The following is a 111,943-nucleotide window of genomic DNA, read 5'->3' as shown; positions in this document are numbered from 1 at the left end:
CAGCCCTGGATGCGCTGGCAGCGGCAACGGCCAGCGTCGGTCAACGGAACCGCCTGGAAGGCTGCTTGCGGGTGTCGTGTCCGGTGGCCTTCGGCCAGCAAGTGGTCATGCCATTTGTGCGCTCGTTCATGGAGCGCCATCCAGGGATTCAATTGGATCTGAGGCTCAGCGACGCCTTCATCGATCTGGTGGAAGAGGCTGTGGATGTGGCGATTCGGATCGGAGAGATCAGCGACCCATCCTTGATCGCCCATCCCATCGGCATCACACGACGGGTCACCGTGGCGGCCTCCGCCTATTTCGAAGCGCGGCCCGTTCCTCAGACCCCGGACGACCTCCTTGACCACAATTGCCTGATCTTCTGCCGTCTCTCGACGCTGAATGACTGGCATTTTGACCATCCCCTCCAGGGGCCCCTAGGGGTGAGCGTCGGGGGGAACTTCCGAACCGACAACTCCTCCGTGATCAAGGAGGCCGCTCTGGCCGGCATGGGGATTGCGGTCTGTCCCGTCTGGCTTGTTGCCGAGGAGATCGAATCCGATCGGCTGCAGGTTGTTCTTGAGGCCTACCAGCCCAAACCATTACCGATCCATGCGCTGCACCGACGGGATCGCTTCGTTCCTAGCCGGGTTCATGCCTTCATCGATGAAATCAGCCATCACTTCAAAGAGCATCCATGGATCTCCAGCGATCCACTTCGACCAGGCAAGGACGTCATGCCTCCTCGATCAAGAAGATGTGCTCACAAGAAGCTGCTTGGCACTGCTGGTTAAGCTTATCATTATGAACTGTGAACGGTGTGCAGACCCACCAGGTGGCCAGGAGGCTGGTCGTCATGATGGCGACAACATCGACAGAGCTGAATGCTTGAGAAGCTGCACGTTAACCGTTGCAGCTAAGCAGATGGGCCGATGACATCCGAGGCCTGCGCTCGGACTCTGACAACTTGATGGTGACGCTGGAGATCAGCACGCACCGTTACCCGTCGGGCCGTAGCTGCCCGTGACCGGCGCCTGCAACTCCGACCTCATTAAGCAACTGCAGTCCTACGTCAGGCACTTCTGCCACTGGACGTTGGTTGAGAGCTCCTCAGGCTTTCGCTTTCCCGTAGATACAAGGTTCTCCTAAGGAGTGGGCTCGGTGTTCAGCCGCGCTGCCTCCTTGCGTACGTTGGAGTGTTGGCCGGGAATCAGTTCTCTGCTCCTTAAGATGGTTCCATCTCGTGCCAGTGGCACATTGAATGGCTGTTCAATGCCGGGGGGATCAGCAGGCTGTGCAGATCTGGCGACGGTCGGGCCGTGTGAGCTGCATTTGGCACACTTGAGCCACTGAGGTCAACTATGCAATGGATCGCCTGTCCCCCAACCCCGCTGGCCTGGATCGAGTTCCGCGAGCTGCTGCTGCAGTTGCTTTATTCCCCTGCCTTGCTGTTGCCGCTTGTGGCGCTCGCTGCCGCTCTGCTCGCCTGGCGTCTACGGCTCTCCAGGGCCCGTCTGCTGGCGTTCGTACTTTTGCTGCCTCTCGCGATCAGCACGATCTACAGCCCTGAAGCCACCACGCTGCTCGAGGCCTGGCTGCATCAGCAAATGCCTGCTCCCGGTGCGCCCACCACCGCTGTTCCGGTGGTGGTGTTGGTGGGACGCGGCTCCGACATGGCTGCAGCCACCACGGCCGCCGCCGCCGAACGCTTCGGCCAGGGTGTGGTGTCTGCCGTTTACGTCTCCGGTGACGACCGCAGCACCGCCGAACGGCTGTTGCAGCTCGGCATTGAGCCCTCCCGCATCGCCGGCGATTCCTGCGCCCGCACCACCTGGGAGAACGCCACTCTCACTAACCGCTGGTTGCGTCAGCACCATCCCGGTGCCCCCGTGCTGCTGATCACAGATTCCTGGCAGCTACCCCGCGCCGCCCGAGCCTTTGAGCAACAAGGCCTGCAGGTTATCCCGATTGCCGCCGATCCAACCCTCTCGCCATCCCAGCACAACCGCCTCGCACTGCGCGAAACCGCTGCCACCTTGCTCTACAGCCTTCAGGGTCGGATGTGATTCAGCTTCTTGGCATTGTCCAAGTGAACTCATTCATACTGCGGAAGCCTTGGCAGGAGCAATTGGAGCAGCCTGATATCAACGTGGGCACCGTCGTGGTGCTCATGGCTCGTTGGCCCGCCATCGAAGCGGTGGCGGTTTTTGGTTGGAGGTGCAAGCTGGGGCGGCACATCGAACAGAAGGAGAAGGCCGTTGTTCGCTGAGAAGCATGACCGAATCCAGACTCATCTGAAGCGATCTGAATCAGATCAGCGGTGATCAGCCCTCTGCAAAAGATGCAGGGGATGGTGATTGGCCTGGGGATTCGATCCTCAGCTCAACAGCCATTGTCACGTAATCCTTCCAGCTCAGAGCCCGGCGAACCACTCATAGCCCTGATCTTCCCAGGTGCCGCGCCGATCCTCCAGTGTGGCGATCAGCTTCAGCCCCGTCACCCACTTGCTGAGCTTGTAACCCAGCTTGATCGGCGTGGCGATCCGCAGCGGTGCCCCGTTCGCCGCCGGCAATGGTGCTCCGTTCATGCCGGTGGCCAGCAGGGTCTGGGGGTGAAGGGCCGAGGCGATGTCCCAGGTGCTGAAGTATTGATCCGCCGATTCGATCGCCAGATACCCGCCCAACGGCGAGACCCCCGCCAAAGCCAGCACATCAGCGAGCCGCACACCCGACCAGGAAACAATCGCGGCCCAACCCTCCACGCAGACGTGCCGGATGGTGATCTCCTGTTGGGGCAGAGCTGCCAGGGCGGCAAGATCGAGGCTCAGGGGACGGTGCACCAGCCCCCCCACCCGCAGCCGATAGCGCTCGGGGTCGAGCTGGGGGACGCCGTTGAAACTGTTCACCAGCAGGGCCGCGGGATCCACCTGATCGCGCCGAAACTCCGGCACCTGGCCCTTCCCCTGCAGCAACGCCTCGATACTCTCATTGAGCGGTTGGGTGGCCTTCCCCACCTGCTCGCTGAAGCCATTCAGGGCGCAGCCGCCCAGCAGCAACGAGGAGCCGCCACTCACCCCCAGGCCGAGCAGCTGGCGACGGTTCAGGCGCCATCGATAGGACAGCGGCGAAGATGCACCCATCAGAGGGCCATCGAGCGCCACAGCCGCAGGCCGCCGATCCGCCAAGACAGCACCATGTGGGCAGCGATCAGCAGCACCATGGCAGGGACCGTGGCGAAGTGAGCCACCCGCAGGGTGTGCCAGCTGGTGGCGCCGAAGAGCTCGCCAAAGCTGAACAATCCCGCCAACCACCAGAACTGGGCCGGCTTGTACATCGCCAGGCCCGTGATCAGCCCGAAGGCCAGCAGGATCACCATCAGCGTGTAGGTGAGCCGGTGGGCCGAAAGCCTTCGCTTGCCGGTGTTCTGGCTGGCCTTCAGGGTGCTGAGATCGGCGCGGTCGGCCAGCTTTCGGTGGCGGAGTTTCATCAACAGCGCGATCCAGAGGCCGAGATTGAGGGCGTAGAGGCCCATGAAGCCGAAATGCCAGTCGCGGCCGCCGGCCAGCCAGCCGCCCAGGGTGAACAGTTCCGGCATGTTGACGCCGCCCCGTCCCCCGAAGACGGGATTGGCGTTGTAGATCTGCAGCCCGCTGGCCGCCATCACCGCCAGCACCAGCAGGTTGAGGCTGTGGAAGCCTCGCGTCCAGATCGGTGCGTGCCGGATCCCAGCTGGCCGGGGGGGCGCTGTCGCGTTGGTGTCGTCCATGGCAGGCGCGAGTCTGCTGATCTGTACAGCCAACCCTCAACAATGGATGGCATCTGTTGCTGCCCGTCATTCAGGCAGCGTTGCCTCTGGACTCCGCCCTGGTTGTCTCACCGGCGCTCTTGATCGCCCTGGGGGCGGTGGCCTTTCTTTATGCCTCCGTCGGCCATGCCGGTGCCTCCGGGTACATCGCCGTGCTGTCGTTCGCCGGGCTGCCTTCTGCCGAGATTCGTGCGATCGCTCTGGTGCTCAATGTGCTGGTGGCCGGCCTGGGCACCGTCCAGTTCGTCAGTGCCGGCCATCTCCGCCGCGATGTGCTGCTGCCTCTGGCTCTGGCCTCCGTTCCCGCCGCCCTGATCGGCGGTGCGATCAGCTTGCCGGTGCTGCTGCTGCAGCGCCTGATCGGCCTTGTTCTGCTGTTCTCCGCCTGGCGGCTCACGGCGCCGGCGGTGGCGGTGGTTCCGGGCTCGCTGCGGCTGCCGCCGCCGCGGCAGTGCGCCCTCACCGGAGCCGGCCTGGGGCTGCTGGCCGGGCTGACCGGAACAGGCGGTGGAATCTTTCTGACACCCTGGATGATCCTGCGTTCCTGGTTGCTGCCCCGCCAGGCCGCCGCCGTATCGGTGGCCTTCATCCTGGTGAACTCGATCGCCGGGGCGAGTGGCCTTGCCCTGCGCCAGGGGTTTGCTGCCTTCCCGGCAGCCGCGGCCCTGGCTCCGGTGGCGGCGGTGGTGCTGGTGTGCGGGGGCATCGGTGCCTACCTGGGCAGCCGTCGGCTCCCCCAGACCTGGATTCGGCGGCTGCTGAGCCTGGTTCTGCTGCTGGCAGCCTGGAAATTGCTCGACATCGGCGCCTGGTGGAGCGTTCGCTCCTAGCCGCCCGTGGCAGTAGGAATCAGCTGCGCCGCTGCTCTGCCGGCCGTTCCTCCGGCACGATCGCGCCCTCCACCGGGCACACCTGCAGGCAGATGCCGCAATCGATGCAGGTGTCGAAATCGATCCAGTAGAAGCCCGTCCCCTTGCTGTTGGCTCCGCTGCCGGGATGGATGCAGGCCACCGGACAGGCATCGACGCAATCAGCCACCCCTTCGCAGACGTCGGTGAGGATCGTGTGGGCCATGGGTCGAAGGGAGCAACCGATCGATCCTAGAAATGTTCAGCCCAGCCACTCAACCCCCCGGTTGCCCCTGGCGAGCGCCACCGCCTCAGCTGCCTGCAGGTCGCCGCAGGGATCGGGGTGCAGCTCCGCGGTCTGGCCGGAGCGATGGATGGTTTCCAGCCGCTCCAGGGCCTCTGGCAGCTGGCTTGTCTGCCGGTAGGCCAGCAGCAGCGGGGTGGTGAGATCTGAGCCGCCTTCGAGCGGATCGAGCAGATCCCGGATGTCTTCGATGCTGAATCCGAAGCCCACCCCGGCCGCGTCGGTGGAATCGGCGCAGAACCTGGCCACCAGGGCGTCGTAGCGGCCGCCGCTGGCAATCTCCACCGGAGCCGCCGCTCCCTGGCAGACCAGCTTCAGCACCAGACCGTCGTAGTAGTCGAACTGGGGTTGGAAGCTGGGATCCAGCTGGATCCTCACGCCCAGCCGCGCGGCGGTTGTCTCAACCATCGCGAGGGTGGTGGCCAGCTCCTGCAGCAGGCTGCTGCTGCCGAGCTGTTGTTCCAGTTGACCGATCACCCGAGCCGGCTCACCCCTGAGCCGCAGCAGGGCCTGCAGCAGGGCCATCTGATCATCCGGCAGGGACAACGCCGCCAGCGCCAGGGGATCGAAGTCAGTGAGCGCCTGGCGGCAGGGGGTGCGCTGTTCAGCCGGCACCCGGCCGAGCAGCGCACTGAGCAGCCCGTGGTGTCCCAGCAGCAGCAGGGGCTGATGGCTGGGCTGCAGGCCCAGGGTTTCGGTGCAGGCGAGCAGGAGGCGCAGCAGTTCCGCATCCGCCGCTGAGGAACGCACGCCCAGCAGTTCCACGCCGCTCTGCAATCGCTCACTGATCCGCTGTCCGCCACCGTCCCCGGTGAAGGTGCGGAAGGTGGCCCCCTCCGCCCACAACCGCAGGGGACGGGCTCGGGCGGCCAGCCGGGTGGAGGCGGCTCTGGCGATCGGGGCCGTCAATTCGGGGCGCAGACCGAGCGGCTCTTCAGCCGCCAGCCGCACCACGTCGCTCTGGGCTTTGCCGCCGCGGGCCTGGAGCGTGTCAAGGCGCTCGATGGCCGGTGGAGCCACCTCCTGGTAGCCCCAGAGCCGATAAACATCGGCAAGCTGCTGGCAGAGGCGTCGGTTGCTCTCCACCTGGCCAGGATTCAGATCCCTGGCGCCGGCGGCGGGTTGCAGGGCCATGGCTGAAGGCGCGGCGGTGATGGATGGGGTCGGCCAGGATCCTATGGACGGCTGGAGCGCTGCTCAGCCGTCCAGCTCCGGGGCGCCGAAACTGGCTCCCGGCATCGGCTGGCACCGGGCCAGCCCATCGATCAGGCTGCGGTGGATTCCCGGCGCTGAGGCAATCAGGCGGCCCTCTGTCAGGACCAGTGGTCCTCCGTCGTAGCGGCTCACCACCCCCCCGGCCTCTTCGACCAGCACCACTCCAGCGGCGAGATCCCAGGGAGACAGACCCCTCTCCCAGTAGCCGTCCAGGCGGCCGGCCGCCACGAAGGCCAGGTCCACCGCTGCGGCACCATCCCGCCGCACTCCCTGGCTGCGATGGGTGAACCAGCAGAACTCGCTGTAATTCGTGTCCAGCTGGGTCTGGCGGTCGTAGGCGAAGCCGGTGACCAGCAGCGAATTGGCCAGGTCGCGGGCGCCGCTCACCGCCAGGCGATCTGCGTTGCACCAGGCCCCGAGGCCAGCTGCCGCCCAGTAGCTCTCCCCCAGGGCCGGAACCTCGATCGCCCCCAGCAACGGCAGCCCGCGCCAGGTGAGCCCCACCGATGTGGCGAAGCATGGATAGGAGTGGGCGTAATTGGTTGTGCCATCGAGTGGATCGACGCACCACTGCAGATCGGAGCCCGTGCTGTGTTGCCCACTTTCCTCAGCCAGCACACCGAGCGTTGGGGTGTCCCTGGCCAGCACGGCCAGCACGGCCTCTTCCGCCGCCAGATCGGCCTCGGTGACCAGGTCTCCCGCCCGACCCTTCTCGCGGATCTGGGTGAGTTTGCCGTGATGGAACCGCAGGGCCGCGGCACCGGCGGCGGCGGCGGCGCGGGCAACTCCAGAGAGCTTCTCCAGCTCAGCGGCTCCAAGCCCGGCACCAGCCAGGGCCTGAGCAGAAAGCGATGCAGTGCTCGGCGTGGGCGGTTCAGTCATCCGGGTCATTCCTCTTCGATCGGCAGGCCGGGCCGCACCCGGCCCTTGCCGAAGAAGCGGCCGAACTGAAGCTCATAGACCTCGTCTTCATCCTGGGTTTCTACCTCCAGCGGCCCCGTGGCCCGGGCGACGCAGAGCAGGCCGTAGCCCCGGCTGCGCAGCTCCCTTGAGAGGCCAAGAGCCTCGGACTGGTCGATCTGACCGGAGATCACCCGCACGGCACAGGCTGTGCAGCAGCCATTGCGGCAGCTGAACGGCAATGGCTCGCCCTGTTGCTCGAAGCTGCGCAGGATGTACTCGCCCTCCGGCACCTCCAGCTTGATCACCCGGTTTTGCTGGCGCCAGTGCACCGTGATCGGAACCTGATGGGGCATCACGAGGGGGCAGAGGGAAGATCGCTGACTGCTACATTGCCACGTGCCTTCGCATCACCGATGGAGAGGTGGCCGAGTGGTCGATGGCGCAGCACTGGAAATGCTGTATAGGGGCAACTCTATCGAGGGTTCGAATCCCTCCCTCTCCGTGATCCCAACAAAAAGCCGGCTTCACAAGCCGGCTTTTCTTTGGCCTGATTGAAGCCGTTCAAGCTCAACCGAATCGTCCGGTGACGTAATCCTGGGTGGCCTGCTGGGTTGGGGCGTTGAAGATCTTCTCGGTATCATTGAATTCCACCAGATAGCCCACCTTGCCGCTGCCGCCTTCAACGGCTTCCGCATTGAAGAAGGCGGTCTGATCCGAGACGCGCACCGCCTGCTGCATGTTGTGGGTCACGATCACGATTGAGAAGGTTTTCTTCAATTCGTGCATCAGTTCTTCGATTTTGAGGGTGGAGATCGGATCCAGCGCAGAGCAGGGCTCGTCCATCAGGATCACCTCCGGTTCAATCGCGATCGCCCTGGCGATGCAGAGACGCTGCTGTTGCCCGCCCGAGAGTGAATTGCCACTCTGCTTGAGCTTGTCCTTGGTTTCATCCCAGATGAAGGCTTTGCGCAGAGAGTTCTCCACCAGTTCGTCCATGTCGCCGGTGAAGCCATTGATGCGGGCTCCGAAGGCAATGTTTTCGTAAATCGACTTGGGGAAAGGATTCGGTTGCTGGAACACCATGCCGATCCGCCGCCGCACTTCCACCGGGTCCACTTCAGGGGCGTAGATGTCCTGACCGTCGAAGACCACTCGACCCCTGAGGCTGCATCCTTCGATCAGGTCGTTCATGCGGTTCAAGCCTCGCAACACTGTTGACTTCCCGCAGCCCGACGGGCCGATGAAAGCTGTCACCTTGCCGCGAGGGATGTCCATGTAGACATCCCGGACAGCCTCGAAGCTGCCGTAGCTGATCGTCACCTTTTCAAGGGCCAGGCAGGTCTGCCCGGTGGTGGAGGTGTTGGCGTGCTGCAAAGCGGAAGTGGTCATGACGAAAGTGGGGGAACGTGGGGGGCGAAGGCTGAAGACCTGGGCAGGCTTGTGACAATCAGTTGGCGAAGCGTCGCAGCCAGCGGGCCAGCAGATTGGCCGCCAGGATCAGGACCACCAGCACAAAGGAGGCGGCCCACGCCAGCTCGTTCTGGGCTTCGAACGGCATGATCGCGAAGTTGAAGATCAACACCGACATGGTGGCGATCGGATTGAAGACTCCCTCCGGCCAGAATGGTGAGAAGAGTGCTGTGAAGATCAAAGGGGCTGTTTCCCCCGCCGCCCTTGCGATCGCCAGCACGATGCCGGTGGCAATCGGGGTGAAGGCGCTCGGCAGCGTGATCCGGATGATCGTCACGAACTTGGAGGCTCCCACTCCGATGGCGCCCATGCTGAGGGCCTTGGGAACAAGCCTCAGCCCCTCATCGGTTGTCTTGATCACGGTTGGCAGCATCAGCACAGCCAGGGCGATGCCCCCCGCCGCAGCGGTGTAGGACTGGCCGAAGAACACCCGGGTGGCCACGATCGCCCCGTAGACGAAGACCCCGCAGATGATCGAGGGCACTCCGGCCAGGATGTCGTTGCCGACCCTGATCAGATTGGCGAACCAGCCACCTCGTGAATATTCAGCCAGGTAAATCCCGCCACCAACTCCAACCGGGATGGCGATCAGCGCGGCCACCATGGTGACCACGAAAGTGCCGATGATCGCATTGCCGATTCCGCCGCCTTCCAGGCCCGGTGCAGGTGGAAGCTGGGTGAACAGGTTGAAGCTGATCAGCCGGCCACCCTGCAGCAATACATAGATCAGAACGAGTAGAAGTGGGAGAACGACAATGACACTGAATCCAGCCGAAACAAGCGTGAATAACTTGTCTAGTTTGTTGCGTTGTAGAGACGGATTGAAACGCAGGGATGCAGGTTTCTGTGTTGCTGTGAGGACTGTCATCGTTTTCAATAACGCAGGCTGAGCTTCTTGACAACCCATTGGGCCATGAGATTGACCGCAAAGGTCAGAACCATCAAAATCAGTGCGGCATAGAGCAAGGCGGAAACCTGAATGCCGTCCGCTTCTCCGAATTGATTGGCCAGCATCGCTGAAATCGTGTTGCCGGGAGCCAGCAGGGACCAGCTGAAGTTGGTGGAGTTTCCGATGATCATCGTGACAGCCATGGTTTCGCCCATCGCCCGTCCGAGTGCCAGCATCACCCCACCCACTATTGCCGAGATGGCGGCGGGGAGGATCACATTGAAGATGGCGATCCAGCGGGTGCTGCCAACCCCGTAGGCCCCCTGTCGCAGGGCGATCGGAACCTGATTCAGGGCATCTCTGGAAATGGCCGTGATGATCGGCAGGATCATCACCACCAGAATCAGAACGGCAGGTGCCATGCCGGGTCCCTGCGGCTCGGTGCTGAACAGGGGAAACCAGCCGAGCGCAGAGTTGAGAAAGGTGAGGAAGGGGCGCAGGAACGGCTCCATCACGAAAATGGCCCACAATCCGAGTACCACCGATGGAATCGCCGCCAGAAGTTCCACCATCACACCGATGACCTCCCGCCAGCGCAGAGGAATCAGGTTCTCAGTGATGAAGATCGCGGTGCCAACCCCGAGTGGCACGGCAATCGCGAGGGCCAGCAGGGACGACACCAGCGTGCCGTAGATCGCCGTGAAGGCCCCGTATTCACCCGTGACCGGATTCCAGCTGGAAGTGGTCAGAAACTTGAGGCCGAAGGCTTTGATCGCCTCCTGGGCGCCCTGGAAAACAGTGAGAAAAATCGCCACCAACACAATGGCCACCATCGAGGCCAGGGCAATGGTGAGGTAACGGAATCCACCATCAACCAACTTTTCGGAGGCGGGCCGTCGACGGAGTGTGAACATCTCCTTGGTTGGCTCGGTACTCATGGCCATTCTGCAATCGGATTCATCGACAGCCCCGGAACACATCCCAATTCCGATATCAATTTAGGTGTAGCCCGCTGTTTCATCCACTAAGAAAGCGTTAACTCCCGCCAGCCATGCCCGCTTTGATCGGCCCACTCCGGCTCGGCGCCTCGCCGGGAGCGTTTCAGCCCGGGCCTGCCTTCGTCCGAAGGAGACGGTAGTTTGGGTCTTCGGTTTGGGGGTCCATGGGGCGGATCGTTGGCATCGACCTGGGCACCACCAATTCGGTGGTGGCGGTACTGGAGGCTGGTCGGCCCCAGGTGATCGCCAATGCCGAAGGGGCCCGTACCACGGCTTCTGTGGTGGGGTACACCCGGGATCAGGAGTTGTTGGTGGGTCAGCTGGCCCGCCGGCAGCTGGTGCTGAACCCCCGCAACACATTCGCCAACCTCAAGCGCTTCGTCGGCCGCAGCTGGGAGGAGCTCGAGGAGAGCAGCCTGGTGGTTCCCTACACGGTTCGGGCCAACGACCAGGGCAACGTCCGCGTCGTCTGTCCGGTCACCGAACGGGAGTACGCGCCGGAAGAGCTGCTGGCCAGCATCCTGCGCAAGCTGGTGGATGACGCCTCCACCTACCTGGGTGAACCGGTCGAGGCTGCGGTGATCACGGTGCCTGCCTATTTCAATGATGCCCAGCGTCAGGCCACCCGTGATGCCGGCCGTCTGGCTGGCCTGTCCGTGGAGCGGATCCTCAACGAACCCACGGCAGCGGCTCTCGCCTACGGCTTCGATCGCAGCGCCGTCAAACGTGTGCTGGTCTTCGATCTCGGCGGGGGCACCTTCGATGTTTCGGTGCTGCGCATCGCCAATGGTGTCTTCGATGTGAAAGCCACCAGCGGCGACACCCAGCTGGGTGGCAACGACTGGGATCGCCGCATCGTCGACTGGCTGGCTGATGCCTTCGAGCAGGAGCATGGGCTCGACCTTCGCCGGGATCGGCAGGCTCTCCAGCGGCTCAACGAAGCGGCCGAGAAGGCCAAACAGGAACTCTCCGGCGTCCAGGCCACTCCGATCTCCCTGCCTTTCATCGCCACCGGGCCTGACGGACCGCTTCACATCGAATGCAGCCTCCAGCGTCGCGAGTTCGAGGCCCTCTGCCCCGATCTGCTCGATCGCTTGCTGAGGCCGGTGCAGCGGGCCCTGCGGGACGCTTCCCTGGCTGCCGAGGACATCGACGATGTGGTCCTGGTGGGGGGCGGCACCCGGATGCCGATGGTTCAGGAAATGGTGCGCACCCTGATTCCCAGGGAGCCTTGTCAGTCGGTCAACCCCGATGAGGTGGTGGCCATCGGTGCAGCCGTTCAGGCCGGCATCCTCACCGGCGAACTGCGGGATCTGATGCTCAATGACGTCATCCCGCTCTCTCTTGGTCTGGAGACGATCGGGGGGGTGATGAAGGTGCTGATTCCACGCAACACCCCGATTCCCGTGCGCAGATCCGATGTGTTCAGCACCTCGGAAGCGAATCAGTCGGCCGTCGAGGTGCATGTGCTGCAGGGCGAGCGCCAGATGGGCACTGACAACAAATCGCTGGGCCGGTTCCGCCTCTCCGGCATCCCTCCGGCGCCGCGGGGTGTGCCCCAGGTTCAGGTTTCCTTCGACATCGACGCCAATGGCCTCCTGCAGGTTTCGGCCACCGACCGCACCACTGGCCGCCAGCAGAGCGTTTCGATCCAGGGCGGCTCCAACCTCAGCGAGGAGGAAATCAACCGACTGCTTGAGGAAGCTTCGCGCCAGGCGGTGGACGATCGGCGCAAGCGAGCCGAAGTGGATCGCCGTAACCGGGCCCAGACCCTGGCGGCGCAGGCCGAACGGCGGCTTCGTGATGCGGCCCTGGAGCTGGGACCCTATGGAGCTGAGCGCCAGCAGCGTTCCGTTGAACTCGCCCTGCGGGATGTTCAGGCCCTGCTCGGCGGCGAAGACTCGGTGGAACTGGACCTGGCTGTGAGCCAGCTTCAGGAAGCCCTCTATGGTCTGAACCGCCGGCTGATCAGCGAACGCAAGGCAGAGGCGGGACCCCTGCAGGGGCTGAAGAACACGCTGGGCTCCCTCAAGGATGATCTGTTCTCCGACGACGACTGGGACGACGACTGGGATCGTCCCGGTGGGCGCGGCCGCTCCGGCCGTGATCCCTGGGAACAGCCGGTGATGAGCCGCGGCGGGTACCAACCCCCCCGCTACGACCGCCCCCCTTCCCGTTCCAGCCAGGATCCCTGGGCTGAAGACTGAGAGCCGTGACCCGCAGCGCGCCTCCCCCGGTGGCCACCGATTACTGGACGGTTCTGGGCCTTGCCCCCGGTGCTGATGCCGCCAGCCTGAAGCGGGCCTTCCGTGAGCAGGCCCGGCGTTGGCACCCTGATCTCAACGGCAACGATCCTGTTGCCGAGGAACGCTTCAAGGCGGTCAACGAGGCCTATGCGGTGCTCGGTGATCCGAAGCGGCGGGCCCGCTGGGAAGGCGGTCTCGATCCGATCGGCTCCCGCGGCGAGTCGGCCGACCCGTTCGCCTCCGGATTTCCGGATTTCCAGACCTACCTTGACGCCCTGTTTGGTCGCCGCCAGGCCCGTCGTGATCAGGCTGCCGAGCCCGGTGATGATCCGGATGCCGATCCGGGCTCTGCTGATCGCCCCCTCGATCCCCCGGCCCGGTCTGCCGTTGACCAGGCCGGGAGAGCCGATTCCCCCCGCTGGCCCGAGACGGCGACCGTCACCCACGCCCCTGCGCCCCCGCCACCCGTGCAGGCTGGCGCCGATCTCGAAACCGTTGTGGAGCTCACTCCCGATCAGGCCGTTTCGGGAACCCGGCTTGAGCTGGAGTTGCCGGGTGGCACCGTGGTGGAGTGCTGGAGTCCGCCCCTGGCCGGGGATGGCTGGCGCCTGCGCCTGGCGGGTGTGGCTCCCGGAGGTGGTGATCATTTTCTGCAGTTGCGGGTCCGCACCGCCGAGGGCCTCAGCATCGAGGGCCTGCGGGTGCTCTACAAGCTGGATCTCTCTCCGCCGGAGGCCGCCCTCGGCTGCAAGGTGGTGGTGCCCACCCTCCAGGGTCCTGTCCAGTTGCGGGTGCCGCCGGGATCCTCCAGCGGCAGGCTGTTGCGGCTGCGCGGTCGGGGGCTGGTCCAGTCGGAGCAGCGGGGCGATCAATTGGTGGAGATCCGGATCACGGTGCCCGAGCAGCTCGATGAAGCGGAAGAAGCCCTCTACCGCCGGCTGGCGCAACTCTCGGATCAGGACCTCGTCGATCCGTAGCGGCCCGATCGGTGAGACACTGGCCGCCGCGGTGGTGATCGCTTCGATGGCTGTTCATGTTCTGCTCTTCGATGCCGGCAGCGACAATGAAGGCATCCATTCCCTTGAGCTCAACGGCCACACCGTCGTTCTGCTGTTCGAGCAACAGGACGATGCCGAGCGCTACGCCGGCCTGCTCGAAGCCCAGGATTTTCCTGTTCCCACCGTCGAGGCACTCGCCCGTGAGGAGATTGAGCTGTTCTGCGTGCAGGCCGGCTATGAGGCCCGTTTCGTGCCGGCTGGCTTCCTGCCCCAGTCAGCCGAAGAGCGTCTGTTGATCGCACCGCCCGAGCGCAACATGGATGTGGGCCATTGGCAGAGCGGTGGCGTTCCCGCCGAAGAGGAGCAACCCGCTGAGGGTGAGGCCGAGCGGGATGCCATGGAGGCCTTCCGCCGCCGTCTGGAGGGCTTGCTGTGACCTGCGTCGACCGTGGCCATCTGCTCACAGAGCAGGCCAACCCCGCCAGCGCCAGCCTCGACCAGCTCAGCTCCAGCGAACTGGTGGATCTCTTCTGCCGGGAAGATGAGAAGGCGCTGCTGGCCATGGAGGCGGCGGCACCGGCCCTGGCCGAGGCGGTGGAGGCGATCAGCGCTCGCCTGCGCTCCGGCGGGCGGCTCTTCTACCTCGGTGCCGGCACCTCCGGACGCCTCGGCGTGCTTGATGCTGCCGAGTGTCCTCCCACCTTCTGCACCCCACCGGAGCTTGTTCAAGGCGTGCTCGCCGGTGGCGCACCGGCCCTGTTGCGCAGTTCCGAAGGGCTCGAAGACTTACGCGAAGCCGGCCGCCAGGATCTGATCGAGCGAGGTTTCTCTCCCGGCGACGCCCTGGTGGGCATCGCCGCCGGCGGCACCACCCCCTATGTGCTCGGCGGCCTGGAGCATGCCCGCGCCATCGGTGCCCTGGCGATCGCCATGGCCTGTGTGCCGAGCGAGCAGGCGCCGATGCCCTGCGCCATCGACATCCGGCTGGTCACCGGGGCGGAACTGCTCACCGGCTCCACCCGTCTGAAGGCCGGCACGGCCACCAAAATGGCCCTCAACATCATCTCCACCGGGGTGATGGTGCGGCTGGGCAAGGTGTACGGCAACCGCATGGTGGATGTGGCCGTCACCAACAGCAAGCTGGAAGATCGCGCCCTGCGCATCCTCAAGGACCTGGCCGGGGTGGAGCGGGAGCAGGGTCCGGCGCTGCTGGCCGCCGCCGGCGGCTCGGTCAAGCGGGCCCTGGTGATGGCCGCCGCCGGGCTGAGCGCCGAGCAGGCCGATGAGGCCCTGGGCGCCCACGACGGCCAGGTGAGGCAGGCGCTGGAAGCGGCCGGGGTGAGCTTGCCCCAGGCTCAGCCTGCTCCGTCGGCCCCTGCTCCTTCGTAGGGGCCCCAGTAGGGGCTGGTGAGCAGATCCAGCTTTCGGCGTGTGGCACCCGGCACCTGCTCCTTCGGTGTCATCAGGGCACTGCGCAAGGCGGTGTGGGCAGGGCTGGCCGGTCGCTGGGCGGCCACCCTCTGGGCGGCCAGGGCCACGATCTGCTGGGCCAGCAGGGCATTGGCCTTCAGATTCTCGATCACCAGATCCACTGTCACCGAAGCATGTTCGGCGTGCCAGCAGTCGTAGTCCGTGACCATGGCGAGGGTGGAATAGGCGATTTCCGCTTCCCTCGCCAGCCGGGCCTCGCTGTGGTTGGTCATGCCGATCACCGAGCAGCCCCAGCTGCGGTAGAGGTTGGATTCGGCCCGGGTGGAGAAAGCCGGCCCCTCCATGCAGAGATAGGTGCCGCTGCGGTGCATCTGGCGGCCCACGGGCATCAGGCTGTCAGCCACATCGGCCAGCAGTCGGCTGAGGGTCGGGCAGAACGGATCGGCGATTCCCACATGGGCCACAGCACCCTCGCCGAAGAAGCTCAGGGGTCGTTGGTGGGTGCGGTCGATGAACTGATCCGGCACCAGCATGTCGAGCGGCCGCAGCGGTTCCTGCAGGGAACCGACGGCCGAACAGGACAGGATCCAGCGCACTCCGAGGGAGCGCAGTGCCCAGATGTTGGCCCGGTAAGGCACGTCGGTGGGGGAGTGGGTGTGGTGACGGCCGTGACGAGCCAGGAAGACCACCTCCAGATCGCCGATGCGGCCCAGCCGCAACCGGTCGGAGGGGGGACCGAAAGGCGTTTCGACCGCGATCTCCTCCACCGCTTCGAGGCCGTCCATGGCGTAGAGCCCGCTGCCACCGAGCACCCCGAGGCGGGCCGTGCTCAGATCAGGACCGGCCTTGGCGGGGCTGGCGATGGTATCGCTCATGACGGGGTGCGGCGCCAGGGCGGGCGCTGGAATCGGGGACCGTTCTACCCGAGAGTGGATACAGTCCGCCTTTGACTGAACCCGCCGTGACCCAAGCCCTGATGGAAACCGACGCCGGCACCGTGGAGCTGGAGCTGTTCGATACCGAAGCCCCCGCCACCGTGGCCAACTTTGTGAAACTGGCTGAGGCCGGCTTCTATGACGGGCTTTCCTTTCATCGGGTGATTGACGGCTTCATGGCCCAGGGGGGATGCCCCAACACCCGCGCCGGGGCTGGAGGAGCCCCCGGCACCGGCGGGCCTGGCTACAAGATCCCCTGTGAGATCAACAGCCATAAGCATCAGGCCGGCACCCTGTCGATGGCCCACGCCGGCAAGAACACCGGTGGGAGCCAGTTCTTCCTTTGCCATGACGCCCAACCCCACCTCGATGGGGTCCACACCGTCTTTGGTCAGGCGGCCAATGTGGATGTGGTGCTGGCCATCAGGAAGGGGACCAAGATCAACAAGCTGACGATCCTCCCCTGAGGGTTCCCATCCCTGGAGTCTGGCCCGTGCGTCTTCACTGCCAGCGCAGAAAGGCCCCTGGTTGCAGCGGCAACGAGGGGTGGCTCTGGTGCAACTCAACCAGGGGCCGCAGCTCCGGCTCCAGAGTGGCGCTCGGATGGCCGCTGCGCCGACTGTCGGGGGTGAGCAGCAGGCATACGGCCCGGGTGCCGGGCCATGCGGCCATCCGGGCCAGCAGCTCGCTGAGCTCGGTGGCTGCCAGCTCAGCGCCGGCGACAGGGGAGAGCAGAAAGGCGATTTCCGGCTGATCCAGCAGCGCCAGCAGCCTTGGATGTTCCTCCCGCTGGAGTGCCAGCGGCCGCTGGGAGGCCCATTCCCGCAGGCTTTCCCAGTGGCCTGGATCGCCGCCCTGCTGAAGCTCCTGGCCCTGCCAGGCGAGCACGGCACTCAGACCCGACTCCCGTTGCAGCTCTGCTGATCCAGAGGTGGCCTGAAGCAAGTGGCCCAGCTTGAGCCGCTTGGTGTCGAGGTAGGCGGCATTGTGCAGACCGGCATCCATCTCAAGCGGCACCCGATCCTCCACCTGGAGCCCGTAGCCCCCCAGTCCGGCGATCTTGCGCGGGTTGTTGGTGATCAGCCGCAGGCGCCGGACTCCGAGGTCGCTGAGGATCTGGGCGCCGACGCCGTAATTGCGCAGGTCGGCCGGGAAGCCGAGCCGTTCATTGGCCTCGACGGTGTCAAGGCCGCCATCCTGGAGGCTGTAGGCCTTGAGTTTGTTGATCAGGCCGATGCCGCGGCCCTCCTGGCGCAGGTAGACCACCACCCCTTCCCCAGCCGCTTCGATCATGCGCAGGGCCGCTTCCAGCTGGGGCCGGCAATCGCAGCGGAGCGAGCCGAAGGCATCGCCGGTGAGGCATTCGGAGTGCACCCGCACCAGCACAGCTCCACTGGCCAGTTCGGGCTTGCCTTTGACGATCGCCACATGTTCGCTGCCATCGAGGTCGTTGCGATAGCCGATCGCCCGAAAGCTCCCGAAGGCACTCGGCAGATCCGCCTCGGCCTGGCGCCGCACGAACCGCTCGGTGTCGAGCCGATAGCTGATCAGATCGGCGATGTTCAGCAGGCGCAGGCCATGGCGGCTGGCGTAATCGGCAAGCTGGGGCAGCCGGGCCATCGAGCCATCGGCGTTCTGGATCTCGCAGATCACCCCAGCGGGATAGAGGCCAGCCAGCCGGGAGAGATCCACGGCTGCTTCGGTGTGGCCAGCCCGCTTCAACACACCACCAGAGCGGGCCCGGAGCGGAAAGATGTGGCCGGGTCGGCGCAGATCGGCGGGGCGGCTGTGGGGATGGATGGCCACCTGGATCGTCCGGGCGCGATCATCAGCTGAAATTCCCGTGCTCACACCGTTTTCAGGGCCAGCATCCACACTCACGGTGAAGGCCGTCTGATTGCTGTCGGTGTTGCGATCCACCATCAGCGGCAGTTCAAGCGCATCGAGACGCTCCCCTTCCATCGCCAGGCAGATCAGGCCCCGGGCTTCGGTGGCCATGAAGTTGATCTGTTCGGGGGTCGCGAACTGGGCGGCGCAGATCAGATCTCCTTCGTTCTCCCGGTTCTCGTCGTCTACCACCACAACCATCTCGCCGTTGCGAATCGCTGCGAGTCCGTCGGTGACGCGATCGAATCGAATTGTTTGCTCCAGCCGGTCGCCGCCGGGGCCGCTGGATTCGCCGGAGCGGGAGTTGACGGGAGCTGGACCCAGTTCAGATCGGGCTTTCAGTGGAGTTCGGGCCTGGGGTGGCGCAGCATGAATTAGTTATAGGGCCGGGCGCAGAGGCACCGGTACGATCTCAGCTTCTGTGCTGAGGGTATGTCCAGATCCAGCGCAGCCCAGCGGGTGGCCGTGATCGGCGCCACTGGCTATGGCGGGCTTCAGACCCTCCGCCTGCTCCAGGGGCACCCACACCTGCAGGTCAGCTTTCTCGGCGGCGAGCGCAGCGCTGGGAAGCGCTGGAGCGAGTTGACACCCTTTCTGCCGTTGCAGGGGGATCCGCTGGTGGAGCCCCTCGACCCGGCGGCGATCGCCACAGCAGCCGACCTGGTGGTGCTGAGCCTGCCGAGCGGCCTGGCCTCCACGATCGTGCCCGACCTGCTGGAGCGGGGCCTCAGGGTGGTGGATCTCTCCGCCGACTACCGCTACCGCTCCCTGGCGGACTGGAAGCGGGTGTATTCCACCGAAGCCGTTCTGTACCCGCGCCAGGATGAGCGGCTCTGCCAGGAGGCCGTCTACGGACTTCCGGAGTGGGAAGAAGCCAGGATCCGGCAGGCACGGCTCGTGGCGGCACCCGGGTGCTTCCCCACCGCTGCCCTGCTTCCCCTGCTGCCGTTTCTGAAGCAAGGCTTGATCGAGCCGGCCGGGATCATCATCGACGCCAAGACCGGCTGCTCCGGCGGTGGTCGCGCCGCCAAGGAGCATCTGCTGCTGGCAGAGGCCAGCGAGGCTGTGTCTCCCTACGGCGTGGTCGGTCACCGCCACACCAGCGAGATCGAACAGGCCGCCAGCGCGGTGGCCGGCCATCCGATCGAACTTCAGTTCACCCCCCATCTGATGCCGATGGTGCGTGGTCTGCTGGCCACGGTGTATGCGCGGCTCCGCGATCCCGGCCTCACGGCCGAGGATTGCACCACCCTGCTGCGGGCCGCCTACCGGAACAGGCCCTGCCTGGAGGTGCTGCCTGTCGGCACCTATCCCTCCACCAAATGGGTGCGGCAGACGAACAGGGCCCTGCTCTCGGTTCAGGTGGATCAGCGCACCGGCCAGCTGATCGTGATGAGCGCGATCGACAATCTGATCAAGGGTCAGGCGGGTCAGGGCATTCAATCTCTCAACCTGATGGTCGGCCTGCCGCCTGACACAGGCCTGCCCCTGCTTCCCTTCTATCCCTGAGAGCTGGGAGAGCCCGGAGGTGCAGCCAGCCGCTGGGCAGCCAGCCGCTGGGCAGCCAGCGCCACAGCCAGGGGGAGAATGCGGTGTTCCTGGCGATGGATCCGCTTACCCAGGCTGGTGCGATCGTCACCGGCAAGAACGGGCACGGCCGCCTGAACCAGAATCGGTCCGGCGTCCACGGCCTCGGTCACCAGGTGGGCGGTGCAGCCCGTCAGGGCGACGCCTGCCGCCAGGGCCTGGCCGATCGCGTCGAGGCCGGGAAAGCTCGGCAGCAGGGAAGGATGGATGTTGATCAGCCGGCCGGCGAAGGCATCGATCAGCACCGGGCTGACGATCCGCATCCAGCCGGCCATCACCACCAGATCGACCCGGGCCGCCTCGAAGGCCGCGAGGATTTCCCGGTCGAGGTTGCGGCGCTGCGGGTGCAGGCGGTGATCGATCAGCTGGCAGGGCACGTCCCGTTGTTCAGCGCGGCGCTGGGCGCCGCAACCAGGGTTGTTCACCACCAGCAAGGCCACCGTGGCATTCAAGGGTCCATCGCGGCAGCTGCTCAGCAGGGCTTCGAAGTTGGAGCCATGGCCGGAAGCCAGCACCCCCAGCCGCAGAAAGGGGTGAAGGATCGGCCAAGGCTGTGGCAATGGCCACTGGACGGACGGAAAGCCGTCGCTAGTGTCGGGCGCAGCAGGCAACGGGTTCATGTCGCACCTCTCCATCCTGCCGACGGTTGTCCGGGATCTGGAGTCGCTGGCGGCCACCCTTGGTGATCTTGGCTTCGAACCGGTGATCGGCGGAATGATCAGCGGTTTCGCCGGGGAGGCGATCCCCGTGGACATTCAGGTGGTGGTTTCGGCTGACCAGCGGCTCGGCTGGCAACGGCAGGCTGATGGATCTCTCGCCCTGGTCGGTGATCTGCAGCGGCTGAGCCGATCCGAGCCCTTGCAGGCCCTGATCGGCGGGCTGACCCGCCGCTATGCCCTGCGTCTGGCCCTGCGGGAGGCCATGGAGCAGATCCCGGCCGCCACACTCCACCTTGCCGGCTGAGCCCATTGGCGCTGGTTGAGCTCTCGCTGGATCTGAGATCCACCAGCCAGCACCTCGTTCTGGTCCGGATGCGGTTTCTCCCGCGCCAGCGCAGGGTCGTTCTGCGTCTGCCTGACTGGACGCCGGGCTCCTATCTGCTCCGCTCCTACGTTCGGAACCTGGAAGGACTGCAGGTGTGCCAGGAATGTCCTGGGGGTCAACTCCAGCCGGTTGTCGCCGAGCGGATCGATCCATCGGGCTGGCAGCTCAACCTGGCGGAACTCCATCCTGTTGAGCTTCGCTATGCCTTGCTGGCCACCGAGCTGAGTGTGCGGGCCTGCCATCTCGATGGCGACCACGGCTTTCTGGCCCTGGCGGCCGTGGCACTGCAGGTGGAAGGGGAGCGCTGGACAGCCCACCAGCTCCGCCTGGATCTGCCCACTGGCTGGCAAGCTTTCGTTCCCTTGCCCTTTGTGGCCGGCCAGGGCTGGTCTGCCCCGAACTACGACGCCTTGATCGATGCGCCGGTGGAGGCGGGCCCCCATCATTGCCACGCCTTTTCTGTGGCTGATGTTCCCCATCGCTGGGTCAGCTGGGAGGACGGCTGCGCTGGGGGCACCTGGTTGCTGCATCGCTTCCCATCGCTGCTCGAGGATGTGGCCTCGGTCTGCCAGGCCTGCTGCCGCCTGATGGGTGAAGCGGGACCGGCTGCCCCCGATTATCTGTTCGTGCTTCATCTGCTCGATCAGGGTTATGGCGGGCTGGAGCATGATCGTTGCTCCATTCTTCAGTTCGGCCGCCAGGCCCTTGCCAGGCCTGATGGGTATCGAAAACTGCTGCAACTTGTCGCTCACGAGTATCTGCATCAGTGGAATGTGCGGCGGCTCCGGCCCGCTGAACTTTCGCCGATCGACTACAACAAGGCCGTGATCATCCCCACCCTCTGGTTCGCTGAGGGGGTAACCAGTTACTTCGATCAGTTCCTGCCCCTGAGCGTCGGCATCAGCACCGAAGCGCAGCTCTTCGAGGATCTCGGCGCTGAATTGAGTCGCTATCGGCTCACCCCCGGGCGCCTCAGCGGCCAGACGCTTCGCCAGAGCGGCCAGGAGGCCTGGGTCAAGCTCTACCGCCGCGATGCCGACAGCGACGACTCCCAGATCAGCTACTACCTGAAGGGAGCCGTGGTGGCCCTGGCTCTGGATCTCGTTCTCAGACGCAGTGGCTCCTCTCTGGTGCAGGTGCTGCGGGATCTGTGGCAACGGCTGGGTCGATGCGGCCGCGGCTACAGCGAAGCCACCCTGCTCGATGCCTTCAGCCAGAGGTCCGTCGAGCTTGGCGAGCTGCTGCCGGGTTGGCTCGACAGCTTCGACGAGCCGGATCTCGATGGCTATCTCTCAGACGTCGGGCTGCGGCTCGAGGCGGTGCTCAGCCCCGCACCGTTCACAGGCATGGGCTGCAGGGTGGAACCGCATGGTCTGGCTGTTCAGCGGGTGCAGCGCCACAGCCCGGCCCAGCGGGCTGGTCTGAGCGTGGGCGATGAGTTGCTGGCCATCGATACGCGGCGCCTGCGCCAGCCCGAAGATCTGGCTGCCCTGCTGGTGGCTGAGCGTCCCCAGAGTCTTACGGTGAGTCGGCGTGGCTGCCTCCGCCAGCTCACCCTGCTCAGTGAAGCGCCGACCGTGGACCGTTGGACTCTGGTGCCTGATCCGGCAGCATCGGCTGAAACCCTGGCCCGGCGTTCGGCCTGGCTGGGCTTGATTCCATGTTGAACCTGCTGCGTCAGGTGCGGCGGCGCCTCCAGCCCAGATCTCTTCAGCGCACTGGATCCGTTGCGCTGGGCCTGGCTGCTCTGGTTGGAATCGGCGGCCTGGGTTGGGTGGCGCGGGATGTCACCGCCGGTCAGGGTTCAACCGGACGGCCCTCCTTGCTGCAGCTGCTGGACCAGGTGAGTCCGGCCACGCCGCCGGCTGCTGAACCGCCCCGCCAGGCTTCTCCGTCCCCACCAGTCCGTGCGGCCTGGATCAGTCCCCTGCGTCGGCAGTGCACTGTGACGGACACGCAGCTCAGCCAGTCGCTGCAGCGTCAGCTGGCTGGCCTTTCAGGCAGCATGCGCCGCCTTCGCATCGACCCCACCAACTACGGCGAGCGCTTCAGGGGTGATGCGTTCGGCAATCCGCTCGATCCCACTCCCCGGATCGTCGTGCTGCACGAAACGGTCTATGGGATGGAATCCGCCGTCCAGACATTCCTGACCCCGCATCCAAGGGATCAGGATCAGGTCAGTTACCACATGCTGATCGGTCTGGATGGCGAAGTGGTCGAAGCGCTCGATCCCTCCAGGCGTGCCTTCGGTGCCGGCAATTCGGCCTTCAATGGTCAGTGGGTGGTGACCAATCCGAAGGTGGGGGGCTCGGTGAACAACTTCGCCCTCCACGTCAGCCTGGAAACCCCGATCGATGGCGAGGACAACGACTCAGGCCACAGTGGTTACACCAGGGCCCAGTACGACGCCCTGGCCGTGGTTCTGGCTGACTGGATGCGCCGCTTCAAGATTCCGCCCACCAGCATCACCACCCATCGCCAGGTGGACATCGGTGGCGAACGATCCGATCCCCGCAGTTTTGACTGGCAGGCACTCCAGCTCCGGCTGGCCGCCCTCGGCCTGCTCTGTTGATTGCCTGCTTTGATGCTTTTCCGGCGATGAAAGCTCAGATCACAGGAGAGAGAATGGGCTTGCGGATGGAATAGATCAGGGCATGCAGGGAAGGGTCCTGCATATAACTCAGAATGCGGGCCGGGTAGTCGAGCTTGCCATTGTGGAGATAGGCGAGGGTGGCCAGGGCCTTGGCATCCCGGGGGCTGGAGCTGGCATCCAGGGGTCGTTCGGTGGGCAGCGCCAGCGCCCTGGAGAGGCGAGCGAACTTGCCGACCAGCAGAACCACATTCCGCTCAGGATCCAGCAGTTGCTGACGGGCGGCGGAGAGCTCAGCCTCGCTGGCATCCGGCCGCAACAAGCCCTGGTGAACCAGCTCGCCCACCGACAACTGGGCGGGGCCATGGGTCTTGAACAGGCCTGACTCGACAGCCAGCGGCAGATCTTCTCCCGGTTTGGCGTGCTGGAGCTCATCGAACAGAACGGCAGCCACCAGCATGGGATTGACGCCCTGGAGTCGCGATTCCCGCAGGATGATCGGCTGGAGCTGCTCGAGCCGATTGACGGTACGGGCCCTCAGTGGGGTGAGCTGATCGAGCCCCAGGGTGAGGAGCTGGGCCAGTTCCGGCTGGGGGCCGTGTACCCCGAAACGCCGTTGGAGCTCCTTCAGTTCCTCCGCCGTGAAATCCACCGGGTTGGAGCGCTGTCCTTCGGTGCTGAGTACGGCCGGATCGCTGGTGTCACTGTTGATGGTGGAGCTGAAGCCTGGATCGATCCGAAAATGTCCGTCTCCAGGGAGCAATGGCTGGGTGCCGCTGACCAGGCTGACCAGGCCCAGGGAAACCATCGCGATGAATCCTTTTGACATCCACCATCTGGTAGGGGATGAAAAAGAGAAGACGCGAGGCGTCACGGGGTTTAAGTGTAAGAAAATTTCACTGAATTTAGCCTGGCCCTCCGGGGATGGAAAGGTCGGGGGCCGTTTGTGGTGCTGTCCATCACCACCGTTTTCCGGCAATGATTCCAGGACCAGGTGAGCTGGCTCACCTGGTCGCTTTCATTCGAAGCCCAGCACCGATAGGTTCAGCCGGAATCCCGATGCGAGATCCTGGGCTGATGACGCTTGTCGACTTCAACCCACATCAGCCGGAAACGCTGTGGGAACGCTTCCTGGGCCTGCTCTGGCACGATGATTCCCTGGGAATCTGGCTGGACGTCAGCCGGATGGCCCTGAACTATTCCCATTTCGATGCGCTGGCCCCAGGCTTTGCGCGTGCCTTTGAGGCGATGGCAGCCCTTGAAGCGGGGGCGATCGCCAACCCGGATGAACAGAGGCGCGTCGGTCATTACTGGCTGCGCGCTCCGCAGCTCTGTCCGGATCCAGGGGAAGCCGCCTTGATCGAGGCCGAAATCGGGCGGATCGAGCAGTTCGGTACCCAGGTGCTCAACCAGGAGCTGCTGACACCAGGTGGTCACCCCTTCACGGACGTGCTCTGGATCGGTATTGGCGGCTCCGGGCTCGGACCGTTGCTGATTCTGCGCGCTCTGCAGCAGGAGGGGGTGGGCCTGCCCTTCCACTTCTTCGACAACGTCGATCCGCAGGGTCTCAGCCGAACCCTGGAGTCCCTGGGCCAGCGGTTGCTCACCACCCTGGTGGTTGTGGTCAGCAAATCAGGCGGCACCCCCGAGCCCCGGATCGGCATGGAGCAGGCCCGCTGCCGGCTTGAGGGCCTGGGTGGGAGCTGGTCCGCCCAGGCCGTCGCCATCACGATGGCCGGCAGTCCACTGGATCGCCGCGCCGAAGCCGAGCAGTGGCTGGCCCGTTTCGACATGTTCGACTGGGTGGGAGGGCGCACCAGCATCACCAGTGCCGTCGGTCTGCTGCCGGCTGCCCTGATCGGAGCTGATCTGCGTGCTTTCCTGGCCGGCGCCGCCGCCATGGACGAGGCCACCCGCCACACCGAGCCGAGAGCCAACCCGGCCGCCCTGATGGCGGCAAGCTGGCATGCCGCCGGGGGCGGTCGGGGTCAGCGCGACATGGTGGTTCTCCCCTACCGCGACCGGCTGGAGGTGTTCAGCCGCTACCTCCAGCAGCTGGTGATGGAGTCGCTCGGCAAGCGGCTCGACCGTGACGGCGAGGTGGTGCACCAGGGCATCGCCGTCTATGGCAACAAGGGCTCCACCGACCAGCACGCCTACGTCCAGCAGCTGCGCGATGGAATCGACAACTTCTTCGCCACCTTCATCGAGGTGCTGGCCGATCCCGCCGACATCAGCGCGGTGGATGGCGAATGCCCGGGCGATTTCCTGTCCGGTTTTCTGCAGGGCACACGCGCAGCCCTCAGCGAAGGGGGACGTCAATCGATCAGCCTCACCCTGCGCCGCTTCGACGCCCGCAGCCTGGGTGCCCTGATTGCCTTGTTCGAGCGGTCTGTGGGGCTCTATGCCGAATTGGTGAACATCAACGCCTATGACCAGCCGGGAGTGGAAGCCGGCAAGAAGGCCGCTGCTGTGATTCTCGATCTGCAGGGGCGGATCGAAACCCTGCTTGCCGATGGCGAGGGGCGCAGCCTGGCCGAGCTTCACTCTGAGCTGGGCAGCGAAAGCCCGGAGGCGATCTTCTGGATTCTTCGCCATCTCTGCGGCAATCCAAGGGGCTATGCCGCCGCAGGATCCTGGGCTGAGCCTGCCACCCTGGTGTTCCAGAAACAATGATCCGATCGAGAGCAGCCGTTGCCTGGGCGGCCGGTGAACCTCTGGAGGTCACCACGGTCGATGTGGAGCCACCGCGGGCCGGGGAGGTGCTGCTGCGGGTGGTGGCCAGTGGGGTCTGTCACACCGATGCCTACACCCTCTCCGGCGACGATCCTGAAGGCCTGTTCCCGGTGATTCTTGGCCACGAGGGAGGTGCGGTCGTTGAAGCTCTCGGTGCTGGGGTGACCTCGCTGGCCGTGGGTGACCATGTCATCCCGCTCTACACGCCGGAATGCCGGGCCTGCGCCTATTGCCTTTCCGGCAAAACCAATCTCTGCCAGGCGATCCGGGGGACCCAGGGCAGGGGCTTGATGCCGGATGGCAGCACCCGGTTCTCCAGGAACGGCCAGCCGATTTTCCATTACATGGGAACGTCGACGTTCTCCGAATACACCGTGGTGCCGGAGATCGCGTTGGCCCGCATCAACCCGCAGGCCCCGCTCGAGAAGGTCTGTCTGCTCGGTTGCGGCGTGACCACCGGCATCGGCGCGGTGCTCAATACCGCCAAGGTGGAACCAGGCGCCACGGTGGCGGTGTTCGGCCTGGGCGGCATCGGCCTGGCGGTGATCATCGGGGCGGTGATGGCCAGGGCCAGCCGCATCATCTGCATCGATACCAACCCTGGGAAATTCGCCATCGCCCAGCAGTTGGGTGCCACCGAATGCATCAATCCGCGAGATTGCGATCGCCCGATCCAGGAGGTGATCATTCAGCGCACCGATGGAGGCGTTGATTATTCCTTCGAATGCATCGGCAATGTGGCGGTGATGCGGGCGGCTCTGGAGTGTTGCCACAAAGGCTGGGGTGAATCGACGATCATCGGCGTGGCAGGCGCAGGCCAGGAAATCTCCACCCGGCCGTTTCAGTTGGTCACCGGCCGGGTCTGGCGTGGTTCCGCCTTCGGTGGGGTCCGTGGCCGCACCGAATTGCCTGGATTCGTCGAGCGGTTTCAGAGCGGCGAGATCCCCCTGGATCGCTTCATCACCCACACGATGGGGCTCGGTGAGATCAACCATGCCTTCGATCTGATGCGGGAAGGCAAGAGCATCCGCTCGGTGATCCACTTCGCTGCCTGACGACCATCGTGCTGCATCTGCTCAGTGAAAACCGCTGTTTCGGCGGTGTCCATCGCCGGTATGGTCACCAGTCGAAGCAACTGGACTGCCCCATGGAACTGGCGGTGTTTCTGCCGCCGCAGCTGGCCGAGGCCGCCCCGCTGCCGGCCCTCTACTGGCTCTCCGGACTCACCTGCACAGATCAGAACTTCATGCAGAAGGCGGGAGCCTTCCGCCTGGCCGCCCAGCTGGGCCTGGCCGTGGTGGCCCCCGACACCAGCCCGCGCGGCGCCGGGATTCCCACCGACCCCGATGGGAACTGGGACTTCGGCCTGGGTGCTGGGTTCTATCTCGATGCCACCGAGCTCCCCTGGTCGGCCCATTACCGCATGCACGCCTACGTGGTGGAGGAGCTGCCGACCCTGCTCGAGGCCGAGCTGCCCCTCTCTGAGCGCCGGAGCATCAGCGGCCACTCGATGGGGGGCCATGGCGCCCTGGTCTGTGCCCTGCGCAACCCGGGCCGCTACCTGTCGGTCTCCGCCTTTTCCCCGATTGCCCACCCCGCCACCAGCCCCTGGGGTGAGAAGGCCTTCAGCCGCTTTCTCGGCCCCGACCGCGGCGCCTGGGAGGCGTGGGACGCCTGTTGCCTGATCGCCCGGGCCAGCGAGCATCTGCCGCTGCTGGTGGATCAGGGCACCGCGGACAGCTTTCTGGAGCGTGAACTACGCCCCCTGGACCTGGAGCGTGCCGCCACCGCCGCTGGCTACCCGCTGCGGCTGCGTCTTCAGCAGGGCTACGACCACAGCTACTTCTTCATCGCCAGTTTCATCGAGGATCATCTGCGTCATCACGCCGAGGCACTGTTCGCCGAGGAACTGCTCAGGGAACCAGGTTGACGAGCTTCCCCGGCACCACGATCACCCGTCTGGGCGGCTGGCCGTCCAGCCATTTCCGGGCGATCTCACTGCCGAGCGCCAGTTTCTCCAGGGTGGCTGCATCGGCATCGGCCGGAACATCCAGGTTGCCCCTCACCTTTCCCTTCACCTGAATCACCAGGGGAATGGTGGTTTGCACCAGGGCCGTGGCATCGGCCACCGGCCAGCTCTGGCGATGCACGCTGCCCACCCCACCCAGCCGCTGCCAGAGCTCTTCGGAGATGTGGGGAGCAAAGGGGGATAGCAGTACCAGCAGGTTGCCCAGAGCTTCGAGGGCCACGGCCTCACTGGCCGCCTCCAGCAGGCTGGCCATGGCGTTGCTGAGCTTCATCAGCTCTGCGACTGCGGTATTGAACTGGTAATTGCCGTCGGCCAGATCGTCGCTGATCGCCGCAATCGCGGTATGGACGGCACGGCGCAGGGCGAGGTCGGCAGGAGAGAGCTCAGCGCCGCCTGGGGTTGCCTGTCGTTCGGGGCTGGCTGCCTGGGGCTTCAGGCTCAGCCCCCGTTCAAGCGCGGCTTCCAGCATTCGCCAGATCCGCTGAAGGAAGCGGAACTGGCCTTCCACATCGGCGTCATCCCACTCAAGATCCTTCTCCGGTGGAGCCTTGAACAGGATGAACATCCGGGCGGTGTCGGCGCCGTAGCGCTCGATCACTCCGCCGGGCTCCACGCCGTTGTGCTTCGACTTCGACATCTTTTCGAAGAACACGTCCAGTCGCTCGCCGTTGATCGGATCGCGCGGATCGGCGGGATCCTTCACATCGGCTGGGGCGATGTACTTGCCGGAATGGGGATTCTTGTAGGTGATTCCCTGCACCATGCCCTGGGTGAGCAGGCGTCTGAACGGTTCGTCGAAGCTGAGCAATTCACGATCGCGCAGCACCTTGGTGAAGAACCGGGAATAGAGCAGATGGAGGATGGCGTGCTCAATGCCGCCCACGTACTGGTCGACCGGCAACCAGCGATCGGCCGACTCCCGGGTGAACGGCAGGGTGGAGTTGTGGGGATCAGCGAAGCGCAGGTAATACCAGGATGAACAGATGAAGGTGTCCATCGTGTCTGTTTCCCGCCGCGCCGGCTTGCCGCAACAGGGGCAGGCCACGTTCACCCAGTCGTCCAGCTGGGCGAGGGGTGAGGCCCCCTTGCCGCTGAAGGCCAGGTTGCGGGGCAGCTCCACGGGCAACTGCTCGGCCGGCACAGGCACGACACCGCAACGCTCACAATGAATCACCGGAATCGGGCAGCCCCAGTAGCGCTGTCTGGAGATCAGCCAGTCGCGCAGGCGAAACTGCACCCGGCTCTCCCCCCAGCCTTCGCGCTCGGCCAGATCCACGATCGCCTGCCTGGCTTGCCTGGAGGCCAGGCCATCGAAGGGGCCGGAATGGATCAGCACCCCTGGCTCGGTCCAGGCGCCTCCGGCGTAGGCCTGCTCATCAGCTCCTTCCGGCACGATCACCTGTCGCACCGGCAACTCGTACTGACGCGCAAAGACGAAATCCCGGTGGTCGTGGGCGGGAACGCCCATCACGGCGCCGGTGCCGTAGTCGGAGAGCACGTAATCGGCGATCCAGAGCGGAATCGACTCACCGGTGAACGGGTTGCGGGCGAAGCTGCCAAGGGCCACGCCACGTTTCGGCCGGTCTTCGGCGATCCGTTCCTGCTCGCTCTGGCGGCTCACCACGGTGGCGAAAGCCTCGACGTGCTCCTGGCGATCGGGTGCTGTGAGCGAAGCGACCAGGGGATGGTCCGGTGCCATCACCAGATAGGTCACGCCGTAGACGGTGTCCGGGCGCGTGGTGAACACCGCGATCGTGGCAGCTGTGGCCTGGCCGCTTGCATCGAGCACCGGAAAGAACAGTTCGGCCCCCACCGATCTGCCGATCCAGTTGGCCTGCATGGTGCGCACCCGTTCCGGCCAGCCCTCCAGTTGCGCCAGGTCATCGAGCAGGGCATCGGCGTAATCGGTGATGCGCAGGAACCACTGGCGCAGCTTCCGCTTCTCGACGATCGCGCCGGAACGCCAGGAGCGTCCATCGGCGTCGACCTGCTCGTTGGCCAGCACGGTCTGGTCGAGCGGATCCCAGTTGACGGTCGCTTTCTTCTGGTACGCCAGGCCGGCTTCGAGGAACTGGAGAAAGAGCCACTGGCTCCAGCGGTAATAGTCGGTATGGCAGGTGGCCAGCTCCCGATTCCAATCGATCGACAGACCGAGGCGTTGCAGTTGCCCGCGCATCTGCTCGATGTTGCGGTCGGTCCAGTCCCCCGGGTCGATGCCCCGCTCAATCGCGGCATTCTCCGCCGGCAGGCCGAAGGCATCCCAGCCCATCGGCTGCAGCACCTGCCGGCCGCGCAGGCGCTGCAGCCGGGCGATCACATCGGTGATCACGTAGTTGCGCACATGACCCATGTGCAGGTTTCCCGATGGGTAGGGAAACATCGAGAGGGCATAGAACGTTTCCTGCCCGGGTTGCGGCTCCGGGGTGGCATCGAGGCGATCGGCCAGCCAGCGGGATTGCCAGCGGGCTTCGATCTCGGCGGGGTCGTAACGCACGGGCATGGGTTGAGCCTCGGCCGCCTCAATCAGCGATTTGATCTGGCGTTCGATCGTGTCACATCCGGCCTTCAGGCCAGGGAGCGGATCACGGCGATCGCCTTGCGGCCCAGCAGGATCACCGGCGTGTTCGGCTCAGGCTGAAGGGCGAGGAATTCAGGGTCCTGCCAGTGGAGGGAGCCCCCCAGGCGGGTGCCATCGATCAGCTGGATGTGCAGGGGCGTGGCTTCACGAATCCAGCTCTGAAGCTGCCGCACTCCGGGAAGACTGGGATCGATGCTGGAGCTCTCCATAGGATCAGCGTATGTGGATGCGGCGAACACGATGCTGGCCTTCAGCAAGTACCAGGGTCTTGGCAACGATTTTCTGTTGCTCGATGGCCGTGATGGAACCGCCGTCGATGACGCCTGCGGACTGAATCCCGGCATGGTGCGTCGGCTCTGTGACCGGCGCTTCGGTATCGGCGCCGATGGCGTGATTCTTGCCCTGCCGCCGGAAGCCGGGGGGGAGTTGCGCATGCGGATCTTCAACGCCGATGGCAGTGAGGCGGAAATGTGTGGCAACGGCATCCGCTGTCTGGCCCGCTTCCTGGCCGACAGCGACGGCGATGGCGACGGCCGTCGCTGGCAGGTGGAAACCCTGGCGGGTCGGATCGTTCCCCAGTTGCTCCAGGCTGGAGAGGTTCAGGTGGACATGGGGGAGCCCCTGCTTGAACCGGGCGCGGTGCCCACCACCCTGGACCCCGGTCCCGCCGGCCTGCCCCAGGGAGAACTCGAAGCGGATGGGGTCCGTTTCGCCGTGGCGGCGGTGGGCATGGGCAACCCCCATCTGGTCATTCCGGTGGCCTCGATCGAGGACGTGGAACTGGAACGGTTCGGCCCACTGCTGGAAGTGGATCCCGCCTTCCCGGCGCGCACCAACGTCCATTTTGTTGAAGTGCTGGCCCCGGATCATCTGCTGATGAAGGTCTGGGAGCGGGGGGCAGGTCCCACCCTGGCCTGCGGCACCGGCGCCTGTGCGGTGCTGGTGGCCTGCCACCGCCTCGGTCTGTGCGGGCCGGATGCCCGCATCGATCTGCCCGGAGGAAGCCTGCGGATCCACTGGGATCCACTCAGTTCCCACGTGTTCATGGACGGTCCAGCCGAACCGGTTTTCGACGGTGTGCTGGCTCCCCGGCTGCTTGATTCGACACCTGCAACAGCTTCGAAGGCAACGTCCACAGCGGAGAGCCAGCCCCCGGCGCCGTCACCGCCAGCACTTGATTGCTCGGTTGTCTGCGTCCAGGGCTGCATTCGCCCGGAGGATTGTCCCAGTGCCGAGGCCCGGGCCCGGGTGACAGCCCTGCTCAGCAGCCGCTCTCTCGATGATCTGGTCGCCCTGGCGATGGGATCGATCGAGAACCGCAGCCGGGCCCGACAGGAGCGTGATGACCCTTCCGGGGCCTGAAGGCTCGATCTATCTCGACGCCTGCGCCAGCTCGCCGCCGGCCGCGTCGGTGCTGGAGGTGATGGCGGCGGCCCAGGCCACCGCCTGGGCGAACCCGTCCAGCCTGCATGGCTACGGCCTGGCGGCGGCCGATCTCCTCGAGCGCAGCCGGCAGGCGATCGCCTCCAGCCTCTCGGCCCACGACGATCAGGTGGTGTTCTGCTCCGGTGGCACCGAAGCGGCCCATCTCGCCCTCGCCGGTGCGGCAGCCGGGCTGGCTCCAGGGCGGCTGGTGATTTCAGCGGTCGAGCATCCGGCTGTCGACGCCGCTGCCCACAGCCTGGTTCGGCAGGGATGGACGGTGGTCCCCTGTCCTGTTGATGTCGTCGGCAGGGTGAAAATCGAAGCTCTCGAAGCCCTGCTGAAGCCCCCCACCCGCCTGGTATCGGTGATCTGGGGCCAGAGCGAAGTGGGCACCCTGCAGCCGATCGAGCGGATCGGCTCGCTGTGCAGGCAGGCCGGAGTGATTTTCCACACCGATGCGGTTCAGGTGGTTGGGCATCAGCTGATCGATTTTTCGGCCCTGCCCGTGGATCTGCTCAGTTTCACGGCCCACAAGCTGCAGGGCCCCCGCGGTATCGGCGTTCTGCTTGCCAGGCGCGACCTGTCCCTCCAGCCCCTGCTGCAGGGGGGTGGTCAGGAGGGCGGTCTGCGGGCAGGCACGGAATCGGTGGTGCTGGCGGCGGGCTTGGCGGAAGCCCTGGCGCTCTGCCAGCGGCGGCTGCTCGAGAACGGCGGCCTCGATCCCCTCCAGATTCAGCGGGAGCAGCTGGGCCGTGCCCTGCAGCGGATCCCCGGAGTTGCGATCAGCGGCTGTCCCCGTCACCGGTTGCCCCACCACCTCAGCCTGCTGGTGGATGACGGCGCCGGTCAGCCGCTGCCCGGCCGGCGCCTTGTTCAGGCTCTCTGGCGCCAGGGATTTGCGGTCAGCAGTGGCACGGCCTGTCATCAGGGTCAGGCCGGCGCCAGTCCGGTGCTGGCCGCGATGGGCCTGGCGCCGGCGGCGGCGGCTTCCGGCCTGCGGATCAGCCTCGGCCCCTGGCTCCGTGGTTCGGATCTGGCTGGGGTTCCCCAGGCTCTTGCCGCTGCCCAGGCGGAGGTGGCGGCTGAGCGGCGCTCCGACCGGAGCACGGATTGACTGGTGGGTGCACCCGGTAGGGTCTGCTTTCTGGCTTCACCACTGGCGTGCTCCCTTCCGATCTGCGCAGTGCCGAAGCCCAGGCCGTGGCATCCCTTCAGGCGGCGCTGGGCGCCAGGCCCACCGGTCGCTGGACCGCGGAGTTCCGTTTCGAGGGCCTCAAGATCCTGCCCCTGGCCTTGCGCCTGGCCACATCGCTGAAGGAGAAGGGGCTGGAGCCACGGCTGCTTTTCCCGGATGCGGGGGCCACCGCCCTGGCCAAGCGGGATGCCCCAGACCTGGCCCCAGGCATCGCCAGCCTGGGCGATCAGCTGCGCCTTCAGGCCGAGCCTGGTGGAAGCTCAGCCGCGCTGCCGTTGCTCCTGGTGGCGCCGGGGCTGAGTGATTACGAACAGGTGGAACGCATCCACAAGGCCCATGCCGGGCCGATGCTGATGCTGAACGGCAATCTCGAGGATGCCGCAGTGGGGATCGGCAGCGTGGCCCGGCAGCGGCGGAAGGGCTTTCTGGCCACCTGGAGTTGCGCCTACGCCCTGATTCCCCTGGCTGAGGCGGCCCTGTTGCGATGCTTTCCGGAGCCCTGGACCCTCTACCGCCGTGATGCCGATGGCTACCGGCCCGTGGCCAGCTTCGAGCAGAAACCGGATGCCGAGCAACAGGCCCTGGCCCTGAACCCTGATCAGGCTCCTTCCGTGGCTGATGGCCTGCAGGCGCTTGATCGCTTCCTCGACAGCCTCAGCAACTGAGGGCAGATCCGCAGACTCCCGTTGCTTCCGTGTTCGCTGGCAAGGGGTGGTGGAGCCTGGATTCGCTCCTTAAGCTTGGGTGTCTGGAGAAATCTGATGGCCCCTGAGCCCACCCCGTCCCAACGGAGCTGGAGCCTGATCGATCTCGGCGCAGCCGTCGCCGTCGTGCTTGCCTTTGGCGGTGTGATCTGGAGCCCGAAGCTGAGCGGGGCGATCGCCCAGGCCACCGGGGCGATGCAACCGGTTCTGGTCACGGTCGATGTGCGCGGCGCCTCCGTTGCCGATCCGGCCGCCCTGATCGCGGCAGCCCGCGCTGAAGGCAAGGTGAGCATCGTGATCCGCAATGAGCCGCACGGCACGGTCAAGATCAGCGAGCTCCTGCCCCTGCAACGCCGCCTGGTGGCGGTTCAACCCAACGGCAGTGTTGTCACCGCCGTCGATCCGAACCAGGCGGTCTTCGGCACTCTGGACGCCCGTTTTGTCCTTGAGGGACAGGGACGCAAGACCGGCGGCGGCGTTGTGTTCGGCAATCAGAACCTCAAGATCGGTGCGCCGGTGGAACTGGAAGGCGCCCAATACCGCTTCGGCGGCACCGTCACTGCCCTGCGTCTGGAGAAGTCCTGAGATGACCTGCTTCACCGACCGCAGCATCAGCCTCGCCCTGGGCCTCTCGCTGGGCCTGCTGCCCACCGGATCCTTGCTGGCGATGCCTGTCGCCAGCCTGCCCACTGCACCGCCGCGGATCGGCCTGCCCCAGCTGCAGGGACAGGTCAGCTGTCCCGCCCTGCAATCCAGGGTGGCGCGAATCCTCGGCGGTGCTGCCGGGGTATGGAGCGTCTCGATCGCCGATGGCGACGGCCGCCTGCTGGCCGACGTCAACGGCCTGCGGCCGCGGGTGCCTGCTTCGAACCAGAAGCTGATCAGCACCGCTTTCGCCCTCGATCGGCTTGGCCCCGATTACCGCCTCAGGACGAAGCTCTGGCGCCTGCCGGATGGCACCCTGCGGCTCACCGGCGAAGGGGATCCTGATCTGGCCCTGCCCCAGCTGCAGCGTTTCGCCAAGCTGGCCCTTGGATCAGGGGGTGGTCCAGGTCAACCGTCCAGCCTGGTCAGGCTTGAGCTGGCTGAAGAACCCGCCCAGGCCTGGTGGCCATCGGGTTGGCACCCGGGGGATCGCTCCGAAGCCTATGGGGCTCCGATCACCCGATTGGCCGTCACCAGCAATGCGATCGAGATGGCGGTGGCCAATCCACCTGGTCGCTTGCAGCGGCTGCTTGGACGGGAACTCAGCCGCCAGGGAGGCGATCCCAGCAAGCTCGTGGTTGTCTCGGCCCAGTCGCCCCTGCCCCAGGGAGCCCTCCTGCTCCATGAGGAGCCTTCGGCGCCGATGCACAATCTGCTCAGCCTGGCTAACTCGGAGAGCCACAACTTCACCGCCGAGGTCCTGTTGCGTCAGGCGGCTGGCAGCTGGAATCTCTCCACAAGCCGCGGAGCCGGCCTCCAGTGGCTGAGCCAGCAGGGTCTGCCGATGCAGGGTGTTGTGCTGATGGATGGCAGCGGCCTCGACCGCTCCAATCGACTCACCAGCCGCTTCCTGGCGGCACTGCTGCTGCGCATGGCAGCCCATCCCTATGCCACCAACTACCTGGCTTCGATGTCGGTGGCGGGCAAGCGTGGAACCTTGCGCAACCTCTACAAGGGCACCAGCCTCGATGGCCGTCTCCATGCCAAGACCGGCACTCTCACCGGCGTGCGCAGCATCAGTGGAATTCTGGAAACCAGCGATGGTCCCCGTTACGTGAGCCTGATCTCGAACGGGGCAGGTTCGCCGAACACCACGATCGGAGAGGTGCTGCGTCAGGTGCAGATCGTCAGCCTCTGCCAGCCACCTGCTTGAGTCGGGACGCCGCCCGGCGGGCCCGGCTCATCGGCGCTTCGCCGCGCCCGCTGCCAGCGCTGTCGGTTCCAGGTGCATCGCTGATCTGAAGCCGGCCCAGTTCCCGGCGACCGGCCAGCACCACTTTGCTCAGTTCGCCAAGGCGGCTTTCCAGTTCCCCGAGCACCTGCTCGGCGTAGTGGTTGGCTCCGTCCTGAACGGCCCCGGATTCCTGGCGGCTACGGCTGATCAGGGCCTCGCATTGCTGCTGGGTCTGCTGACGGAACTGCAGGGCATCGTTGTGAAGCCGCTCCGCTTCGGCCTGGCTCTCCCTCTGGATTCGCAGACCCTCCTGGCGAATCTGCTCCAGCTCCTGGAGACTCTGCTGGCGGCCGCGTTCATGCTGCTCACCGAGCTGCCGCTTCAGCTCCGCGGACTCCTGGTCGAGTTGCTGCCGGCGCTGCATGGCCTCCTGCTCCAGCTGTTGGCGCCTGGCACTGAATTGCTGCTCCATCTGGGCCAGCCGTGACTGGTGTTCCTGCTCCGCCTGAGCCACCTGCTGCCGGGCGGTGAGCATCATCTGCTCACACTGCTGCCGGGCCTGCTCGCGCAGCTCGCCCACCTGGCGCTCCGCTTCCTGGCGGATCGACACGGAGTTGATCAGCTGTTCCCGCTCTCGCCTGGCCTGGGCAAGAATCTCCTCGGCCTGCTGCTGGGTCTTGGCGATGAAACTCTCCCTCTGGGCGAGCAGGTCTCTGGCCTGCTCCAGCTCACCGGGAAGGGCCTCCCGCACCGCATCGAGCACTTCGATGGCATCCTGCTCATTGACCAGTCGGCCCCCGCTGAACGGAATACGGCTGCCCTCCAGCACGATCTCCTCCAGTTGATCGAGTTGGTCGAGCACGCTGATCCGGGCTTCAGCCATGGGGGTGGAGCGGTGATTTCCGATTAAAGAGCCTGGCGAGATCATCCGCCACTCCGATCGGCACCATGTGACGAACGTCGCCGCCGAACCGCGCCACCTCCTTCACCACGCTGCTGCTCAGAAAGCTGTGGTGGGCGGCGGTGGCAAGGAAGAGCGTTTCCACCTCGGCCGCCAGGGTGCGATTGGTGTGGGCGATCTGCAGCTCGAACTCGAAGTCGGTCATCGCCCGCAGGCCGCGCAGGATCACGGCGGCACCGCTGCGACGGGCGAACTCCACGGTGAGCCCATCGAAACTGCCCACCTCGACAGCCTTGAGGTGAGCCGTGGCGGCCTGGATCTGCTCCAGCCGTTGCGCCAGTGGAAAGCTGGGCTGTTTACCCGGGTTCTGCAGCACCGCCACCATCAGGCCATCGAAGAGGCGGCTGGCGCGTTCGATCAGGTCGAGGTGTCCCAGGGTCAGGGGGTCGAAGCTGCCGGGATAGAGGGCCTTCATGGGCAGGGCAGGGCGGAGCGCTTGGGTGAGGTTGCCTAGAGTTGATCCTCTCCTGCCTCCGGTCTCGATGGTCCCCGCTGCCGATCCGATCGCCTCAGCCGACTTCAGCCTGGATGCTGCGGCCAAGAAAACTCTCCTGCGCAAGATTCCCCATGGCCTGTTCATCTGTGGTGTGGCCGAAGGCGATCTGGTCAACGGGTTCACCGCCAGCTGGGTCACCCAGGGCTCGTTCGAGCCCCCCCTGGTGGTGATGGCGGTGCGGGCCGACTCGACCAGTAACGGCATGATCCAGCGCAGCGGCCGCTTTTCGCTCAACGTGCTGGCGGCGGATCAGAAGGACCTGGCGGCGCTGTTCTTCAAGCCCCAGCAGGGCATCGGTGGTCGCTTTGACGCCGCCCCCTTCCAGCTCGGCCCCCTCGGCTTGCCGATCCTGGCTGACGCCCTCGGTGCCGTGGAGTGTCAGCTGGTGGGACAGGTGGCCCACGGCGACCACACCGTTTTTGTCGGCGAAGTGAAGACCGCCGTGTTGCATCGGGACGGAGCCGCCCTTGAGCTGGGCCCGACCGGCTGGCAGTACGGCGGTTGAGCACCGTCCCGCCGCTGCTGAAGGACCCCCAGCGGCTCCAGCGGCGGCTTCGGGAATTGCCGCCTGAGCCTGGCTGCTATCTGCTGCGGGACAGCGACGACCGCATCCTTTATATCGGCAAGTCGAAGAGCCTGCGCAGTCGGGTGCGCAGTTACTTCCAGTCTTCCCATGACCTGAGCCCGCGGATCGGCCTGATGGTCCGTCAGGTCTGTGAGATCGAATTCATCGTCACCGACAGCGAAGCCGAGGCCCTGGCCCTGGAGTCGAACCTGATCAAGGCCCACCAGCCGCACTTCAACGTGCTGCTCAAGGACGACAAGAAATATCCCTATCTCTGCATCACCTGGAGCGAGGCCTATCCCCGCATCTTCATCACCCGAAGGCGTCGGCTGCGCAGTCCGCTCGACCGGTTCTACGGCCCCTACGTGGATGTGGGGCTGTTGCGCCGCACCCTTTTTCTGGTCAAGCGGGTGTTCCCCCTGCGCCAGAGGCCCCAGCCGCTCTACCGCGATCGCACCTGCCTGAACTTCGACATCGGCCGTTGTCCAGGGGTGTGCCAGGAGAAGGTGACCCCCGAGGCCTACCAGCAGATTCTGCGCAAGGTGGCCATGGTGTTCCAGGGGCGGAGCGACGAGCTGGTGCAGCTGCTGACGGCCCAGATGGAGAAGTTGGCCGGTCGACTCGATTTCGAGCAGGCGGCCCGGATCCGTGACCAGCTCCAGGGCCTCGAGCAGCTCACCGCTGACCAGAAGATGACCCTGCCGGATGCGTCGGTTTCCCGGGACGTGCTGGCCCTGGCCGCCGACCAGCGGGTGGCGGCGGTGCAGCTGTTTCAGATGCGGGCCGGCAAGCTGGTCGGCCGGCTCGGCTACACCGCCGATGCCACGATCGCGGCACCCGGCGAGATTCTTCAGCGCGTGCTCGAGGAGCATTACAGCCAGGTGGAACCCGTGGAGATTCCGCCCGAGGTGCTGGTCCAGCATCCGCTGCCCCGTCAGGCACTGGTGGAGGAATGGTTGAGTGAGCGACGGGGTCGCCGGGTCAGGCTGCTCCATCCCCAGCGGCAACAGAAGGCAGAGCTGATCGAGCTGGTGGAGCGCAATGCCGGCTTCGAGCTGGCCCGCGCCCAGCGCAGCGCCGAGCAGCACCAGCTGGCCACGGAGGATCTGGCCCAGCTGCTTGATCTGCCCCAGCCGCCCCGCCGGGTCGAGGGTTACGACATCAGCCACATCCAGGGCAGCGACGCGGTGGCTTCCCAGGTGGTGTTCGTTGATGGCCTGCCGGCCAAGCAGCACTATCGCAAGTACCGCATTCAGAGCAGCAGCATCCGTGCCGGCCATTCCGACGACTTCATGGCCATGGCCGAGATCATGCGACGGCGCTTTCGGCGCTGGTCCCAGGCCAAGGCGGCAGGCGCTGACCTCACCGCGCTGCGCCGGACGGCTGACACCGCCCTCCACACCGATGGGCTCAATGACTGGCCCGATCTGGTCATGATCGATGGCGGCAAAGGGCAGCTCTCAGCTGTGATGGAGGCCCTGCGGGAACTGGATCTGCACGAGGAACTGGTGGTCTGCTCGCTGGCCAAGCAGCGGGAGGAGGTTTTCCTGCCTGGCGCCAGTGAACCGCTCGAGAGCGAACCGGACCAGCTGGGGGTGCTGCTGCTGCGGAGGTTGCGTGATGAGGCCCACCGCTTCGCCGTCGGCTTCCATCGCCAGCAGCGTGGCGAGCGGATGAAACGCTCCCGCCTCTCCGACATTCCTGGGCTCGGACCGAAGCGGGTGAAGGAGCTGCTGGGCCATTTCCGTTCGATCGACGCCATCCAGCTGGCCAGTCCAGCGCAGATCAGCGCCGCGCCGGGAGTGGGCCCAGCCCTGGCCCGGCAGATCTGGGCCTATTTCCATCCCGAGGAGGATGGCCCGCCGGATCCGCCCCCAGCTGTCGCTCAGACCCCGATCCAGCCAGCCACGGCGGAATCCGTGCTCTTAGTTTGAGGAGCCCCAGCTTCTTGCCGTGATGATGGCCCTGGCCCTGCCACCGGAGGCCTACCTCTGGTTCAAGACCCTTCACATCGTCGGGGTGGTGGTGTGGTTCGCAGGGCTGTTCTATCTGGTCCGGTTGTTCATCTATCACGTCGAGGCGGAGAGCCTCGAGGAGCCGGTTCGCAGCGCTTTCCAGACCCAGTACGCCCTGATGGAGCGACGCCTGGCCAACATCATCACCACTCCGGGCATGGTGGTGGCCGTGCTGATGGCCGTGGGCCTGCTGATCGCTCAGCCGCTGTGGTTGAAACAGGGCTGGATGCACGTCAAGCTGGCCGTGGTGCTGGTTCTGCTGGCCTATCACGGCTTCTGTTACCGGTTGATGGCCCAGTTGCGGCAAGGAAACTGCCAGTGGAGTGGCCGCCAGTTGCGGGCCCTCAATGAGCTTCCCACCTTGATTCTGGTGCTTGTGGTGATGCTGGTGGTGTTCAAGGGCCAGTTCCCAACCGGTGGGGCCACCTGGTTTCTGGTGGCACTGGTGGTGGCGATGGCTGGCTCGATCCAGTTCTATGCACGCTGGCGCCGACTTCACGCCACACCGTCCAGCCTGGAATCGGAGGCCCTGGCCAATGGTGGTTGACCATCCCCTGGCCAGGGTTCTGGAAGCTGTCGATTCGAGCAGTTGTCCGGAGCGGCTCAACTTCCACTGCCACACGCTCTGCAGCGACGGCAGCCTGGCTCCCGAAGAGCTGGCCGAGCAGGCGATCCTGTTGGGGCTTGATCACTTCGCGGTCACCGATCACCACAGCGCCAGGGCCTTCCTGCCGGTGCAGCGCCATCTGGATCGTCAGCAGCGGCAGGGCCGCCGCGTGCCCCGCCTCTGGAGCGGTGTGGAAATCAGTTGTCTGCTGGAGGGCTGCCTGGTGCACGTGCTCGGCCTTGGCTTCGAGCACGACCATCCCGCCCTGGCGCCCTATCTGGAGGGTCGTGCCGTGGTCGGTCCGGCTCTCCAGGCCGGCGCTGTCTGTCGGGCGATTCAAACCTCGGGCGGCCTGGCCCTGCTGGCCCATCCGGCTCGTTATCGCCTGCCCCACCAGCCTTTGATCACGGCCGCCGCCGCCCTGGGTTTCGATGGGGCCGAAGCCTTCTATGACTACGAGCAGAAGGCACGCTGGCAAGCCAGTCCAGGCATCTGTCATTCGATCGCCGCCCAGCTGAGCCGCCTCGGTCTGCTGAGCAGTTGCGGTACTGATACCCATGGTCTGCAGCTCCAGGGTCGCTAAGCTTGAAACCAGGTTTCGGTTTCCTAACCATGGGTCTGCTTGATCGTCTGCTCGGCACCGGCGCCAACAGCGGAGACTTCTCCTCAAAGAAGCCCAAAGCTGAGCCAGCCGCCAAGAAAGACACTGCCAGCTTCTTCCTCGATGCCGATGCTTCCGGCACCCTCGGCAACGTCGATTACATGCGGCGTCCTTACACGATTCGCCACACCTTTCCCGGCAACGCCGACAGCCCCGGTCAGAAGGAGATCATTCAGCAGGTTGATTCCATGGAGGCGAGGGTCGAGTCCGCTTCGGCCGCGTTGACCACACCGGCTGCCGGCAAAGCGGCCAAGGGTCTCAACAGTGGCGTGCCCAAACCAGTGAAGAAAACGTTTGCAGAAAAGCTCAGCTCCTCCGAGCTCAGCCGCCGCCTGAGAGGATCCACGGCCACTGGAGTGAACTCCCAGGCCGGCGAGATCAGCCCCCGCACGGCCAGCAGCGGATCACCCGATGCCCAGTCCCAGGTTGCTCAACAATCAGGAAAACCAGGCACGATCGATCCGTTCAAGTCGATGGCCCGCGACATCATCAGCTGAGCGGCAGGGGTTTTTGGCGGCCAGGCGATCGGGCTGCCCCTGGTGGAAGGCATTCAGGCCTCCACCAGGGATTCGCTGCTCAACACCAGTTGCTTCAGGTGATTCAGCTGGTCTGGGTCAGCACCTTCCCACAGCCCCCGGTGATGGGCTTCGAGCAGGCGTTCGGCCATGTCCCGCAGGGCCCAGGGATTGGATCTGCGCAGCATCTGGAGGGTTGATTCGCTCTGAAGCCAGGTCTGGCAGATCGCCCCATAACTCCAGTCCGGTACCCGGCCGGTGCTGGCGTCGTAGGCAAACAGGTAGTCGAGGCTGGCTGCCATCTCGAAAGCCCCCTTGTAGCCGTGGGCCTTCATCCCCTCGATCCAGCGCGGATTGAGCACGCGGGAGCGCAGCACCTTGTCGAGCTCCCGCTCCAGCCGATGCAGGCGGGGACGTTGATGGCGGGAATGGTCACCGAACCAGAGCTCCGGGGCCGTGCCACGCACCCGCTCGGTGGCGGCGCTGAGGCCGCCCTGAAATTGGTAGTAGTCATCGGAGTCGAGCAGGTCATGTTCCCTGTTGTCCTGGTTGTGCAGCACAACCTGCACCTGGCGGAGCCGCTCCTCCAGTCCGCTCCGGTCGGCGATCGCCTCGCAGCCTCCCTGGCTCAGGTTTTCGTAGCGCCAGCCGCTCCACTGCAGGAAGGCCTCCCCCAGGTCGCTGCGGTCTTCCCACTGACCACTGTCGATCAGACCCTGCAGGCCAGCCCCATAGGCGCCTGGGGCTGAGCCGTAGACCCTGGCGGAATGTCCCTCCCGCCTGGCACTGGCGGCCAGGGGATTGTCCTGCTCGGATTCGTCCAGGGCCGCCAGCATCGCCGTGGCCTGATTCATCCAGCCGACCAGCTGGGGAAAAGCGTCCCGGAACAGGCCGGAGATTCGCAGGGTCACGTCGACCCGCGGTCGCCCCAGCAGGCTCAGTGGAATCACCTCCAGTCCCACCATGCGTCGGGTCGGGCCATCCCAGACGGGGCGCACCCCCATCAGGGCCAGGGCCTGGCCGATGTCTTCACCGCCGTTGCGCATGGTGGCCGTCCCCCAGACCGAGAGAGCAAGGTGGCTCAGGTCTTCGCCCTGCTCCTGCAGATGGAGATCGAGCAACAGTTCGGCGCTGCGCCGGCCCAGGTCCCAGGCGGCTTCCGTGGGCAAACCACGCAGATCGACGCTGTAGAAGTTCCGGCCGGTCGGGAGCAGGTCCGGCCGGCCACGGGTCGGAGCGCCCGAGGGACCGGCGGCAATCCGCTCGCCGGCGACGCCGGCCAGGAAGGAACGGCGTTCCGCTTCACCGCAGGCCAGCAGGTTCGGCAGCAGGGTGAGGCAAACCCGCTCCAGCACTGAGGCGGTGATCGGGCCGGGAAGATCCGGCAGGTCGGAGGGAACCATGCCCTCCAGCAGGGCGCTGACCAGGCTCAGGGCAAGCCGTTCCAGGATCGCGACCCCATCGCCGGCGCAGCGCAGAGCGGCCTCCGGGGCGCCGTCGGCAGTCCCACCGGGGAGTGGTGTCAGCTTCCGTTGGTCTGCGGGGCTGAGCGGAGCCTGGTCCGAATCAGACCAGGGATCGAGGTCGAGGTCCAGATCCAGGCCGATGGCCTGGGTCAGGCCAGGGCCAGCGGCCAGCGGGGGTCGGGCCAGGCACAGCAGCAGTTCCGCCAGCGGTGCGGCAGCGGGCAAGGCGCCGAAGGTGTGCAGCCCCGTGCGGATCTGGGCTTCCTTGAGCTCGCACAGATAACCATCCGCCGCCTCCAGCCTCGCCTCGAGGTTGCTGAGCTGTGAGTTGTCCGCTGGCGGCAGGGCAATCGCTTCGAGTTGCTCCACCAGCCGCCGCCGCAAAGGCTCCAGCCGTGCCGAACCGAGCTGGCGGGCTTCCCAGTATTCGTCGAGCAGCACTTCGAGCTGCAGAAGCGGACCATGCAGTCCTGCCCGGGCCAGGGGCGGGGTGAGGTGATCGAGAATCACGGCCTGGGCGCGGCGTTTGGCCTGGGAGCCTTCCCCAGGGTCATTGACGATGAAGGGATACAGGTGGGGCATCGGCCCCAGCGCCCATTCCGGGAAGCAGTGGTCGGAGAGACCAAGCCCCTTGCCGGGCAGCCATTCGAGGTTGCCGTGCTTGCCGACGTGCACCATCAGCTGGCAACCGGCCGACTGTCGCAGCCAGAGGTACTGGGCCAGGTAGGCGTGGGTGGGGGGCAGATCAGGGGAGTGGTAGTGAAGGCCTGGGTCGCGGTCATAGCCGCGCTCCGGCTGGATCAGTACCACCACCGAACCAAAGCGAAGGCCCCGAATGGGAAACCCCGGGCCGGCCGCTGTGGCCTCCAGGCCTTCATCCCCTCCTGGGGACCCCCAGCGGGCCTCCAGCTGGGCCCTGCCAGCGGCCGGCAGCGTGTGATACCAGGCCAGATAGATGGCCAGTGGCAGATGATCGAGGGCGGGCCTGTGGCTGCTCTCCGGGTCATTGGTGCGGCCGGCCAGCAGCCGCTCGATCAGGGCGTCGCCTCCAGCGGGCAGGGGCCCGGTACCGAGATCGTGGCCGCTCTCCTGCAGCCAGCCCAGCATCAGGGCAGTGCTGGCCGGGGTATCGAGGCCGACACCATTGGCGACGCGGCTGTTGCGGGTGGGGTAGTTGGCCAGCACCAGAGCCAGCCGTCGCCGACTGGCCGGGGTCCGGCGCAGCTCCACCCAGCCCTTCACCAGCTGGGCGATCCAGTCGAGTCGTTCGGGGTCCGGCCGGTAGTGGTGGATCGCGGTGGTGAGCTGATCGTCGGCCCGAACAAGCTCCTTGAACGCTCCGACGCGGCTCGTGATCCGGCCATCCAGTTCGGGCAGAGCCACCTGAAGGCTGAGGTCGAGGGGATTGAGGCCGATGCTGCTCTGCTGCCAGTGCTGACGGCTCTGGGTGCTGCAGAGCAGTTGCACCACCGGCACGTTCAGGGATTCCCACAGCGGCGCCCCCAGCCCGGCCTCCTCGAACTGAACCGAGGCGAAGGAGGTGGCGCAGAGCACCGCCTCGACGCTTTCGCGCCGCAGCAGGTCGCTCACCCCCCGCTGCACGCCGAGATCCCGCAGCCCACTCACCCAGAGGGCCCTGGGACAGAGCCCCAGGTTGCGCAGGGCAATCAGGCTGGCTTCCACCAGCCCGGTGTCGCCCGCCTGGTACTGGGCTCGATACAACACCAGTCCGACCCGCGGCCCCGGTTCATCCCGCCAGTCATGGGGAAGAGGATCGGCCAGGGGCACGAGCTGCGGCGGCTGAACGGGTTCGGCGTTGATCAGGCAGTGCAGGCTGGTGAGCACCCGGCGCAGGTTCTCCTCTCCCCCCTCCCGCAGGCAACGGGCGATCGCGGTGGTCAGTGCTGCGCAAACCGTGCCCAGGCTGGCCAGGGAATCTTCTTCTTCAGCCGTGCCGGCAACCACCAGCAACTGTCGCCCGGCCGCTGCTTCCGCCCAGGCCCGCCATCGCTCCAGTCCGTAGCTCCAGTGTCCCCGGCCGCCCAGCAGGCGGATCAGCACCAGTCGGGTCTCCCCCATGCTGGTGGCCAGGTAGTGATCGATGGCTGCCGGGTGCTGCAGAGCAGCCAGGTTCAGGCCCCGCACCTGCGTGCCGGGCAGATCAGGCTCCCGCGCCAACAGATCGGCCAGGGCCTGCAGATCGCTGTCGGCACTGGTCAACCACAAGAGCGGAGCCGATGGTTGCTCGACCAGAAGTGATCCTTCGACCGGATCCGATTGGCCGGGAATGGAGGCAAGCCGGTGCATCACCCCATCTTCGGCCCTGGCGGTGAGAAGATCGGCCGGGGCCTCTGGTCGCCACTACCTGCCTCGCCGCCACACCACGCCGTTCCGCATGCACCAGTTCCTTCCCTATGCCTGGTTCGGTGGCCGCTGTGTGCCGTTCGCTGAAGCCACGATCTCAGTGGCCACCCATGCGCTGCACTACGGCACCGGAGCGTTCGGTGGCATGAGGGCCCTGCCCAACCCCACCGATCCGGGCGAGATCCTTCTGTTCCGGGCGGATCGCCATGCCCGCCGCCTCAGCCAGAGCGCCCGGCTGCTGCTCACCGATCTGCCCGAGAGCACGATCCATGGGGCGATCGAGCAATTCCTCCAGGCCAATCGACCGACAACTCCGATCTATCTTCGTCCATTTGTTTATACCAGCGACCTGGGCATCGCCCCCCGTCTGCATGACATTGAGACCGATTTTCTGATCTATGGCATCGAGCTCGGCGATTATCTCTCTCCCGATGGAGTGAGCTGTCGTTTCAGCAGCTGGTGCCGCCAGGAGGATCGCTCCTTGCCCCTGCGCGGCAAGATCAGTGGTGCCTACATCACCAGCTCCCTGGCCAAGACCGAAGCCGTGCAGAGCGGTTTCGATGAGGCGTTGCTGCTCAACAGCCGCGGCAAGGTGAGCGAGGCCAGTGGGATGAACCTGTTCATCGTTCGTGATGGTGTGCTGATCACCCCGAGCGTTGATCAGGACATCCTTGAAGGAATCACCCGGGCCAGCATCCTGGAACTGGCCCGCGACATCGGCATTCCCACCCTTGAGCGCGCCGTCGACAAGACCGAGCTGCTGGTGGCTGATGAGGTGTTTCTCAGTGGCACCGCCGCCCGGGTCACGCCGGTGCGGCGGATCGAAAGCACCGATCTGCCGAGCGAACGTCCCGTGATGGCGCTGTTGCGGGATCGGCTCACCGCCATCACCCAGGGTTTCGATCCCGCCTACGACCACTGGGTCAGCCGTGTTCGATTGCTGGCCTGAGGCTCCACATCTTCCGGGTTTGACCGGTGATGATGGCCCCACTACAGCGGGAACGGGGTTGATGGGAACAGTGGTTGAGCGGGCGGCCGAACCGACGGTGCGGACGATGAGTTTTCTCGAGCGTCTCCATTCCCCGGAGCGGCCCGTACTGGTGTTCGACGGAGCCACAGGCACCTCCCTGCAGCAGATGGATCTCAGCGCCGAAGACTTCGGCGGGGCTGCTCTGGAGGGCTGCAACGAGAACCTGGTGTTCACCCGCCCGGATGCTGTCCAGGCGGTGCATCGCCTCTTCCTTGAGGCTGGCTGCGATGTGATCGAGACCGACACCTTCGGCGCAGCCTCGATCGTGCTCGTGGAATACGAGCTTCAGGATCAGGCCTTCGCCATCAACAAGCGAGCGGCTGAGCTGGCCAAGCAGGTGGCCAGCGAATACAGCACGCCGGAGAAGCCCCGTTATGTGGCCGGTTCGATCGGACCGACCACCAAGTTGCCCACACTTGGGCACATCAGCTTCGATGAGATGAAGGCGGCATTTCAGGAGCAGGCGGAGGGATTGCTGGCTGGTGATGTTGATCTGTTCATCGTTGAAACCTGCCAGGACGTGCTCCAGATCAAGGCGGCGCTGCAGGGGATCGAAGCGGCCTTCAGTGTCAGCGGTGAACGGCGTCCACTGATGGTTTCCGTGACGGTGGAGGCCACCGGCACGATGCTGGTGGGCTCCGACATCGCTGCGGTGGTGGCGATCCTGGAGCCGTTTGCGATCGATATCCTCGGTCTCAACTGCGCCACTGGACCTGAACAGATGAAGGAGCATGTTCGCTATCTCAGTGAGCACAGCCCCTTTGTGGTGAGCTGCATTCCGAATGCCGGCCTGCCCGAGAATGTGGGCGGTGTGGCCCACTACCGCCTCACCCCGGTGGAGATGAAGATGCAATTGATGCACTTCGTCGAGGATCTCGGCGTGCAGGTGATCGGTGGTTGCTGCGGTACCACCCCGGCCCATATCGGAGCCCTGGCTGAGCTGGCCAGCGAGCTTCACCCCAAGCCGCGCCAGGTGCGCCTTCCAGGCGAACAGATCAGCCGGCTGGCCCTCAACACCGAGCCGGCGGCGGCATCGATCTATGGCATCACTCCGTACCACCAGGACAACTCATTCCTGATCATCGGTGAGCGCCTCAATGCCAGCGGCTCCAAGAAGGTTCGAGAGTTGCTCAATGACGAAGACTGGGACGGTCTTGTCGCTCTGGCCAGGGGTCAGGTGAAGGAAAATGCCCATGTTCTTGATGTCAACGTCGATTATGTCGGCCGGGATGGCGAAAAGGACATGCACGATCTGGTCAGTCGGTTGGTCACGAATGTGAACCTGCCGCTGATGCTCGATTCCACCGAGTGGCAGAAGATGGAGGCCGGCCTCAAGGTGGCTGGTGGGAAATGCATCCTCAACTCCACCAACTATGAGGATGGCGATGAACGCTTCTTCAAGGTTCTGGAGCTTGCACGTCGCTACGGCGCGGGTGTGGTGATCGGCACCATCGACGAGGAGGGGATGGCGCGCACGGCTGAACGGAAGTTTGCGATCGCCCAGCGGGCCTACCGCGATGCGGTGGAGTTCGGCATTCCGGCCCACGAGATCTTCTACGACGCCCTTGCCCTGCCGATCTCAACGGGCATCGAGGAAGACCGCCGCAATGGCGCGGCCACGATCGAGGCGATTCGCCAGATTCGCTCCCAGCTGCCGGGAGTGCATGTGGTGCTCGGTGTGAGCAACATCAGTTTCGGCCTTTCCCCGGCCACCCGGATTGTGCTGAATTCCGTTTTTCTCCACGAATGCTGTCTGGCTGGAATGGACGCTGCCATCGTCAGCCCGGCCAAGATTCTCCCTCTCGCCAAGATCAATCCAGAAACCCAGCAGGTCTGCCTCGACCTGATCAATGATGCGCGCCGCTTCGATGGCGATGTCTGCAGTTATGACCCCCTGGCTGAACTCACCAAACTGTTCGAAGGTGTCAGCGCCAGGGAGGCGCGGGAATCCGGTCCCTCCCTCGCCGACCTGCCGGTGGAGCAGCGGCTCAGTCAGCACATCATCGATGGCGAGCGGATCGGCCTGGAGCCTGCCCTTTCAGAGGCCCTCACCACCTATCCTCCCCTCCAGATCATCAACACGTTTCTGCTGGATGGCATGAAAACCGTGGGTGAACTGTTCGGCTCAGGCCAGATGCAGCTGCCCTTCGTTCTTCAGAGCGCCGAAACGATGAAGGCGGCTGTTGCTTTCCTGGAGCCCCACATGGAGAAAGTGGAGGGGGAGCGGCGAGCCAAGGCCAAGTTCCTGATTGCCACCGTGAAGGGCGATGTTCACGATATCGGCAAGAATCTTGTTGACATCATCTTAACAAATAATGGCTATGAAGTGATCAACCTTGGCATCAAACAGCCTGTTGATGCAATCATCGATGCCCAGCGCATTCACCAGGCTGATTGCATTGCCATGAGTGGATTGCTGGTCAAGTCGACGGCCTTCATGAAAGATAATCTCCAGGCCTTCAATGAAGCCGGTATTGCCGTTCCCGTGATTCTGGGGGGGGCCGCCCTCACGCCTCGCTTTGTTAACAAGGATTGCCGCAGCGTCTACAGGGGCCAGGTGATCTACGGACGGGATGCTTTCTCCGACCTGCGGTTCATGGATGCTCTGGCCGAGGCGAAGGAAGGCGGCCACTGGGACGACATCAAAGGGTTTCTCGATGGCATTCCACCCGGTCTGGGCCTGAGCGCCGAGGCGGATTCCGCCGAGGCCGAGCCGTCTGCCGCCCAGCCGGCAGAGCCCATCCAGGTCGCCGTCGATCTCCCCCCAGCCAGCCAGGAGCGCTCCGAGGCGGTTCCGGAGCAGGAGGCGATCACCCCACCCTTCCTGGGCAGTTGCCTGCTGGATGAAACCGAGATACCGCTGGCCGAGGTTTTTGCCTACCTCGATCGCAATGCCCTGTTCGCGGGCCAATGGCAGTTACGCAAGGGCCAGGATCAGAGCCGTGAGGAGCATGACCGGATGCTGGCCGAGAAAGCCGAGCCGGTGCTGGCGGAGTGGATCAAGCGCTGCCATCAGGAGGGATTGCTGACACCGAGGGTGGCCTACGGCTACTTCCCCTGTGGGCGCGACGGCAACAGTGTGGTGGTCTTCGATCCGAGCGATTCCCGTTCCGAACTCGGACGTTTCGTTCTGCCCCGCCAGCGGGCCGGCAACCGCTACTGCATTGCCGACTTCTATCGCGACCTCGATGGTGGCCTACCCACCGATGTGCTGCCGATGCAGGCCGTCACGATGGGGGAGGTTGCCACCCGTTTCGCCAAAACCCTCTTTGCCGCCGATCGCTACACCGACTACCTCTATTTCCACGGTCTGGCGGTTCAGATGGCCGAAGCCCTGGCTGAATGGGTTCACGCCCGCATCCGCCGGGAGCTTGGCTTCGGTGACCAGGAACCCGCTGAGTTGAGGGAGGTGCTGGCCCAGCGTTACCGCGGCAGCCGGTATTCGTTCGGCTATCCGGCTTGCCCGAATGTGGCGGATTCGCGTCAGCAACTGCTCTGGCTGGAGGCCCACCGCATTGGCCTGACCATGGATGAAAGCGACCAGCTCGAACCGGAACAGAGCACCACGGCACTGGTGGCCCTGCATCCCCAGGCCCGCTATTTCAGCGCCTGAGCCGGTGGCAGGCTGGGAGAGTCCGTTCTCCCAGTCCGATGCTTCCAAACCCTTCCGCCCCCCTCGCCGGGCCTGATGGCGTCGATGCTGCCATCGCCGCCGGCCTCGACCTGGATGGCTCGCCGATCCCAGTCGCGATGCTGGCTCTCTACGAGGAGGTGATGGCCCTGGAAGCACAGAGGGCCCGCAGTGGGGTGAAGAAATCCATGCGCAACCGGGTCGTCAAGACCGGTGCCAAGCATTTCGATCAGGCGAGCCTTGATCAGCGCCTCCAGGCCGCAGGTTGGGAAGGTCTGAAGGAAAAGGAGATCGCCTTTTTCTATGGCTGATCCCCGCCGGCAGCAGATCCGCTCTGGCGCTACAGCTCCTCAAGGCTGTCGATCACCGACTGCTGAAACGCCTGCAGATCAGTGGAATCACTCAGGTCAACGCCTTCCCCAGCTGCGTTCTGGCTGAGTTCCTGAAAATGGAAAGCCCCTTCCCCATGGGCGAGGAACTCCATGGCGGAGGCTTCACCGCTCTCCTTGAAGGCGTCGAAGAGGGCAGTGAATGCGGCGTCTTCGGTGAAATCCCAGCTCATGAAGGGGTCAAGGCAGTCGGAGGGTGGAGCGGTCCAGCTTCTTCTTAGCAGCTCCGCTCCATGAGCTTTAACGCCTGCCCCCCCGAATCCGTCAACCTTCTGTGCCCGGATCAGCCCACAGTTCCGTCACAATTCAGGCTTGATGCTCTCTGCCGCCGTGGCCACTTCTGCCATTCCAGCTCCCGGGCGTTCCGTCGCCGACCAGCCGCGCAATGTGCTCGGTGAGCCCCTGGAGATCTGCGGTTGCGAGCCGCTGACCGGATGGCATCGGGACGGTTCCTGCCGCACCGATGGCAGCGATCTGGGCCGGCACACGGTCTGTTGCGTGATCAGCCAGGTGTTTCTGAGCTACAGCAGCTCCCAGGGCAATGACCTCTCCACACCGATGCCCGCCTACGGCTTCCCCGGTCTCAAGGCCGGCGACCACTGGTGCGTCTGTGCCGCCCGCTGGCTTGAGGCCCACCAGGACGGGGTGGCTCCAGCGGTGAGGCTGGAGGCCACCGAGCACACCACCCTGGAGATCATTCCGCTCGAACTGCTCAGGCAGGCGGCCCATCGGGCCTGATCCCTGCCTCCCTGGCCTCACCAGGGGATCACCGATCCATCCCAGGCCAGGAAGCGCCCACTCTGCTCAGGATTCTGGGCTTCGAGCACATCCAGCAGCTGGCGGGCACTGCGGGCCGGACTGAACAAGCGTTCCGGTGAGACGGAGGCCTGAAACGGAGCCGAAAGAGGGGTGGCGGTGGTGCCTGGGTGCAGCAGGGTGAGGCAGGCCAGGGGCAACCGACGGCGCCATTCCAGCGCCAGACAGCGCAGCATCTGGTTCTGGGCGGCCTTGGCTCCCCGATAGGCGTACCAACCTCCGAGCCGGTTGTCAGCGATGCTGCCGACCCGGGCCGAGAGGCTGGCGAACATCACCGGTTCTGCGCGAGCCAGCAGGGGCTCCAGGGCCTGGGCCAGCAGCAACGGACCGAAGGCGTTGACGGCAAAGGAGCGCTCAAGGGCGAGGCGGCTGACCTGCTGCAGGCGTTTCTCGGGCTGCAGCTTGGCCCCATGCAACAGCCCCGCAGTGTTGAACACGAGTCGCAACGACCCTGCCATGGGCTTGAGGGCCAGCGCCAGTCCGGCCAGGCTGTCATCGTCACCGAGCTCCAGGGCCAGCACCCGCTCCGGGGGGATGGTCCCGCCGTGCTCCGGCCAACGACCTGAACGATTCGTTGCCCAGAGCGTCAGCCATGGAGCCCGCGCCGACAGCTCGCCCAGGAGGGCCCGACCGATGCCGCCACAGCCCACCACCAGGGCATGGCCCCGCCACTGACGCAGCGACTCAACCGATCGCTGCCCGGGGTCCGGGCCCGGAATCGGCTCGGGTGGCACCATCAGTGAATCAGCGATCCGGAATGCCGCATGATGGCTCGATGGCAGTGCGGATCGGGGTTCTGGGTCAGGGAGCTTGGGGCAGGACCCTGGCTGCTCTGCTCCAGCGCCAGGGTCACAGGGTGGAGGTCTGGTCGCGGCGACTGCAGACGGATCCTCTCTCCCTGCTCCAGCAGCAGGATCTGATCATCTCTGCCGTGGCGATGGCCGGTGTGCCTTCCCTGGCCAGGCAGCTGGCGCCAGCCTGGCCGTGTGGCCTCCCTCTGCTGAGTGGCAGCAAAGGCATCGACATCGATCAGCTCTGCACAGCTTCCCAGCTCTGGGAGCGGAGCATCCCGGAGCTTGATTGCGTGGTGCTGAGCGGCCCGAATCTGGCCGACGAACTCGACCGGGGGCTGCCGGCGGCCAGCGTGCTGGCTTCGCGCCACCAGGCCCTGGCCAGCCGGCTGCAGCAGGAACTGAGCAGCGATTCGTTTCGGCTTTACACGAATGCCGATCCGATCGGCACGGAGCTGGCGGCCGCCCTCAAGAACGTCATGGCAGTGGCGGCGGGAATCTGCGACGGCCTCAGTCTCGGTGCCAATGCCAAGGCCTCCCTGCTCACCCGTGGCCTGGCGGAAATGGGTCGTCTGACTGCAGCCATGGGCGGGGACCCGACCACGCTGTTCGGGCTGGCCGGGCTCGGTGATCTGCTCGCCACAGCCAACAGTTCGTTGAGCCGCAACTACCGCTTCGGCCTGCTGATGGCGGAGGGAATGCCGGCCGAGCAGGCTCTGCGGCGCATCGGGGCCACGGTGGAAGGGGCGATGACCGCCGAGGCTGCCCTTGCCCTGGCGCAGCGGGGTGGCTGGAGCCTGCCGATCTGCGAGCAGGTCGTGGCCCTGATTCAGGGCCGTTCCGGCCCGCAGGCCGTGGTGCGGGCCCTGATGGAACGGGATCTCAGGCAGGAAAAGACGTGAACGCGTCGCTTCCGAGCCTGCAGATCCAGGCCTTCGCCGAACGCCCCCTGCAGGGAAACGGCGCGGCGGTGGTGCTGCTGGACCGGCCGGCCGATCCCGACTGGATGCAGGCGGTGGCTGCCATGTTCCAGCAGTCGGAGACGGCCTTTCTGCTGCCCTGGACCGATCAACAACCCGAGAGGCTGGCTCGGCCCGGCTGGGCGCTGCGCTGGTTCACGCCGAGCTGCGAGGTGCCGCTCTGTGGCCACGCCACCCTGGCGGCCACCCTGGCGCTGGAGCACTGGGGCGGCCTCCTGCCAGGGGAAGCCACCAGCCTGCTGACCAGAAGCGGCCCCCTGGCGGTGTCCGTCGGCGCCGCCGGCACGGGCACGGCGGAGCTGGTGCTGCCCTGCTCCGCTCTCGAGCCCTGCTCCCTGCCCCAGCAGCTGGGGCCACTGCTGGGGGGGGAGCCGCTTGATACCTGGCAAACCAGCCTTGGCTACTGGGTTGCGCTGCTCCCTGCCAGCGCCGATCTGATCGGCCTGGATGGCCTGGGGCTCGCCCAGTCCCTGGGCCCGGAGCTGAGTCGGGGTCTGGTGTTGATGCAGCCCACCAGCAGTTCAGGGGAAGGCCCGATTGTTCTGGGTGAACCGGCCGATTATCAGCTGCGATTCTTCGCCCCCGGCCTGGGGATCAGCGAGGACCCCGTCACCGGATCGGCCCATGCCCTGGTGGCGCCGTGGTGGTGCAAGCGCCTGGGCCGCCCTCGTGTGGTGGGGTGGCAGGCTTCGAAACAGGGCGGAGGCATGCTCTGCGAACCGCTGTCTTCCGGCATGATCCACCTGACGGGTGCGGGGCAACTGGTTTGGGATGGCGTCCTGATGACTGGCTGCGTCGAGGGCACGCCTGGCGAATGGCGGCGTTGCCTCGACGGCGGCTGAACACCCTGCTGTTCAGTGCTCCCCTGAGTGTCGTGGCGCTCGGGCTCGGCTTCATGGCCCAGTCGCTCACCCCAGCTCCTCCCCAACCGGACCGGCGGGTGCTGGATGCCCTGCTGCCGGCGGTGAGTGATCCGATCAGCAGCCAGGCCACTGACGAATCGAGCCTGGACTCGATCCAGGCCCGCCGCGCCGATGCACCCCCGCCGGCGGCCCCCCGGCTGCCGCAGGAGGAGGCCACGCTCGTGGAACCTGCCGCCGGGCAGCCCGTTGCGCTGGAGATCCGGGTGGCCCTGCTGAGCCAGGCCGGTCAGCCCACGCTCTCGGCCACCGGAGCCTGGACCCTGCGTGATGGCAACGGTGAACTCCTGCAACGGGGCCAGGCCGGCAGCCCCGTCGATCTTGCCGCTGTGGCTGGACCGGCGAATGGTCTCTGGCTTGAGACTTCGCCCTCAGAGCACCTGCTGGTCAACGGCAGGGCCTACGAGGGTCGGATGCGTCTGTTGCGGGAGTCTGGCGGGATCACGCCGGTGAATCACCTGCCGCTGGAGCGCTACCTGATGTCGGTGGTGGGAGCCGAAATGCCCAGTTCCTGGTCGATCGAAGCGCTCAAGGCCCAGGCCGTGGCCGCCCGTTCCTACGCCCTGGCCCACCTGGCCAGGCCAGCCGATCCCCATTTCCATCTTGGTGACACCACCCGCTGGCAGGCCTATCGAGGCCTGGCGTCGGTCTCCTCCCGCACGTCCGAGGCGGTGAAGCGCACCACCGGTCTGATCCTCAGCTACCAGGGAGGCATCGTTGAAAGCCTCTATGCCGCCAACAGCCAGATCACCCTGGAGGCCCACGGCCATCTCGGCGCCAGCATGAGCCAGGAAGGAGCGCAGCAGCTCGCCTTGCAGGGGCTCCGCTACAACCAGATCCTGGGCCGCTACTACCAGGGGGCCTCCCTGGCAAGGCTGCAGATCGGTGCCAGGAACTGAAGGACGGATCTGGAGGGCGGCCCTGGAGCGCAGCGCCCAGGCCCGTCGGGACGGCAGCCTGGTCCCCCTGGTCACCAGCCTGATCAAGCCCGAGGGCTGGGAGCCCTTTCAGCTCCGTCAGCTCTGCTCCGCCACCCCCAAGCACCTGCTTGAGCCAGGTCCCCGTGCCAATCCATTCCTGCCCTGGGAAACCTCCCTTGAGGTGCAGCGGCTCGGTGATTCTCATCTGCTTCTTCTGAACAAGTACCCGGTGCAGCCCGGTCATCTGCTGCTGATCACCCAGAGCTGGGCTCCCCAGGCCGGTTGGCTGGACGCTTCGGACTGGTCTTCGATGGTTGCAGTTGCCGCCGACACCAGCGGACTCTGGTTCTTCAACAGTTGCGCTGAAGCCGGTGCGAGTCAGCCGCACCGCCATCTCCAGCTGCTGCCCCGCCATCGGGGTGAGCCGGCCTGCCCCCTCGAACCGGCGCTCAGAGCCCAGCTGGAGGCCCGGGCCCAACCCTGGCCCTGGCCCTACCGCCTCAGCCGCAGGCGGCCCCACGAGGATCAGCATGCCCTCGCTGCCCACTACCACCGCCAGGCGTCAGCCCTCGGCCTGGGAGACCCCCGCACCTCCGACCGCCCCCTTCACCCGTACAACCTGCTCATCAGTGATGACTGGTTCCTGATGATCCGGCGGCGGCGTGAGCGGGTGGCGGGATTCAGTGTCAACGCCCTTGGTTTTGCCGGCTATCTCCTGCTGACCAGGCGGGCCGAGCTGTCCTGGCTCAGGCAGCACGGACCTTGGGCCCTGCTGGAGGAGGTTGCCGCCACGGTTCCGTGATTCCACGGTTGCCAGGGGATGGATGACGGGCTCTTTCTGGAAAAGGAGCAGCGCTTGCCGCGCTCCGAACGCCTTTCTTGAGCTCTCTTCTTTTCATCCATGCCGATCCGCTCCACCGCCGCTCCAGTCCAGCGCGCCTCGCTCAGTCGTGACCAGGTCAACCGCCGCAACCAGCGGGTGGCCAGCTATCACGAACTGGTCAGGCCGATTGCCCTGCACTACAGCGCCCTCAGCCCGGAGTGCCCGGACGATCTGATCCAGGTGGGACTGCTGGGTCTGATCCGGGCTGCCGAACTCTTTGTTCCCAGCCTGGGTACACCGTTTTCGGCCTTTGCCCGCCATCACATCCGTGGAGCGATCCTTCACTATCTCCGTGATCAGGCGGCTCCGATCCGGGTGCCGCGGCGGCAACAGGAGCTCGAAGACAAGCTGCGCCAGGTGATCCGCAGCCGCCAAAGCCTCGGACAACCCCCGGCCAGCCCTGAGGAGATCCGGGACGCTCTCGGGCTCGGCATCGAGCAATGGGAGCGTTTCCAACGCTTGCGGGGATTGGCCCGGCCCCTGTCCCTTGAGCTTCAGAGCCAGGAGCCTGCCGCACCGGAGTTGGTCCCTTCTGCTGCCGAGGAGGCAGGAGCAGCCATGGCCGTGCTGGCGCAGCTGGCTCCGGGTCCTCAGGCGGTGGTTAGGCAGGTTGTGCTTGAGGGCCACAGCCTTCGGCGCGTGGCCAAGGCCCTGAACGTGAGCCCGATGACGGTGCACCGCCAGCTGAACCGCGCCCTGACTCAGCTTCGCGACCAACTGGATTGTGGTGAGCGGGTCGTCAGTTCTGGCCTGAAGTCGCGTCGCGGTTCATCTGCTGTTCCAGCGTGTTGATCGCTGCTGTGACAGCGGCAAGCTGGCGCTCGGCGCCATCTCGCCAGAACGTGAGCATGCGCAGCTTGCGTTCCTGGTAGCTGCGACGCCGGCTTTGTGGATCGCTGTTGTCGCCGGGACAGCAACCGAAGGACGGGAACATGGGACGATGGCGCACAGCCAGATGGTTCTAGCCACTGCGTCTACCCGGTGGAGAGGGATGCTCTCAACACCTGCGTTACAGTTGTCTGTCTTGAGACCAGCATCAATCGTCAGGGCGCGCCCGTTGGTTCCGAAGAACGTTTGCAGTCTTCTCTCTTGTCAGTTCGCTTGAGTCAACTCACAAGATGCCGTGCCAGGCATGGTTTCTCGTTCCCAGCCGCCCTCGGCCTGATCGGCTGCGTCGTCCTGGTCACAGCACCGGCCCAGGCCTATGTGGCCCTGATGGCCGGGCAGTCGGCCCGTCCCCTGAACGGTGTGTTCAACACGGTGCCTGTGCTGCATTCGAACCAGCCGGAGGAAGTGTTCGGGCCCGGAATTCTGATCGACACGGCACCGGGCTCGGCCTACTCCCAGGAAACCGGCCAGCGCCTGGAGAATGCCACGTTCACATTCAACGGTGAGTTCGGCCTTCACGCCCACCACAAGTATTTCCCTGAAGACGCCAGCCGCCTTGGCGGTCGCTATGTGCGCGGCAAGCTCACGATCGCCACGATCGTCACCAACCCAGGCAATCGGCCGGTCACCCTGCAGCTGGATCGTGGAGCTGTGCGCAACAGCTTCGAAGCTCCCTACCTGGCCAATCACCTGATGGGCGTGAAGCCGCTTGGTCCACGGCCTTGGAACACGGGGCCCGGCGATGCCACGGCCGTGATCATGCTCCGCAACCAGCGGGACCCGAAACTGCCCGAATTCTTCGTGATTCCAGCTCGGAGCCGGGCTGTTCTGTTCCATACCCGTCTGCCCGCCCGCGGCATTGCCAATGGTCTGCTGCGGGGTCGCAGTGACGGCCCCTTCCAGATGGCCGTGGTCGCCGCCGAAGATCCCCAGACCGATGCCGATCTGATCGCGGTTCTCGACCGCGGTGTCCTGGCTCCTGGCCGCATCTATCTCCGCATGCTGCCGGACATCAAGAGTGGCCGCGTCTTCTCCAGGGTTGGGGGTGTTGCCCTTGGTGATGCCTATGAAGCCAGCCTGAGTCACGATCTCAGCCAGGGCCCGCTGCATGTGCCCTTCACCAGCACCAACCGCACCACCTTCGGCACCCGGGAGGTTCAGGTCAATGCGCTGGCCAGCCGGATGCTGGATTCCTCCCTCGACAATGTCGGCACCTACGGCGTCCGCTTCGATGTGACCCTCAATCTCAAAGGCAGCGGGCCCTACGACCTGGTGCTCAGCCATCCGACCGCCAACGGCAGGCAGTTCACCTCATTCCGCGGCTCAATTGGCATTCAGACCCTGGAGGGTTACCGGGAGGTGCACGTCGGAATGCAGTCGGGCGAGAGCCTTTCCCTGACCTCTCTGTCGCTCAATCCCGGCGTCTACAACCCTGTGAAGATCAGCCTGGTGTATCCGGCGGATGCCACACCCGGCCACCTGCTCAGCGTTGTCCCTGCCGGACAGCTCGCCCAGTTGAGAGAACGCGAACGGCTGGTGGCCCAGGCTCGGGCGGCGGCGGCCGCTGCAGCTGCCAGGCCGAAGCCGCCTCCGGTCGCACCTCCTTCCGTTGCCAGCTCCCCAGATGGCACCAGGCAGACTGCCCCGCGCACGCAACCCCCGGCTTCGAAACCCCCGGCAGCGAAACCGCGGGCCGCAGGAGCTTCTCCCATTCTCAGGCCCACAGGCGGTGACATCCAGCCCCCCAAGCGCCCGGCTGTTCGCCCCCCGCTGATGCCGGCCTGGATCCAGCCATTGCCGCCGATTCCCCTTCCCCTGCTTAACCGCACCGCGCCGGGCAGCACCAGTGCTGAGATCACCCAGGTGCAGAATCGCTACGAAGAGGCCGCCGAAGCTCAGCAACGCTTTCTCAACAGGTTGATGGGGCGCTAGCCCTCCGTCGGTGTGCCGTGGTGAATGAGCCGGAGAACCAGAACCGCAAGCGGTTGAGCATCGATCTGCCGGTCGCCTGGGTGGAGGAGATCGACCGCTACCGCCGGGAGTGGGGATATCGCAGCCGTGGTCCGGTTCTGGAGCGCCTGCTTGATCAGTTGTTCAAAAGCGAGGAGGAACTGGCTGAACAGGGAGCAGCCAGCCTCCACGAGCCCCTGGAACTGGATGAACGTGGCGCCCTGCTGCTGGCTGCCAACACCCACCAGGCTGAGCTGGTGTTCGATGACGGTTTCCCCGACCTGGCTGAGGATGGCCCGCTCCTGCCCCATCCAACGAGCCGGTCAGCCTCGATCGATTCGAAGCCGAGCTCTGATCAACGACGGCGCAGCGTCGGCATCGATCTTCCCGGTTTCGTGCGTCAGAGATCGGATTGGCTGCGCCAGAGCCTCCATCCGGCCCGATCACCCGCCGAGCAGGAGCGGGAACCCCTGCCCCAGCTGGCTCCGGTCAATCTGGAGGAGGCTCTGGCGGCTGCAGGCGACCATTGGCTCTCGCTCTATGGCACCGAAGCGAATGCGGCGGTTCTGGAGGCCGCCATGGTCTGGTTGGGTCAGGAGATCTGGCCCCAGTCGGACCAATCCGACGGCCGTCCGTTCACCTGGTCGCTGGCGGAGCGATGGATTCTTGGTGTCGTGCCGAGCTGGCCGCTCGGACCGCCGAGCTTTGCCCGGGTCATCGTCGTGGCTGGTCTGCTGGAGGATCCGTTCAGCACAGGAACCCTCACCCTGCGGCTGCCGACCCTGATCCGTCGTTTCGTGCACCGGTTCCGCCGTCAGCACCGGGGCACCTCCTTCCAGACGCTGGAACACACGATGACCCTGCATGGGGCCCTGCGTCAGTTGCAGCTCCCAACCGATCACGGCCAACGGTTCACCCTGGACCAGATTCGGGAGGCCTACCGCGAGCAGGCCCTCAGCCATCACCCCGATGCCGGTGGCAGTGCCGATGCAATGCGGCGGCTGAATGAGGCCTACCAGCTGCTCAAGGAGCTGTATCGAAAACCTTCTCAAGTGGCTCAATGATCCCAGCCGAGACCTTGATTGGGTCCAGAAGTGCGTCAAGACTGTGTTTGCTGAGATAAGCAGGTTCTCCAGCCCGATACGCCTGGATCCGTAGAGCAAACCTGGCCTGAGAATTTGTCCAGCCCTCTGCCATCAGCCTGTCCAGTGGCTTGGACACCGCCCAGAATTCAGTCATAGCAATCCTAGGTAGCTTTGCGTACCTGCTACATAAGCAGGTACGCAAACCAGGATCCGGTTGGGTCGAGCCGGGGGCAGAGCGTTTCGTCCCCGTAGTCGAGACTTGAGCGATTTTTCCCCGAACCATCCAGTCGATTTCAAACGGCGCGCCTCAAGGGGGAAGCTCATGTTGTGTTGGTGAAATCATCAAAAAACAACGATTCCAGCGGAGAGATCGTTCACATGCAGCAGGGCGGGGATCAACTGCGCTGCTAATCGCCAGCTGCCTGATTGCTTCAACTCGACTGGCTCAACTGATACCTATTCCGAGACTCGCAGCGAGACCCACTCAAGACACTTGCAAGTTCCCTTCGAGACTCTTGCGAGACCCATTCAGGTTCGAGTGAGACTGACTCAGGGTTCTCCAAGGCCCATGAATCTCGTTATAGTCTTTCGATGAGTCCAATTAAGGGTCTCTGATCAGCCAAGCGAGACAACATCTACCGGCTCGACTGGCATGGCCAGGCGAAAAGCCGTGCGCCGTCCTGGCATCAGACCTGATGCAAGAACTTGCTTCAGGTCTTCCGTCAGATCACAGTTGCAGCTGTCCAGGCTGAGAATCGGTTTTGGTCCAGCAGTCTGTCGCTTGTGCGATAGCCAAGACGCTGTTTGGAGCCTTCAGCCGGGTTCGCCTGAATCGATCAGGCGGTGGTCTGCATCCCCTGGATCAGAAAATCGAAATAGGGTGATGCCACAGCGGCATCGCTGGAGCCAAGCAGAACCAGGCTCGCCTCCTTCAGGCAGCGCATGCTCTGAACCATGCCGGCCATCGGCACTCCGAGGCTGTTGTACATCTCGCGGGCGCCGACCAGGCCGATCTCCTGGATTTTTTCGGTGCTGCCGGCCATCACGCCGTAGGTGACCAGCCTGAGATACCAGCTGAAATCACGCAGACACTGGGCCCGTTGGCGCTGGCCATAGGCATTGCCGCCCTGGGCGACGTACTCCGGCTTGAGGGAAAACAGCTGCCGAGCCGATTCGTCGACGATCTTGCGTTCGTTCTCGCTGAGGGCACGGGCAATCCTGATGCGCTGGCTGCCACCCGAGAGAAACTGCGCCATCACGCGCAGTTCACCGCCACTGGGGTAGCGGAGTTGATCATCGGCTTGCAGGATCAGATCCCGGACAACGCTCATTCCGTCCACCATGCACGGCTTGATCCTATCGAGGCAATGCCCTTTGGCCGCTGCTGGCCCGCCATGTGTAACGGCCCTTTGCATCTAGGGTCAGGAACGCCCTTCCGGACTGCCGAGCGTTCCCAATGGGGTCATCCATGCCAGCGATCGGCTCCGAGCTGGAGCTCCTGGTCACCGGTCTCAACCATGAGGGCCACGGGGTGGCTCGTGTGGGTGGGCCTGGCCCTGAGCCTCAGGAGCTGGTGGTCTTCGTCGCAGGCGTCCTGCCTGGCGAGCAGGTTCGCGCCAGGGTCCGGCACCATGGCCAGCGGCACCTGATCGCCGAACTGATCGAGCGGCGCAGCAGCTCCCCGGATCGCCGCAAGCCCCCCTGCATCCTGGCTGGCAACTGCGGCGGCTGCAGCGTCCAGCATCTGGACGACCCTGCCCAGGCCCTCTGGAAACAGGATCTGCTCCAGGAAACCCTTCGCCGGATCGGCGGGTTGCAGCTGCCGGTGGAGCCGATCCTGGCCGCCCACTCGCCACTGGGCTACCGGAACCGCGCTGTGATCCCACTGGAGCGCACATCGGAAGGTCTGCTGCGGGCGGGGTTCTACCGCAGCGGCACCCACAGGATCGTGAACATGAACCGCTGCCCGGTGCTTGATCCCCGCATCGATCGCCTGATCACTCCCCTCAAGCACGACCTCGAGGTCAGCGACTGGCCTGTGGATGTCAATCTGCGCGAGGGGGGCGGGCTGCGTCACCTTGCCCTGCGGCTGGGACATCACACCGGCGAGGTGCTGCTCACCTTGATCAGCAGCCACGACGACCTGCCCGACCTGCAGGCGCAGGCCGAGATCTGGATGGATCGCTGGCCGGAGCTGGTGGGGGTTTGCCTGAATCTTCAGCCCCGGGCGACCAACACCCTGATGGGACCATCCACCAGCTGCATAGCCGGCAGACCCTGGTTGATCGAACGGTTCGGTGGGCTTCAGTACCAGATCGGGCCCGACACTTTCTTTCAGGTCAACACCCCCCAGGCCGAACAGCTTCTGCCCCTGCTCGATGCTGCTCTGCAACCGTCTCAGGCGGCCAGAATTGTTGACGCCTTCTGTGGCATCGGCACCTTCAGCCTGCCTCTGGCGGCAGCTGGAGCCCAGGTGCTAGGCCTTGAGCAGCACGCTGGCAGCATCGCCCAGGCTCGCATCAACGCCAGCCTCAATGGCCTGGCCGGCGTGGAGCTGGAAACGGCCGATGTGGCCGTCGCCCTGCCTGAGGCCCTGCGCCATGCCGATGCCCTGCTGCTTGACCCACCGCGCAAGGGGCTGCCTGCGAGCGTCTGCGAGGCGATTCGAGCAGCTCCTCCCCAGCGGCTGGCCTATCTGAGCTGCAACCCGGCCAGCCTGGCCAGGGATCTCGCCAGGCTCTGCGCTGAAGGATCCCTGCGGCTGCTCAGCGTGCAACCGTTCGATTTCTTTCCCCAGACCAGCCATGTTGAGGCTCTGGCCGTCCTGGAGCGGAGCTGAGCTGAGCCGCCCAGACCAGCTGCCTTCAGCTTCTCAGCTGGGCACCGAACTGGCGGTCGAGGGCGGCGCGGATCGCGGCATGGCATTGCTCCACATCGGCGTCGGTGAGGGTTCGGCGCGGATCCCTGTAGCGCAGCCGAAAGGACTGGCTGACAGCTCCGGCGGCTATCTGGTCTCCCCCGTAACGATCCACCAGCTCGGCCGACTCCAGCAGCGGTCTGCCTGCCTTGCGGATCGTGGCCAGCAAGGCCGCCGCCGTGACGTCATGGGGCACCACCAGGGCCAGATCCCGCTCCGAGGCAGGCACTGTGGCGAAAACCGAGAAGCTCGGCTGCCAGCGGTTGCGGCGGGTGGCGGCTGTGAGCAGCGCCTCAAGCGGCGCCTGAAACAGGTAGGTGGCCTCAGGCAGATCGAGGCGCTCAGCCTGGGCGGGATGGAGCTGGCCGAACCAGCCGATCACCCGTCCCTCCAGCACCAGCTCCGCTGCCCGGCCCGGATGGAGCAGCGGATGGCTGCTGAGGGGTCGGTCCTCACAGGGAATGGCCAGGCTGGCCAGAGCCAGCTGAAGCACGCCGCGGGCTTCGAAGTAGTCGGGATGCCGTGGCTTGCCGCCACTGCTCCAGAGCTCGGCGCGGCGCTCTCCGCAGATCAGCCCGGCCAGCTCAGGGCGCTCCTGCGGCACGGCGGATCCTGGGATCAGCTCGAAGACAGTGCCGATCTCGAAGCCCCAGAATCCAGGCTGGGAGGCCTGGAGATTGCGGCGGGCCGCCTGGAGCAACTCTTCGATCAGGCTGTCGCGCAGGTGGCTGTAATCGGCCAGCAGGGGATTGGCGAGCGGGGCCCGGGGCGCCGTGGCCAGTGCCGAATCACCGGAAACAAGAGACAGGGTGCACAGTTCCTGCAGGCCGGCGGTGCAGAGGGTCTGACGCAGGCGACGCTCCGCCCGCTGGGATGGCTCCAGGCCACCGGGGCGGATCGGATCGGGAAGGTGGCAGGCGAACTGGTCGTAGCCGACCAGGCGAGCCACCTCTTCAATCAGATCCACCTCCCGGCGCAGGTCCATGGCCCGCGAGGGGGGCACCGTTACCAGCCAGCCATTCGCTTCGGGTTCCAGCTGGCAGCCCAGGGCTGAGAGGGTCTGCTGGATACGTTGGTCATCGAGGTCGCCTTCCTGGCCATCCACCAGCACCGGCCCGAGCAGTTGGTGCAGCGCGTCGCGGCGCAGCAGCAGGGGCGGCTGCGACTCCGCTGGACTCTGATGCAGCCAACGCCCGATCAGTTGTGCCCCGGTGAGTTCCTGAAGCAGGCTGACGGCCCGATCCGCCGCCGCCAGCGTGACCTGGCGCGGCAATCCCTTCTCGAAACGCAGGCTGGCGTCGGTCCGAAGCCCGACGCTGCGGGCGCTGCGTCGCACGGCCTGGGGGGCGAAGACAGCCGCCTCCAGCCAGATCGTCCTGGTGTCTTCCTGGACGCAGCTGTTTGCGCCCCCGATCACCCCGGCCAGGGCAACGGCCTGGCCGGCGTAGGTCACCAGCAGGGCTTCAGGGCTGAGCTGATGGCTGACGCCGTCGAGCCCGGTGAACGGTTCTGCCTCAGTGGCGCCGCGCAGGCCGATGCGCTGTGGTGAGGCCTCGCTCCCGCCCGCAGCGGTCGGCTCCAGACCAGCCAGCCGGTCTGCGTCAAACGCATGCAGCGGTTGACCGGTTTCCAGCATCACCAGGTTGGTGACATCGACCACGTTGTTGATCGGCCGCAGACCGGCACGCTCCAGGCGTCGCTGCAGCCAGGGCGGTGAAGGCTCCACCCTCACAGAACGGAGGGCGGTGAGGCTGAACAGGCCGCCAGCCTCGATCGCCTCCCGATCAGCCGGGGGAGGATCGAGTGGTTGCGCTCCGATCGCCTCCGGCAGCTCGCCGAGCTTCAGGGGAGCGCCGGTGAGGGCGGCCACTTCCCTGGCGATGCCCAGCATCGAGAGACCATCAGGTCGGTTGGCGGTGATCGCCAGCTCCAGGATCTGATCATCGAGGCCGAGGGCCCCAGCCACAGGTGTCCCGGGCGGTGGCACCTCCTGCAGCAGCTCATCGAGCACCGCAATGCCGGCAGAACTGCCACTGAGGCCAAGCTCCTGGAGGGAGCAGATCATGCCGCTGCTGGCCACTCCGCGCAGCTCGGCGGGCTTGATCGTGAGATCGACGGCCGGTAGGTGGCTGCCCACCAGGGCCACCGGCACATGAATCCCGGATCGCACATTGGCGGCACCACAGACGATCTGCAGCGGGGCTTCAGCCCCGACCTCGACCTGGCAGACACTGAGCTTGTCGGCGTTCGGGTGCGGCTGGCGGTCTGTGACCAGGCCCACCACCACGCCGGCGGCCCGGGCGGCCAGATCCTCGATCCCCTCCACTTCGAAGCCGGCGATCGAAAGACGCTCGGCGAGATCGGCCACCGGCGTGTCGCAGGCCACGAGCTCCCTGAGCCATTGGAGCGAGACCCGCATCGTTTCTCAAGACCCGTCAGCCTGGCGATCCTAAGGAGGGTGGGGTGGGAGGCCGGAGCGTTAGGATCATTCGTTGTCAGTTCGCCTCGCATCAGCGGAGCACGTCCTTTCATGGCCAAGAACAAGGGCGTCCGGCTCGTGATCACCCTCGAGTGCACGGAATGCCGGTCCAATCCCGCCAAGCGTTCTCCCGGGGTGTCCCGTTACACCTCCCAGAAGAACCGTCGCAACACCACAGAGCGGCTTGAGTTGAAGAAGTTCTGCCCGCATTGCAACAAGAGCACGATCCACAAGGAGATCAAGTGAGTTCCAGCCTGGCTGTCCGCTGACGGGCAGGCTGCCGCGTTGCCATTCCCTTCTTCCAGCTGCCGTTCTCCCAATCCATGTCCAGTTCCTTTTTCAAGAAGCGCCTTTCGCCGATCAAACCAGGCGACCCGATCGACTACAAGGACGTCGATCTGCTCAAGAAATTCATCACCGAGCGTGGCAAGATCCTGCCGCGTCGGCTCACGGGTCTCACTGCGAAGCAACAACGTGATCTCACCAATTCGGTGAAGCGGGCGCGCATCCTGGCCCTGCTGCCGTTCGTGAATCCGGAAGGCTGAGCCCGGCCTTGTCCCTCCAACCGGGCGACCTGGTCGGTCTGATCGGCCCCAAGGGGCCTGAGCTTGGCCTCGTTGAGAGCCTGAATGGTTCCAGGGCGGCCCTTCTGGTCGGTTGGGAAGGACGCGCCCAGCACCTTCCCCAGCGTCAGCTCGATCTGCTTGCCCATCACCGGGGAGCGGAAGCACCAGCCACCCGTCTGGGCCAACCCCCCTGGCGGCTGGTGGAAGCGGAGTTGCCCGCTCAGCGGCCTTCGGCGAGGGATTTCGGCGCCGCCTGGTTGCTGCTCGGGGAAACCAGCTGTGAACTCGAAGATTTTGTGGCGCTGATCGCCACCACCGACACCCCGACGGCCCGGGCCGCCTGCTGGCTGGCCCTGCAGGATCCCGGCCAGCCGTTCTTCCGCTGGCGCCATGGCCTGGTGCAACCCCGCTCCCTGCGGGATCTGCGCCAGTTGCGCCATGAACGGCGCCTGGGCCGTCTGGCCGAGCAGCGCCAGCAGGCCTGGTCGGAGCTGTTGCGCCAACGTCAACCGATTGATCCGGCCGGTCTGGCCCCGGCTCAGCGGCTGCAGCTGGAGCAGCTGCTGGGCTTCGCTTCCGGCGTCAGTGACACCCCTTTACCGCTGGAGTTGCGCCGTGCCCTGCAGCAGGCCCATTGCGAGGCTCAGGCCGGGCCGATTCGCCACCTGCTGGTGGATCTGGGCCAGTGGGAACGCCATGGCTTGCCCTCCCTGCGCCAGACCGTCTGGGAACGGGGCTTCGAGCCTGCCCTGCTGGCCGAGGCCGAACGCCTGGTGGCTGCTGCTGCCCAGGAGCGGCCAGGCGATCGGGATCGGCTTGATCTCACTGCGCTGCGCACCTACAGCCTCGATGACGCCGACACCGCCGAGATCGATGACGCCCTGTCCCTAGAGACGGTTGGTGACGGTCGCCGCCGGCTCTGGGTGCACATCGCCGATCCAGGCCGCCTGATCGCTGCCGATTCCCCTCTGGATCTGGAAGCCAGGCAACGGGCCTCCAGCCTTTACCTGGCCGCCAGGGTGGTGCCGATGTTTCCGCTCAGCCTGGCGGCCGGACCGTTCAGCCTGCGCCAGGGCCAGCGCTGCGCCGCCTGGAGCACGGCGATTGAACTTGATTCGGATGGGGCCGTGCACTCCGCTTCGATCCAGCGGAGCTGGGTTCGGCCCACCTACCGGCTCACCTACGCCGATGGTGACGAGTTGATCGAGCTGGCTCCACCGCAGGAAGCCGATCTGGCCGAGTTGCATGGTCTGCTGCTGCTCCGGCGTGGCTGGCGGGAGCGGCAGGGGGCCCTGTCGATGGAGCAACCGGAAGGGCGGATCCGTTGCCGCGACGAGCGGGCCGAGCTTGAGGTCACGGAGCTCTCGGCTGCCCGCGCCCTGGTCGCTGAAGCGATGATCCTCAATGGCGCCGTGGTGGCCGACTACGGGGTACGGCATGGTCTGGCCCTGCCCTATCGCAGCCAGCCCGCCTCCGAGCTGCCTCCGGCCTCCGAGCTGAACGCCCTGCCTGCCGGCCCGGTGCGCCATGCGGCCCTGCGTCGCTGCCTCAGCCGCGGCAGCAGCGGCGTGCGCCCAGCTCCCCATTTCAGCCTCGGGCTGGGCGCCTATGTGCAGGCCACATCGCCGATCCGGCGCTACGGCGATCTTCTCGTGCAACGCCAGCTGGCCGCCCTGGCGGACGAGGGGGGCACCCCCCTCGACGAGCAGGGCCTGGCCGAACTGCTGGAGGGCCTCGATCCGGTCGTGCGCGAGGGCATCCAGATCAGCCGTGAAGATCAGCGCCACTGGCAGCAGGTGTGGTTCGAGCAACAGCGCGCAGAATGCTGGGACGGCCTCTTCCTTCGCTGGCTTCGCCCCCAGGACCGGCTGGGACTGGTGCATCTGGAGTCCCTGGCCCTGGATCAGGCGGTGCTGTGCCCTGAGACCAGCAGCCCCGGTGATCCGCTCGTGGTCCGTGTTTCGGCAGTTGATTCCCTGGCCGATCTGCTGCGGCTGGAGGCAAGCCTGGCCTCGAGCCGTGGCAGGTGAAGGAGGCTCCAGCTGCCGCCGAGCCGATCAGGGCAGCAGCCTGCTGGCCCGCAGCCATGGTCCCCAGGGGTTGGCGACGGCCACCAACGCCAGCTGACAGCCATCATCCTGCTGCTGCAGCCAGCGATGCAGACCGGGCTCCAGGGTGATCAGCGGCCAGTCCTGGCCCTCCGTTTGCAAGCGATAGCTGCAACTGCCATCCACCTTGAGGGTGCCTCTGAACTCCTGTTGATGGGGCTCAGCCGGGGCCTCCGCTGGACTCGGCGGCCTCGCCTCGCTCCAGCAACCCGTGGTTTCCAGCCTGGCCGGGCCATCCAGGGCCGCCAACTGGCGCAACCGCCACTCGGGATGGTGCCAGGCGGTATCCCAGATCGGCACGGGGCCGGCCGGAGCCTGGCGATCATGAATCAGCTCCTCCTGGATCCGCCGCACCGGCAGGTCGGCCAGGGCCAGGCCCCCCTGCACCGCCAGCGCCGCCGCCGCACCGGCCGCCTGGCCGATGTTCAGGATCAAGGGCTGAAGCCTGGTGGCGCCGTTGGCCATGTGGCTGCTGCTGAAGCCCTTGTCGGCTGCCAGCAGGTTGTCGACATCTCCACTGACCAGAGCGCCGTAGGGAATGCAGAAGGGAGTGCCGCTCCAGCGTCCGCCCCAGCGACAGCTTTTCGGGGCAAGCGGCCAGTCGTCGCCGGGATAGTGGTGATCATTGGCGTAGTTCCCCACAGCGATGGATTGCACCGTCCCATCGATCCCCAGGGGCAGGGGTGCGATCCGTTCCCCGGCAGCGCCGGGCAGCAGATCCTGCTCCCTGACAACGGTGTGGCCCACCATTCGCCGTCCTTCGCGCCAATAGGGCATCAGGGCCAGGGGTGATCGGCCCTGCAGATCCCCATGGCCCTGCTCCGGGAACACCCCGGTGGCCTCCAGCCAGCCGGCTGAGGCTTGCTGAAGAGCTGCGGCGAAGGCGAGGCTGTGGGCCTGCATCCGGGCAAACAGATCGTTCTCGGCAGCGGGGTCGCCGCTGAAGGCGGCATCGAGATTGCCGTGCCAGTCGTTGCCGTGCAGGGGCCAGTTCAGCATCACCAGGCCGCCCGGCAGGCGCCCGTAGGTGAGGGTGCGCTCCAGGCCGAAGGCTTCACTGGCCCGCTCGAACGGGGCCGTGGGGGGGGAGCCGGGAGGGCATGATCCGTTGCCAAGCTGCCCCATCACCACCCAGGTCGGTGACTGCACCGGCTGCTGAAGGAAGAACGGTTCCCGCTCCAGCCGCTGCCGGGGGGGCGCACTCGGCTCCTCCCAACTCTCCCGGGCTTCCCAGCCCAGCCGGAAGGGCACGGCCGCCAGGGGGAACAGGTCGCCCCGGTCGCTGCCATCGATCAACACATGGAGCCGGATCCGCAGGGCCTGGCCGCCGCGTTCGATGGCCAGGGCGAGGAGCCGTGAGCCCTGGCGATCCACCCCGTTCAAGGCACAGCCGCTCCACCAGCGCAGGCGGGGTTCAGCTCTCACCCAGCGGCGCAGGATCGCTTCGGCGCTGGCGGGCCGCCAGCCGAAGCAGCTCACCCAGTTCTGATCCAGCCCTTCGGGCTCCTGCCGCTGCAGTTCCCGCAGCAGGGCTCCCCAGATGCCCGTCTGCCAGGGGGTGAGTTCATTGCCATCGGGGCAGCAGACGCCGGCGGCGCTCACCATTCCCCCCAGCCAGGGCCCCGGGGTGAGCAGCAGGGTGTCCGTGCCACTGCGAGCCGCCTGCAGGGCGGCTGCCACGCCGCCACTGCCGCCGCCCCACACCACAACGGCGGCATCGTCGTCGATCCTGTTGATGGGTACCACCTGCTCGATCGGGCCGATTCTGAACGGCGAGCGACGCTGGGTAAGATCCAGCCCCGGCGCAGGGCCCGCTCTGGCGGCGCAGCGGGCCCTTCATAACCGTCGATGACCTACACGCTCACCACACCGCTCTATTACGTCAACGACAAGCCGCACCTCGGCAGTGCCTACACCACCCTGGCCTGTGATGCCCTGGCCCGTTACCAGCGACTGATCGGCGAGCGGGTGGTGCTGGTCACCGGCTGCGATGAGCACGGCCTCAAGATTCAGCGGACCGCCGAGGCCGCCGGCCTCACCCCCCAGGCCCATTGCGATGCCGTGAGTGCTCAGTACCAGGATCTCTGGAAGCGCTGGCGGATCAGCAACGACCGCTTCATCCGCACCACTGATCCCCGGCACCACAGTCTGGTCGAGCAGTTCTTCCGACGGGTCGAGGCCGCCGGGGATGTGGTCGAGGGCCGTCAGCAGGGTTGGTACTGCGTGGCCTGTGAAGAGTTCAAGGACGACGCCCACGAAGCTGACGATCCGGAATGTCCGATCCACCGCCGACCCCTGGAGTGGCGCGATGAACGGAACCTGTTTTTCCGGTTGTCGCGGTATCAGGGAGCGATCGAGGCGCTGATCGCTCAGCCCGGCTTCATCTCCCCTGCCAGTCGTCGCCGTGAGGTGGAGAACTTCGTCGGCCAGGGCCTGCGTGACTTCTCGATCTCGCGGCTCAATCTTCCCTGGGGAATCCCGGTGCCCGGCCATCCCGATCACACCTTCTATGTGTGGTTCGACGCCCTGCTCGGCTATCTCACCGCCCTGCTCGAACCGGGCGATCCGCCCGATCTGGAGCTGGCGGTCAGTCGCGGCTGGCCAGCCCGCGTGCATGTGATCGGCAAGGACATCCTGCGCTTCCACGCCGTCTACTGGCCGGCCATGCTGCTCTCGGCGGGCCTGGAGCCGCCGCGCCAGGTGTTCGGCCATGGCTTTCTCACCCGGGAAGGCCAGAAAATGGGCAAGTCGCTGGGAAATGTGCTCGATCCCGCCGTCTTGCTTGATCAGTTCGGTGCCGATGCGGTGCGCTGGTATCTGCTCCGTGACATCGCCTTCGGCGAGGACGGCGACTTTCAGCAGCAGCGCTTCCTCGATCTGGTCAACAATGACCTCGCCAACACGATCGGCAACCTGCTCAACCGCACCTCCTCGATGGCTCGCCGCTGGTTCCAGGAGAGTGTTCCTCCCACCGTGGAGGGCCGCTCCCCGGGGCATCCACTGGCGCTGGCGGCGGCCGAGGCCCGCCAGCTTGTCCTGGAGGGGATGGCACGCCTTGATTTCCGTCAGGCGGCCGAAGCCGCTCTGCAGCTGGCGATCGCCGCCAATGGCTTCCTCAACACCCAGACCCCCTGGAGCCGCATCAAACAGGAGGAGGAACGCCAGTCGGTGGCAGACGATCTCTATGCCGTGCTGGAAGCCAGCCGCCAGGTGGCCCTGCTGCTGGCGCCTCTGCTGCCCGACCTCTCCGCGCGGATGATGCTTCAACTGCAGCAGCAGCCCCTGGAGAGCGGGGTGATGGCGGATCCCGCCGCTGCAGCCACCTGGCTGGATCAGCTCCGCTGGGGAGGCTTGCTGAGCGGTCTGGAATTGCCGCAGCCGGAGCCGGTGATGGCGCGGCTGGAGCCGATCCCGTCACCATGAGCCGTCTGCTGTTGATCCTGCTGACCAGCTTGCTGGGCAGCCTTCCCCTGCTGAGCTGCAGCCGGACCCCGGCCGCCAAACCCAGCCCGCCCCAGCCCTTCGTGTTCCGCAGCCTCGATCTGCGCCAGCAGGATGCCAGGGGTCGCCCCAGCTGGGAGCTGATCAGCCCCCTGGCCCGCTACGACCTGCAGGGCCGCCGGGCGACGGTGCAGCAGCCCCGCGGGGTGATTTATGCCGGCGGCAAACCCAGCTACCGGATCGAGGCGAAGCGCGGAACCGTGCTGAACGACGGCGAGCTGATCACCCTGGAGGGCGCGGTGCGGATTCAGGTGCTGGGGCCCAAGCCCTCGGTGATCTCCGGCGACCGGGTGCGCTGGACCCCGAAGGCGCAACGGATCTCCATCGACCAGCGACCGATGCTCGTGGACCGTTCGTCGCGCCTGACAGCCAGAACAGCCCTGTTTCTGATCGACCAGAGCAAACTGGAACTCCGGGGTGACACGCGGCTGATCAGCCAGAAACTCGACCTCAGGGTCGCCCGGGCCGACTGGTTCGCCAACACAGGTGTCCTGCTGGCCGCCGGTCCGGTTCTGGGCACAAGGCGCCTGGGCAAGGGGCCTGCTCAGACCCTCACCGCCTCCGCCCTCGAGGGCAACACCCGGGATGAAGTTCTCGACGCGCTCGCGCCGGTGCGCTTCACCGATCCCGCCCAGAACACCGTTGTCGATGCCCAGCGGGTTCGCTGGACCAGCTCCACCCAGCGGCTCAGCACCCTGCAGCCATTTTTCGGTCGCAGCGGCAAGCTCCAGGTGCGGGGTGAGTCCCTGGAAGTTCAGCTGGATCAGCAGTGGGCCCTGATCCCCACCGGCTGTGATCTGCGCCAGCCGGGTGAGAAGCTGCTGGCCCGGGAGTGTGTCTACAACTGGGACACCCGTTGGCTCATGGCCCGTGGTGGTGTGGTTCTGACCAGGGATGCCAATCAGCAGATCACCCGCAGCACCGAGGCGCTCGGCAGGGTGGGAGGTGATGGCCTCGCCACCTTCAGCACGCCTGGCGGCAGGGTGAATTCCCAGCTGCGGATTCCTCCGGCCTCGGATCGTTCCCCGGACCAGCCTGAACGCTCCAGGCCTCCAGTGGTGTTCTGAGCTTCTCGGCCCACCCCTCGATCCAGGCTTCATCAGCGCGGCTGAAGCACCGCGGCGACCATCCCCCCAGCACCAGCCAGCCGCCACCGCTGATCGGCTGCACCAGCACGGCGGGGGTTCCGGCCGGCAATCCGCTGAATTCAGCAGCACCGGGATAGAGCTTCAACGTCACCAGCGACACAGCCTTGCCGCCCTGCCGGGCGCGCTGGCAGATCGCTCCCGGCTCGAAGGGCTGGGCGCCGAGCACCCCACGCCGCAGGATCGATTGCCCCTGCCAGTGCAGCACCAGGCTGGCCGCCGGGGTTGCGGTCAACAGCATGCGGCTGCCCCAGCTGAGCTCGGCGGCCAGCTCTGCCGGCAAGCCGGCGATCAGCTCCAAACCCTGCGGTCCCCCCAGTTCCACCCGATCAGGGGCGGTCGGGGTGGCACGGGTCCAGAGCAGGGCCACCAGCATCAGGCCCACGGCCATCAGGCTTGCCAGCACGGCGGCGCGTTCCAGGGGGGGGCTCAGTTCCGGAGCGCTGCACTGATTGATCAGGCACAGCACCAGACCGAGCAGGCCTGCCCCCAGGCAGAGGCGGGCCGCAGCGGGCAGACCGGTCACGGCAATCCGGAGGGGGTTCGTGGGAACGCTGACACAAGCAGTGCCGGAGTGGTGCCATCCGTGAGAGGTTGACTCGATTGCATGCCCGCCGAGGGAGCGCCCGAATGAATGCCAGCAAGGCGTTTGCCGCCATCGCACTGGCTGCGGTGGCCTCCGATGGAGCAATGGGCCGGGAGGAGGCCAAGGCGCTGCGGGGCCAGCTTGATCACCGCACCCCATTTGCCGGGCTTTCTGATCAGATCATCGGCGCCATGTTCGACGACCTGCTGCTGATCCTCCGCAATCAGGGACTGGACCAGCTGGTGGCCGAGGCCATCCCGGCCCTCGACGCTGATCAGCGCGAAACGGCCCTGGCGGTGGCCGCCCAGCTCGTGCACAGCGACCGGCTGGTGGAGCCGGCTGAGCAGGCCTTTCTGGATCGCCTTTCCAACCAGCTGGCTCTACCGGATGGACGGGCCAGCCAGATTCTCGAGGTGATTGAAATCCTGCACCGCGACAGCCTGGCTGGCTGAGGGCAAACTGAATACAGTTCTGTTCTGTAGGCAGCGAACCGTGCGTCCGTTCCCACCGTTCTCCCGTTTGCTGGGCATCCTCGCGGCGCTGATGATCCAGCTCCTGCCACTCCAGCCTGCTCTAGCGGCCTCCGCCAGGGATTTTCCAGCCCAGGCCCCCCTGAACCACGTCACCGATGCGGCCAGCCTGTTCAGCCGCGCCACGGCTGCCGAGCTGGAAAAGCGGTTGGCCGCGTTTGAGGCGAGCCATGTGCAGGCCAGGCTGGTCACGGTCGGACGACTCGACTACGGCCTGGAGCTCGACAGCCTCGGCGCTGATCTGATCCAGCGCTGGAACAGCATCTCCACGACGGGAGAGCCTTCCCTGCTGCTGCTGATCGATGGCCAGACCAACACCGCAGCGGTGAAGGCATCGCCCGACCTGCTGGAGCAACTCCCCGCCAGCCTGCTGCGCAGCACGGCTGACACCACCATGGACATCCCCCTGCGGATGGGCTCGCGCTACCGCCAGGCTTCGATCGATGCCCTGAATCGCCTGGAGCAGGTGCTCAGCGGCGCCGATGATCCAGGCCCGCCTCTGGAGCTGGAGCAGCCCGTGGTTGTCACCAGCATCCCGACCCAGGCCGAAACCGCTGCGGGAAGTGGCTTCACCTGGGTGGTGATCCTCCTGGTGGTGGGGACGATTGTGCCGATGCTCACCTGGTGGGTGTTTTCCCGCTGACCGCCGATGACCCTGCGTGATTGGATTGGAACGTTCGGTAAGGCGCGATCCACTGATCTGAGCCTTGATCTGGAGCGGGCCTATGAGGCGGCACTGCTGATCCAGGGCCTGGAGCTGGAGTATTACAACGATCGCCCCGTGCGGCCGGAGGTGAATCTCAGCCTGCCGCGCTCGGTCCAGGCCCAGATGTTGCGGCGCTTCCGCACCGCTCTGCAGATCTGCAGCCAGTTCATCGACGACCTTGAAGGACGGGAGCATGAGCTCGACAGCCAGGAGCGGCGCCAGCTGCAGTTGATCGAATCGGTGGAGGCCCGCTATAGCAACCGTTCCCCCCTGCCGGCCCTGAGCCGCTCCCCAGAACTGCTGCCCCGCAGCCTGATCGGCGTGGTTGAAAGGGTTCGCCGTCAGCTCGACCCGGAGGCTGAGGCCTCGGTGGTGGCCGGCTTCCGCCGCCGCCGCGACACCACCCTGGTGTCCCTGCGGATACTGCTGCTGCTGATTCTGGTGCCGTTGCTGATCCAGCAGGCCAGCCGCACCTTTTTGATCTCCCCCCTGGTCAACCGGCTGGCACCAGATGTGCCCTTCCTCAGCTACACCAAGCCCCAGCTCGAGGAGGAGGCGGTGGAGCGGCTGCGGATCTACCGGGCCGAAATCGAGTTCGACGCCCTGCTCAAGGGCGATCAGCTGCCCACCCCCGAAGCGCTGCATCTGGCCCTGGCCGCCAGGGCTGAGCAACTCAAAGAGGAGGCGGATGGTCAGAGCACCCGGGCCATCAAGAACGTGCTCTCCGATGGCTTTGCCCTGCTTGGCTTCGCCTTGATCTGCGTGTTGGGCCGAGATGACATCCGGGTTCTGAGGGGTTTCCTCGACGAGCAGATCTATGGTTTGAGCGACAGTGCCAAGGCGTTCGCCATCATCCTGTTCACCGATATCTTTGTTGGGTTTCACAGCCCTGAAGGTTGGACTGTGTTGCTCGATGGAATATCAAACCACCTCGGACTCCCGCAGCGAGAAAACTTTGTTCTGTTGTTCATCGCCACATTCCCGGTGATTCTTGCCACCATCTTCAAGTATTGGATCTTCCGCTATCTCAACCGCGTCTCTCCATCCTCGGTGGCCACGCTGCGCAACATGAATGGCGGTGGCTGAACCTGGCCTCACCCTGGTGACGGGCCCCGGTCGCGGTGGCAAGAGCCGCTGGGCCGAGCACCTCGCCGCCAGCAGCAGCCTGCCGGTGATCTATCTCGCCACCGGCCCACTCCGGGAAGGGGATCAGGGCTGGCAGCAGCGCCTCAGCCTGCACCGGCAGCGCCGCCCCGCGAGCTGGCCCACCTGGGAAGTGGCCGGAGCGCTCAGCCAGGCCCTTGATCAGGCGGAGCCCGGCCAGCTGCTGCTGATCGATTCGCTCGGCACCTGGTTGGCCCATCACCTGGCGCTGGACGCCGGTGACTGGAGTGATTGCCAGGCGGAACTGCTCGAGGCGCTGCTCCGGTGCCGCTCAGACCAGCTGATCGTCTGTGAGGAGGTGGGCTGGGGTGTCGTACCGGCCACGGCGATCGGGGGATTGTTCCGTGACCGGCTTGGCGAGCTTCAGCAGCAGCTGCATCAGCGTTGTCAGGCCAGTTGGCTGGTGGTGCATGGCCGTGCGATCAACCTGCTGGCGCTCAGCCAGCAGGTGCCCTGCGGCTAGTTCCATGCCTCGGCTTGTTCTCTTCCAGCCCCAGATCCCCCCCAACACCGGAAACGTGGCCCGCACCTGCGCTGCCACCTGCACCGAGTTGCACCTGATCGCTCCACTGGGGTTCAGCCTTGAGGATCGCCAGCTCAAGCGGGCCGGCCTCGATTACTGGCCCTGGGTGCAGCTGCACCTGCACAGCAATCTCCAGGCCTTTGCCAGGGAGCGCTCCGAGCGCGGCGGACGGCTGGTGGCCCTGAGCAGCCAGGCGGATGCTCCCTACACCCACTTCAGATTCGCCGACGACGACTGGCTGCTGCTGGGCCGCGAAACAGACGGGCTGCCTGCCGAGGCGCTGCAGCTGGCCGATGCGCAGCTGACGATTCCGATGCCAGGTTCGGTGCAGCTGGGTGGTGGCGTCCGCAGCCTCAACCTTTCGGTGGCTGCGGCGATCGTTCTGTTTGAAGCGATCAGGCAGTTGGAGAGAGGGATCTGATCCTTTCCCTCGCTCTATTCAGGCCCCATGAGGAACGGGTGAGACTTGTGCCTGGAGGTTCATACCGCTACTCTCGGCGCGGTCCGGGGATGCTGGCTTCTCCACCGGGCTTTGTTCCTCTGGGGATTTGCATGAAGCCTTACAAACTCCTCTGGCCCCTGGCGGGGGCCGTCCCGGTGCTTTCGCTGGTGGCCGTTGGAGCCATTCCCGGCAGTGCTGACTCCCGCTCATCCGGTTGGGACACCCTGCCGGAGGCCATCTCGGCTGAATCTCATCAGGTGGCAGCGCTGCCGGAGCCCAGCACGGCACGGCTCTGGGCGAAGGTCCGCTTCGGGATCAGGCTTGATGAACTGGCCTCCCAGCTCCGCTTGCCCCCCTCCGGACTGGCCCAGCTCAACGCCCTTGAAGCGGACCACCGCCTCCGAGCCGGGGACTGGGTGATGCTGCCTGCCAACAGAGGCGAGCAGGCCAGGCAACTGGCTTCCATCGATGCTTCCGAACTTCGCCGCCGGGCACCCCTCTCAACACCACCTCCGCTGGAAGCCATGGGCGTTGTGCGCCTTGGCGACAATCTTCGCAAGCTTGCCCAGCGCTATGGCATGAGTCTTCAGGATCTGTTACGGCTCAATCCCGGGCTGCAGGCAGCAGGCCTGGTGGCCGGCACCCAGATCCGGGTGGCCAATGCCGCGCCGGTCCGCAGTCGGATGATCCTGGGTCTCAATCCTGTCGGCAGCGGTGGCCTGAGCTGGCCTGAACTGCCGAATTTCGGGCGTCCTGCCGATGAGTCACCCCGTCCTGCCAATTCCACCTGGATCTGGCCGAGCCGTGGGGTGTTCAGCTCAGGCTATGGCTGGCGCTGGGGGCGGATGCACAAGGGCATCGACATCGCCAGCAATGTCGGAACTCCGATCGTGGCGGCCCGCTCCGGCCAGGTGAGCTTTGCCGGCTGGCACGACGGTGGTTACGGGTTCATGGTCGAGATTCAGCATGAAGACGGCAGCAAGTCGCTTTACGCCCACAACAGCCGCCTGCTGGTGCAGGTGGGACAGGTGGTGGCGCAGGGGGTGACGATTGCCGAAATGGGCAGCACCGGACGCAGCACCGGTCCCCACCTCCATTTCGAGATTCATCCTCCCGGCCGTGGTGCCGTCAACCCACTCACCTTTCTGCCTGGCCGGGCCTGAACGGTTGGCATTGATTCATTCCGGCTGGCTGGCCACGGCTTAAAATTCAGCTCAGGACTGACAACTTTTCTGCAGCCAGGTCAACTTCAGTGCAGACAGCTCCTCTGGCCACGGATCCCTCCTCCCTACTCACTGCCCTGCAGTGGCGCTATGCCACCAAGGTGTTCGATCCCGGCCGCCTGATTGCAGCCGACACCTGGAGCGCCCTCGAAGCCGCCCTGGTGCTCACGCCATCCTCCTACGGCCTGCAGCCCTGGAAGTTTCTGGTGATCGATGATCCGGCTCTGCGCTCCGAGCTGCGACCGTTTTCCTGGAACCAGAGCCAGATCACCGATGCCTCCCATCTGGTGGTGTTCCTGGCCCGGCGCTCGATCATCGCTTCAGATCTGGACCGATTGATTCAGGCCACCAGCGCGGCCCGTGGCCTGCCGTTGGAGCAGCTCGGCTTCTATCGCGATCTTATCCAGAAGGATCTGGTGGATGGTCCGCGCAGCGCCATGATCGACCAGTGGTCCACCAATCAGGTGTACATCGCCCTGGGCAACTTCATGACCGCCGCCGCCCTGCTGGAGGTGGACACCTGCCCGATCGAAGGCTTTTCTCCGCCCGATTACGACAGGCTGCTCGGCCTGGATACATCGGGCTATCGAACGGCGGTGGTCTGTGCGGCCGGCTACCGGGCCCCGGAAGACAAGTACGCCAGCCTGGCCAAGGTGCGCTTCCCTGCCGCCGAGCTGATCGAGCACATCTGAATCCGCCCCGCCTCGCCTTCCCTTCACTGCTGGCTCTGGTCCAGTGGGTTTTCGGGTGTGTCCATCCGCTGCCCATCGTCTAGGTTTGATCGCTGGAGGCTCGGTAGCTCAGCTGGTTAGAGCGTGGGATTCATAACCCCAAGGTCGGGAGTTCAAGTCTCCCCCGAGCCATTGATCGATGCTGGGGGGATGGCCAGGGAGCCTGGCTCCCGATGAGCTGGCTGGAGCCCAGCAACCTTCTGCTGCTGGCCTGCGCCCTGATCTATGGCCTGATCGGGGAATGGGCCGACGCCGGCATCCTGCTGCTGTTCGTGCTGGGCATCAGCCTGCTAGATGCGGTCCAGCAGCAACGCAGCAACCGCGCCCTGGCTGAACTGGCAAGGCTTTCGGCGCCGCGCGCCCGGGTGCTGCGGGCCGGCCAGACGCTCGAGCTGCCGGTCGAGCAGGTGCGTCTGGGTGATCTGCTCCGCGTTGAGGAAGGCGATCGGGTGGCGGCCGATGCCGAGCTCACCGAGGCGGTGGGGTTGTGGCTGGATGAGTCCCTGCTGACGGGTGAATCCCTGCCGGTCGCCCGCTCCAGGCCCGGGGAGCGGATTCTGGCGGGTTCGCTGGTGGCGGGCGGCCGCGGCTGGGCGGAGGTGACGGCCGTGGCCGATGCCACCGAACTGGGCCGGCTCGGCAGCAGCCTGGCCACGGTGCAACCGCCGCCCACCCGCCTGCAGCGCCAGACCCGTCGCCTCACCGGGCGCCTCACGGTTCTGGCCCTGGGGCTCTGCGCGGCCCTGGCCCTGATCCAGGGGGGACTGGGCGGCAACTGGCCCCAGGCCCTGCTCGCCGCCCTGGCCCTGGCCCTGGCGGTGCTGCCCAACGAAATTCCCGTGGTGCTGGCCCTGTTCCTGGCCCTGGGCGCCCTGCGCCTGGCCCGGATCGGGGTGCTGGCCCGCTGGCCCGCGGCGGTGGAGAGCCTCGGCAGTGCCACGGTGCTCGCCGTCGACAAGACCGGCACCCTCACCGAGAACCGGATGGGGGTGCAGCAACTTCTTACTTGGCCAGCGCTGGAGGGCTGGTGTGCTGGGGAGACCCTGGAGGAACCCTTTCACGCTCTGGTGGAACTGGCGGTGCTCTCCAGCCGCGGTGATCCGGTGGATGCGATGGAACTGGCGATCCAGCGCCTGGCTGCCGACCATCTCGGTGGCACCGAACACCTCCACCCCGACTGGCCCCTGGAGCGCGAATACCCGCTGCAGAGTGATCTGCTGGTGTTCTCCCGCCTCTGGCGGGACGGCGAGGGCGGCCTGCAGCTGGCGGCCAAGGGGGCACCCGAGGCGATCGCCGATCTCTGCCACCTCGATGGTGGGCAGAGCTCCGCACTGCTGGCCGCTGCCGATGCACTCGCCGCCAGGGGGTTGCGGGTTCTGGCGGTGGCAGGTGGGCTCGATGGCGCGCCCGTTCACGACGGGCAGCCGTTCGCAAGCAGCGGTGCACTGCCGGATGATGCCCATGGCTACCTGTTCGAGCCGGTGGGTTTCCTGGCTCTGGCGGACCCGCTGCGCCCGGATGTGCCGGCGGCGATCGCCACGGCGCGGAGTGCCGGCGTTCGCGTGGTGATGATCACGGGAGACAGCCCTGTGACGGCCCGCTCGATCGCCGATCAGGCTGGCCTGCCGCCAGGTCCGGTGCTGAGTGGTCAGGAACTGGAAGCCCTTTCACCGCAGGCGCTGGCTGTCTCCATCCGCGAGGTGTCGGTGTTCGCCCGGGTGATGCCCCAGCAGAAGCTGCAGCTGGTGCGTGCCCTGCAGGCCGCCGGTGAGGTGGTGGCAATGACCGGTGATGGCGTCAATGACGCCCCGGCCCTCAAGGCCGCCGACATCGGTGTGGCGATGGGCAAACGCGGCACCGCCGTGGCGCGTGAATCCGCCGATCTGGTGCTGCTGGGCGACACCTTCAGCGATCTGGTTGGGGCCCTGGAGCTGGGCCGCCGCGTCGACGCCAACCTGCACCGGGCCCTCGGCTACACCCTCGCCATTCACCTGCCGATCGCAGCCCTGGGCCTGGTGCCGCTGCTCAGTGGCCAGCCGCTGATCCTGCTGCCGGTGCACATCGCCCTGCTGCACCTGGTGATCGATCCGGCCTGCACGGTGGTGTTCGAGGCGCTGCCGCCCGCTCCTGGCCTGATGCGGCAACCGCCCCGCCCGCCGGAGGCGCCTCTGTTCGGTCCAACGATCTGGCGCCAGGCCCTCAGCCAGGGAGCGGTGCTGGTAGTGGCCGCCCTGGTGCTGGCCTTCTGGCCAGACACCGACGCCGAATCACGCCGCAGCCTGGTGTTCTCGCTGCTGCTGCTCGCCGGTGGGGGTCTGGTGTGGCTCAACGGTGATCCCAGGGAACCGATCACCGCCGTCGGTCCAGGCATCGGCATCGGCCTGTGGCTGATCGTGCTCGCCCTGCCGGGCCTTCAGCAGCTGCTGAGCCTGGCGCCCCTGCTGCCGGCCCAGATCCTCATACTGTTGGCCATCACGGTGATCGCTTTGCTGCTGGCCTGGCAGCTGGCCCCCCATCCAGCCGCTGAGTCTTCGCCCTGAACCCGCCATGGCCCGTCCCTACCAACCCTCCCTGCTGAGGCTGCTGCATGGAACCACCGCCGCCGGTGTGGTGCTGGCCTGGCTGAGCGGGCTGTTCGTCTACAGCCAGTACGACGGGCGCTGGGGACGGATGCCGATCCGCCTGCCCGGTGAGTGGATCGATATCCACGGCACGGTGGGGGTGGCGTTGCTGCCGCTGGCCGTGCTGTTCGCTGCCTATGCCTTCACCCTGGGGCGGCGGCAGCTCGCCAGGGCCAGCAATGCGCTGGCGCTGACCGCCCTGGCCCTGGCGATCGGCACCGGCAAGCTGATGCAGGAGGACTGGTTGCGGCAGGGAAACCTGAGCCAGCTCGTCTACAGCCTCCATCTGTTCGCCTGGGGCGTGATGGCGATGGCGGTTCTGGCCCATCTGGCCGGGGTGCTGGCCCGCGGTGGTTGGCCGCTGGCCGGCTCGATGGCCAGCCTGAGGCTCAAGGCCGGTGATCGACCCGCTGACTGGCCCCGCCAGCTGGCGAAGGCAGTTCGGCGCTCTGACCCACCAGCTCGGCGCTGATCGCCCAGAGCGCCTCGGCCAGGCTGTCATCGAGAGCTTCAGCGCTTGGTTCGCTCAGCTCGAAGCGCAGGCGGCCCAGACCCACCACCCGGTTGCTGCGGTAGCTGAAGCCTGGGCTGCCGTGGAGATCAGCGCTGGCGAGCTCCGCCAGCAGGCCTCCGGCGAGCTCAACCGTTGCGGTGATGCGCAGCAGGTCACGGGCCACCAGGGCAAACAGGCGCTGGCCCCATTCATTGTGGCGGCGGCTGTAGCGGAAAAAGCCGCCGCTCCCTGGCGGGATCACCAGGCCCGGGCTCCAGGCGAGCACCGGCATCGGTGTGCCGCGCACCTGCAGGCGCCGCTCCAGCTCGCGAGCGAACAGCAGGTTGCAGAGCTTGCTGTCCTTGTAGGCCTTGTCGGCATCAAACGGCAGGCCGCCAGCCACCATCTCGAAGCCCGAGCCAGCCCTGAGGCCGGCCAGATCGCCCAGGCCAGCTGGCTGGCCGACCCGGCCACCGGCTGCGGCGGGGTCATGCACCTCCGAGGCGGTGACCACCAGCCGAGGGGCCTGGCTGCCATTGAGCAGGGGAAGCAGCCGCTGGGCCAGGGCCTGGTGGGCGAGGTGGTTCACCGCAATGGTGAGTTCATGGCCCTGGGCTGATCGCCTCGGCTCGGTGCCGCCGCTGTACTGGAGCCCGGCGTTGAGCACGAGGCTGTCGATCGGTTCACCGCGCCCGAGCAGTTCGGCGGCGCAGCGCTCGATGCTGGCCAGATCGGCCAGGTCACAGACCGGCGCGCGCGCGGATGGCCCCACCGGCTCGGCTTGTTCGAGACGCGCCAGCGTGGCCTCAGCCGTGGCCGGATCCCGGCACGGCAAGGTGAGCTGGTGGCCGGCGCGGCGCAGCTGCAGGGCAGCCTGATGGCCGATGCCGGAGCTGGCGCCGGTGAGCAGGATGTGCCTGCTGGTGTGGACCGGAGTGGAGCTGGGCGTCATGCCGTTCACCCTATGCAGATCCAGACTGGAGCGATCCGCGCCGAGCCGATGCTCCAACGACCCAGGCTTCCCCATCCGGAGCAGCGCTTTGGCGACGACGACGATGGGGACGACTGGCCGGTCGATCGTGGCCGCCCCCTGGCCCTGCGCTGGCTGGCTCTGGTGGGTGCGCTGGCCTTCGTGATGCTGGGGCTCAGCAGCCTTCAACCGTTGCTCCAGCCCGCGCCCCAGCCCTTGCCGGGTCCCCGTGATGCCGCTGTTTCCTGAATGACCTCCTCCTCATCGGAAGCTCCGCCGCCGCTGCAGGTGGCCCTGGCCATGCTGGAGCGGCAGGGATCCTGGCTGGTTCAGCTCCGTGACGACGTGGCCGGGATCGTGGCACCGGGCTGCTGGGGACTGTTCGGGGGGCATCTGGATCCAGGCGAAACGGCCGAGCAGGCCCTCAGGCGTGAGCTTCAGGAAGAGATCAGCTGGCAGGCGGGTGCTCTTCACTTCTGGTTCACCGACATCAATCCCCAGCGCAGCGCCCATTTCTTCAGGTCGAGCCTGCCGGTCCCCCTGGAGGCGCTGCGGCTGCTGGAAGGCCAGGACATGGCCCTGGTGAGCCTTGCTCAGCTGCGATCCGGTCGGATCTGGAGCCCCAGGTTGCAGGAGCCCAGGCCCCTGGCCCCCTCTCTGCAGCGGGCCGTCGAGGCTCTGCTGGCCGAAGGCATCCAGCCAACGGCCTGATCCGGCCGCGCGGTCTCGATAGCGTTGTCTCCAGCATGGGAATCCGCACTGTTCTGTGCCATCCCTCTCGGTTGATCCATGGCTGAACCTGCCCTCACCCTCCTTTTCGATGGGGCCTGCCCCCTCTGCCGGCGCGAGGTGGAGAGCCTGCGGGCCCGTGATCAGGGGCGCGGCCTGATCCGCTTCGTCGATATCGATGCGGCCGATTACGACCCGGTGGCCCATGCAGGGATCAGCTACCGGGAGGCCATGGGCCGCATCCGCGCCATCGGCGCTGATGGCCGGGTGATCAAGGATGTGGCCGTCTTCCGTGAGGCCTGGCGGGTGGTGGGCTGGGGCTGGCTCTACGCGCCCACCGCCTGGCCGTTGATCGGGCCGCTGGTGGATGCGCTCTATGGGCTCTGGGCCCGTTGGCGGCTGCGGCTGACCGGCCGGGGCGACCTGAACACGCTCTGCGATCTGCGGGGGTGCTGAAGCGCATCAACCCCGTGCAGCAGCCGGTGCAGATCGTCTGGTTCAAACGGGATCTGCGGGTGGCCGATCACCAGCCGCTGCTCCAGGCCAGCCGCCTTGGTCTGGTGCTGCCGCTGCTGGTGGTGGAACCCGAGCTGTGGCAGCAGAGCGATGCCTCAGCGCGCCAGTGGGCCTTCTGCGCCGAGAGCCTCCAGGAGCTCAGGCAGGCCCTGGCGGAGCTGGGTCAGCCGCTGGTGGTGCGGATCGGCCCGGCGCTGGACGTGTTGGAGCGAGCCCGCCGCCAGTTCGCAATTGCCGGGCTCTGGAGCCATCAGGAAACCGGTAACGGCTGGACCTACGACCGCGACCGGCAGGTGGCCCAGTGGGCCCTGAGCCATGGCATCCCCTGGACTCAGGTGCCCTCCTTCGGTGTGATCCGCCGCTTGCGCAGCCGCAACGGCTGGGCGCGCCGCTGGGAGGAGCGCATGGCCGAGCCGCTGGCGCCGCCGCCGCCGGGTCTGCCGTCCCTGGAGGGGCTTGATCCCGGTCCCATTCCCTACGCCGCCGAGCTGGGTCTGGCACCTGACCCCTGCCCGGGGCGTCAGCTCGGGGGGCGGCAGCAGGGACTGGCCGTTCTGGAAAGTTTTCTGAGCGAGCGCGGCTCTCGCTACCACCGTGAGCTCTCAAGCCCGCTCACGGCCTTCGAGAGCTGCTCGCGCCTGTCGCCCCACCTCAGCTGGGGCACGCTGTCGATGCGGGAAGTGGTGCAGCGCAGCCGCCGCCTCCGCAAGGCGCCGCTGGGCTTCGAGGCGCGGCTGCACTGGCACTGCCATTTCATCCAGAAGCTCGAATGCCAGCCGGATCTGGAGTTTCGCGAGCTCCATCCGCTCACCGCCGGCCTGCGCAGCAGCGACCCCGAGCGCCTGGCGGCCTGGGCCGAGGGGCGTACCGGGCTGCCGTTCGTGGATGCCTGCATGCGGGCCCTGATCGCCAGCGGCTGGATCAATTTCCGCATGCGGGCGATGCTGATGTCGGTGGCCAGCTACCAGCTGTGGTTGCCGTGGCGCCAGAGCGGGCTGCATCTGGCCCGCCTGTTCGTCGATTACGAACCGGGCATCCACTGGAGCCAGTGCCAGATGCAGTCGGGCACAACGGGCATCAACACGATCCGGATCTACAACCCGATCAAGCAGGGCCTCGAGCACGATCCCAACGGCGATTTCATCCGCCGCTGGCTGCCGGAACTGCGCAACGTGCCGGCGGTGTACCTTCATGAGCCGTGGACGATGGCGATGGTCACCCAGCAGCGGGTCGGCTGCGTGCTCGGCGTGCACTACCCACTGCCGATCGTGGAGCCCGCCGCCGCCGCCCGCCAGGCCAAGGAGAAGATCTGGGCGCGGCGTCAGGAGCAGGGCTTCAAGGAGATTGCCGATGCGATCCAGAGCAGGCACGGCTCCCGCCGCTCCGGCCTCGCGGCGAGTGGCGGCAGGCGGCGGCGGCGGCAGCGGCCAGTGGCGGCGAATGCCGCCGGTGATCAACAGCTGCAGCTCAGCCTGCAGCTCGACCCTGATTCGGCCTGACCATGGGCAGCTGAGGCGGCCGTCGCTTCGGCGGGATCAACCCAGGAAGGGATCCAGGAAGCTGAGCGGCCTGGCCATGGTTTCCGAGAAGCCGAGAATGCCGCGGTCGCGGTAGCAGTACAGAAGCGTGTCGTCGGCCTCGAGCAGGAAGGTGCCGCCCCGCTGGGTGAGGAAGTCGTCGCGGGGCACGTAGGTACGCCAGTGGCCCAGCACTTCGCTCATGTTGCGCAGCCGCACCGTGGCCAGCTCGAAGGGGCGCTGGAATCCAGTCCCGCCCGCCTTGGCAAAGAAGGAACCCTGAATCGGCGGCAGGGGGCCCGCCTCGATGGTCTCGTCGTCGGCGATGCGCTGGGGCGCGCTGCGATCGCCCGTGTAGCCCCGCAGCACCTCGGCCAGGGTGCCGGGGGAGCCGATCCCGGCGCACATCATCAGCAGGTTCGGCCAGGGGCCGCCGATCTGCCGCAGGCCTTCGTAGAGCCCCAGGGCCCGATGCAGCTGGGGTTCAGCGTCCACCTGCAGCCGCTCGCTCGGAAAGCCGGTGAAGGCGCAGAAGCGCTGACGGCCCGCCTCATCACCGATGCCGATTGCCAGTACAGCGATGCCGGCGGCCTCCAGCTGCGGCCAGGCCGCCACCAGGGCCTGGGCGTATTCAATGCTGTCGAAATCGCCCAGTTGGGGGAACAGCAGCACCAGCCGGCGGCGGCCCATCCCCATCCCCTCCAGCTCCGCCAGCCGCTCCAGCAGCGCGGCGGGTGCGGCCAGCCGGGACTCACTGTCGACGGGATTGGTCACAGGCAAGGGCTCGGTCACAGAGAAGGCTCGCTCATGGCTGGCACCATCGTCGCCCGCTCCAGAAACGCCTCGGCGGCGGCGTTCAACTCCTCGCGCCGCTGGGGATCCATCCGCTCCAGCAGGCGCACCATCATTGAGAGGCGGGGGTTCCCGCGGAAGAACGCCTGGTTCCGCTCGATGAAGCGCCAGTAGAGACCGTCCCAGATCTCGCACCAGGGCCCCTTCTTGAAATCACTCATCTTGAGGATGTAGTTGGAGCCGCTGATGTAGGGCTTGGTGGCGAAGAGGCCGCCATCGCTCATCAGACCCATGCCATACACATTGGGGCCCATCACCCACTCGCAGGAATCGAGGTAGCGCTCCATGAACCAGCGGTGCACCTCGCCGGGATGGATCTCAGAGAGCAGCATCAGGTTGCTGATCACCATCAGTCGCTCGATGTGGTGGTTGTAGCCGAGGCGATTCAGCCGCTCGATCGCGGCATCCAGCGGCGGCAGGCCGGTGTTTCCCTCGCTCCAGCAGGGGGCCAGGCGGCGGCGATGGTTCCAGAAGTTGCTGCTCGCCTGGCGTTGGCCGTGCACCAGGTCGATGCCGCGCACGAACTCGCGCCAGCCGATCACCTGGCGCAGGAAGCCCTCCAGTGAGGCGATCGGCACTGGTTGGTCGCTGTTCTGCCGGCTCTGCACGTGGGCGAGGGTCGCTTCGATCACGCCAGCGGGCGTGAGCAGACCGATGTTGAGCAGGGGAGAGAGCAGGGAGTGATTCAGGGTGTCGTGGTGGGCACTCAGCGCGTCTTCGTAGGGGCCGAAATCCTCAAATCGCTCGATCAGAAACTGCTGCAGCCAGGCCTGGGCTCCGGCGTGATCGAAGGGAATCCAGAGCGGCCCCAGCTCGCCGGGGTGGTCGGCGAAGTGGCTGGCAATCAGCTGCCGCACCACCGGTTCATGGGGGCTGGCCGCCACCGCCGGCAGCGGCGGCTCCCTGTATCCCTTCGGCAGCTTCCGCCGGTTGTCAGCGTCGAAGCTCCACTGGCCGCCGGTCGGCGAGCCGTCGGCTTCGAGCAGCAGCCCCAGGCGCCGACGCTGACGTTCGTAGAAGGTTTTCATGAAGGGGCGGCGGCGGCCTTGGAACCAGGCCCGGCTCTCGGCCCCCGATTCGAGGAAGGCGGGCGACGGCAGCACCGTGAGCTCCAGCGCCTGCTCCTGGCAGAACCGCTCCAACCGCGCCGCGAAGCTCCGGTCGGCGATCTCTGCCACCCGCAGCTGCTTGGCTCCGGCCAACTCAAGCTCCAGCCGCTCCCAGAACGACACCTCCGCCGAGGCCGGCAGCTCGAAATAATGAACCGGAATGCCCTGCTCAATCAGGGCATCGCGGAAGCTGCGCATCGCCACGAAGGTGTGCAGCAGGCGCAGCTGGTGGTAGCGGTAAGCGGACGCCACCGCCAGGTCTTCGATCATCAGCACCTGGCTGCCGGCGGCCAGTTCCAGTGGCGAGGCGGTGAACCACTGGCTGTGCAGCTGGTCGCCAAGGATCAGGGTGAGGGTCACAGGATGGGGGGTTGAGGGGGGAGGTCCTGGCGTCAGCTCCAGAGTTGGCGGTGGGTTTCCTCGGGGTCGTAGCGGCGCAGCTGGCGCTCGAGATCGAATCGGCGTGGCGGGCCGCCGAAACTGCGCGGATCGGAGCCGACGCCGGCCAGATAGGCCCAGTTGCCGGTGTTCACGGCCGGGTGGGCATCGATCAGGGCCCACTCGAAGAAGCGCGCGCCCCAGGTCCAGGGCAGTTGAAGCTCATTGATGAAATGGGAGGCCACCCACTGGCGCCCCCGATTGGAGAGGTAGCCGGTGGCCAGCAGTTCGCGCAGCTGGGCATCGATCAGGGGGTGGCCGGACTCAGCCCGGGTCCAGCGGGCGAAGCGCTCCCGGTCTGCGTCCCACGGCGGCGGCCGGTTCTGAATACCGCCGGGGGCGTGGAAGGCGGCGCCATGGCGCTGCTCCGACCAGAGGAAGAACTCGCGCCAGAGCAGTTCCTGCTTCAGCCACTCGGAACCCTCATCGGCGCCATGGAGGCCCTGATAGCGGAGCAGCTCCTGCCAGATTCGCCGCACCGAGAGCGAGCCGATCGCCAGAAAGGGGGAGAGCTTTGAGGAGAACTCCGTGCCCACCAGGCCATTGCGGGTGGCTTTGTAGTTGCGGAGGCCATCGGAGCCGAACAGGTAGTGCTGCAGCCGGGCCAGGGCGCTGGCTTCATCACCGCGGAAGGGAAAGGCACTGCGGGGATCGACGCGCTGGACCCCTGGCGAGACCACTGCCGGCGAGCTGAGCCAGGTCTTGGGCCAATCCTGCCGGTTGCCGCCGAGCCCGCTGAGATCGGCTGGGGGCAGCGGCGGTTCGGGAGCCCGGCTCAGGCCACGGCGAAAGTCGGAATACACGCGAGGGAACGTCTCAGCCGCCATCGGCCAGTCGCTGAACAGCCTCGACTCGCGGCAGTGGAGCACCGCCTCGGCGCTGAACTCAGGCGCCTGCAGCAGCGGGATGGCCGCCGCCGCCAGGCGCTGTTGCAGCGCGTTGGTCGCCGACGCTGCAATCCGGCGTTGATGGGGCCCCCGCAGCCGCTGGCTTTCCGGCCGGTTGGCCAGCACCACCAGCCGCCCGGCAGCGCGGCGGGCCAGGGCCACGGCCTCGTGGAAGGCAGGCTGGTCATCGAGGCGCAGCTGCCCATCCAGGGCCACCGCGATGGTGGCGACCGGCGGCATGATTGCATCGCAGGGTGGATCAGCCTGGCAGGAGTGCTGCGCTGATCGCGACTGCCGTTTTGATGACGGATTGCTGCACGGCCAGCCGGAGTGAGTACGGACCTTAAGGATTGCTCTAGGTTTCAGGCCTGCCTGAACACGTCGTGGCCCAATCTGTCGCACTGCTCGCTGCCACCGGCCTGGCCGGTCTTGCCCTGGTCGGCCTGACCATGAGCTTTCTGATCTGATCCAAGGAGATCAACTGGGTGATCAGCCCCGGACGTCGCGGTGCCGACTGACGGCCGCCAGGCTGAATCGGTCGCCGTTGCCGATGGCGTGCCGTTTCGCTGGGGTGGATTGAGCCATGACCGTGTCGGTGCTGAGCGAGCAGGAGCGCTGGAAGCAGGATCGATCCGATGACGCTCTCTTCTACGCCGAGCCTCGTTTTGTTCACCATCTCGATGCGGAGTTCCGCGCCAGGCTGACGGCCCTCTATCGGGAGCAGATTCCCCCGGGCGCAGTGGTGCTGGATCTGATGAGCAGCTGGGTGAGCCATCTGCCCGATGACCTGGCCACGGCAGCGGTGCTCGGCCATGGTCTCAACGCCAGGGAGCTGGAAGCCAACCCACGCCTGAGCCGGCACTGGGTTCAGAACCTCAACCTCGATCAGTGCCTGCAGCTTGAGGGCGGCAGCATCGACGCGGCCTTGATCGTGGCGGGCTGGCAGTACCTGCAGCAGCCCGAAGCGGTGGCTGCTGAGCTGCTGCGGGTGGTGCGCCCGGGCGGCCAGCTGATCGTGGCGTTCTCGAACCGGATGTTCGCCCAGAAGGCTTCCAGGGTCTGGATGGAGGGAAGCGATCGGGATCACCTGGCCGTTGTGGCGAGGGTGCTGATGGCCCAGGGCTGGCCCCAGCCGAAGCTGATTGCCGAAGCCACCCGGGCGGCTGGCCCGCTGGGCTGGCTGAACGGCAAGGGAGATCCGTTCTTCGCCGTGATCGCCGAGAAGCCACTGGCAGGAGACCGATCGGAAAATTGAGCATGCTCCCGCTGGCCGGGAAGCCACAGTTAACAGTTCTTCACATTAGAGTGGCCAAAAGACCGGACTCACGCTTGGAAGACCTGTTCGCCGCCTTGTACTTGATCTGCTTCGCGGTGATCGCCGGAGGCGCTTTCGCTCTGATGAGCCAGAACCTGCGCCGCTCCGCTCCAAGGATCACCGCCCAGCCAGCCGGCAACCGCCGAGCTCGTCACCCCGAGGCTCCCCAGCCTGGCGAAGAGGTGATGTACGTCGATCTCAATCGTGAGCGCCTTGAGCAGCTTTTTCAGCAGGCCAGCTGATTGTCTGTGTTGAAAGCCCGGTTGGAGTTAACCAACCGGGCTTTTTCATGGAATCAACCAGCCTGAATTGAATTCAGCCCAGGCCGATCTGGGACAGGATGCTCTGACCGGTCAGCAGCTCGGTAGCCAGGCCGATCACGAAGCCCAGCATGGCCAGACGGCCATTCCAGGTTTCAGCGAAAGCAACGAAGCCGAAGCGGGGGGAGGAATCAGCCATGGTGTGAAGGATTTTGCTGAACGTTACCAATTGTAAACGTGATGGCCCGGCTCAGTGGTGCCGGTTTCGGCCCAGGGGCTCGATCCAGTGCTCACGCACGCTGTCGTGCTGGAGCTTTGCAGCCGGGATCCGGCAGCCCAGCTGGATGGCGCCCTGGTCGATCAGACGGCCGAGCCGCAAGGCGGTGGCTTCTTCGATCCTGGAGAAGCGGTCTTGCTGGTGGGCGAGCCAGGAGAGCTCGTCGGGTGTGATCACGCCTGTGGAGAGGGAATTGAGAAAGAGCTGACCGACCGTCATGGATCATGTAACGGAACGTAAACATTCTGTCTCATCGGTTGGCCGCCCGTGGCATGTCGCCGCCTGGGAGGATGGAACACCTGAAGGTCGGTGGCCGATGTCCCGTGAGCAGCTGAAGGCCTTCCTCAGCAGGATGCAGAACGACGCTGAGCTGAAGCGCCAGGTGCTGGCCGCTGCCACCGCCGATGACGTGGCCCAGATCGCCCTGAAAAGCGGTTTTGAATTTTCGGGCGATGAGCTGCTGCGGGCATCGGGCCAGACGTTCGACAAGGTGACTGTGCGCAAGAACGACATCCCAGGTGAATACAACTGATCGATCTCGCCTTCAGCGGCCGTTGCGCCGGTGTCGCCGCAGCCTGGATGGTCAGGAGCAGGAATGGAGGCTGAATGGCTCCGGGTGCAGCGTGTGATCCGCTGGCCCCTGCTCACAGCTCTTGTGGTGCTCTCCGGCCTTGTCAACGGCCTGCCGGCTGGCTGGGCCAATCCCCAGAGGCCGCGGTCCGTCACGGTGCTGTCGATCGGGGATGGCGACACCATCCGCGTTCTGCAGGATCAGCAGCGGATCACAGTGCGCCTGGCCTGCATCGACGCTCCCGAGCTGGCCCAGGCCCCCCATGGCGCCCAGGCCCGCAGCTACCTGCAGAGCCGCCTGCGGCTGGGCTCCGCCGTGACGCTCCGGCCCCACACCGTGGATCGCTTCGGCCGCACCGTGGCCGAGGTGATCAGCGGCGTGAATCTCAATCTGGCGCTGGTGGAAGACGGCAAGGCCTTCGCCTACCGCCGCTATCTCGGCAGCTGTGATGCCAGGGCGTATCTGGATGCCGAGTTGCGGGCTTCCCGCCGCCGCCAGGGGGTGTGGCAGCAGCTCGATGGCATCACCCGTCCCTGGGACTTTCGCCGCAACCGGAGGGCGCAGCGCTCTGCGTCTGCCGCCGGGCAGGGCACCAGGCTCTGAAACGGTTTGGTGGCTGAGGCCACAGGGGTTCAGGCCTGACAGCTCATTGGATGTGGGCGATCGATGGCAGAGGTTTGCGCAGCATTCCAGTTGCCATGAGATCGATTTTAGGTCTCGTGGTCTGGTTTTCTCTGATCCTGTGGTCGCAGCTTCCGCCGTCCTGATCAAGAACGGAAGGATCGGCCATTCAGGAGAGAATGAACCTCCAGGCGCTGCCCGGGGGGTGTTCCCAACCCCGGAGGCACCCCATGCATTTCAGGTACTACGCCAAGGAAGATCCCTGGCAAGACGATGACGACGGCAACCACGGCAGGCCGGTCACCCTGGCCCGGATGGGCGATGGCCCTGACACCGAAGCGATCTGGGCTGTCGTTCGCGGGGCCTGGCAACCCTTCCCCGATCTCTGGGGTCGCCTGATCGGCGGCGACTGGTGGGACCGGATCCACGAAGAACGGGCCCGCCGCTACTTCGACGCTGAAGCCTTCGCTGGCGGCGAGATTCTGGAGCCCCTCCCGGCAGCCGCCATGGATCTGCTCTGTGAGGCCTATCAGGCCCGCAATGCGCGGAAAGCGAAGGCCAGAGCCCAACCATGAACCCCCAGCAGATCAAGCCGATGAACACCAAACCCCCAACCCACAGCCCGCGCTACGACGAGGCTCTGCTCTGGGCCGCCCAGCTGCACCGCTGCCAGAGCCGCAAGGGCAAGCCGGTGCCCTACATCTCCCACCTGATCGCCGTGAGCGGCCTGGTCTGGGAAGACGGCGGCAGTGAAGATCAGGCGATTGCCGCCCTGCTCCACGACGCGATTGAAGATGCTGACCAGACCCATGGCTCGATCGCCGAGCGCTTCGGGGTGGAGGTGGCCGACATCGTGCGCGACTGCACCGACACCGCCGAGGGACTGACCGGCGCGGTCAAAGAACCCTGGCGGCTGCGCAAGACCCGCTACCTGGCCTCTCTCGATCACAAGAGTGAGGGCTCCCTGCGGGTCACGGCCGCTGACAAGGCCCACAACGCCCGCGACATGGTGCTCGACGCCAGGCGCGACCCCAGCAGCTGGGAGCGCTTCAATGCCGGCCTGGAGGGCACCGCCTGGTACCTGCTGCGGATCCACCAGACCCTCAGCCACCGGCTGTCCGGCAGCCGCTCCACCGAGCTGCTCGGAGAAGCCGTGCAGGAGATCCTGGCCAGTGACGGCTACGGGCGATTGGTGCCCGCAGGCCTGGCCCCGGCGGTGTGGGCGGCGGGATACCTGGAGCGGCCGGAGCCATCCCGGGCTGGATCGCTGGCCGACGGCTCAACCGGCATCGGTGCATGACAGCTGGGGCCCCAACCTCCGACCCACGGTTGATCGCCGGACCCGACGCCGCACCGGCCAGCGTGCTGCTGGCCCATGGCGCTGGAGCAGCGATGGACAGCCCGTTCATGGCGGCCATCGCCGGCGGCCTGGCGCAACAGGGCTGGCGGGTGGTGCGCTTTGAGTTTCCGTACATGGCGCGCATCCGGGAAACGGGCCGCCGTCAGGGTCCCGATCGGATGCCGGTGCTGCAGGAGGTGTTCCGCCAGCAGGTGCGGCTCGTGCAGGCGGAGCAGCCGGGCCGGCCGCTGTTCATCGGCGGCAAGTCGATGGGCGGCCGGGTGGCCAGCCTGCTGGCCGATGAGCTGGCCGCCAGCGATGGGGTACGCGGCTGTCTCTGCCTGGGCTATCCCTTCCACCCGCCCGGCAAGCCGCTGCAGCTGCGCACCGAGCACCTGGGAGATCTGCGTACGCCCACTTTGATCCTGCAGGGGGAACGCGACACGTTCGGCCGCCGTGAGGAGGTGGAGACCTACAGCCTCTCGCCGCAGGTGCAGCTGCGCTGGATCCCAAGCGGTGACCACAGCTTCAAGCCCACCCGCAGCTCAGGCCTGAGCGAGGCGCAGAACTGGGCCACGGCGGTGGCCTTGAGCGATTCGTTCCTGAGGCAGCTGTTCAGCGGCTGAGCCCTGGCTTCCCAGAAGGAGATCCTTGCCAGGGCGGCCCAGCTGGAGGCGGCGGCGGCAGCATGAAGGGCCACTGATCTCGGCTGATCGATGCCCGCACCCGAGCCGATTCGCTCCATTGATCCAGGCAGCCTGGATGGCGGGGCGCTCTACCGGCTCTGCACCAGCCTGGTGGTGCCTCGGCCGATTGCCTGGGTGAGCACGATCAGCAGCGAGGGGCAAGCCAACCTGGCGCCGTTCAGTTTCTTCAATGCCGTGAGTGATCAGCCGGCGGTGTTGATGGTGTCGATCGGTGCCCGGCGTGATCGGGAGAAGGACACCCTGCTGAACATCCGCCAGACCCGCTGCTTTGCGGTGCATGTGGTGGATGAGCGGCTCGCCGAAGCGATGAACATCACCGCCACCGACTATCCGCCTGGCACCGATGAATTCGTGGCCGCTGGCCTGGCGGCCGTGCCCTGCAGCCGGATCGCGGCCCTGCGCGTGGAGGATGCCGCCGCCTGCCTGGAATGTGAGCTGCTTGAGCTGATCCCCGTGCCAGGAACCACATTCACCATGGCGCTGGGCCAGGTGGTGATGGTGCACGTGCAGGAGCGTTGCCTTGGCCGCACTGCATCTGCTTCGGCGGAAGCACTCCGCCCGGTGGGCAAGTTGGCCTCGAACGACTACACGCGCCTGGGAGAGGTGTTCGAACTGGTGCGCCCCAGACTGGAGGAGGCATGACAAAGCCCGGTGACGAGGCCACCGGGCTCTGAAGCAGTTTGGTTGTGGGGGCGGAGATGCTGACGCTGGCACCTGGGGCCAGTTGACAAGTGGGACCTCCCGTTTGGTCCTGGGCACCTGAGGCTGGGCCGTTAACGGTGCAGTGGACGGCGACGCAGCAAATCAAACAGCGGCGTCACACGCCGGGGAAGTCAGTGATCCGTCGAGAGTGTTGGAGCAGGGACCGGATCGTCAGCGCGCTCCTGACTGATGCTCAGGTGGGGTGTCTTCCATGCTCTGGAGTCTCCCGGTTGTCGATGCAGTCACGATGCAGCCGGAGAAAGACTTCCTCCGGTGGGGGGCTGCACCCAGGGGAAGGGCCCGCAGCAGTGGCACCTCGACAACATGGAGGCCACCATCTCTGGTTAGAGCCGAAGGCATCTCTAGGCCTAAATGAGCACTCGGATAAGTGCTGAATTCTGAGCAACTGCTCGGGAACACCTAAGCCCTGAGCGAAATGGCTTGCTGGCAACGTGCCCTCACAAGGAGGCGCGGACTTCCCGGCCCTCTTCCATAATCTAAGACATCAACTCAAGCACCCTAAACTGCACTATGGTAAGCGCATTTCAACGCCAGCCCTGGTACTTATATTTTCTCATCGGTGCGGCGTAAGGTGCAGATTGCGCTACGGGACTATGGATACTGCGGCAAAAGGCCAAACAGCATAACGTACTCCCTGGGCAATCTCCTCGTCGGAGGGAGTTCGGAGCAAGGACACGAGCTCTCGCTCTATATCTAGCAGATCTGTACGGGTGCGCAATGACTGAGGATCCTTCACCCTGCTTGAGGAGTTCAGTGCTCGAACTAGCCGGGCCTTCGCCTCTCCAGGCACCTCTACAGGTGCAGTCTCTGTCCCCACCAAGAAGAGCCGCAACTCCACCGAGTTTTCCGTCCACCGCCCAGCCTCATGTCTGAGTTGCTGCCTAAGAAAAAACAGAGAAGTTACGACATCATTGCCTTTGACATCCAGTTCAATGTTGGGTGAACGATTAACAAATGCCATTCCCGCCGAGCGATTAGGGTTTAGTACCTCGCGAAGGCTGCGTTGCACCCAATCCAGGTTCAACCCGAGATTCGTAGCGAATACGCCGTCAGACCCTGTGGCAGTCAATCCGCCTGTATCACCACAAGCGTAGTTCGTCCCATTGGCTTGAATCGTTCTGACATTCTCCTCAACAGCGACAATTTCATCGTTCGAGAACTCAAAGGAAGAAAACGTTGCACCGGGTCCATCGGTGGCACCGCAGTACTTGACAAGAAAAGCACCCAGGTCTGCCCAGTGAGCCTCTCCCGCGTTCGCGGCTCGGATGAGCTCGGCCTGATGCCGGTAAGTGTCGTCAAAGCTGCTCCACGTTCGAAAGCCCTCATTCACCAGCCGTCCGATCTCTTCGGCCTCAGGTGTCCCTAGGTCAAGCGATCCAGAGACGTCACCCAAGATGGCCTCCAACTCCTTTGGAGGAACGAGAGACATGACACGGCTAAATAACGTCTCGAACTGGTCAGGGGCGAGATGGCGTGCCACCAATGCAAGCTTGTCCCGCGCAATGCGGTACATATCGATTTCACGGCTACCTGCAGCCACCACGGTGTCAACCACAATGGTCTTGCGCGACCCAAACCGATGGACTCGGCCAATTCGCTGTTCCAGATCCATGGGGTTCCATGGAACGTCCAGATGTATAAGATACCTGGCACGCTGCATATTGAGCCCTTCGCCACCAGCCTTTGACGACACAAGAAACCGGGGGCCATCGTCAGATTGGAAGCGGGCGACTTGTGCCGTGCGCTCATGATCAGGCTGGTTGCCAATGATGATCGCTGGCTTGATGCCGTAGCGCTGTTCCAAGACCGCGGCCACGACGGAAACCGTTTCTACTGGCTGCGCAAACAGCACGACCTTCTCACCCTCAAACCGGTCGATCAAGTCACAGACAGCGTCCCACTTGGCTTGAGAGGAGCCACTTTGGATCAACTCCACGCCCTGATTGAGCAACTGTGCCAGCACGTTCGGGTCCGGGCGCCACACTTCTTCGTCCCAGTCCTCCTCATCCTCCTCACCAATCTGTTGAAGGACGGAACTACCCACTTGCTTGACAAGGCGATCAAACAACGTCGGCAACGGCTCATCTGTTGCACCACCCCGATAGGGGCGCAGGGCCGCGAGGGCGGCGCTGAGGGAAGGGTCTTGCAAAGACCAGTTCAGGCGTCTGATAGCAAGCCGTATAAGAAAGCCAAGCCCAGCTTGGACGCTGGAGGCAGCCCACTGGAGCGCCTGACCCTTCGCCCAACCCGCCGCACGAAGCCGGACTCCATTTAGCCCATCAATGTCATAGAGCTGTGCCACCAAAGAGTACCAATCCTTGTATCGCTCTCCAAGCTCCACAACAACAGGTTTACGGATGTCACGAGAAGGAAAGAGTGGAGCTCCTCGCCAGTCCCGTACACGATCTTTTGTACGGAAGATGACTCGACCGGCTGCACCTTTGATGTCTTTCCCGTCATCAGAGAGCAACCTCAGTATGTTGCGAAATCTGGTCTCGCTACCCTGATGTGGAGTACCGCTCATGAGGATGAGACGCCCTTCCTCCGGCTGACTCTTGATGAGCTGACTGACCAACTTGAAGGATTGGTTGGGCTTGCCTCCAGAGGGACTCCAGTCAGAAAGATGATGGCATTCATCAACAATGAGGACGTCCCAGGGGCCACCTTTAACCACTCTTTCCAGGTTGTCTCCGAAGACAGCTTTGTGGATACTTGCGATGACGACTCGGTCATTATCAATGCGGGCATCGGAGCTTGAGCCAGCTACCCACACGCGGGCGTCGATGTCGAGCTTTTGACGAAACTCGCGAGCAACATTACTGACCAACCTCGCTGGCGCTAGGTACAAAATCCTGGTTCGGGAGTCTCTTTCAAGCAGCTGTCGAACGATCAGTCCCGCCTCGATGGTCTTTCCGAGCCCAACCTCGTCACCAATAAGGACCTTCTTAAGCTCCGGACTCTGCAGAATGTGCTGTACCAGGCTGACCTGATGCATGAGTGTGGCTGCTTTACGGGCATCCAGTCGACGCTGGGGATCCTCCGCTACAAGGAATGCGGCGTACACTCGCGCCAGAGTCCTTGCAGAGAGTGACAGCCACCCATCTCCTTCTGCAAGCTCCAAGCGAGCTAGTTCAGCAGCTGGAGTGGGGAGCTGCTTCGTTCGACGCTTGTCGACGTTGGTCTCAACCAGTGGAGGAAGTGAATCCACTTCACAAAGCCGCCTTGGGATACCGACCAAGTCGTACGTTACAAAGCCAAAGTCTTCTACTGTTCTTAACAAGGCCCTTTGATGTCCTGCGTATTCAAAAAGCATCGATAACCTCTAATGAGTAGCCTCAGATTCCATTGTGCAGAGCGGTCTGCCAGGGAAGCTAACGATCACTGAGCGAACTTCAGTTAAAATGATTTTGCGCTTCTGAGAGTCGGACCGCCGGACTCGTGCCTCGTGGCTTTCAATGATTAGATCAGCCGTGTCTTGTAAAGGATCACCACCCTTCATTAACTCATGCTGTATTTCTATTCGGACACGAGTTGCATTCTCCTGAAGAATGCGAATGGCAGGATCTTTGGCAGCAGACGTTGCCACTTTAGCAAGATCTGAGAATAAGTCCAAGATGCGTACTTTTACACCCGGACCAATGTCATTGCCATTACTGACGAACTGCTCGCATGCGCTTTTGATCGGCTGTCTGATGGTTGTTGACAACTCTGACTTCACAGTCTGACGTAGCTCATCGACGGCTTCTTTGCCAACTGTCTTGATCTGTTTTGCCAGGGCGGCAATGCGATCTTGTTGGGCCTGTAAGAGTTGCTTTTTGATTGTCGCACCCCCTTGCTCAATGGCACAATTGCAAAGCTCCTGCACCAGCTGCACGGTATCGCTTGCGAGGTCAGCCGTCTTAGCACGAATGACTCGCAATAGTTTTTGTCCCCAAACTGCGGCCATAGGCTCCATAAAGTAGCCAGTGATATCGTCTGGAAGGTTAATATTCCGGCTTCCATAGAAGGTGCCCCCTCGACGAACAGCCGCCCGCAGCGTGCCCCAATGGGCACCTCGCAGACTAGTTAGGTAATCTTTGACGTCCTTCTCTGCAGCTATCTGAGCTTCTAGAACTAGGGCTTCAATCTTCGCTGGAACAGTTTCGTCCAGAAAGTTACGAAAGCCAGCCGCGCGAACGCGGTATTCCTCCTTTTTTTCAGTAAGAATAGGTGTTATGGCTTTTTCGAGTTTTTCAGATTCTTCTGCCGCACGATTCTCGTGTTGCCACTTGGCCTCGATCAGTTGCATTTCGCTGATCAGCGTTGACGCTAAGCGCTCAGTTAACTCCTCGATTGCTAAACGTTGTCTCTCGGTCTCCTGTTGCGCGAGACCGGCTAGTGATGCCTGCAGCTGCGGGATACCCGTCTGCTCGGGGCTCGCCAGAAAGGGGCGATCATCTTCATCATCCAGCAGGATTTTACGCAACTCAGGCGCCGAGACCGGATGAATTTCTAGTGAATCCATGATGGTGGCGCGGGCTTGATCTCGTGCCAAATTGACTGAGTCGTTGGACGAGTCGCCAATATTGCCAAGCTGTTCGACAATCTGAGCCTTCATGCGCGGCTTGAATTCTTCTACTAATTGCGCGAAAACCTCCCTCTTCTTTGGCTTCGGTGCACCCTCTTCGAGGATAAAGGTTTGATTTTGCCACTCCGTTTGGGTAACGTCATCCACACGTGTGACAGCAATCAGCATTGAGCAAGCATCGCTTGCTGGATCGTCCGCAGCACCAACCAGCCGTTGCCAATATCCGCTGGTGCGAAGCAGGTCCATTGTGGACTCCGTGGGACCAGCTCGGTCCACGGTGACGATCACGGCTCTCGCCTTGTCACGAACATAAGACTTGGTCACATCTCGGTAAGAGTCTTGGGCAATGCCTACACCGGGCAAATCCACGAGTACTACTCCAGACTTTAGTAAGTCCGATGGCCAGCCCACCTCGATACGTTCAATCAGCGGTGAGAGAAAACCTGCTGCGTGTGCTGTCATATCCTCCTGAAAGCCTCGAGGGTCACAGCCCTCCCTTCGCTCATAGCGTCGATCATCCTTAGGGGAATGCATGATCTGGCGGATACGCTCTATTCGCACCTGATCTACAGCATCGATTACTGATCCCCATTTGGGATCGTAACTGCAGGCCAGCCTGAGTCCGTCTACCAGATACTCCATTGGTCGTTCGGCAAATTGCTTACCACAAACGATATTCTTAGCCTGTTTGATGAATCCTTCTAGTGCATCTTCTTGTTCAGGTGCTCCCTCTTCTATTGAAACTAATGGATCGATATTTGCCTGCTGAAGAGCCTCTGCAAGCTCGTCCTGTGTGAGTTCACTTGCAAACTCTAACAGTGCACCATCTGCATCTGTGTCATGGACTTCGATAGAAGCCGAGTCAGTCTCTTTCTTGGCTTTGCGACGTTCAGCTTGCAGCCGAGTTTCCAGCGCGAACGCAAGCCGCCACAGATTCTTTTTTGGGTGGTATGTGACGAGAAAGCGCTTTTCTTCGCTGTAGCGGACCTCTGTGGCCTGCGCCGTTAGCGGACCAATGCCACCGGCCGGAAGAATCTGGCTCGCGCCAGCAGCTAGCGCGTTTAGCAGCGTGCTCTTGCCGACACCTGAGTTACCAAGGAAGCAAATTGTGACTTCGTCCTTAGTTTTCAACAGGCGGCTGAGTCTCTGCTGATCGGCCTGCACAGCCTCAAGTCTTTCAGGTGCATGCTTTTCAAGAAACGGCTGAGCCGACTTCTCGTACCAATTTAAAAGCTCTTGGGGATTCATTCTTGCCTTTTAAAAGACTGGGATCTGCTGTCTTCCAGTGGAATGTTTGCTTACCCTATAGTGAATTTCCTTTTTTGGGCGGTCGAGGTTGGCCAATTTGGGATGGTCTGCAACTTCAGGACAGCACCTCGAGAGTCCCAGCAACGAACCCAGGTAGAGGCTGTGAGGATCCTGGATCTCTCACCCGAGCTACAGACTCGTGGGCTCTGGCCCAGTCGTAGCTCTGCTTTGGCGAAAGCGTCATCGACCACGTCATCGCCGCACCAGCGGCTGTAGGCAGCTAGGTGGGTCTGTACGCTCTGGCCCATTGCCGTGGCCACCACTTTGGGCGACAGGTCGCAGATCACTTGGGCCCGATGGGCGTAGCCGTGCCGGCACGAGTAGGGCACGAGTGTTTGCCCCAGGCCTCTTAATTCCGCTACAGCTGCTTCCAGCGGGCCCTGTTCAACAAGTTGTGGCTCTATGGCCCCCAACCGAGGCCCCGCTTCGGCGGAGGAAGACCTGAGTTCAACACGCCAGCCATCAGGCCATTCATCACAGGGCAGCAGTTGCAGCACCCTGGGCTTGGACTTGCCGCGAGCAGCAACCTTCTCGTACAGGCACCAGAGGTGACCCTGGCGTAGCTGAAGGTGCTGCAGCTCCTCGGGGCGGAGGCCGTAGGCGCTCATCAATGAACTAACCATCGTTCTACCGGCAGGGGCCATCGGGGTTTGTCCGGAGTCAGCCAGCCCCGAGCACGGGCCAGCCGGCCTGCTTCCTGGACCGCCTCGACGCAGCGCTTGGCACGGCGTTTGAGGTCGTCCTGGCCCTGGGCGCGCAGCAGGTAGGCCTCCATCGCTTCTGGGGTTTCGATCACCGCCAGCAGCCCGCTGGTGCGCTCACCGATGGTGGGATCGCTCAGCAGGCGGGTCACCAAGCTCAGCTCCCAGAGTTGGGCTCCCATGCCGCCGGCCTGGAACAGCTGTTGGTGCAGCAGATTCAGGCAGCTCGCCTTGAGCGCATCCAGCTGGCCCGGCCTGAGGCGACGGCTGTTCGGCAGACCTTCTGCGGGGCCAGCGGGGATGGCTGCGCGTCGGCCGATGGGCTCCTCCCCTCCCTGCTCGACACTCCAGCTCAGGCCGGTGCCGGGCAACCCCACCGTGGTGCGCGCGCCACCGGAGCGAGCCACGGGAATGTTGAAGGAGGCCCCAGGGCCACCGAGCGAGATCGAGCTGAGGCCTGTTTTGGCGAAGTTGAAGCGCAGAGGCCCCAGGCGGGTGCTGCGACGGAAGCGAAGGGGCATGGCATCAGGAGAAGGGTTGGTACTGCTGCTTGGTGGCAATGCCCATGGCCGCTCATTGGTTGCGGTGAGTAGCTCCTTCCATGATTCCCTCCCTTGTGACGGAGTAGTGAGGATCCCGTGCGAAGAACCAACTGATCAATCGCGACGGAAGCGGTTGGGGAAGTAGGTCACTGCCGGTTCCACCTCTTTCTCAGGGCCTGACTGGCTGCCTTCATGAGGGAGTCCGTAGGCAGCAAGGATTGAGCGGGCCTTGGCCTGGTGCTCTTCCCGCATCGATTCAGGTGCTTCGATACGGATGCCGCCGACGAATCCCAGCAGCCAATTGCGTAGGTCTACATCCCGCTGCACCGTCCAGGTCGGCAGGTCGAGTTCCACCGGGTAGGGGTGGCTGTCGCCGGCGGGGTTGGGCTCCAGCACATGGGGAGCTTTGGGGTGGCACCACCAGGTGTCGCCGGCCAGGGGCTGTGAGAAGCGGGTGCGCTCGATTGGGAAGCGCAACACGCCCTCGCGGATGAAGGCGAAGGCCCAGCCCTGACAGGAGAAGCGCAGGGTTACAAGGTGCTGGTTCCGAGCCTTCGCTGAGGTGCTGGTGACGGCCAGTTGCTCGCTGAGATCGTCGCCGCAGTAGATGCCGCCGCTGAGATGGAGCAATCGCCCGGCCCGTTCGACGGATTGCTGATGAACGTCATCGCCGCGGCGGTTGCGGCTCTCACTGCGGCGCAGTGCGAGGCGATCGAGCCGTTCGGTGCGGATCAAGCCCTGCAGCTGGGCGACGGCATCCTCCTCAAACAGGAGATACCAGCCGATGTTGTGGAAGATTAGCTGGAGCGGCCAGACCCGCAGTTCACCCGATGGACTGCCCGGGAAGCTGGCCACCGAGGGGAAACGCTCCAGCACCACACGCCGGTGCTCGAGGATCGCCGTTTCGATCGCCTCTGCCTGTTGGTAACCATGGCGATCAGCTGCGAGCGAATCCGGGCGCACCAGGGCTGCATCCACCACGGAGTGGTTGGCGTAGGTGCGCACGGGTGCGGAGGTAGTGGGGTTAATCCCGCCCCAGTGCAGCCGTTCCTCCAGCTCAGCGAGCAGATCCTGGGCCGATGGATCACCGAGGCGAGCGGCCGCCTGACGCACCACCCCATGGATTTCCCGTAGGCGGGGCGCCGAAAGCAGGGCCGTGCCCAGGGCATAGCCGTGGCGAACGTTGTCGTTGCGAGCGCGGAAGCCATAGGGCGTGAGCAGCTTTTCCAGGTCCTTGCGCAGGGTGGCGGCCTCTCCTGGCAAGTAGGCACCGGGGACGTTTTCCATTGCTGCGATCAGGTGTGCGGGTAGATCGCTGCCACGTTCCCGATCGAACGGCTGCTGCAACACATGGCGCAGCAGGGTGAAGACCCGGATGAACACCTGAGCATCCCCCAAGGGAGGGTGGCCGCCATTCACACCACCCGCAGTCGGCAGCGCCGAACGCTGCCCGGGCGATAAGAGCGGCCCCACTTTGGGGAGTTGGATTGGGGCGTTAACGGGTAGGGCGGAGGTGAACCCCTGCTGTTCCAGCCAGGCGAGATCACTGCGGAGAGCCAATGCATCGCCGTAGCAATCACCGTGCAGGCGTCGCAGCAGGGCAGCAGCCCGATCGGCCAGATCGCCCTCGGGCAATGGTGAAACGATGGCCTCCAGGTCGGAGGCTGTGGCGGAATCGTTGCCGGCCAGGTCGGGGAAGCAGCTCAGCAGGCGCAGCAGATAGAGCAGCCGTTCGAGATCCAGCAGACGGGAATAGCCATGCCGCACGACCTGCTTTTCACGGTTGGTGGCTGAACGGATGCGGCGTTCGAGCCGGGCCAGCTCCTCGCGCAGGACAGGCTCCAATTCGCTGTGATGGGTGGGCACAAGGGACACAACGGCGGCAAACCCTTCGGCGCGGCTGGGCCCGAAGCTCTGATCGGCGAGGGCCGCCGCCAGCTCCTTGATCACGGGCTCGGGCACCAGGCGCTGGCGACGCTGGTTCCACTCCAGGCAGGTGGCCAGGGGGGTGAACAACCACCAGCCGATCCACTCCACTGGGACGGGAAGCTCAAGGGCCTGGGTGATGGCCAGGCGCCAGGGCCGCCTGGCATGGGTGGCATCGATGATCACCGGGATACCGCTGGTCACGGCCGCCTGCAGGCGCTGGTGCAGGTGCTGCTGAATGGTGCTCCAGGGCCCCTGCACCGCGGCATCCCCGAAGACCTCAGCGCGGATCGCGTCGGTGGAGAGCACCAGAGCCGGAGGCTCACCAGGCTCAGAGATCAAGGGAGCCAGTACCCGGGCCAGGGTGGTCTTGCCGCTGGCCGGAGGACCGATCAGGAGGTGGCAGCGCAATCTAGTTACCTGCGAAGGACTATCGGGCCTCCAGTGTCGAGCCAAGCATGGCTCTTGCTACTGGTCTTTCGCACAAAGAAATTCTTGGCCTGTGCCTTGGCTTCTTTCCCCGGCCTGGTCAGATTGTGCTTTTGAAGGAGCTCAACTCACAGCCCTTAACAAGGCGTGCCTCCTGGAGTGTGGCGGCAGCGCTCAACTGCGAGTATTCGAACCACTGGAAGATGTCAAGGCCTCGATCGAGGCTGATTTTCCAGCCGGTGTCTGTCGTGATGCTGCGGGCATGGAAGTTGGGGCTGGCTTCAATCTCCCAGCTAAAGGGAGTGGCCGTGCCGCTGAATGACTCCGCGACCTGGGTGAGGTTGTCCTTCTGCTTCTCCAGTGTTTCAGGATCGGAAGAGGTGATCAGGTGTACGCGCACCTCATCCCCGAGTGGGGTGATCTCGTTGACCATGCGCAGGAACTCCACAAGGTTGCGGATCTGGTGAAAGGCCCGGATATAGGGGTCCTTGATCACGATCTTCTGCGCCCCCACCAAGTAGTCGCCGAAGAGGCGCCGATAGCTCCATCCCTTGGCGTTCTCAGGCACCACAAGGTGTTGCTGTTTCGCTTCTGGAGTGGTTGGTGCTCCAGCGGGGGGTGCTGATTCGGGAACGCCAGGTGCGGCAGGGGAATCGTCGTCAGTCGCCGGTTCAGGCCTGGGCCCAGCAAACGCCGGAAACTGCTTCTCCTCCGGCGTCAGCACCGTGACCGTGGTGCCGCCATTGAGCGAGCGGTAGACAAAGTCGTTCGTTCGGAAGGTGTCGTCGATGCGCAGGATCTGCTCGCGCACGCGGCGGCGGCATTCCATGGCGAACTCCAGCAGTTCGGCGATCTCCTCGGGGGTGGCCTTGCCGTTGGGGTGGAGGATCTTCATCAGGCCGGAGAAGGTCTTCTCGAAGCCGGTCTGGTCGCGGGTCGAGACTTCCGAGCTGATCTCGAAATGCTGCTTGTAGAGGCCGGTGTAGTCCTCGGTGCGCAGGTGCTTGAGTACCTCGGCGATGTAGTCGACCACGAAGCCATAACCGGTGCAGAACAACTCATGCCGCACTGGGGCCACCTCCCAGCCGGGGTTGAAGGCATGGATGCGATCGAGAAAGGCCGAGTCGATGTATTTATCGGGCAGCGGCTCATAGAAGTGAGAGTGCTTCAGCATGTAAGCCACCGACTTCTGGGTGTTGCCCATGAACACCATCGAGGCTTCTGCGGTGAGCTGCTCGATTCCCCGCGAGAAGGTGCGGTTGGCCATGTAGTTTTTCATGATGTCCACCAATGTCTTATCCACCTTCTTGTCCTTACCTGCGAACTCGTCGAAGCAGATGCAATCCCAGTAGCCCACCAGGCCAATCTTGCCGTTGGCGTTGCTCACGAACAGCTTCGGTGCGGTGACCTCCGAGCCTGAAATCAGCATGCCGTGGGGGGAGAACTCGGCAAAGATGTGGGATTTACCCGTTCCCTTGGGACCCAGCTCCAACAGGTTGTAGTTGCGCTCGCAGTAGGGGATCAGCCGGATCAGGGTGAGAAGCTTGGCGCGGCGGCTGAAGTGCTCGGGGTTGAATCCCACGCTCTGCATCAGCACGTCCATCCACTCGTCGGTGCTGAACTGGGCGCGAGCGGCGAGGAATTCGTCGTGATTGACCCCCGCCACCTGGATCGGTTTCACCGAGGAGATCTGCCAGGGGCTGGCTTTGGGGTCGGCGGGGAGTTCGTATTCCACATCGGTGATCGCCCAGATGCCGCCCACCAACAGCTTGGGGTAGCGCTTGATGAAGTCCACAGCAATGGGGACCTTCTTGAGACCGAGGTTGGTGAACTCCACCTCGTAGAAGCCGCCCTTGTCGTTGAGCTCCACGGTGAGTTTGTCGATCACCTTGTGGGTACCGCGCTCCTTGATCGTGGATTTCACAAGTTCCGCCTGGTTGCGGTGCACGTAGTGCTTGGCGAGGATGCGCCGGACCGTTTCCAGCCCCTCTGCGATCAGGGTGGGATCGTCAGTGGCGCAGTGCTGGCCGAGCAGGTACTCGAGCACGTAGGTGGGAACCACCGCGTTCTGCTTGAGCTCGGTGGTGAGGTCCTTGCGGACCACCAAGCCGGGGAAGTGCTCGAGGATTTTCTGGTCCAGGGGGCTGGGCGTCCGTCCGGAGGCTTCGTCAACGCTGCCTGTGCTCTCGGCGTTGGTGGTGGTCATGGGCTCAGAAATCATCGAAGTCGTTTCCGAAGGCCCATTGCAGCTTCAGCTCCACAGTCTTGCTCGGATCCGGCACCGGGTCGTTCACGCCCGCCACCCAGCGTTCGAAGCGCAGCTCGATGGGCTGGTTGTTGTAGGCCTCGGCCGCATTGGAGAGCAGCAACTCCAGCCGCTGTTCACGCTCGCGCGGCTCGGCGGCTGTGGAATCGAAGACCAGAGTCTTGGGTTCGCACAACAGCGTGCCATCGGCCTTGGCGTAGAGGGCCAGCCGCAGGCTGATCGGCAGCACCTTGGGGCCGGCGGGCTCCCGCTGGAACAGGGACACCGGCACCTTCCCCGTGGTGACCTTGGCGGGCACCCGCAACACCTCCACTTCCACCAGGCGGGAGTCGTCCTTGCGCTCGCGCTTGAGCTTGATCACCGGCACCACCACCTCCTGCAGGGAGGGGCCGCCATGCACGAAGCGTGAACCCGAGCCCTTGATCGGAAAACGCCCCAGGGACAGGGGGAACACAGCACTCCATGTGCCCATGAAGCCGAGAGCCTGGGCTGTGAAGACCTTCAGCCCTTTGGCTGGATCGATTTCTTCCCCGAAGGCAAAGCGGCGGCTCTTGTAGGTCAGGGCATCGGCTTTCGGGAAGACGGCCTTGTCGCCCTCATCAACCGCCGTCTGCTGGAAGAGGAAGCCGTGATCCGCCGTGATCACCACGTTGCTGCCGTTGAGGTTGGCGATCTTGCGCAGGATCGCCTGCAGTTCCTCGAAGGCCTGCTCCACCGCCTCGAAGGTGTTTGCCTCGGTGTCGCGCTTGTCGCCCACCCGATCGATGCGGTTGTGGTAAATCACGATCAGGTCGTGATCCTTGGTGAGCGCCCGGCCATCGGTGCGGCTGTTGAGACCAAGGAATTCCTCCGCCTGGATCGCCTTGGCGCGGCCATTGGTGTGGGCCTTGAGGATCTTGTCGCGGTTGTCGGTGCCACTGGCGCTTTGGCCATCGATCGCCACGGTGGCATCCGCGGGGTTGATGGTGATCTGGGCACCGGGCAACAAGGAGGCCATCCCCAGCTGGGTATAGCTGGGCAAGGAACCAAAGAGAGCCTCCACCTGGGTGCTCCAGCCCTTGCCCTGGGTGAACTGCTGGGCCAGCTCACAGGCAGCTTCATAGCGAAGGGCATCGGAGATCACCACGAACATCCGCTGGCCTTTGCTCAGCAGGGGATTCACGAAGCGGGCATGGAACTCCTGCTGCCGCGGCAGGGCTTCTGCGCTCCAGGTGGTGAGCTTGGCCACCTGATCACTCCAGCGATCGGAAAGCGGCAGCAGAAAGTTGTTGACGTAATGGCTTTCCACCCAACTCTTGAGCCCTTCCATCAACCCGGGCTGGCCGTAGGTGCGCAAGTTGGCGATGCAGAGGCGGTAGGCCTGATCGATCCGCCACCAACGCTCGGTGTAGAGCTGAAGGCCATGGTCAAGCGAGGAAACGTTGAGATCGGCTACCGCGAGGAGGCTGCGGAGCTGAATCGCCTGCTCGATCGCCTGATAGCCGCGGCGGTGTTTCTCGAACCAGGTGGAGCTGCGGCGCGAGCGGATCAACTCCAGCAGGCTGCCTGCAGGTTCCTCGCCCTCGAAGCCCTGCACCAGGCGGTGAAGGGTGTAGCGATCAAACAACTCGAAAGTGTCGTCATCACCAAGCTGAGGATCGGGAGCATCAGCGAGCTGGGCCTCGATCTGGAGGGTCTCGGCCAGCAGGGCAGACCAGGTCTCAAAGGCAGGGCGGCTGCTGAGGCTGTCTTTCCAGAAGCTGAGGAAGACGCGGGCGTGGGGTTGCAACAGGGGCTGCTTCTCCAGTGGATTAACACTGCGAAAGAAGGTGGTGACAAAATCCCGCAGAGAGGAGAAGGTTGGTTCGTCAGGCTTGCGGAACTTTTTGTTGACTGCCTGCCAGAACGGATGAACCAACTGCAGACTATCTTTCCCTTTGGCATCGATGTCACTCAGTAGCTCAACCAGTGGGTCGTTGAGATCGAGGGCGCCAGTCTCCAATTGGCTGAGGAAATGGAGCAGCAGCTTGTCGATATCGGCGGGAACCCCTGCCAATACCGCCATCATCTTGAGCCGAATCGAGTCGGCGTCATCGGTGGAGCGCAGCTGCTCCTTGAGCTTCTGCGTGCGCACCATTGAGCGGAAGAAGGCGCTGTGCTGCTTGGCCAGGTCGCGGAACTCCAGGGTGAGGCCCGCGTCCTGGATGTCGAGGGAGGCGCGGTCGGCCTTGAACTCATGGCCAGCAAGGAGCAGATCCAGCAGCCAGTTGTCTTTTTCATCGGGCTTCTCACTGGGGATGTAAAGAAGGAAGCGCTGATGGCTGGGGCTGCGGGCGATCATCACCTTGCTGGCGAATTCATCACCCTCCACCCGCCGTTTTTCAACGCCGTTGCCGGTGTAGCTGTCGAAGGACTCGCTCCATTCACCAGCGGCGTCGTACCAGAGCACGACCCTTTTGCGGGCCAGGGCCACATCAAGGCTGTCGTGGATGCGGGTGGTGGCGGGAAAGGCTGTCATGGCGTGGGCCAGGGGTTGATCAACGGAAGGCCCACACCTGCGAAATCAGCTGTGTTGCGGGTGGCCAGGGTGGCGCCAAGAGCCAGGGCGGTGGCGGCGATCACCGCATCGGCGGTGGCCATCGGCCGACCGATGACACCACGTTGATGAAGCAGTTGGGCATACCAGTGGGCAGCCATGCGATCGAAGCTGAACACCCTGCCTGAGAAAAAGGCTGGCACCAATTGCTCCCAGCGCTCCTCAAGGCTTTGGCGGCGCCGACCTCGCGGCAGACGGGCCAGGCCATGCAGGATCTCGGCCTCGTTCATTGCCGTGATGCCGACGGCTTCGGGGTCGAGCTGATCGCTCCAGGCGAGCACGGCTGGGTGGGGGTCTGGGCGCATCAGCTCAGAAAGGACGTTGGTGTCGAGCAGGACCATCGGTGCCGATCAGGTGAGCTCAGCCGGTTCGGGGCTGGAGATCCGCGGCGGCAGGTCAAGCTCCACACCACCCAGCTCGGCGAAGTGGGCGCGGATGCGGCTGCCCAGACCCACTGCGGCGTCTGCGGATGGTGACGGGACTGTGAGTGCTTCAGCCAGGATGACGCGAACCTCTTCCTCCATCGATCGTCCATGGCGCGCGGCCTGGAGTCGCAGCTGTGCCTTGAGGCCGTCGTCGAGGTTGCGGATGGTGAGAGAGGCCATCAGCTACTGCCTGAGAAGGGTGATAGCAATGCTATCTACGCAATCATTGATGGGCAGGCTCGTCCTCCCTCCGTTAGATTTCTTCTAGTCCAACAGGGGTGCAGGTGTGGGCACACGGCTTCTGCGCGGTGTGAACCAAGGCGGAAGGGGCCTTAGGTCCGGGATTCGGTGGTCCATTCGCCGGCTAGGTCCTGCTGCCCTCAAACAATCCTCGAGCATTCGCTTTCAGGTTATTGGGTTTTCTGAATTTGGCACTGCTCGCCTCATACGCCGACTTAAAATAGTGCCGCAGACAAATAACAAACGAGCGATACGCCCAGAGATCGTTGACATCGGCATGGCTTTCGTGCGGAGATACGACCAGGCACTCCAACGCCTGGCTGAGTGAGCGTTGATCCGGCGATCGTGCATTGGCCGACGGAAGCCGAGATCCTCTACTTCCATAACGTCACAATCGAGCTTCATGGTGGGTTGCAGGGCTTTGCACTGGGTGGCAAAGGCAGACTTACATCCACACTCCAACGTCCCAAAAACCTTCTGTGGTATCAGCCTGATGTGACCCTCATCCATCTAGCCGCGACCTTGATCTATGGTTTTGCCAAAAACCACTGCTTCAATGATGGAAACAAGAGGGTGTCCGCTATTTCAGGTGGTCTTTTTCTTGGAGCCAATGGAATCAACTGGCGTCCTTCCAATGATGATCTTGTTACCCAGATTCTCACCATTTCCGCTAGTGTACCAGCCGACCAAGAGGAACAGATGAGTAAGTTGACGAGTTGGATCCGAGCCTCAGTGATCACCAGGTAGTGATTGGTCGTTGAACGCTCGAATCCGCGCTAGTCCTCCTTCGCCGCCAGCCCCGGGATCGGCGCCAGCACGCCAGTTAGCTTGAGATAGTTCACCTTAACACCATCATCGAGATCGAGTTCGATGCGTTGCTGGGCCAAGGGAAGGAGTGCATCACGTTCCCAGTCCTGGCATTCGCGCAGCACAGCACCTTGACAATCTTGTCGAGCTCCTTGCGGGAGGCGGCGCGTTCCTTGTTGGGCAGGGAATCGTCGGCATGATCGAGTTCAAGCTGACGCTGGCGAGCCTCCAGCTTGAGCAGGTAGGGCCGCAAGTAATTATTGAGCACCAGGTTGAGCGTGTCTTTGGTGTAGCGGTGCAGGTAGATCAGGCAGCTGAAGCCTTTGTTGGGGCTCTGCACAAGCCAGTAGATCGGCCGCTTCTTGTAGGTCTGCAGGTGGTCTTTGTAGAAGTCTGAGCAAAAGTATTTGCGCAAGTCTTTTCCGAGAGAAGTTTCGATGAAACGCAGGTTCTCGGTCAGGGAACTCTCTGGGAAGGTGACGGACAGGAACTCGCGGCTGCGGGCGATGATGTCGTCATCAAACCACTCGCCATCGAGCACAGGGAGGATCCCGTCTGGGTCGGGCTTGAACTGAATTTCCGTGACGGGCTTGCCGACCTTGCCTTCGTAAGCAGCGAGGTGGTCAGCCTGGCTTTCGCGGGAATCAGCCAGGATCAGGCCGTTCTGATCGAGGCTGTAGCGGCCCATCATGCAGCCGACGGCATAGGAGAGGAAGGCAGCCATATCCGCGCGGGCATCGGCACGGGCGAGGGTGATTTGCTCCTCAGGGACTTCAGGCGACAGCTCACCGTCAAGGCCATAGGCAGTGATAAGGAGCCGGTTGTTCTCTGTCTCCAGCTCCTGCATCCGGCGGATGGCTGCGGTGCACAGCGCTTCCCAATTCCGCCATCTCGCCTCCAGGGTCGCGCTGTTCAACCGCGGGCGCAGCAACGGTAGGCCCGAAAAATCCCAGGAAGTCTCAAAGCTGTCCCAGTCGGTGCGGGCTTCGGTAACCGCATCCTGAACAATAGTGGGTATTCTTTCAGGGATTTCCGGTGGTAAAGGAATTTCCGAAAAATCTCCACTTTTGAAGTGCAAAGTTGGATTGAGGACGTCCGCAAACGTGTGGCCAACGCTTGAATTCAAAAGTGATAATCCAATAAGAATATGATTTTGGAGGTCCGAGAATGCGCTTAACCCTGTCGCATCAAAAAGATAGCCGGGTCCGAAGAATCTACCCGAAAGCCCTCTCGTGGTGATATCACCCCACGAGACAGATGGACGAAAGATATACGAGAGATTGAAGTTGTGCGCCCAAATACGGGTTCCACTTGGGTCTAGGCCTGTTTGGAGTCTAATGCCATCGTTCTCCCAGTTCACAATGTGCTCGGAATTTCCATACCAACGACGTTGCGGCCCGCCTTTGTTATATGGAAACCATTTCTTCTCTGTCTTCATTGCATTTTCACGAGATGCGCATCCGAACCCGATCTGACTAATGCACGGCTCCCACCACAAGCGAACGTGAGTAGCGTTACTACCCGTAGACATGCCCTCCCGGGCGTCTAAAATATCGGCTAATGTTTTACTGGACCGGAAAGCATTCAGAATCCTCTCCGATATCCAATAGGCAATAGGCTTGCCAGGGATATCCGCGAATGAGTCTTGTGCAACTCCATACGATGCCTCACCACTAACAAGACGCTGTTCAAGAAGCACTCGTTTGTCTGCTGCTGCCGGGGCGTCAGAGAGGTTGATATAAACCCCCCTTGACGCAACGGGCTTGGATTTACGCATGATAAAACCCACGCCGCGGTTATACGTATGTCCGTCTGGGAAGCAATTCCACCCGACGTGGACTAAGGAAGCTCTGGTCAACAAGCCTTTGGCGGCGCCTTACGCCGGCAAAATGTTCAAACCAAACGACTTGTTGCGGAATTTTGACAAATTCAGCCTATTTCGCTGATTTTGAACCCATTATCCCCTCTTTGTGGTGCCCCTCAT

The 111,943-nt window shown here is 64.8% G+C and carries 105 protein-coding genes and 2 tRNA genes (1 of these 107 cut by a window edge); 67 read left to right on the top strand and 40 right to left on the bottom strand.

The window, feature by feature from the left end:
- The 3 genes from KQ307_RS13465 to KQ307_RS13455 all read left to right on the top strand — a co-directional run.
- Positions 1-773 carry the 3' portion of a LysR family transcriptional regulator gene (locus tag KQ307_RS13465; protein ID WP_259703214.1) on the top strand. It extends 211 nt beyond the left edge of the window, so only the last 773 of its 984 coding nucleotides appear in the window; the start codon falls outside the window, past its left edge; its stop codon occupies positions 771-773.
- A 567-nt stretch (positions 774-1,340) separates the two neighbouring features.
- Positions 1,341-2,045 carry a YdcF family protein gene (locus tag KQ307_RS13460; protein ID WP_259703215.1) on the top strand — a complete coding sequence of 235 codons (705 nt, stop codon included), beginning with the start codon at positions 1,341-1,343 and terminating at the stop codon, positions 2,043-2,045.
- Entirely contained in the window at positions 2,042-2,248 is a 207-nt protein-coding gene (locus tag KQ307_RS13455) for a hypothetical protein (protein WP_259728260.1), read from the top strand. The genes KQ307_RS13460 and KQ307_RS13455 overlap by 4 nt, the downstream gene beginning before the upstream one ends.
- A 144-nt stretch (positions 2,249-2,392) precedes the next feature.
- Here the strand turns inward: KQ307_RS13455 and KQ307_RS13450 are convergent, their stop codons facing one another.
- Together KQ307_RS13450 and KQ307_RS13445 are read right to left on the bottom strand one after the other, a co-directional pair.
- Positions 2,393-3,118 (bottom strand): molybdopterin-dependent oxidoreductase, encoded by a 726-nt coding sequence (locus KQ307_RS13450; RefSeq protein ID WP_259728259.1) that lies wholly within the window; start codon positions 3,116-3,118, stop codon positions 2,393-2,395.
- Entirely contained in the window at positions 3,118-3,744 is a 627-nt protein-coding gene (locus KQ307_RS13445; RefSeq protein ID WP_259728258.1) for a cytochrome b/b6 domain-containing protein, read from the bottom strand. Before KQ307_RS13445 ends, KQ307_RS13450 begins: the two co-directional genes overlap by 1 nt.
- Before the next feature lie 80 nt (positions 3,745-3,824).
- Between KQ307_RS13445 and KQ307_RS13440 the strand changes: the two genes are divergently transcribed.
- The gene (locus tag KQ307_RS13440) at positions 3,825-4,613 is read left to right on the top strand and encodes a sulfite exporter TauE/SafE family protein (RefSeq protein WP_259728257.1); all 789 of its coding nucleotides are present in this window, start codon (positions 3,825-3,827) and stop codon (positions 4,611-4,613) included.
- Between the two features lie 19 nt (positions 4,614-4,632).
- On the opposite strand, the gene KQ307_RS13435 is transcribed toward KQ307_RS13440, so the two are convergent.
- The 4 genes from KQ307_RS13435 to KQ307_RS13420 form a co-directional block, all read right to left on the bottom strand.
- A complete protein-coding gene (locus KQ307_RS13435) occupies positions 4,633-4,857 on the bottom strand; it encodes a ferredoxin family protein (protein ID WP_259703219.1) in 225 nt (74 codons plus the stop codon).
- A gap of 36 nt (positions 4,858-4,893) precedes the next feature.
- On the bottom strand, positions 4,894-6,069 hold the full coding sequence (locus KQ307_RS13430) for an ATP phosphoribosyltransferase regulatory subunit (RefSeq protein ID WP_259728256.1): 1,176 nt from the start codon (positions 6,067-6,069) through the stop codon (positions 4,894-4,896).
- A gap of 63 nt (positions 6,070-6,132) precedes the next feature.
- A complete protein-coding gene (locus KQ307_RS13425; protein WP_259703221.1) occupies positions 6,133-7,032 on the bottom strand; it encodes an inositol monophosphatase family protein in 900 nt (299 codons plus the stop codon).
- 5 nt (positions 7,033-7,037) lie between these two features.
- Positions 7,038-7,406 (bottom strand): 2Fe-2S iron-sulfur cluster-binding protein, encoded by a 369-nt coding sequence (locus KQ307_RS13420; RefSeq protein WP_259728255.1) that lies wholly within the window; start codon positions 7,404-7,406, stop codon positions 7,038-7,040.
- Between the two features lie 62 nt (positions 7,407-7,468).
- Here KQ307_RS13420 and KQ307_RS13415 point away from each other — a divergent pair.
- A tRNA-Ser gene (locus tag KQ307_RS13415) sits at positions 7,469-7,555 on the top strand.
- A 65-nt stretch (positions 7,556-7,620) separates the two neighbouring features.
- On the opposite strand, the gene pstB is transcribed toward KQ307_RS13415, so the two are convergent.
- Genes pstB through pstC form a run of 3 tightly spaced genes read right to left on the bottom strand, consistent with a single transcriptional unit; the run spans position 7,621 to position 10,350 of the window.
- Positions 7,621-8,442: a phosphate ABC transporter ATP-binding protein PstB gene (pstB, locus tag KQ307_RS13410; protein ID WP_259728254.1), complete on the bottom strand. Its 822-nt coding sequence runs from the start codon at positions 8,440-8,442 to the stop codon at positions 7,621-7,623.
- A 58-nt stretch (positions 8,443-8,500) separates the two neighbouring features.
- On the bottom strand, positions 8,501-9,391 hold the full coding sequence (pstA, locus tag KQ307_RS13405; RefSeq protein WP_259728253.1) for a phosphate ABC transporter permease PstA: 891 nt from the start codon (positions 9,389-9,391) through the stop codon (positions 8,501-8,503).
- Positions 9,392-9,396: 5 nt separating this feature from the next.
- Positions 9,397-10,350, bottom strand: coding sequence for a phosphate ABC transporter permease subunit PstC (gene pstC / locus KQ307_RS13400; RefSeq protein WP_259728252.1), 954 nt, complete (start codon positions 10,348-10,350; stop codon positions 9,397-9,399).
- Between the two features lie 224 nt (positions 10,351-10,574).
- Here pstC and dnaK point away from each other — a divergent pair, with 224 nt between their 5' ends.
- Genes dnaK through murQ form a run of 4 tightly spaced genes read left to right on the top strand, consistent with a single transcriptional unit; the run spans position 10,575 to position 15,043 of the window.
- Positions 10,575-12,617 carry a molecular chaperone DnaK gene (dnaK, locus tag KQ307_RS13395; RefSeq protein WP_259728251.1) on the top strand — a complete coding sequence of 681 codons (2,043 nt, stop codon included), beginning with the start codon at positions 10,575-10,577 and terminating at the stop codon, positions 12,615-12,617.
- Positions 12,618-12,622: 5 nt separating this feature from the next.
- On the top strand, positions 12,623-13,633 hold the full coding sequence (locus KQ307_RS13390) for a DnaJ C-terminal domain-containing protein (protein ID WP_259728250.1): 1,011 nt from the start codon (positions 12,623-12,625) through the stop codon (positions 13,631-13,633).
- Positions 13,634-13,679: 46 nt separating this feature from the next.
- Positions 13,680-14,090, top strand: coding sequence for a DUF3110 domain-containing protein (locus KQ307_RS13385; RefSeq protein WP_259703228.1), 411 nt, complete (start codon positions 13,680-13,682; stop codon positions 14,088-14,090).
- Complete coding sequence (gene murQ / locus KQ307_RS13380) at positions 14,087-15,043, top strand: N-acetylmuramic acid 6-phosphate etherase (protein WP_259728249.1); 957 nt, start codon at positions 14,087-14,089, stop codon at positions 15,041-15,043. Before KQ307_RS13385 ends, murQ begins: the two co-directional genes overlap by 4 nt.
- Here the strand turns inward: murQ and mtnP are convergent.
- The gene (gene mtnP, locus KQ307_RS13375) at positions 15,010-15,960 is read right to left on the bottom strand and encodes an S-methyl-5'-thioadenosine phosphorylase (protein ID WP_259703230.1); all 951 of its coding nucleotides are present in this window, start codon (positions 15,958-15,960) and stop codon (positions 15,010-15,012) included. The two genes, murQ and mtnP, sit on opposite strands and share 34 nt — an antisense overlap.
- A gap of 86 nt (positions 15,961-16,046) precedes the next feature.
- Between mtnP and KQ307_RS13370 the strand changes: the two genes are divergently transcribed.
- A complete protein-coding gene (locus KQ307_RS13370) occupies positions 16,047-16,487 on the top strand; it encodes a peptidylprolyl isomerase (RefSeq protein ID WP_259703231.1) in 441 nt (146 codons plus the stop codon).
- Positions 16,488-16,521: 34 nt separating this feature from the next.
- On the opposite strand, the gene ribBA is transcribed toward KQ307_RS13370, so the two are convergent.
- On the bottom strand, positions 16,522-18,108 hold the full coding sequence (gene ribBA, locus KQ307_RS13365; protein ID WP_399241921.1) for a bifunctional 3,4-dihydroxy-2-butanone-4-phosphate synthase/GTP cyclohydrolase II: 1,587 nt from the start codon (positions 18,106-18,108) through the stop codon (positions 16,522-16,524).
- 231 nt (positions 18,109-18,339) lie between these two features.
- Here ribBA and argC point away from each other — a divergent pair, with 231 nt between their 5' ends.
- A complete protein-coding gene (gene argC, locus KQ307_RS13360; RefSeq protein WP_259728248.1) occupies positions 18,340-19,416 on the top strand; it encodes an N-acetyl-gamma-glutamyl-phosphate reductase in 1,077 nt (358 codons plus the stop codon).
- Here the strand turns inward: argC and purN are convergent.
- Positions 19,407-20,114 (bottom strand): phosphoribosylglycinamide formyltransferase, encoded by a 708-nt coding sequence (gene purN / locus KQ307_RS13355; RefSeq protein WP_259728247.1) that lies wholly within the window; start codon positions 20,112-20,114, stop codon positions 19,407-19,409. The genes argC and purN overlap by 10 nt on opposite strands.
- On the opposite strand from purN, the gene KQ307_RS13350 reads away from it, so the two are divergent.
- The 3 genes from KQ307_RS13350 to KQ307_RS13340 are packed head-to-tail and all read left to right on the top strand — an operon-like array spanning position 20,113 to position 23,110.
- Entirely contained in the window at positions 20,113-20,457 is a 345-nt protein-coding gene (locus KQ307_RS13350; protein WP_259728246.1) for a DUF1257 domain-containing protein, read from the top strand. The two genes, purN and KQ307_RS13350, sit on opposite strands and share 2 nt — an antisense overlap.
- Before the next feature lie 5 nt (positions 20,458-20,462).
- A complete protein-coding gene (locus KQ307_RS13345; RefSeq protein ID WP_259728245.1) occupies positions 20,463-22,205 on the top strand; it encodes a M61 family metallopeptidase in 1,743 nt (580 codons plus the stop codon).
- Positions 22,199-23,110, top strand: a complete 912-nt coding sequence (locus tag KQ307_RS13340) for an N-acetylmuramoyl-L-alanine amidase (protein ID WP_259728244.1) — start codon at positions 22,199-22,201, stop codon at positions 23,108-23,110. The genes KQ307_RS13345 and KQ307_RS13340 overlap by 7 nt, the downstream gene beginning before the upstream one ends.
- A gap of 34 nt (positions 23,111-23,144) precedes the next feature.
- Here the strand turns inward: KQ307_RS13340 and KQ307_RS13335 are convergent, their stop codons facing one another.
- The gene (locus KQ307_RS13335) at positions 23,145-23,957 is read right to left on the bottom strand and encodes a helicase DnaB (protein WP_259728243.1); all 813 of its coding nucleotides are present in this window, start codon (positions 23,955-23,957) and stop codon (positions 23,145-23,147) included.
- A 248-nt stretch (positions 23,958-24,205) separates the two neighbouring features.
- Here KQ307_RS13335 and KQ307_RS13330 point away from each other — a divergent pair, with 248 nt between their 5' ends.
- From KQ307_RS13330 to fghA, 3 genes are read left to right on the top strand one after another with little or no spacing between them, the layout of a single operon-like run.
- Positions 24,206-25,804 (top strand): glucose-6-phosphate isomerase, encoded by a 1,599-nt coding sequence (locus KQ307_RS13330; protein ID WP_259728242.1) that lies wholly within the window; start codon positions 24,206-24,208, stop codon positions 25,802-25,804.
- A complete protein-coding gene (locus KQ307_RS13325; RefSeq protein ID WP_399235308.1) occupies positions 25,801-26,919 on the top strand; it encodes an S-(hydroxymethyl)glutathione dehydrogenase/class III alcohol dehydrogenase in 1,119 nt (372 codons plus the stop codon). The genes KQ307_RS13330 and KQ307_RS13325 overlap by 4 nt, the downstream gene beginning before the upstream one ends.
- A gap of 11 nt (positions 26,920-26,930) precedes the next feature.
- Positions 26,931-27,794 carry an S-formylglutathione hydrolase gene (fghA, locus tag KQ307_RS13320; protein ID WP_259728312.1) on the top strand — a complete coding sequence of 288 codons (864 nt, stop codon included), beginning with the start codon at positions 26,931-26,933 and terminating at the stop codon, positions 27,792-27,794.
- Here fghA and leuS read toward each other — a convergent pair.
- Both leuS and KQ307_RS13310 read right to left on the bottom strand, forming a co-directional pair.
- Positions 27,778-30,393 carry a leucine--tRNA ligase gene (gene leuS, locus KQ307_RS13315; protein WP_259728241.1) on the bottom strand — a complete coding sequence of 872 codons (2,616 nt, stop codon included), beginning with the start codon at positions 30,391-30,393 and terminating at the stop codon, positions 27,778-27,780. The two genes, fghA and leuS, sit on opposite strands and share 17 nt — an antisense overlap.
- A 65-nt stretch (positions 30,394-30,458) precedes the next feature.
- Positions 30,459-30,680, bottom strand: coding sequence for an Hfq-related RNA-binding protein (locus KQ307_RS13310; RefSeq protein WP_259703240.1), 222 nt, complete (start codon positions 30,678-30,680; stop codon positions 30,459-30,461).
- 31 nt (positions 30,681-30,711) lie between these two features.
- Here KQ307_RS13310 and dapF point away from each other — a divergent pair, with 31 nt between their 5' ends.
- The 5 genes from dapF (at position 30,712) to dacB (ending at position 35,653) form a co-directional block, all read left to right on the top strand.
- The gene (gene dapF, locus KQ307_RS13305) at positions 30,712-31,833 is read left to right on the top strand and encodes a diaminopimelate epimerase (protein WP_259728240.1); all 1,122 of its coding nucleotides are present in this window, start codon (positions 30,712-30,714) and stop codon (positions 31,831-31,833) included.
- Positions 31,814-33,010, top strand: coding sequence for a cysteine desulfurase family protein (locus tag KQ307_RS13300; protein ID WP_259728239.1), 1,197 nt, complete (start codon positions 31,814-31,816; stop codon positions 33,008-33,010). The genes dapF and KQ307_RS13300 overlap by 20 nt, the downstream gene beginning before the upstream one ends.
- A gap of 47 nt (positions 33,011-33,057) precedes the next feature.
- Complete coding sequence (locus tag KQ307_RS13295) at positions 33,058-33,756, top strand: DUF1995 family protein (RefSeq protein WP_259728238.1); 699 nt, start codon at positions 33,058-33,060, stop codon at positions 33,754-33,756.
- Positions 33,757-33,852: 96 nt separating this feature from the next.
- A complete protein-coding gene (locus KQ307_RS13290; protein WP_259728237.1) occupies positions 33,853-34,380 on the top strand; it encodes a DUF4330 domain-containing protein in 528 nt (175 codons plus the stop codon).
- A gap of 1 nt (position 34,381) precedes the next feature.
- Positions 34,382-35,653: a D-alanyl-D-alanine carboxypeptidase/D-alanyl-D-alanine-endopeptidase gene (gene dacB / locus KQ307_RS13285; RefSeq protein ID WP_259728236.1), complete on the top strand. Its 1,272-nt coding sequence runs from the start codon at positions 34,382-34,384 to the stop codon at positions 35,651-35,653.
- On the opposite strand, the gene KQ307_RS13280 is transcribed toward dacB, so the two are convergent.
- Positions 35,628-36,557 carry a hypothetical protein gene (locus KQ307_RS13280; RefSeq protein ID WP_259728235.1) on the bottom strand — a complete coding sequence of 310 codons (930 nt, stop codon included), beginning with the start codon at positions 36,555-36,557 and terminating at the stop codon, positions 35,628-35,630. The genes dacB and KQ307_RS13280 overlap by 26 nt on opposite strands.
- Positions 36,550-37,050 carry a pantetheine-phosphate adenylyltransferase gene (coaD, locus tag KQ307_RS13275; protein ID WP_259728234.1) on the bottom strand — a complete coding sequence of 167 codons (501 nt, stop codon included), beginning with the start codon at positions 37,048-37,050 and terminating at the stop codon, positions 36,550-36,552. The genes KQ307_RS13280 and coaD overlap by 8 nt, the downstream gene beginning before the upstream one ends.
- Positions 37,051-37,117: 67 nt before the next feature.
- On the opposite strand from coaD, the gene KQ307_RS13270 reads away from it, so the two are divergent.
- From KQ307_RS13270 to KQ307_RS13250, 5 genes are read left to right on the top strand one after another with little or no spacing between them, the layout of a single operon-like run.
- Positions 37,118-37,636: a flavin reductase family protein gene (locus KQ307_RS13270; protein WP_259703248.1), complete on the top strand. Its 519-nt coding sequence runs from the start codon at positions 37,118-37,120 to the stop codon at positions 37,634-37,636.
- On the top strand, positions 37,633-39,630 hold the full coding sequence (gene uvrC / locus KQ307_RS13265) for an excinuclease ABC subunit UvrC (protein WP_259728233.1): 1,998 nt from the start codon (positions 37,633-37,635) through the stop codon (positions 39,628-39,630). The genes KQ307_RS13270 and uvrC overlap by 4 nt, the downstream gene beginning before the upstream one ends.
- A gap of 25 nt (positions 39,631-39,655) precedes the next feature.
- Positions 39,656-40,258 carry a protoporphyrinogen oxidase HemJ gene (gene hemJ / locus KQ307_RS13260; protein ID WP_259703321.1) on the top strand — a complete coding sequence of 201 codons (603 nt, stop codon included), beginning with the start codon at positions 39,656-39,658 and terminating at the stop codon, positions 40,256-40,258.
- The gene (locus tag KQ307_RS13255; protein WP_259703250.1) at positions 40,248-40,901 is read left to right on the top strand and encodes a PHP domain-containing protein; all 654 of its coding nucleotides are present in this window, start codon (positions 40,248-40,250) and stop codon (positions 40,899-40,901) included. The genes hemJ and KQ307_RS13255 overlap by 11 nt, the downstream gene beginning before the upstream one ends.
- Positions 40,902-40,930: 29 nt before the next feature.
- Complete coding sequence (locus KQ307_RS13250) at positions 40,931-41,476, top strand: hypothetical protein (RefSeq protein ID WP_259703251.1); 546 nt, start codon at positions 40,931-40,933, stop codon at positions 41,474-41,476.
- A gap of 53 nt (positions 41,477-41,529) precedes the next feature.
- Here the strand turns inward: KQ307_RS13250 and cobN are convergent, their stop codons facing one another.
- On the bottom strand, positions 41,530-45,267 hold the full coding sequence (gene cobN / locus KQ307_RS13245; RefSeq protein ID WP_259728232.1) for a cobaltochelatase subunit CobN: 3,738 nt from the start codon (positions 45,265-45,267) through the stop codon (positions 41,530-41,532).
- Between the two features lie 88 nt (positions 45,268-45,355).
- Here cobN and KQ307_RS13240 point away from each other — a divergent pair, with 88 nt between their 5' ends.
- The 3 genes from KQ307_RS13240 to KQ307_RS13230 all read left to right on the top strand — a co-directional run bounded on the left by KQ307_RS13240 (position 45,356) and on the right by KQ307_RS13230 (position 50,296).
- Complete coding sequence (locus KQ307_RS13240; protein ID WP_259703322.1) at positions 45,356-46,273, top strand: branched-chain amino acid transaminase; 918 nt, start codon at positions 45,356-45,358, stop codon at positions 46,271-46,273.
- A 61-nt stretch (positions 46,274-46,334) separates the two neighbouring features.
- Entirely contained in the window at positions 46,335-49,967 is a 3,633-nt protein-coding gene (metH, locus tag KQ307_RS13235; protein ID WP_259703253.1) for a methionine synthase, read from the top strand.
- A gap of 38 nt (positions 49,968-50,005) precedes the next feature.
- On the top strand, positions 50,006-50,296 hold the full coding sequence (locus KQ307_RS13230; protein WP_259728231.1) for a DUF4090 family protein: 291 nt from the start codon (positions 50,006-50,008) through the stop codon (positions 50,294-50,296).
- Between the two features lie 29 nt (positions 50,297-50,325).
- On the opposite strand, the gene KQ307_RS13225 is transcribed toward KQ307_RS13230, so the two are convergent.
- On the bottom strand, positions 50,326-50,547 hold the full coding sequence (locus KQ307_RS13225) for a hypothetical protein (RefSeq protein WP_259703255.1): 222 nt from the start codon (positions 50,545-50,547) through the stop codon (positions 50,326-50,328).
- Between the two features lie 142 nt (positions 50,548-50,689).
- On the opposite strand from KQ307_RS13225, the gene KQ307_RS13220 reads away from it, so the two are divergent.
- Complete coding sequence (locus KQ307_RS13220) at positions 50,690-51,112, top strand: DUF2237 family protein (protein ID WP_259728230.1); 423 nt, start codon at positions 50,690-50,692, stop codon at positions 51,110-51,112.
- A 17-nt stretch (positions 51,113-51,129) separates the two neighbouring features.
- Here the strand turns inward: KQ307_RS13220 and KQ307_RS13215 are convergent, their stop codons facing one another.
- Positions 51,130-51,927: an SDR family NAD(P)-dependent oxidoreductase gene (locus KQ307_RS13215; RefSeq protein ID WP_259728229.1), complete on the bottom strand. Its 798-nt coding sequence runs from the start codon at positions 51,925-51,927 to the stop codon at positions 51,130-51,132.
- A 38-nt stretch (positions 51,928-51,965) separates the two neighbouring features.
- Between KQ307_RS13215 and KQ307_RS13210 the strand changes: the two genes are divergently transcribed.
- The 5 genes from KQ307_RS13210 to KQ307_RS13190 all read left to right on the top strand — a co-directional run bounded on the left by KQ307_RS13210 (position 51,966) and on the right by KQ307_RS13190 (position 56,476).
- On the top strand, positions 51,966-52,883 hold the full coding sequence (locus tag KQ307_RS13210) for an NAD(P)H-dependent glycerol-3-phosphate dehydrogenase (protein ID WP_259728228.1): 918 nt from the start codon (positions 51,966-51,968) through the stop codon (positions 52,881-52,883).
- Positions 52,880-53,803 (top strand): PhzF family phenazine biosynthesis protein, encoded by a 924-nt coding sequence (locus KQ307_RS13205; protein WP_259728227.1) that lies wholly within the window; start codon positions 52,880-52,882, stop codon positions 53,801-53,803. Before KQ307_RS13210 ends, KQ307_RS13205 begins: the two co-directional genes overlap by 4 nt.
- Positions 53,776-54,780: a SpoIID/LytB domain-containing protein gene (locus tag KQ307_RS13200; protein ID WP_259728226.1), complete on the top strand. Its 1,005-nt coding sequence runs from the start codon at positions 53,776-53,778 to the stop codon at positions 54,778-54,780. Before KQ307_RS13205 ends, KQ307_RS13200 begins: the two co-directional genes overlap by 28 nt.
- On the top strand, positions 54,767-55,603 hold the full coding sequence (locus tag KQ307_RS13195) for an ATP adenylyltransferase (RefSeq protein ID WP_259728225.1): 837 nt from the start codon (positions 54,767-54,769) through the stop codon (positions 55,601-55,603). The genes KQ307_RS13200 and KQ307_RS13195 overlap by 14 nt, the downstream gene beginning before the upstream one ends.
- Before the next feature lie 99 nt (positions 55,604-55,702).
- Entirely contained in the window at positions 55,703-56,476 is a 774-nt protein-coding gene (locus KQ307_RS13190; protein WP_259728224.1) for a sigma-70 family RNA polymerase sigma factor, read from the top strand.
- Here the strand turns inward: KQ307_RS13190 and KQ307_RS13185 are convergent.
- On the bottom strand, positions 56,424-56,618 hold the full coding sequence (locus KQ307_RS13185) for a sigma factor SigF (protein WP_259728223.1): 195 nt from the start codon (positions 56,616-56,618) through the stop codon (positions 56,424-56,426). The two genes, KQ307_RS13190 and KQ307_RS13185, sit on opposite strands and share 53 nt — an antisense overlap.
- Before the next feature lie 281 nt (positions 56,619-56,899).
- Here KQ307_RS13185 and KQ307_RS13180 point away from each other — a divergent pair, with 281 nt between their 5' ends.
- Together KQ307_RS13180 and KQ307_RS13175 are read left to right on the top strand one after the other, a co-directional pair.
- Positions 56,900-58,504 carry a DUF3370 domain-containing protein gene (locus tag KQ307_RS13180; RefSeq protein ID WP_259728311.1) on the top strand — a complete coding sequence of 535 codons (1,605 nt, stop codon included), beginning with the start codon at positions 56,900-56,902 and terminating at the stop codon, positions 58,502-58,504.
- A gap of 17 nt (positions 58,505-58,521) precedes the next feature.
- Positions 58,522-59,586 carry a J domain-containing protein gene (locus KQ307_RS13175; protein WP_259728222.1) on the top strand — a complete coding sequence of 355 codons (1,065 nt, stop codon included), beginning with the start codon at positions 58,522-58,524 and terminating at the stop codon, positions 59,584-59,586.
- An 857-nt stretch (positions 59,587-60,443) separates the two neighbouring features.
- On the opposite strand, the gene KQ307_RS13170 is transcribed toward KQ307_RS13175, so the two are convergent.
- The gene (locus tag KQ307_RS13170) at positions 60,444-60,938 is read right to left on the bottom strand and encodes an allophycocyanin subunit alpha-B (RefSeq protein ID WP_259703265.1); all 495 of its coding nucleotides are present in this window, start codon (positions 60,936-60,938) and stop codon (positions 60,444-60,446) included.
- Between the two features lie 137 nt (positions 60,939-61,075).
- Here KQ307_RS13170 and rlmD point away from each other — a divergent pair, with 137 nt between their 5' ends.
- Complete coding sequence (gene rlmD, locus KQ307_RS13165) at positions 61,076-62,446, top strand: 23S rRNA (uracil(1939)-C(5))-methyltransferase RlmD (RefSeq protein ID WP_259703266.1); 1,371 nt, start codon at positions 61,076-61,078, stop codon at positions 62,444-62,446.
- 25 nt (positions 62,447-62,471) lie between these two features.
- Here rlmD and pheT read toward each other — a convergent pair whose 3' ends face one another.
- Positions 62,472-64,943 carry a phenylalanine--tRNA ligase subunit beta gene (gene pheT / locus KQ307_RS13160; RefSeq protein WP_259703267.1) on the bottom strand — a complete coding sequence of 824 codons (2,472 nt, stop codon included), beginning with the start codon at positions 64,941-64,943 and terminating at the stop codon, positions 62,472-62,474.
- A gap of 111 nt (positions 64,944-65,054) precedes the next feature.
- On the opposite strand from pheT, the gene rpmG reads away from it, so the two are divergent.
- From rpmG to KQ307_RS13145, 3 genes are all read left to right on the top strand, one after another.
- Complete coding sequence (gene rpmG, locus KQ307_RS13155; protein ID WP_255089032.1) at positions 65,055-65,249, top strand: 50S ribosomal protein L33; 195 nt, start codon at positions 65,055-65,057, stop codon at positions 65,247-65,249.
- A 77-nt stretch (positions 65,250-65,326) separates the two neighbouring features.
- The gene (gene rpsR, locus KQ307_RS13150; RefSeq protein WP_255089033.1) at positions 65,327-65,548 is read left to right on the top strand and encodes a 30S ribosomal protein S18; all 222 of its coding nucleotides are present in this window, start codon (positions 65,327-65,329) and stop codon (positions 65,546-65,548) included.
- Between the two features lie 8 nt (positions 65,549-65,556).
- Positions 65,557-67,599 carry an RNB domain-containing ribonuclease gene (locus KQ307_RS13145; protein ID WP_259703268.1) on the top strand — a complete coding sequence of 681 codons (2,043 nt, stop codon included), beginning with the start codon at positions 65,557-65,559 and terminating at the stop codon, positions 67,597-67,599.
- Between the two features lie 27 nt (positions 67,600-67,626).
- Here the strand turns inward: KQ307_RS13145 and KQ307_RS13140 are convergent, their stop codons facing one another.
- Complete coding sequence (locus KQ307_RS13140) at positions 67,627-69,414, bottom strand: FAD-dependent oxidoreductase (RefSeq protein WP_399241957.1); 1,788 nt, start codon at positions 69,412-69,414, stop codon at positions 67,627-67,629.
- 111 nt (positions 69,415-69,525) lie between these two features.
- On the opposite strand from KQ307_RS13140, the gene metG reads away from it, so the two are divergent.
- Together metG and lptC are read left to right on the top strand one after the other, a co-directional pair.
- On the top strand, positions 69,526-71,100 hold the full coding sequence (gene metG, locus KQ307_RS13135; protein WP_259703270.1) for a methionine--tRNA ligase: 1,575 nt from the start codon (positions 69,526-69,528) through the stop codon (positions 71,098-71,100).
- On the top strand, positions 71,097-72,245 hold the full coding sequence (gene lptC, locus KQ307_RS13130) for an LPS export ABC transporter periplasmic protein LptC (RefSeq protein WP_259703271.1): 1,149 nt from the start codon (positions 71,097-71,099) through the stop codon (positions 72,243-72,245). The genes metG and lptC overlap by 4 nt, the downstream gene beginning before the upstream one ends.
- Here lptC and KQ307_RS13125 read toward each other — a convergent pair.
- Positions 72,142-72,849, bottom strand: coding sequence for a cofactor assembly of complex C subunit B (locus tag KQ307_RS13125; protein WP_311133751.1), 708 nt, complete (start codon positions 72,847-72,849; stop codon positions 72,142-72,144). The genes lptC and KQ307_RS13125 overlap by 104 nt on opposite strands.
- Before the next feature lie 104 nt (positions 72,850-72,953).
- Between KQ307_RS13125 and KQ307_RS13120 the strand changes: the two genes are divergently transcribed.
- The 10 genes from KQ307_RS13120 (at position 72,954) to KQ307_RS13075 (ending at position 81,321) form a co-directional block, all read left to right on the top strand.
- Complete coding sequence (locus KQ307_RS13120) at positions 72,954-73,361, top strand: tellurite resistance TerB family protein (protein WP_259703272.1); 408 nt, start codon at positions 72,954-72,956, stop codon at positions 73,359-73,361.
- Positions 73,362-73,401: 40 nt separating this feature from the next.
- Positions 73,402-74,082, top strand: a complete 681-nt coding sequence (gene psb32, locus KQ307_RS13115) for a photosystem II repair protein Psb32 (protein ID WP_259703273.1) — start codon at positions 73,402-73,404, stop codon at positions 74,080-74,082.
- A gap of 6 nt (positions 74,083-74,088) precedes the next feature.
- The gene (gene pxcA, locus KQ307_RS13110; protein ID WP_259703274.1) at positions 74,089-75,231 is read left to right on the top strand and encodes a proton extrusion protein PcxA; all 1,143 of its coding nucleotides are present in this window, start codon (positions 74,089-74,091) and stop codon (positions 75,229-75,231) included.
- On the top strand, positions 75,224-75,772 hold the full coding sequence (cobU, locus tag KQ307_RS13105; protein WP_399241940.1) for a bifunctional adenosylcobinamide kinase/adenosylcobinamide-phosphate guanylyltransferase: 549 nt from the start codon (positions 75,224-75,226) through the stop codon (positions 75,770-75,772). The genes pxcA and cobU overlap by 8 nt, the downstream gene beginning before the upstream one ends.
- A gap of 4 nt (positions 75,773-75,776) precedes the next feature.
- Positions 75,777-76,253 (top strand): tRNA (cytidine(34)-2'-O)-methyltransferase, encoded by a 477-nt coding sequence (locus KQ307_RS13100; protein WP_259703276.1) that lies wholly within the window; start codon positions 75,777-75,779, stop codon positions 76,251-76,253.
- A gap of 131 nt (positions 76,254-76,384) precedes the next feature.
- Entirely contained in the window at positions 76,385-77,437 is a 1,053-nt protein-coding gene (locus KQ307_RS13095; protein ID WP_259703277.1) for a M23 family metallopeptidase, read from the top strand.
- 89 nt (positions 77,438-77,526) lie between these two features.
- Positions 77,527-78,189, top strand: a complete 663-nt coding sequence (locus KQ307_RS13090; protein ID WP_259703278.1) for an NAD(P)H-dependent oxidoreductase — start codon at positions 77,527-77,529, stop codon at positions 78,187-78,189.
- Between the two features lie 97 nt (positions 78,190-78,286).
- Positions 78,287-78,360, top strand: a tRNA-Met gene (locus KQ307_RS13085).
- Between the two features lie 41 nt (positions 78,361-78,401).
- A complete protein-coding gene (locus KQ307_RS13080) occupies positions 78,402-80,768 on the top strand; it encodes an HAD-IC family P-type ATPase (protein ID WP_259703279.1) in 2,367 nt (788 codons plus the stop codon).
- A 7-nt stretch (positions 80,769-80,775) separates the two neighbouring features.
- The gene (locus KQ307_RS13075; RefSeq protein WP_259703280.1) at positions 80,776-81,321 is read left to right on the top strand and encodes a cytochrome b/b6 domain-containing protein; all 546 of its coding nucleotides are present in this window, start codon (positions 80,776-80,778) and stop codon (positions 81,319-81,321) included.
- Here KQ307_RS13075 and KQ307_RS13070 read toward each other — a convergent pair.
- The gene (locus KQ307_RS13070; protein ID WP_259703281.1) at positions 81,239-82,294 is read right to left on the bottom strand and encodes an SDR family NAD(P)-dependent oxidoreductase; all 1,056 of its coding nucleotides are present in this window, start codon (positions 82,292-82,294) and stop codon (positions 81,239-81,241) included. The two genes, KQ307_RS13075 and KQ307_RS13070, sit on opposite strands and share 83 nt — an antisense overlap.
- A 12-nt stretch (positions 82,295-82,306) precedes the next feature.
- Here KQ307_RS13070 and KQ307_RS13065 point away from each other — a divergent pair, with 12 nt between their 5' ends.
- The 4 genes from KQ307_RS13065 to KQ307_RS13050 all read left to right on the top strand — a co-directional run bounded on the left by KQ307_RS13065 (position 82,307) and on the right by KQ307_RS13050 (position 85,056).
- The gene (locus KQ307_RS13065; RefSeq protein ID WP_259703282.1) at positions 82,307-82,561 is read left to right on the top strand and encodes a hypothetical protein; all 255 of its coding nucleotides are present in this window, start codon (positions 82,307-82,309) and stop codon (positions 82,559-82,561) included.
- Positions 82,562-83,023: an NUDIX domain-containing protein gene (locus KQ307_RS13060; RefSeq protein ID WP_259703283.1), complete on the top strand. Its 462-nt coding sequence runs from the start codon at positions 82,562-82,564 to the stop codon at positions 83,021-83,023.
- 78 nt (positions 83,024-83,101) lie between these two features.
- A complete protein-coding gene (locus KQ307_RS13055; protein WP_259703284.1) occupies positions 83,102-83,497 on the top strand; it encodes a thiol-disulfide oxidoreductase DCC family protein in 396 nt (131 codons plus the stop codon).
- Entirely contained in the window at positions 83,491-85,056 is a 1,566-nt protein-coding gene (locus tag KQ307_RS13050; protein ID WP_259703285.1) for a cryptochrome/deoxyribodipyrimidine photo-lyase family protein, read from the top strand. The genes KQ307_RS13055 and KQ307_RS13050 overlap by 7 nt, the downstream gene beginning before the upstream one ends.
- Positions 85,057-85,092: 36 nt before the next feature.
- On the opposite strand, the gene KQ307_RS13045 is transcribed toward KQ307_RS13050, so the two are convergent.
- The 3 genes from KQ307_RS13045 to KQ307_RS13035 all read right to left on the bottom strand — a co-directional run bounded on the left by KQ307_RS13045 (position 85,093) and on the right by KQ307_RS13035 (position 88,600).
- Positions 85,093-85,770, bottom strand: a complete 678-nt coding sequence (locus KQ307_RS13045) for a peroxiredoxin-like family protein (protein ID WP_259703325.1) — start codon at positions 85,768-85,770, stop codon at positions 85,093-85,095.
- Between the two features lie 92 nt (positions 85,771-85,862).
- A complete protein-coding gene (locus KQ307_RS13040; RefSeq protein WP_259703286.1) occupies positions 85,863-87,395 on the bottom strand; it encodes a cryptochrome/photolyase family protein in 1,533 nt (510 codons plus the stop codon).
- Between the two features lie 32 nt (positions 87,396-87,427).
- Positions 87,428-88,600 (bottom strand): FAD-binding domain-containing protein, encoded by a 1,173-nt coding sequence (locus KQ307_RS13035; protein WP_259703287.1) that lies wholly within the window; start codon positions 88,598-88,600, stop codon positions 87,428-87,430.
- Positions 88,601-88,943: 343 nt separating this feature from the next.
- On the opposite strand from KQ307_RS13035, the gene KQ307_RS13030 reads away from it, so the two are divergent.
- Both KQ307_RS13030 and KQ307_RS13025 read left to right on the top strand, forming a co-directional pair.
- Positions 88,944-89,615: a class I SAM-dependent methyltransferase gene (locus KQ307_RS13030; protein WP_259703288.1), complete on the top strand. Its 672-nt coding sequence runs from the start codon at positions 88,944-88,946 to the stop codon at positions 89,613-89,615.
- Positions 89,616-89,758: 143 nt separating this feature from the next.
- A complete protein-coding gene (locus tag KQ307_RS13025; protein WP_259728221.1) occupies positions 89,759-89,917 on the top strand; it encodes a hypothetical protein in 159 nt (52 codons plus the stop codon).
- Positions 89,918-89,990: 73 nt separating this feature from the next.
- Here the strand turns inward: KQ307_RS13025 and KQ307_RS13020 are convergent, their stop codons facing one another.
- Entirely contained in the window at positions 89,991-90,134 is a 144-nt protein-coding gene (locus KQ307_RS13020) for a chlorophyll a/b-binding protein (RefSeq protein WP_259703290.1), read from the bottom strand.
- 51 nt (positions 90,135-90,185) lie between these two features.
- Positions 90,186-90,431 (bottom strand): hypothetical protein, encoded by a 246-nt coding sequence (locus tag KQ307_RS13015; protein WP_259703291.1) that lies wholly within the window; start codon positions 90,429-90,431, stop codon positions 90,186-90,188.
- Between the two features lie 97 nt (positions 90,432-90,528).
- Here KQ307_RS13015 and KQ307_RS13010 point away from each other — a divergent pair, with 97 nt between their 5' ends.
- From KQ307_RS13010 to KQ307_RS12985, 6 genes are all read left to right on the top strand, one after another.
- The gene (locus tag KQ307_RS13010; RefSeq protein ID WP_259703292.1) at positions 90,529-90,744 is read left to right on the top strand and encodes a Nif11-like leader peptide family natural product precursor; all 216 of its coding nucleotides are present in this window, start codon (positions 90,529-90,531) and stop codon (positions 90,742-90,744) included.
- 84 nt (positions 90,745-90,828) lie between these two features.
- The gene (locus KQ307_RS13005) at positions 90,829-91,386 is read left to right on the top strand and encodes a thermonuclease family protein (protein WP_259703293.1); all 558 of its coding nucleotides are present in this window, start codon (positions 90,829-90,831) and stop codon (positions 91,384-91,386) included.
- 248 nt (positions 91,387-91,634) lie between these two features.
- Positions 91,635-91,979 carry a hypothetical protein gene (locus KQ307_RS13000; RefSeq protein ID WP_259703294.1) on the top strand — a complete coding sequence of 115 codons (345 nt, stop codon included), beginning with the start codon at positions 91,635-91,637 and terminating at the stop codon, positions 91,977-91,979.
- A complete protein-coding gene (locus KQ307_RS12995; protein ID WP_259703295.1) occupies positions 91,976-92,704 on the top strand; it encodes an HD domain-containing protein in 729 nt (242 codons plus the stop codon). The genes KQ307_RS13000 and KQ307_RS12995 overlap by 4 nt, the downstream gene beginning before the upstream one ends.
- Entirely contained in the window at positions 92,701-93,369 is a 669-nt protein-coding gene (locus tag KQ307_RS12990) for an alpha/beta family hydrolase (protein WP_259703296.1), read from the top strand. The genes KQ307_RS12995 and KQ307_RS12990 overlap by 4 nt, the downstream gene beginning before the upstream one ends.
- Before the next feature lie 90 nt (positions 93,370-93,459).
- The gene (locus KQ307_RS12985) at positions 93,460-94,092 is read left to right on the top strand and encodes a flavin reductase family protein (protein WP_259728220.1); all 633 of its coding nucleotides are present in this window, start codon (positions 93,460-93,462) and stop codon (positions 94,090-94,092) included.
- A gap of 664 nt (positions 94,093-94,756) precedes the next feature.
- Here the strand turns inward: KQ307_RS12985 and KQ307_RS12980 are convergent.
- The 8 genes from KQ307_RS12980 to KQ307_RS12945 form a co-directional block, all read right to left on the bottom strand.
- A complete protein-coding gene (locus tag KQ307_RS12980) occupies positions 94,757-97,486 on the bottom strand; it encodes a DEAD/DEAH box helicase (protein WP_259728219.1) in 2,730 nt (909 codons plus the stop codon).
- Between the two features lie 9 nt (positions 97,487-97,495).
- A complete protein-coding gene (locus tag KQ307_RS12975) occupies positions 97,496-99,988 on the bottom strand; it encodes a dynamin family protein (protein WP_259728218.1) in 2,493 nt (830 codons plus the stop codon).
- Positions 99,989-100,655: 667 nt separating this feature from the next.
- Positions 100,656-101,270: a DUF4236 domain-containing protein gene (locus KQ307_RS12970; protein ID WP_259728217.1), complete on the bottom strand. Its 615-nt coding sequence runs from the start codon at positions 101,268-101,270 to the stop codon at positions 100,656-100,658.
- A gap of 135 nt (positions 101,271-101,405) precedes the next feature.
- On the bottom strand, positions 101,406-103,628 hold the full coding sequence (locus tag KQ307_RS12965; RefSeq protein WP_259728216.1) for a WYL domain-containing protein: 2,223 nt from the start codon (positions 103,626-103,628) through the stop codon (positions 101,406-101,408).
- Positions 103,629-103,746: 118 nt separating this feature from the next.
- Positions 103,747-105,852, bottom strand: coding sequence for a BREX system Lon protease-like protein BrxL (gene brxL / locus KQ307_RS12960; protein ID WP_259728215.1), 2,106 nt, complete (start codon positions 105,850-105,852; stop codon positions 103,747-103,749).
- Between the two features lie 4 nt (positions 105,853-105,856).
- On the bottom strand, positions 105,857-108,409 hold the full coding sequence (gene pglZ, locus KQ307_RS12955; RefSeq protein WP_259728214.1) for a BREX-1 system phosphatase PglZ type A: 2,553 nt from the start codon (positions 108,407-108,409) through the stop codon (positions 105,857-105,859).
- On the bottom strand, positions 108,406-108,828 hold the full coding sequence (locus KQ307_RS12950) for a type II toxin-antitoxin system VapC family toxin (RefSeq protein ID WP_259728213.1): 423 nt from the start codon (positions 108,826-108,828) through the stop codon (positions 108,406-108,408). Before KQ307_RS12950 ends, pglZ begins: the two co-directional genes overlap by 4 nt.
- Positions 108,829-108,837: 9 nt before the next feature.
- Complete coding sequence (locus tag KQ307_RS12945) at positions 108,838-109,092, bottom strand: FitA-like ribbon-helix-helix domain-containing protein (RefSeq protein ID WP_259728212.1); 255 nt, start codon at positions 109,090-109,092, stop codon at positions 108,838-108,840.
- A gap of 384 nt (positions 109,093-109,476) precedes the next feature.
- Between KQ307_RS12945 and KQ307_RS12940 the strand changes: the two genes are divergently transcribed.
- Entirely contained in the window at positions 109,477-109,899 is a 423-nt protein-coding gene (locus KQ307_RS12940) for a type II toxin-antitoxin system death-on-curing family toxin (RefSeq protein ID WP_259728211.1), read from the top strand.
- 91 nt (positions 109,900-109,990) lie between these two features.
- Here KQ307_RS12940 and pglX read toward each other — a convergent pair whose 3' ends face one another.
- Positions 109,991-111,817: a BREX-1 system adenine-specific DNA-methyltransferase PglX gene (gene pglX, locus KQ307_RS12935; protein WP_259728210.1), complete on the bottom strand. Its 1,827-nt coding sequence runs from the start codon at positions 111,815-111,817 to the stop codon at positions 109,991-109,993.
- Positions 111,818-111,943: the final 126 nt, after the last annotated feature.

Source organism: Synechococcus sp. CS-1326, from assembly GCF_025128115.1.
Classification (GTDB): Bacteria; Cyanobacteriota; Cyanobacteriia; order PCC-6307; family Cyanobiaceae; genus Regnicoccus.
This window is presented reverse-complemented; position numbering and strand designations above follow the sequence as displayed.

Bases quoted from the DNA above. Each gene is read 5' to 3' on its own strand.
- KQ307_RS13460 (WP_259703215.1), top strand. From the start codon at position 1,341: ATGCAATGGATCGCCTGTCCCCCAACCCCGCTGGCCTGGATCGAGTTC.
- KQ307_RS13450 (WP_259728259.1), bottom strand. From the start codon at position 3,118: ATGGGTGCATCTTCGCCGCTGTCCTATCGATGGCGCCTGAACCGTCGC.
- KQ307_RS13445 (WP_259728258.1), bottom strand. From the start codon at position 3,744: ATGGACGACACCAACGCGACAGCGCCCCCCCGGCCAGCTGGGATCCGG.
- KQ307_RS13435 (WP_259703219.1), bottom strand. From the start codon at position 4,857: ATGGCCCACACGATCCTCACCGACGTCTGCGAAGGGGTGGCTGATTGC.
- KQ307_RS13430 (WP_259728256.1), bottom strand. From the start codon at position 6,069: ATGGCCCTGCAACCCGCCGCCGGCGCCAGGGATCTGAATCCTGGCCAG.
- KQ307_RS13425 (WP_259703221.1), bottom strand. From the start codon at position 7,032: ATGACTGAACCGCCCACGCCGAGCACTGCATCGCTTTCTGCTCAGGCC.
- KQ307_RS13420 (WP_259728255.1), bottom strand. From the start codon at position 7,406: ATGCCCCATCAGGTTCCGATCACGGTGCACTGGCGCCAGCAAAACCGG.
- pstB (WP_259728254.1), bottom strand. From the start codon at position 8,442: ATGACCACTTCCGCTTTGCAGCACGCCAACACCTCCACCACCGGGCAG.
- pstA (WP_259728253.1), bottom strand. From the start codon at position 9,391: ATGACAGTCCTCACAGCAACACAGAAACCTGCATCCCTGCGTTTCAAT.
- pstC (WP_259728252.1), bottom strand. From the start codon at position 10,350: ATGAGTACCGAGCCAACCAAGGAGATGTTCACACTCCGTCGACGGCCC.
- dnaK (WP_259728251.1), top strand. From the start codon at position 10,575: ATGGGGCGGATCGTTGGCATCGACCTGGGCACCACCAATTCGGTGGTG.
- KQ307_RS13385 (WP_259703228.1), top strand. From the start codon at position 13,680: ATGGCTGTTCATGTTCTGCTCTTCGATGCCGGCAGCGACAATGAAGGC.
- mtnP (WP_259703230.1), bottom strand. From the start codon at position 15,960: ATGAGCGATACCATCGCCAGCCCCGCCAAGGCCGGTCCTGATCTGAGC.
- ribBA (WP_399241921.1), bottom strand. From the start codon at position 18,108: ATGGTTGTGGTGGTAGACGACGAGAACCGGGAGAACGAAGGAGATCTG.
- argC (WP_259728248.1), top strand. From the start codon at position 18,340: ATGTCCAGATCCAGCGCAGCCCAGCGGGTGGCCGTGATCGGCGCCACT.
- KQ307_RS13350 (WP_259728246.1), top strand. From the start codon at position 20,113: ATGTCGCACCTCTCCATCCTGCCGACGGTTGTCCGGGATCTGGAGTCG.
- purN (WP_259728247.1), bottom strand. From the start codon at position 20,114: ATGAACCCGTTGCCTGCTGCGCCCGACACTAGCGACGGCTTTCCGTCC.
- KQ307_RS13340 (WP_259728244.1), top strand. From the start codon at position 22,199: ATGTTGAACCTGCTGCGTCAGGTGCGGCGGCGCCTCCAGCCCAGATCT.
- KQ307_RS13335 (WP_259728243.1), bottom strand. From the start codon at position 23,957: ATGTCAAAAGGATTCATCGCGATGGTTTCCCTGGGCCTGGTCAGCCTG.
- KQ307_RS13330 (WP_259728242.1), top strand. From the start codon at position 24,206: ATGACGCTTGTCGACTTCAACCCACATCAGCCGGAAACGCTGTGGGAA.
- KQ307_RS13325 (WP_399235308.1), top strand. From the start codon at position 25,801: ATGATCCGATCGAGAGCAGCCGTTGCCTGGGCGGCCGGTGAACCTCTG.
- leuS (WP_259728241.1), bottom strand. From the start codon at position 30,393: ATGCCCGTGCGTTACGACCCCGCCGAGATCGAAGCCCGCTGGCAATCC.
- KQ307_RS13310 (WP_259703240.1), bottom strand. From the start codon at position 30,680: ATGGAGAGCTCCAGCATCGATCCCAGTCTTCCCGGAGTGCGGCAGCTT.
- dapF (WP_259728240.1), top strand. From the start codon at position 30,712: ATGCTGGCCTTCAGCAAGTACCAGGGTCTTGGCAACGATTTTCTGTTG.
- KQ307_RS13300 (WP_259728239.1), top strand. From the start codon at position 31,814: ATGACCCTTCCGGGGCCTGAAGGCTCGATCTATCTCGACGCCTGCGCC.
- KQ307_RS13290 (WP_259728237.1), top strand. From the start codon at position 33,853: ATGGCCCCTGAGCCCACCCCGTCCCAACGGAGCTGGAGCCTGATCGAT.
- dacB (WP_259728236.1), top strand. From the start codon at position 34,382: ATGACCTGCTTCACCGACCGCAGCATCAGCCTCGCCCTGGGCCTCTCG.
- KQ307_RS13280 (WP_259728235.1), bottom strand. From the start codon at position 36,557: ATGGCTGAAGCCCGGATCAGCGTGCTCGACCAACTCGATCAACTGGAG.
- coaD (WP_259728234.1), bottom strand. From the start codon at position 37,050: ATGAAGGCCCTCTATCCCGGCAGCTTCGACCCCCTGACCCTGGGACAC.
- KQ307_RS13270 (WP_259703248.1), top strand. From the start codon at position 37,118: ATGGTCCCCGCTGCCGATCCGATCGCCTCAGCCGACTTCAGCCTGGAT.
- hemJ (WP_259703321.1), top strand. From the start codon at position 39,656: ATGGCCCTGGCCCTGCCACCGGAGGCCTACCTCTGGTTCAAGACCCTT.
- KQ307_RS13255 (WP_259703250.1), top strand. From the start codon at position 40,248: ATGGTGGTTGACCATCCCCTGGCCAGGGTTCTGGAAGCTGTCGATTCG.
- KQ307_RS13250 (WP_259703251.1), top strand. From the start codon at position 40,931: ATGGGTCTGCTTGATCGTCTGCTCGGCACCGGCGCCAACAGCGGAGAC.
- cobN (WP_259728232.1), bottom strand. From the start codon at position 45,267: ATGCACCGGCTTGCCTCCATTCCCGGCCAATCGGATCCGGTCGAAGGA.
- KQ307_RS13240 (WP_259703322.1), top strand. From the start codon at position 45,356: ATGCACCAGTTCCTTCCCTATGCCTGGTTCGGTGGCCGCTGTGTGCCG.
- metH (WP_259703253.1), top strand. From the start codon at position 46,335: ATGGGAACAGTGGTTGAGCGGGCGGCCGAACCGACGGTGCGGACGATG.
- KQ307_RS13230 (WP_259728231.1), top strand. From the start codon at position 50,006: ATGCTTCCAAACCCTTCCGCCCCCCTCGCCGGGCCTGATGGCGTCGAT.
- KQ307_RS13225 (WP_259703255.1), bottom strand. From the start codon at position 50,547: ATGAGCTGGGATTTCACCGAAGACGCCGCATTCACTGCCCTCTTCGAC.
- KQ307_RS13220 (WP_259728230.1), top strand. From the start codon at position 50,690: ATGCTCTCTGCCGCCGTGGCCACTTCTGCCATTCCAGCTCCCGGGCGT.
- KQ307_RS13215 (WP_259728229.1), bottom strand. From the start codon at position 51,927: ATGGTGCCACCCGAGCCGATTCCGGGCCCGGACCCCGGGCAGCGATCG.
- KQ307_RS13210 (WP_259728228.1), top strand. From the start codon at position 51,966: ATGGCAGTGCGGATCGGGGTTCTGGGTCAGGGAGCTTGGGGCAGGACC.
- KQ307_RS13200 (WP_259728226.1), top strand. From the start codon at position 53,776: ATGGCGGCGTTGCCTCGACGGCGGCTGAACACCCTGCTGTTCAGTGCT.
- KQ307_RS13190 (WP_259728224.1), top strand. From the start codon at position 55,703: ATGCCGATCCGCTCCACCGCCGCTCCAGTCCAGCGCGCCTCGCTCAGT.
- KQ307_RS13185 (WP_259728223.1), bottom strand. From the start codon at position 56,618: ATGTTCCCGTCCTTCGGTTGCTGTCCCGGCGACAACAGCGATCCACAA.
- KQ307_RS13180 (WP_259728311.1), top strand. From the start codon at position 56,900: ATGGCCGGGCAGTCGGCCCGTCCCCTGAACGGTGTGTTCAACACGGTG.
- KQ307_RS13170 (WP_259703265.1), bottom strand. From the start codon at position 60,938: ATGAGCGTTGTCCGGGATCTGATCCTGCAAGCCGATGATCAACTCCGC.
- rlmD (WP_259703266.1), top strand. From the start codon at position 61,076: ATGCCAGCGATCGGCTCCGAGCTGGAGCTCCTGGTCACCGGTCTCAAC.
- pheT (WP_259703267.1), bottom strand. From the start codon at position 64,943: ATGCGGGTCTCGCTCCAATGGCTCAGGGAGCTCGTGGCCTGCGACACG.
- rpmG (WP_255089032.1), top strand. From the start codon at position 65,055: ATGGCCAAGAACAAGGGCGTCCGGCTCGTGATCACCCTCGAGTGCACG.
- rpsR (WP_255089033.1), top strand. From the start codon at position 65,327: ATGTCCAGTTCCTTTTTCAAGAAGCGCCTTTCGCCGATCAAACCAGGC.
- metG (WP_259703270.1), top strand. From the start codon at position 69,526: ATGACCTACACGCTCACCACACCGCTCTATTACGTCAACGACAAGCCG.
- lptC (WP_259703271.1), top strand. From the start codon at position 71,097: ATGAGCCGTCTGCTGTTGATCCTGCTGACCAGCTTGCTGGGCAGCCTT.
- KQ307_RS13120 (WP_259703272.1), top strand. From the start codon at position 72,954: ATGAATGCCAGCAAGGCGTTTGCCGCCATCGCACTGGCTGCGGTGGCC.
- pxcA (WP_259703274.1), top strand. From the start codon at position 74,089: ATGACCCTGCGTGATTGGATTGGAACGTTCGGTAAGGCGCGATCCACT.
- KQ307_RS13100 (WP_259703276.1), top strand. From the start codon at position 75,777: ATGCCTCGGCTTGTTCTCTTCCAGCCCCAGATCCCCCCCAACACCGGA.
- KQ307_RS13095 (WP_259703277.1), top strand. From the start codon at position 76,385: ATGAAGCCTTACAAACTCCTCTGGCCCCTGGCGGGGGCCGTCCCGGTG.
- KQ307_RS13080 (WP_259703279.1), top strand. From the start codon at position 78,402: ATGAGCTGGCTGGAGCCCAGCAACCTTCTGCTGCTGGCCTGCGCCCTG.
- KQ307_RS13075 (WP_259703280.1), top strand. From the start codon at position 80,776: ATGGCCCGTCCCTACCAACCCTCCCTGCTGAGGCTGCTGCATGGAACC.
- KQ307_RS13070 (WP_259703281.1), bottom strand. From the start codon at position 82,294: ATGACGCCCAGCTCCACTCCGGTCCACACCAGCAGGCACATCCTGCTC.
- KQ307_RS13065 (WP_259703282.1), top strand. From the start codon at position 82,307: ATGCAGATCCAGACTGGAGCGATCCGCGCCGAGCCGATGCTCCAACGA.
- KQ307_RS13060 (WP_259703283.1), top strand. From the start codon at position 82,562: ATGACCTCCTCCTCATCGGAAGCTCCGCCGCCGCTGCAGGTGGCCCTG.
- KQ307_RS13055 (WP_259703284.1), top strand. From the start codon at position 83,102: ATGGCTGAACCTGCCCTCACCCTCCTTTTCGATGGGGCCTGCCCCCTC.
- KQ307_RS13045 (WP_259703325.1), bottom strand. From the start codon at position 85,770: ATGGGGATGGGCCGCCGCCGGCTGGTGCTGCTGTTCCCCCAACTGGGC.
- KQ307_RS13035 (WP_259703287.1), bottom strand. From the start codon at position 88,600: ATGCCGCCGGTCGCCACCATCGCGGTGGCCCTGGATGGGCAGCTGCGC.
- KQ307_RS13030 (WP_259703288.1), top strand. From the start codon at position 88,944: ATGACCGTGTCGGTGCTGAGCGAGCAGGAGCGCTGGAAGCAGGATCGA.
- KQ307_RS13025 (WP_259728221.1), top strand. From the start codon at position 89,759: ATGAGCCAGAACCTGCGCCGCTCCGCTCCAAGGATCACCGCCCAGCCA.
- KQ307_RS13020 (WP_259703290.1), bottom strand. From the start codon at position 90,134: ATGGCTGATTCCTCCCCCCGCTTCGGCTTCGTTGCTTTCGCTGAAACC.
- KQ307_RS13015 (WP_259703291.1), bottom strand. From the start codon at position 90,431: ATGACGGTCGGTCAGCTCTTTCTCAATTCCCTCTCCACAGGCGTGATC.
- KQ307_RS13010 (WP_259703292.1), top strand. From the start codon at position 90,529: ATGTCCCGTGAGCAGCTGAAGGCCTTCCTCAGCAGGATGCAGAACGAC.
- KQ307_RS13000 (WP_259703294.1), top strand. From the start codon at position 91,635: ATGCATTTCAGGTACTACGCCAAGGAAGATCCCTGGCAAGACGATGAC.
- KQ307_RS12995 (WP_259703295.1), top strand. From the start codon at position 91,976: ATGAACCCCCAGCAGATCAAGCCGATGAACACCAAACCCCCAACCCAC.
- KQ307_RS12990 (WP_259703296.1), top strand. From the start codon at position 92,701: ATGACAGCTGGGGCCCCAACCTCCGACCCACGGTTGATCGCCGGACCC.
- KQ307_RS12985 (WP_259728220.1), top strand. From the start codon at position 93,460: ATGCCCGCACCCGAGCCGATTCGCTCCATTGATCCAGGCAGCCTGGAT.
- KQ307_RS12980 (WP_259728219.1), bottom strand. From the start codon at position 97,486: ATGCTTTTTGAATACGCAGGACATCAAAGGGCCTTGTTAAGAACAGTA.
- KQ307_RS12975 (WP_259728218.1), bottom strand. From the start codon at position 99,988: ATGAATCCCCAAGAGCTTTTAAATTGGTACGAGAAGTCGGCTCAGCCG.
- KQ307_RS12970 (WP_259728217.1), bottom strand. From the start codon at position 101,270: ATGCCCCTTCGCTTCCGTCGCAGCACCCGCCTGGGGCCTCTGCGCTTC.
- brxL (WP_259728215.1), bottom strand. From the start codon at position 105,852: ATGACCACCACCAACGCCGAGAGCACAGGCAGCGTTGACGAAGCCTCC.
- pglZ (WP_259728214.1), bottom strand. From the start codon at position 108,409: ATGACAGCCTTTCCCGCCACCACCCGCATCCACGACAGCCTTGATGTG.
- KQ307_RS12950 (WP_259728213.1), bottom strand. From the start codon at position 108,828: ATGGTCCTGCTCGACACCAACGTCCTTTCTGAGCTGATGCGCCCAGAC.
- KQ307_RS12945 (WP_259728212.1), bottom strand. From the start codon at position 109,092: ATGGCCTCTCTCACCATCCGCAACCTCGACGACGGCCTCAAGGCACAG.